The organism is Streptomyces sp. NPDC001816, assembly GCF_042892235.1.
Lineage (GTDB): Bacteria > Actinomycetota > Actinomycetes > Streptomycetales > Streptomycetaceae > Streptomyces.
This window is the reverse complement of the sequence record NZ_JBIATY010000012.1, coordinates 1-114184: the sequence shown is the minus strand read 5'-3', so window position 1 is coordinate 114184 and position 114184 is coordinate 1. Positions and strand designations below refer to the sequence as shown.

The window sequence follows — 114184 nt, the reverse complement described above, 5'->3', positions numbered from 1 at the left end:
GTGGAGACGTGTCCGTCCCGGACGTAGATGGGCTCGGGATCGACCTCGACGGCCGGGTGATCACGGGCGAGCTTCTCGCAGTACGCCCAGTGGGTCGTGACACGGCGACCGTCGAGCAGGCCCGCCTCGGCCAGCAGGATCGCACCCGTACAGACCGAGACGAGGCGCCGCGCGCGGGGGCCGTGCGTGCGCAGCCACTCGGTCAGCAGCGGATCGGGGCTGCGGGTGCCCGCGCCGCCCGGGACCAGCAGGGTGTGCGGGGCGGAGACCTCCGTGAGCGCCTCGTCCGGTACGAGGGTGAGGCCGCTGGAGGTGCGCACAGGGCCGCCGTCCAGGGAGGCCGTGCGCAGGCGGTACGTCCCCGGCGTGTGGTGCTCGGCACCGGCGAACACCTCGACGGGGCCGGTGACGTCGAGGCTCTGCACGCCGTCGAAGAGGACGAAGAGGAGGGTGCGCTGCGGCATGTCTCGATTCTTCGAGGGTGGGTGCGTGGCCGCAATGACGGATACCCCACCTTTCCTGCCATACGGCACGGGGCAGGCACGGCTTCTGGGCCCCGCGCCCCGCCGCGTGGCGCCCTGATCCCCGGTTGTCGGTGTCACCTGCCACAATTGCCGCGCAAGCTGACGTGGAGAAGGCGGTACGGGATCGTGACGACACCCCTCGTAGGGTCCATCGAAGGCAGGATCGCCGAGGAGCTCGGCGTACGGGAGCGGCAGGTGAAGGCCGCGGTGGAGCTGCTCGACGGCGGTTCGACGGTGCCCTTCATCGCCCGCTACCGCAAGGAAGCGACGGAGATGCTCGACGACGCGCAGCTGCGCACGCTCGAGGAGCGGCTGCGCTATCTGCGGGAGCTGGAGGAGCGGCGGACCGCGATCCTGGAGTCGGTACGCGAGCAGGGCAAGCTCACCGAGGAGCTGGAGGCGCAGATCCGCGGCGCCGAGACCAAGGCACGGCTCGAGGACATCTACCTGCCCTACAAGCCCAAGCGGCGCACCAAGGCGCAGATCGCGCGGGAGGCGGGCCTGGAGCCGCTCGCCGAGGGGCTGTTGGGCGACCCGACGGTCGAGCCGCTGGCCGCGGCGGCCGCGTTCGTGGACGCCGACAAGGGCGTCGCCGATCCGCAGGCCGCGCTGGAGGGCGCGCGGGCGATCCTGACCGAGCGGTTCTCGGAGGACGCCGACCTGATCGGCGAGGTGCGCGAGCGCATGTGGGTGCGCGGGCGGCTGGCCGCCAAGGTGCGGGACGGCAAGGAGGAGGCGGGCGCCAAGTTCGCCGACTACTTCGACTTCGCCGAGCCGTTCACCGAGCTGCCTTCGCACCGCATCCTGGCGATGCTGCGCGGCGAGAAGGAGGAGGTCCTCGATCTCGTCCTGGAGCCGGAGGAGGACACGGGGGGCCCGTCCTCGTACGAGGGGATCATCGCCCACCGCTTCGGGATCGCCGACCGGGGCCGCCCTGCCGACAAGTGGCTGACGGACACGGTCCGCTGGGCCTGGCGCACCCGCATTCTGGTGCACCTCGGCATCGACCTGCGCCTGAGGCTGCGTACGGCGGCCGAGGACGAGGCGGTGAACGTGTTCGCGGCGAACCTGCGCGACCTGCTGCTGGCCGCCCCGGCCGGCACGCGCGCGACGCTCGGCCTGGACCCCGGCTTCCGTACGGGCGTGAAGGTCGCCGTGGTCGACGCCACCGGCAAGGTCGTCGCCACGGACGTGATCTACCCGCACGTCCCGGCCAACAAGTGGGACGAGGCGATCGCCAAGCTGGCACGGCTGGCGAAGGAGCACGCGGTCGACCTGGTCGCCATCGGCAACGGCACGGCGTCCCGGGAGACCGACAAGCTCGCCGGTGAACTGATCTCCAAGCACCCGGAGTTGAAGCTCACCAAGGTCATGGTGTCCGAGGCCGGCGCGTCCGTGTACTCGGCGTCGCAGTACGCCTCGCAGGAACTGCCCGACATGGACGTCTCGTTGCGCGGCGCGGTCTCCATCGCCCGCCGGCTGCAGGACCCGCTGGCCGAGCTGGTGAAGATCGACCCGAAGTCCATCGGTGTCGGCCAGTACCAGCACGACCTGTCCGAGGTGAAGCTGTCCCGCTCGCTGGACGCGGTCGTCGAGGACTGTGTGAACGGCGTCGGTGTGGACGTCAACACCGCGTCCGTGCCGCTGCTGTCGCGGGTGTCCGGCATCTCCTCGGGCCTGGCAGAGAACATCGTCGCGCACCGGGACGCGAACGGGCCGTTCTCGTCGCGCTCCGAGCTGAAGAAGGTGGCGCGGCTCGGCCCGAAGGCGTACGAGCAGTGCGCGGGCTTCCTGCGCATCCGCGGCGGCAGCGACCCGCTGGACGCCTCCAGCGTGCACCCGGAGGCGTACCCGGTGGTGCGGCGCATGGTGAAGACCTCGGGCCAGGAGGTCGCCTCCCTCATCGGCAACACCGGTGTGCTGCGCTCGCTGCGCCCGGCGGACTTCGTGGACGACACCTTCGGTCTGCCGACCGTCTCCGACATCCTCAAGGAGCTGGAGAAGCCCGGGCGCGACCCGCGGCCCGCCTTCAAGACGGCCACCTTCAAGGAGGGCGTGGAGAAGATCTCCGACCTGTCCGCCGGGATGGTGCTGGAGGGCGTGGTCACCAATGTGGCGGCCTTCGGCGCGTTCGTGGACGTCGGTGTGCACCAGGACGGTCTGGTGCACGTCTCGGCGATGTCGAAGACGTTCGTGAAGGACCCGCGGGACGTGGTCAAGCCCGGTGACATCGTCAAGGTGAAGGTCCTCGACGTGGACATCCCGCGCAAGCGGATCGCGCTGACGCTGCGGCTGGACGACGAGGCCGCGCCGCAGGGACAGGGCGGCAAGCAGCAGCGGGGCGGCGGTTCCCGGCCGCCTCAGCAGCGGCAGGGCGGCCAGGGCCAGCGACAGGGCGGTCAGGGCCAGGGTCAGGGTCAGCGGCAGGGCCGCGGCGGTGACCGGGGCGGGCGTCAGGCGCCGGCACCGGCCAACAGCGCCATGGCGGACGCGCTGCGGCGAGCGGGGCTGCTGAACCCGAAGGACGGACGCCGCTGAGCGAGGCTTCGCCTCTGGAGCGGTTTCCCACCCGCCCACCCGTCTCGGTGGGCTGAGAAACACCCTCACGGGGCTTCGCCCCGGACCCCGGCGGGGACGCGTTCGTGCGTCTTCGCCGGGGTCCGCGTCGGGCCGGATCCGCCGCCCCCAGCCGCGAGTTGGTGTCCCCTCGCCGCAGGAACAATTCCGTGGACATGGATCACCCGATCACCAAACTGATCCCATGACTGGATCAGATCCCAAGGCCGACTTCCAGGTGTATCTGCAGGACGCCCGTGATGTGCTGCTGTGGAAACTGGAGGGTCTGTCGGAGTACGACGTCCGGCGCCCGCTGACCCCGACCGGGACCAATCTGCTGGGCCTGGTCAAGCACCTCACCGGCGCCGAGGCGCTGTACTTCGGAGCCTGTTTCGGGCGGCCCTTCGACGGGGCACCGCTGTGGATCACCGGGGACGCCGAACCGGACGCCGATCTGTGGGCGCGGCCGGACGAGAGCCGCGAGGAGATCGTCGGGCGGTACCGGGAGGCGTGGGCGCACTCCGACGAGACGATCGCCTCGCTGCCGCTGGACGCGGTCGGCCGCCTGCCGGGGGAAGCGGGCACCGAGCTGACGCTGCACCGGATCCTCACCCACATGATCGCCGAGTCCCAGCGGCACGCCGGGCACGCGGACATCGTGCGGGAGTTGATCGACGGGGCCGTGGGGCAGCGGCGGAACGGCCTGAACACGGCGCCGTTCGATCCTGAGCACGTCGAGCGGGTCGAGCGGGCGGCGAAGGAGGCCGGACGGCAGGGCCGGTGAACTGCGCGCGGCGGGATCATGTACGTTCGCCGCCGCATCTCCGCAGCCGCTGCACACGCGGATACCGTTCGCGCCGTGATGGTACGGGGGATACGACTTCTGACGGTCGGACTGCTGATGGCCGCGGCCACCGCCTGTGGCGGTGCCGTCGGTTCGGCGGAGTCCCCGCCCGGCGCCGTCGCGGCGCCCGCGCCCACCTCTCCGAGGAAGGGTCCCGCCGTACGCCCTGACACTTCACCCGTCCCCGCCGGGAAGCCGACGCCGAGCCGTACGGGGGCGGCGCCCGCGAGCGGGCCGTCTCGCACCACAGCGCCCGCTTCACCCGCTGTCCCCGGCTGTGCGGCGCGCGATCTCACGGTGGCGGAGGGACACACCGGCCTACCGGCGGACGGCGAATCGGGCTGGTTCGCCACCCCGATCCAGCTGCGCAACCACTCCGGCGCAGCGTGCCGCCTGCGCGGCTGGCCCGGTCTCACCTTCATCGGTGACGGCACCATACGCGCCTGCGCCGAAGGCGACGCGTCGACGGCGTGCGGCAAGCCACTGAGCACGTCAGGAACCCGCCCCTTCACGATCACCCGGTCTTCCACGCAGAGCCCTCCGGACATCTCGCTCACGCCCGGGCGCACGACCACGTTCACACTGGTCTGGGAGGGGTCCTACAGCTGCGGCTCGTTCGTTCCTTCGCCTTACGGCGTCGACATCCGGGTGCCGGGTGACTCCCGCGCGCTGACCCTGATTCCGGCCACGGCGATCTCCCCCTGTGAGGGACGCATCGAGGTCACCCCGTTCGGGGTGGTCGGCTGACCGGTGCGGACGGTCACGTCGGCGTGGGCTCAGTCAGCCTCCGTTCCAGGTCCCGCAGGTCCTTGCCGATGGACGAGCGGACCTTTCGGGCCATCACCGGGGCGGCCAGGCGGTAGAGGGAGCCCGCGTCGCCGCGGACCCGGATACGGGCCAGGGTGCCCCGCGGGTGCTCGTCGAAGGTGTAGGTGACGTGCATGGGCATGGGTCCCGCGACGGACACCATGTCCAGCAGCCCGGGCGGCTCGTGCGCGGCGACCCGCAGGACGTAGTCGATGCGCCGGCCGAGGAAGTGGGCGGTGCGGGTGACCTCGGCGCCGACGCCGAAGCCGCCCGCGGCCGCCTCCCTGGTCAGCTCCGCGGTGCGGATTCCCTGGGTCCACTCCGGGTCGTGGCGCCAGTCCATGGCGTACGCGGCCACCTGCTCGAGCGGCAGCGCGATGACACGTTCCGCCGTCTCGTCGATCGTCATCGCGCCCTCTCGCTGTTCACGCGGGACTCCGCCCTTCCGGTGGTCAGCCGTTCCACCCAGGATTGCGTCCGCTGGCGCCGAGCGCCCGCTGGAAGGCCGGGGCGTCGCCCGGTACGGGCACGGCCGGGCCGTATCCGCCGTTGCCCCGGACCTGCTCGGCGATCTGCTCGACGACGCCGAGCGCGACCCGCCCGGTCTCGTCGCTGACGCCGAACGGCTGGCCTGTGGCGCGTGCCAGGTCCCAGCCGTGCAGGGCGAGTTCCTGCAGCGTGATGGAGGCGGCGAGGGCGGCCGGCAGCTCCCCCAGACCGAACTCCGTCGTCCCTTCGTAGGCGGCGGGGTCGGACCAGGCCGCCGCCGCGAGCCCCGCGGAGTCGGCCAGCGCCCGCGGTGAGACGGCCGGGACGGCGCCGTCGCCGGGCTGTGCCTCCTTGCGGGCGGCCAGCGCCGCGGACCGCAGGGTCGAGCCGAGGTGGTCGACGAGTTCGGCGACGGTGAACTTCTCGCACGGAGTGCGGTCCTGAAGCTGTTCGCCCCGGATGCCGGAGGCGATCGCGGCGACGGCTTCCGCGCACTCCCGGATGGCGGGCTGGAGCGGGCTGTGCTGGGTGCTCATGGGTCTCTCCCTGGGAATCAGCAGGTTTTGGTGGGGTTGGTGGGATCGGTTGGGATCCGTGCGGCCCCGTGGCGGTCAGCCTGTGAAGCCTGAGCGTTGAGGGCTCCGCCCCCTGCGGCTCGTTTTAGTCCACACTAAAATGACTCGGGAGTTCTGGCAAATTCAAGTGGCGACTAAAATGACCTCCATGGATGCGGTACGAGCGGTCGCCGAGCCCCGGCGGCGCGAGATCCTGCGGCTGGTGTGGGACGCGGAGCTGTCCGCGGGCGAGATCGCGGAGCGGTTCGACGTCACGTTCGGGGCGGTCTCCCAGCACCTCAAGGTGCTCAGGGAGTCCGGCCTGGTCACGCTGCGCCAGGACGGCAAGAAGCGCTTCTACCAGGCCGACCGCGAGGCCCTCGGTCCGCTGGCCGCGTATCTGCAGTCCATGTGGGCCACCAAGCTGGACACCCTCGCCGAACTGGCGGAGGCGGCGGAACGGGTGGAGCGCTCCGAAGGGACGGACTCGTGAGGAACAACGCGGTCACCGTGGAACGGCGCATCGCGGCGCGCCCCGAGACGGTGTTCTCCTTCTTCACCGACCGGGACAGGTGGCTGTCCTGGATGGGCAAGGACGGCGAGTTCAGCTTCGAGCCCGGCGGCGCCTACCGAACCCTGGTCAACGACGAGAACGTCGCCGAAGGCCGCTTCGTCGAGATCGACCCGCCCAGGCGAGTCGTCTTCACCTGGGGCTGGGCCACCGGCGAGATGCCCGTGCCGCCCGGCTCCTCGACGGTCGAGATCACCCTGGAGCCGGTGCCCGGGGGCACTCTGCTGCGGCTGGTCCACCGGGACCTGCCCTCCCCCGAGGCGTGTGCCGCCCACGAGGAGGGCTGGACGCACTACACCGGCCGGCTCGCCGTCGTGGCGGCGGGCGGCGATCCCGGTCGCGACCCCTGGATGTGAGCCTGCCGGAGGTGAGCCGGCGTCACACGTACCCGCGCCGCTGGACGAAGCCGAGGGCCAGCGCGCCCAGCGGGACGTTGAGCCAGAACGTGAGCAGCCGGTAGACCAGGACCGCCGAGGTGGCGGGCCCGGCCGGCACACCGAGCGCGGTCAGACCGGCGATGAGTCCCGCCTCGAGCGCGCCCAGGCCGCCGGGGACGGGCGCCGCGTTGGCCAGCAGCCGGGCCGCCATGTAGGCGGCGCCGACCTGGATGAACGGGAGGTCGCCGCCGAGCGCGTGGACGCTCAGGGCCAGACCCACTACCTGGACGAGGGGCAGACCGAGCGCACCCACGGTGCCGAGGGCGATCTTCAGCGGGTCGGTGGCAATGCCCTTGACGGTCGATCCGGCCGAGCTCAGGAACGGCCACACCTTCTCGTGCAGAAAGCGCCGGCCGGGCGGGGTGAGACCGATCAGCCCTCCGGCGGCAAGCGTGAGCGCGATGGCGGGCAGCGCGTACCGGCCTACGGGCACGTCCAGGTGCACTCCGCCGTGGCGCCCTCCGGCCCAGGCGAAGAACACCGATGCGACCACGGCGTTGGCGACAGCTCCGGCCAGGCTCTGCAGCCCGACGGAGGCCGTGGCCGCACCGGTCTCGATGCCCGTCTTCTGCAGATAGCGCAGGTTCAGCGCCATGCCGCCCACGTTGTTCGGGGTGATCCGGTTCAGGAACGAACTGGCGAACTGCACCTCGTAGGTGGGTCCGAACGGCAGCCGGTCGGGGATCGTGCCCAGTTGCAGACAGGCCGAGAACGCCTGCGAGACGAAGGTGACGGGCACGACGGCGAGCAGCCACCACCAGTTCGCTTCGCCCAGCGCGCGGAGGGCGGCCGGGGCGTTGGCGAACTGCGGCAGCACCAGGTGCAGCACCAGGAACGCGCCGAGCAGGCCCAGCACGCTCTTCCAGGTGAACCGCGCCATGCGGGCCGGTGCGACGGACGGCGCCTCACACGCCGTACGGACCTCGGTGGCCAGGTCGTGCAGCAGGCTGGGCCGGCTGCCGGGGCGCCGCGCCCGGCGGCGGACGCCCTCTCCTGCGGCCCGGGCGCGCTCCTGGTCGTAGTGCGCGACCTCGCGCCGTGCCGGGCCGATCAGCGCCAGCGGCTGCAGATACGGCAGCGCGCTCGCCAGAACGTCGGGGCCGAGGCCCGCCAGCGCACAGGCGGTGGCGCGGCGCGGGCCGACGCGTACGGCCGTCGTGGCCAGCAGTTCGGCGATGTCGCTGCCGAGCACCTCGGGCGGCGCGTTGAGCCGGGCCCGGGCGAACGCGGTGAGCCGGGGCGTGCCGTCCGGTTCGACGAGGACGTGCTGGGTGCGCAGCGCGCGGTGCGCGAGGCGGTGCTCGTGCAGGTGGGCCACGGACTGCCACACCTCGCCGAGCAGCTGGTCGGTCAGGTCCCCGGCCGCCGACGCGGACAGCGGGCCGGCGTCCTGCCCGACGGTCACCAGGAGCGCGCCTCCTCCGTCCACCGGGTAGGCGATCACGGGTTCGTCGACCCTGGCGCCGGTGCGGGCGGCGAAGACCAGCATGAGGAGTTCGTGCTCCACGGCCGTGAGCGGCGTCTGCGTGCCGGGGTCGTCCGGGTGGCGCAGCAGGGTGCGCCGGGCGAGCCGGTGGAACAGATCGCGGCCCTGGTCCTCGGCGGCGACGGCCCGTACGGTCAGCCGCGCGCCGGCGGTGGTCTCGGCGCGGTAGCGGATCCCCTCGCCGGGAAACTGCTCGTCCGCGGGCAGCTCGCGCAGGGTGGCGAGCGGGATCCCGCAGTCGGCCAGTGCGTCGGCGACCGCCCGGGCCGACGGCCGGTCCGGTGGGCCGCCCGCCATGAGCAGGACCGCGGAGCCGGCCGCGCCGCCGGCGGCCAGGGCAGCGAGGGCCTCGAGAGGCACGAGGGCGGCCGCCACGGCGCCCACCACCGCGCACGCCACGGTCAGGAACCACAGCGCCCGCCGCCATGGCCGCGCGAGCCAGGGTCCCGCGGCGACCACGGCCGCCGCCCACGCCGCCAGGTACACCGAGGGCGGCCAGCCCGCCCGGACCACTCCGCTCCGGCCGAGCAGTACCTCGGGCCACAGATCCGGCCGGCCACGGGCCAGCGCCAGATGGGTGAGCGCCCAGGCAGTCGCCGCGCCCAGCGCCGCCGCGGGCAGGACCCTGAGCAGCGCGTCGACGCGCCGGCGTACGACGAGCACGACCAGGCCCGCGACCGGCACCGCCAGGGCGACGACCTGCACCGTGGCGAGCAGGCCGTCGCGCAGGCCCGGCGACAGCGCGGCCGCCGCGGACAGCAGTCCCTGCTGCGCCCTGCGGGCGAACTCCCGGGCGACGACGGCCACCAGCACCGACAGCCCGAGCACGGCCAGGGACACCAGCAGCCGCGACAGATCGGCCGCCCGGCGCACATCGCGCGGCGGGGGCGCGTCGATCGCCGGCGCAGACCGGTTGTCCGCCTTCCTCACGATGTCGGAGGACAGGATCATGTCGCGGTGCCCGGTCACCTCCGGCCTCCCGGCAGGGACGCGAGGACGGCCCATGCGCTCACTCCCCGGGACGGTGTCCGGCCGGCCCGGACACCCGTTTCATCGTCCCACCGCGAGGGGCCCTGAGGGCGTGCGGTGACGGTCCTGCCTCACTCCGGGGCCTGGGCGGATCCGCTCATCCGGGCGTGGTTCTCCGCGAGGACTTCCTGCACCCTGCGCTCGACCTCCTCGGGGTCGACACCCAGCGCGCGGCCCATGTGGATCGACCACACCTCCGAGCGCACGTTCGTCTCGAAGTCCAGGTCGGCGCGCACGTTCTCACGGGCGGCCTGGCGGTTCTGGCTCACCATCACGAAGGTGGACAGGAAGATCGCCTCCAGGCTGACGATCATGGTGAGCAGCCCGAAGGGGAAGGGATCCCAGACCGCCTTCTGGCCGAACGCGCCCTCGTTGAACACGATCCAGACCGTGAACCACACGGCGTGCAGATAGACGAACAGCATGGTCCCCGCGAAGGCGGTGATCACGTCCGCGATCTTGTCCTCGGTGCCCCGTATCCGCGCGAGCACGTCCTGCTCGCGCAACAGCCGCAGAGCCGGACCGCCCGGTCGACCCGGACCGCTCACCGCACCGCTCATGCCCACTCCCCGACCGACCGTCTCCGGAACAGCCGTGAGCCTACGCGGCGGGCGGGCCCGATCCCCGGTGCGGCACGAGGTCGGGTCAGCGTTCCGTGACCTTGCCCGCCGCGACCTCCAGCCGGCGGGTCACCCGGACCGCGTCCAGCATGCGCCGGTCGTGGGTGACCAGGAGCAGCGTGCCCTCGTAGGAGTCCAGGGCCGACTCCAGCTGCTCGATGGCGGGCAGGTCGAGGTGGTTGGTCGGCTCGTCGAGGACGAGCAGGTTGACGCCCCGGCCCTGGAGCAGCGCCAGGGCGGCGCGGGTGCGCTCGCCCGGGGAGAGGGTGGCCGCCGGGCGCAGCACATGGTCCGACTTCAGGCCGAACTTGGCGAGCAGGGTGCGTACCTCGACCGGCTCGGTGTCCGGGACGGCCGCGCAGAAGGCCTCCAGCAGCGCCTCCGGGCCGTGGAACAGCTTGCGGGCCTGGTCGACCTCGCCGACCAGGACGCCGGAGCCGAGGGCGGCGTGTCCAAAGTCGAGCGGGACCCGGCCCAGCAGCGCGCCGAGCAGGGTCGACTTGCCGGCGCCGTTGGCTCCGGTGACCGCGACCCGGTCCGCCCAGTCGATCTGCAGCGACACCGGGCCGAAGGTGAAGTCGCCGCGCCGGACCTCCGCGTCCCGCAGGGTCGCCACCACCGCGCCGGAACGCGGGGCGGCCGCGATCTCCATGCGCAGCTCCCACTCCTTGCGCGGCTCCTCGACGACCTCCAGGCGCTCGATCATCCGCTGGGTCTGCCGGGCCTTGGCGGCCTGCTTCTCGCTGGCCTCGCTGCGGAACTTGCGGCCGATCTTGTCATTGTCGTTACCCGCCTTGCGCCGGGCGTTCTTGACGCCCTTGTCCATCCAGGAGCGCTGCATCTGCGCGCGGTCCTGGAGGGCGGCCCTCTTGTCGGCGAACTCCTCGTAGTCCTCGCGGGCGTGCCGGCGCGCGACGTCCCGTTCCTCCAGGTAGGCCTCGTAGCCGCCGCCGTAGAGGTTGATCTGCCCCTGGGCGAGGTCGAGTTCGAGGACCTTGGTGACCGTGCGGGTGAGGAACTCACGGTCGTGACTGACGACCACCGTGCCCGCGCGCAGGCCGGTCACGAAGCGTTCGAGGCGCTCCAGGCCGTCCAGGTCGAGGTCGTTGGTCGGCTCGTCGAGCAGGAAGACGTCGTAGCGAGAGAGGAGGAGGGAGGCGAGACCGGCGCGGGCCGCCTGGCCGCCGGAGAGGGAGGCCATCGGCTGGTCCAGGTCCACGGCCAGACCGAGGGAGTCGGCAACCTCCTCGGCGCGCTCCTCCAGGTCCGCGCCGCCGAGGTCCAGCCAGCGCTCCAGACTGGTCGCGTACGCGTCGTCGGCGCCGGCCGCGCCGTCGACCAGTGCCTGCGTGGCCTCGTCCATCACGCGCTGCGCCTCGGCCACGCCGGTGCGGCGGGCCAGGAACTCCCGGACGGTCTCCCCCGGCCTGCGCTCCGGCTCCTGCGGCAGATGGCCGACGGTCGCGGCCGGCGGGGACAGCCGCAGCTCGCCCTGCTCGGGCGCGGTCAGCCCGGCGAGCAGCCGCAGCAGGGTGGACTTGCCCGCACCATTGGCACCGACCAGCCCGATCACGTCGCCGGGCGCGACGACGAGGTCGAGCCCGGAGAAGAGGGAGCGGTCGCCGTGCCCGGCGGCGAGGTTCTTGGCGACGAGGGTGGCAGTCATCAGGAGGCCGATCCTAGTGTCCCGGGCACCTGGCCATCGGCCGGGTTTCTCCGGGCTGCCCGGCCGTCACTTCCTCATCGGCTCCACCAGCACGCTCCCGGACGTTCTGGCCACCACGAACGCCTCCCCCTTCACCGCCTTCGGGTCCAGCGGAATGCGGTGGCGGCCGGGTTCCAGGACGCCGTCGAAGACCTCCTGGGTGTGGGTGCGGTAGAGGCGGTCCAGGCGGTAGGCCGTGACCCTGACCCGGCAGGGAGAGGTGACGTCGACGGCCGCCTCACCGTCGGCGGCGACCAGGCCGGTCAGCCGGCGCTGTGGCAGCGGGCTGCGGTCCAGGGCGTGTTCGATCTGTGCGACGAGCAGGGGGACGATCGGGGCCAGGCCGCTGACGTAGGCGACCTCGACCCCGGCACGCTCGAACGCCTCTCGTACGGCGGCCCGTTCCGCCTCGCCGACCGCACGGCCGAAGGCGACCGCGCCGTAGCCGCGCAGCTCCTCGGCGGGGACGGCACGGGCGTCCTGGGTGATGTCCGCACCTATGCCGATGGTGCGCAATGCGGCGGCGAGCTTGGCGAGGACCGCGACGCGGGCGCCGATCAGGAGCACCCGGCGGCGGGGCGAGGGCGGGCCGTCGGCGTCCTCGATCAGGGCGGCGAGGGCGGCCCGGTACTCGGGTCCTGCGAAGCGGAACGGCCCTATGCCGTGGTAGCCGTTGAGCTGCAGGTCGGCGTGCTCCTCCGTCTGCCAGGCGAAGTCCCGCCAGATGAAGTCCTCGCCGTCCCGCTCGATCACGGCGGTGACGGCACCACAGGCAAGGTCGGCGCACTCGGGGCAGCCGTAGATCACGAACCGGCCCTCCGGGAGCGGTGGTTCGGTCTCCAGCAGCAGGCTGCGCACCTGCGCGGTGAAGATGGCGGGCGGGATGTCGGAGGCGAGCGGCGAGACGGCGTCCAGGTCGGAGAGCTGGAACAGCAGCGGCCGCCCGTCCACGATGAAGTCGACGAAGTCCCGGTGGACCTGGTAGCCGCCGTCGGCGAGGACACCGCCGGCGCGCATCGCCGGTGCCAGGCCGAAGGTCGCGTATGCGGCAGACATGCTGTGAGTATCCCCACACCGGGACGGATGTGAGCGCGGCATGACATATTCCGTTAGCGTCCTGGCGTGAAGCGTGAGTCGAGTGACGAAGTGATCGTGGTCGGCAGCGGGGTCGCCGGGCTGACGACGGCCGTGGTGCTGGCCGAGTCCGGCCGCCGGGTACGGGTGTGGGCCCGGGAGCCCGCCGAGCGCACGACCTCGGCGGTCGCCGGCGCGCTGTGGTGGCCGTACCGGATCGAGCCCGAGCCGCTCGTCGGTGCGTGGGCGCTGGACTCCCTCGGCGTGTACGAGGAGCTGGCCGACCGGCCGGGGGAGACGGGCGTACGCCTGGTCGAGGGTGTACACCAGGGGACCCGGCTGGACGAGCTGGGTGCCTGGGCGGGCCGGGTGCCGGGGCTGCGGGCGGTGGCCGACGGGCTGGCGGCGCGGCTGCCGTTGATCGACATGCCGGTCCATCTGGCATGGCTGCGGGAGCGGTTCGCCAAGGCGGGCGGCCAGGTGGAGGAGCGGGAGGTCACCGATCTGGCCTCCGTGCCCGCCGGGGTGGTGGTCAACTGCACGGGGCTCGGGGCGCGATCGCTGGTGCCCGATCCGGCGGTGCGTCCGGTGCGCGGGCAGCTGGTCGTGGTGGAGAACCCGGGGATCACGACCTGGTTCACCTCCGTCGACCACACCTCCGACACCTCGACCTACTTCTTCCCGCAGCCCGGCGGGCTGCTCCTGGGCGGTACGGCGGAGGAAGGCGCCTGGTCGCTTGAGCCGGACCCGGCGACCGCCGCGGCGATCGTCGCGCGGTGCGCGGCCGTCCGGCCGGAGATCGCCGGGGCACGGGTGCTGGCGCACCGGGTGGGGCTCCGGCCCGCCCGGGACGCCGTACGGCTGGAACGGCAGGCGCTGGCGGACGGGCGGGTGCTGGTGCACAACTACGGGCACGGCGGGGCCGGGATCACGGTGGCCTGGGGGTGCGCCCGGGAGGCGGGCGGGCTGGCCGGAGCCGGATCCTGAGCCGGAGGGCCGGCCAGGTTCTCCGCAGGACGGGCCCTGCGCGGGGCAGGCTCTCCGCGGGCCGGGCCCACCGCGTGCCGGCTCCGCCCCGACCAGGCTCTCCACAGACCGGGCCGACCGCGTGCCAGCCCCGCCCCGACCAGGCTCTCCACAGATGGGGCCCACCGCGTGCCAGACTCCCCGCCGACCGGACCCACCGCGTGCCGGCCCCGCCCCGACCAGGCTCTCCACAGACCGGGCCGACCGCGTGCCAGACTCCCCGCCGACCGGACCCAGCGCGGGCCGGGGCCGAGCGGGCGACCGCGCGAACGGTCGGCCGCCCAGCACCGGCTGATTCCCCCGCTGGGGATGGAGTGCTACCTGGCTGATCAGCTCGCCGGGACGTGCCGGGTGGCGTGCGGGGCGCTGACACCGTCCAGGGTGCGCGCCGCGGGTGCGGCGATCACACTGCCGGAAGTGGCCCGTTCGAAGGCCGCCGTGCCACCGACCAGCGGGACCCGGGCCGTCGTACGGGACAGAACCAGGGTGAGGGTCGGCCTGGTGGACGGAGGGTCGATGAGGTCCTTGTCGGTGCCTGCGACGATCAGTGCCAGGCGGTGCCCCTTCGGGATGACGTGATCGGTCGCCGCCAGGGACAGGGTGATCGTGTACGCCTTGCCCGGGGTGAGCGGAACGCCCTGGTCGAGGGAGGCGTAGTGGCCGAGGTCGGCCCAGCCGCGGCTGAACACCGTGGAGCCGACCTGGGCCGTCTTCGCCTTGGTCGCCTTGAAGCAGGCGCTGTCCCCGGGCGTGCTCGCGCCCCAGCAGGTGCGGTTGGTGAGCGTGGTGATGCCCTCGGCGCCGTCGGCGTAGTCGCGGATGGTGTCCGGGCCGAGGTCCACCAGGACGGCGGAGAGGTGGGCCGAGGAGGTGGTCGGGGTGGCGGTCACGGTCACCTTGGAGGAGCCGGACAGGCGCAGGTCGCGGGTGAGCGGCGCCGTGACGAAACCGGCCTTCTCGGGTGTGGACGTGGTGAGGTGGGCGGCCCAGTCGGTCTCGCTCAGCTTCGGGTCGTCGGTGAACGTCTCGGTGCCGGTGGCCGGGCCGAGGCCGAGGGTGCCGACGCCGGGCTCGGTCCCGCGGGCCGGGTGGAGCGTGGTGGCCCGGGTGCCGTGTGGCGGCCAGACCTTGGAGGTGACCCACTGGTCGGGGTGGCGCTCGATGTCGGCCATCGGCTCGCGGTCGATGCCGTTGTCGTAGCCGAGGAGCTCGTGGTCGAACCAGCGGTGCAGGGTGTCGACCCAGGCGCCGCGCCGGTAGTCGAAGGGGTCCACGTGCCCGGTCTGGGAGAGCCAGATCTTGCGCTCGACACCATGCTTCGCCAGGGCGTTCCACCACTGCCCGAAGTGCTTGGTGCGCACGTTGAGGTCCTGCATGCCGTGCACGAGGAACACGCTGGCCCTGACCTTGGCCGCGTCCTTGACGTAGTTCCGCTCGGTCCACAGCGGGGTCCAGTCACCGGTGCGCGGGCTGCCGTCGGCGAGCTTCTTCTGCACGGCCGCGCAGTGGGCCGTCGCGCCGTCGCTCTCGACGTAGCCGGCCAGCTCGTCGGGGCCGCCGTCGTACAGCGGGGCGCCCTGGGCGAAGTAGTAGTCGTACCAGGAGGAGATCCCGCTGATCGGGACGATCGTCTTCAGGCCCTTGACGCCGGTGGCCGCGACGCCGTTGGCGATGGTGCCGTCCCAGCTCTTGCCGATCATGCCGGTCCGGCCGTTGGTCCAGCTCGCCGTGACGGTTCGGGTGCCGGTCCGGGTCGTGTACGCCTTGGCGCGTCCGTTCAGCCAGTCGATGACGGCCTTCGCGGACCGGATGTCGGAGCGTCCGCCGACGTCGACGCAGCCGTCGGAGCGGTTGGTGCCGGCGAGGTCCACACCGACGAAGGCGTAGCCGCGGGGCACGAAGAAGTTGTCGTAGAACAGCGGCATCTGGACGACACGGCCGTGCGCGTCGTACGTCTTCTTCTGGCTCTCGTTGCCGCGTCCGCAGCAGGAGTAGTAGGGGCTGGCGTCCATGATGACCGGCACCTTGCGGCCCTGGCGGGCGGGTTCGGCGGGTCGGACGATGTCGGCGGCGACGCGGTCCTTCTTCCCGTCGCCGTCCTCGTCGAGGCCGGTGTCCACCCAGACGGCCTCGCGGATGGCGTGTGCGTACGAGTAGACGGGGCGGCTCTCGCGGGGCGCCGCGTGCGCGGCGGCGGGGGCGAGGAGTGCGGCCAGCAGGGCTGTGACGGCCGCAGTCGCGAGCGGTCTCCAGATCGTGAAGCGCGTGCGCATGATCGAACGAATCGGCATGCGCGGACGGTACTCCGGACAACTCCCGTACAGAAGAGGGCTTTACGGCGCCTCGTGTGGCTGTGACGGCTGAATGGCGATCGTGTGACAGCGGGGCCTGTGGACAGGTCAGGGGCCACAGCGACTGAATAGGCTCCGAACAGACTTCCTGTCCCGACGACTTGGAGCTGACGTGCACCGCAGAATCATCGCGCCGGGCGCACTCGCGGCGGCCACCCTCCTGCTGGCGATCCCGGCATCGGCCGCGAGCCACTCCCCCGGCGCGCCGGGCATCGGCGACCCCTACTACCCCGACTACGGCAACGGCGGCTACGACGTCTCGCACTACGACCTGAGGCTGCAGTACCAGCCGAAGACGGACGAGCTGCAGGGCACGGCGACCATCCTGGCGAAGACCACGCAGGACCTGTCCAGCTTCGACCTGGACTTCCTGCTGGACGTGAGCGAGGTGCGGGTCAACGGCGCCAAGGCGTCCTTCGCGACGTCCGGCCAGCACGAACTGGTCGTCACCCCGAAGACACCGCTGGCCAAGGGCGCGGCGGTGACCGTCGTCGTCCGCTACAGCGGGGTGCCGTCGGCGAAGAGCGCCTACGGTTTCACGACCTGGCACCGCACACCGGACGGCGCTGTGGCGGCGGACGAGCCCGAGGCCGCCTGGTGGTGGTTCCCGAGCAACGACCACCCGAGCGACAAGGCGACCTACGACGTGTCGGTGGCCGTCCCGGACGGCACGCAGGCCATCTCCAACGGCACGCTCCAGTCCACCAGTTCGAAGCTGGGCTGGACCCGCTACAACTGGCGGCAGAACAAGCCGCAGGCGACCTACCTGGCCACGCTCGCCCTCGGCAGGTTCGACATCAGCACCAGCACCTCCGACGGCGGAGTGCCCGTCATCAACGCCTACAGCAAGGACCTCGGCGACAACGACGGTGCCGCGCGGGCCAGTGTGGAGCGCACCGGGGAGCTGGTGGACTGGCTGAGCGGCTATTTCGGGCCGTATCCGTTCAGCACGGCCGGCGGGTACGTGCCGAACACCACCACCGGCTACGCGCTCGAGACGCAGACCCGCGTCTACTACAGCCCCAAGCAGTTCGCGAACGGCTCCAACACCTCGGTGGTCGTGCACGAGCTGGCCCACCAGTGGTACGGCGACGACGTGTCGCTGAAGGACTGGCGGGACATCTGGATCAACGAGGGCTTCGCGCGCTACGCGCAGTGGCTGTGGTCCGAGCACGAGGGCGAGGGCACCACCCAGGAACTCGCCGACTACGTGTACGCCTCCCACCCGGCCGACGACGCGTTCTGGACGGTCAAGCCCGGCGACCCGGGCCCTGACGACCAGTTCGACATCGCCGTGTACGACCGGGGTGCGCTCGCCATCCAGGCACTGCGCGACGAGATCGGTGACGACGCCTTCTTCGCCGTCCTGAAGGGCTGGCCGAAGGAGCACGCGTACGGCAACGCGTCCGTGGCCGACTTCCAGAGGTACGCCGAGCAGGTGTCCGGCAAGCCGCTGACCGCGCTGTTCCACACCTGGCTGTTCCAGCCGTCGAAGCCGGCCGCGGCCGCGGCACGCACGGCGTCCCTCGTGAAGGCGGGTACGACGGTCGCGCAGCCGAAGTCGTGGAAGAAGATCGAGGCGACGAACGACGTGCACGGGCACTGACGCCCGGGCGCCTCAGGGTCTCGGCTCGGCCGCCTGCTTCAGCAGTTCGTCCCGGCCCATCGCCTCCGCGCGGGTGGCCGGGACCGTGCAGGCGTACGCCCCGGCGACCGCCCCGTACCAGGCGCACCGCCGGGGCGGCTCGCCGGTGAGGCGGCCGTAGAGGAAGGCGGCGGCGAAGGCGTCGCCCGCGCCGTTGGAGTCGACCACCGGTGCGGGCGGGTCCGCCACCGGTATCCGGGTCAGCTCACCGTCGGCCAGCAGATACGCGCCCTCGGCGCCCGCGGTGGCGACGACGGTCTCGGCCCGGCCGCGTTCGGCGATGCGCCGCATGGTCCGCTCGGGGTCGGTCAGTGCGGCCGCGGAGAGGAAGACGACGTCCGCCGCGAGCGCGAACGGCTCGTGGTACGGGTTCTCGCCGTCCCAGTCGTGCAGGTCGGTGGAGAGGGGTACGCCCGCCTCGGCCAGCACCGGCAGCGCGTGGGCGCAGGGCTGGGTGATGGTCACGTGGACGTGCCGGCTCGCCGCGGCCAGCTTGCGCAGGGTCTCCTCGGGGAAGCGGTCGGCGGGGTGGGCGCGGCTGGTGTCGTACAGGGACAGGCGGCGCCCGTCCGGGCCTACGAGGTTCACCGCGCGCTTGGTCCCGGCGGGTTGCGGGAGCGCGGTGAGCCCGATGCCCCGCTCCTGGTGCAGGGCACGGACGAGGTCGCCCTCGGGGTCGTCGCCGAGCAGGTCGAGGTGGTGCGTGCGCAGCCCCAGCGCGGCCAGGCCCACGGCGACGAAGTCCCCGGTCTGCCCGGCGCGGGTATGGATCCCGGAGTCGATCATGTAGCTGTCGGCGTACGGGAGCGGCAGCTCCGGGACGTACACGATCGTGTCGACGCCGGCTCCGCCCAGCACCAGAACGTCGTGAGCACCTGCCTGTGGGGTCATCCCCCGCCCTCCCCGTGGTCGTACACCGTGACCGCGATACCGCGGCTCACCAGCCGCTCGGTGATGAGCGGCTCTATGCGGGACCACTTGCCGCCCGCCAGGCCGCAGCCTATGCGGGGCATGTGCACGGACGCGCCGAGTTCGATCACTTCGTCGGCGAGGCGGCCGAGGGCGGTGCCGATCGCCTCGTAGCGGACGGGGACGCCGCTGCTGCGCCCCGTCCGGATGCCGCGCTGGCCGATCATGTTCGCCACCCACACGTCCGGGGCGACCTTGACGAGCCGGACCGCGCCCAGGCCGAAGTCGTTCTTCGCGCGGTCGCGGTGCCAGGCGCGGTACGCCGCCTCGGGCTCCGGCCAGCGCCGCGAAAGTGCCAGGACGAAGCCCTTCCCCCAGCCGCCGAGGTCGTTGCAGACGTGGGCGATCACCTTGGCGCCCTTCACAGACGGGACGGTGGCGTCACCCCGGACATACGTGATCTCCGACATGACGCCACCGTAGGCGGTGCCACTGACAGTGGCGCTGAGCTGCTACTTCGTCAGCTGCGACAGTTCCTCGTCGGTGCTGCGGTCGACCCGGCGGCGCACCGCGAACCAGCCCGCGACCAGCATGAGGGCGATCACCGGGATCAGCATGAGGGTCTTGCGGCCGACCTCGGGGTCGTTCCACATCATGCCGAGGCAGACCAGCAGGAAGGCGATCGTGGCGATCTCCGTGACCGGGCTGCCCTTCAGGCGGAAGTGCGGCCGGGTGGCCAGGCCCGCCTTGGCGCGCCGGACGAAGATCATGTGGCAGAGCATGATGATCACCCAGGTGCTGATGATGCCGAGAGAGGCGACCTCCAGCACGATCTCGAAGGCCTGGCTGGGCATCAGGTAGTTCAGGCCGACGCCGAGCACGCAGACCGCGCAGGTCAGCAGGATGCCGCCGTAGGGGACCTGGTTGCGGTTCATCCGGGCGGTGAACTTCGGCGCGGAGCCGGACATCGCCATGGAGCGCAGGATGCGGCCGGTGGAGTACAGGCCGGAGTTCAGCGAGGACATGGCGGCGGTGAGAACCACCAGGTTCATCACGTCACCGGCGCCGGAGACGCCGATCTTCGACAGGACCGTCACGAACGGGCTCTCGCCGGCCTGGTAGACCGAGCCGGGCAGCAGCAGGGCGAGCAGCACGACCGAGCCGACGTAGAACAGGCCCACACGCCACATGATCGAGTTCACCGCGCGCGGGACGACCTTCTCCGGCTCCGCGGTCTCGCCGGCGGCGACGCCGACCAGCTCCAGCGCGGCGTACGCGAAGATGACGCCCTGCATGACCAGGACGACCGGCATCACGCCGTGCGGGAAGAGGCCGCCGCTGTCGGTGATCACGTTCAGGCCGGGGGTGTGGCCGCCGACCTTGTGCTGGGTGGCGACCAGGAAGATGCCGATCAGCATGAAGCCGACGATGGTGGCGACCTTGATGATCGCGAACCAGAACTCCAGCTCACCGAAGATCTTCACGGAGATCAGGTTCACGGCCAGGACCACCGCGAGGGCGATCAGCGCGAGCGCCCACTGGGGAATGCTCGTGAACATGCTCCAGTAGCGCGTGTAGAGCGCGATCGCGGTGATGTCGGCGATGCCGGTGGTCGACCAGTTGAGGAAGTACATCCAGCCGGCGACGTAGGCGCCCTTCTCGCCGAGGAACTCGCGCGCGTACGACACGAAGGAGCCGGAGGACGGCCGGTACAGGACCAGCTCGCCCAGGGCCCGGACGACGAAGAAGGCGAAGACGCCGCAGACCAGGTAGGCCAGGGCGAGCGCCGGGCCCGCGTTGTGCAGGCGGCCGCCGGCGCCCAGGAGGAGTCCGGTGCCGATGGCGCCGCCGATGGCGATCATGTTGACGTGGCGGGCCTTGAGGTCCTTGCTGTAGCCGGCGTCGCCCGCGTCCGCGGGCGTCTGGGCCGCCTGGGGACGGGCTGCCGCCTGGGCCGTTTCCACGGCTTCGTTGCTCACGGGTGGTTCTACTTCCTGGTGCGCCCGGACCTCGTGGGCCCGGGTGTCCGTACAGTTCGGCCCGCACCGCCCTGGTGGGTCGCGGCACAGACCAAGGCAGCAGCTTCCCAGAGAGATCACGGGCATGCGGTGGCCCATGTCACAGAGCGTTACTTCTCACATGATCCATACGGAGTACACACAGTGTTCATTCGGGGTGTCACAGCGTTGGTGGGACAGCGATACTGCTGCACATGACAAGCGAGGCCGAGGAGCCGACCCTCACCATCGACGAGCTGGCCGCCCGGGCGGGCGTCACGGTCCGCACCGTGCGCTTCTACAGCAGCAAGGGGCTGCTCCCGCCACCGGTGATCGGCCCGCGCCGGGTGGGTCACTACGGGGCCGGGCACGTGGCACGGCTGGCCCTCATCGAGGAGTTGCAGCGGCAGGGCATGACCCTCGCGGCGATCGAGCGGTACCTGGGGCAGCTGCCGCCCGACCTCACCCCGCACGATCTGGCCATCCACCGCGCGGTGGTCGCCTCGTGGGCGCCCGACCTGGTGGAGACGGTGTCGCGGCGGGAACTGGAGCGGCGCGCGGGACGGCCGCTCGCCGCCGAGGACATCGAGCGGCTGGCGGCGATGAGCGTCGTCGCGCCCGGGGACGGGGACGACGGGGAGACGTTCCGGGTCGACTCCGGGCTGCTCCGGCTCGGCGTCCAGCTCATGGACGTACCGCTGTCGCAGGACGCGATCCTCGCGGCGCGCAAGGTGCTCATCGAGCACTCGCGCGCCGCGGCCCACGAGCTGGCTCAGCTCTTCCGTGGCGAGGTGGCGGAGCGTGACGCCCGGGACGTGAAGTCCCTGTCGGCGCACATGCACCCGCTGGTGGTGCAGGCGCTGCTGACGACGTTCCAGCGGTCGCTGCGGGAAGAGCTGAGCGAGTGGCTCAGCGGATCACGAGCCGGCTGAGTCGCTGAACCGCTCCCCCTTCTCCGCCTTCTCCACCAGCAGCGCGGGCGGGGTGAAGCGCTCGCCGTAGCGCTCGGCGAGTTCACGCGCGCGTGCCACGAATCCGGGCAGGCCACCTTCGTAGCCGTTGATGTACTGGAGCACACCGCCGGTCCAGCCCGGGAAGCCGATGCCGAAGATGGAGCCGATGTTCGCGTCGGCGACCGAGGTCAGGACGCCTTCTTCGAGGAGCCGTACGGTGTCGAGCGCCTCGGAGAAGAGCATCCGCTCCTGCATGTCGCGGAACGGGATCTCGTACCCGGGCTTGGTGAAGTGCTCGCGCAGGCCCGGCCACAGCCCGGCCCGCCCGCCGTCCTCCGCGTAGTCGTAGAAGCCGGCGCCGCCGCTGCGGCCGGGGCGGCCGAACTCGTCGACCATGCGGTCGATGACCGCCTCCGCCGGGTGCGCGGACCAGGTGCCGCCCGCCTCCTCGACGGCCTTCTTCGACTCGTTGCGGATCTTGCGCGGCAGGGTGAGGGTCAGCTCGTCCATGAGGGAGAGCACCTTGGCCGGGTAGCCGGCCTGGGCGGCGGCCTGCTCGACGGAGGCGGGCTCGACGCCCTCGCCGACCATGGCGACGCCCTCGTTGATGAAGTGGCCGATCACCCGGGAGGTGAAGAAGCCGCGCGAGTCGTTGACGACGATCGGCGTCTTGTTGATCTGCCGGACCAGGTCGAAGGCGCGCGCGAGGGCCTCGTCACCGGTGCGCTCGCCCTTGATGATCTCGACCAGAGGCATCTTGTCGACGGGCGAGAAGAAGTGAAGTCCGATGAAGTCGCCCTGCCGCTCCACGCCCTCGGCGAGGGCGGTGATGGGCAGGGTGGAGGTGTTGGAGCACAGCAGCGCGTCCGGTGCGACGACCGACTCGATCTCCTGGAACACCTTGTGCTTGAGAGACGTGTCCTCGAAGACGGCTTCGATGACGGCGTCGCAGCCCGCGAGGTCGGCGGCCTCGGCGGTGGGCGTGATGCGCGCGAGCAGCGCGTCGGCCTTCTCCTGGCTGGTACGGCCCCTGGCGACGGCCTTGGCGCACAGCTTCTCGGAGTACCCCTTGCCCTTGACGGCCGCTTCGAGGGAGACGTCCTTCAGCACGACCTCGATGCCCGCGCGGGCGCACGAGTACGCGATGCCGGCGCCCATCATGCCGGCGCCGAGGACGGCGACCTTGCGGACCGGGCGGGGCTCGATGCCCTTGGGGCGGTTGGCGCCGGAGTTGACGGCCTGGAGGTCGAAGAAGAACGCCTGGATCATGTTCTTCGAGGTCTGCCCGGCGGCCAGCTCCACGAAGTAGCGGGCCTCGATGACCTGGGCGGTCTCGAAGTCGACCTGGGAGCCCTCGACGGCCGCGGCGAGGATGCCCCGCGGGGCCGGGTAGGGGGCACCATTGGTCTGCTTGCGCAGGGTGGCCGGGAAAGCGGGCAGGTTGGCGGCGAACTTGGGGTTGGCCGGGGTGCCGCCGGGGATCTTGTAGCCCGGCTTGTCCCAGGGCTGCTGCGACTCGGGGTTGGCGTCGATGAAGGCACGGGCCTTGGCGAGCAGCTCCTCCGGCGTGGCGGCGACCTCATGGACGAGACCGTTCTCCTGGGCGCGCCCGGCGTTGTACTGCTGGCCCTGGAGGAGCACCTTCAGGAGGGCGTCCGCGATGCCCAGCAGCCGTACGGTGCGGACGACTCCGCCGCCTCCGGGGAGCAGGCCGAGGGTGACCTCGGGGCAGCCGATCTTGGTGCCGGGGGTGTCGAGGGCGATGCGGTGGTGGCAGGCGAGGGCCAGTTCGAAACCGCCGCCCAGGGCGGCGCCGTTGATCGCCGCGACGACCGGCTTGCCGAGGGTCTCGATGCGGCGCAGGTTGCGCTTGATGGCGAGGCCGCCGTCGAACAGGTCCTGCGCGGTCTCGGGCGTGACCCGGATCAGGTCGCGCAGGTCGCCGCCCGCGAAGAAGGTCTTCTTCGCCGAGGTGAAGATGATGCCGCGGATGGAGTCCTGCTCGGCCTCCAGGCGGTCGGCGATCGCGGCGAGGGAGTCGCGGAACGCCTGGTTCATGGTGTTCGCGGACTGGTTGGGGTCGTCGAGGACGAGGGTGACGACACCGGTGTCGTCCTGCTCCCAGCGGATGGTGGTGCTCTCGGTCATGACAGTCGTCTCCGTTGAAGTCTCGTGATTCCGCGGGGAGTTCAGATGCGCTCGACGATGGTGGCGATGCCCATGCCGCCGCCCACGCAGAGGGTGGCGAGGCCGTACCGCTTGTCCTGGCGCTCCAGTTCGTCGATGAGCGAGCCGAGGATCATCGCGCCGGTCGCGCCGAGCGGGTGGCCGAGGGCGATGGCGCCGCCGTTGACGTTGACCTTGTCCAGGGACAGGCCCATGTCCTTCACGAAGCGCAGCACGACCGCGGCGAACGCCTCGTTGATCTCGACCAGGTCGATGTCGTCGATGGTCAGGCCGGCCTTGGCGAGCGCCTTGCGGGTGGCGGGCGCGGGTCCGGTGAGCATGATGGTGGGCTCGGAGCCGGAGACGGCCGCGGCAACGATCCGCGCGCGGGGGGTGAGGCCGTAGCGCTCGCCGACCTCCTTGGAACCGATCGCGACGAGCGAGGCGCCGTCCACGATGCCGGAGGAGTTGCCCGCGTGGTGGACGTGGTCGATCTTCTCCACCCAGTGGTACTTCTGCAGCGCGACGGCGTCGAAGCCGCCCAGCTCGCCGATGTCCGCGAAGGACGCCTTGAGCTTCGCGAGGGAGTCGGCGGTGGTGCCCGGGCGCATGTGCTCGTCGTGGTCGAGGACGACCAGGCCGCTGCGGTCCTTGACGGGAACGACGGAGCGGTCGAAGCGGCCCTCCTTCCAGGCGGTCGCGGCGCGCTCCTGGGACAGGGCCGCGTACTCGTCGACGTCCCGCCGGGAGAAGCCCTCGATGGTGGCGATGAGGTCGGCGCCGATGCCCTGCGGCACGAAGTTGACGGCCAGGTTGGTCATCGGGTCGTTGAACCAGGCGCCGCCGTCCGAGGCCATGGGCACGCGCGACATGGACTCCACGCCGCCGGCCAGCACCAGGTCTTCCCAGCCCGAGCGGACCTTCATGGCGGCCAGGTTGACGGCCTCCAGACCTGAGGCACAGAAGCGGTTCTCCTGGAGGCCCGCGACCGTGTCCGGCAGTCCGGCGGCGATCGCGGCGATCCGGGCGATGTCGGAGCCCTGGTCGCCGACCGGGCCGACGACGCCGAGCACGATGTCGTCGATCGCGGCCGGGTCGAGGCCCGGGAAGCGGTCCTGGATCTCGTGGATCAGGCCGACGACCAGGTCGATGGGCTTCGTGCCGTGCAGGGCGCCGTTCGCCTTGCCGCGGCCGCGCGGGGTGCGGATCGCGTCGTACACGTACGCTTCGGTGCTCACTGATGTGCCTTTCGGGAGGGTGGGCCGAGCGGGAGTCGGTCGCCGAGGGCGGGTGGTCGTCAGCTGGGCGGGGTCAGTCGCCTTCGGTGACGAGGTCGTCGTTCACGAGGTCAGGTATGCCCCAGTCGCGCGCCACCGTCCCGGTGTCGGCGCCCGGCAGGGCCGGGCCGGTGCGGACCGTGGTGGGGGTCGCGGAGAACCGGGGGGCTGGGGCGGGCTGGGTGATGCCGCCGTGGTCGGTGAAGGTGCCGCGGGCGGCCAGGTGCGGATGGTGCGGTGCCTCGCCGAGGGAGAGAACGGGGGCCACGCAGGCGTCGGAGCCCTCGAAGAGGGCCGTCCACTCGTCCCGGGTGCGCGACTTGAAGCGGGCGGCGACTCGTTCGCGCAGCTCGCCCCAGCGGGTCCAGTCCTTGCGGGCCGGGACGAGGTCGTCGAGGCCGAGCAGGTGCAGGAACTCCTCGTAGAACTGCGTCTCCAGGGCGCCGACCGCCATGTGGCCGCCGTCGGCGGTCTCGTAGGTGCCGTAGTACGGGCAGCCGCCGTCCAGGAGGTTGGCGCCGCGCCGGTCCTGCCAGCCGCCGGCGGCGAGCATGCCGTGGATCATCGCGGACAGGTGCGCGGTGCCGTCCACGATGGCCGCGTCCACGACCTGCCCGGTACCCGTCGCGCGTGCGTGGTGCAGGGCGGCGAGGACGCCCACGACCAGGTAGAGGGAGCCGCCCGCGTAGTCGCCGAGCAGGTTGGCGGGGACGGCCGGGGGCTCGTCCGGGCGGCCGATCATGCCGAGGGTGCCGGTGAGGGCGATGTACGCCACGTCGTGGCCCGCGCGGTCGGCCAGCGGGCCGTCCTGTCCCCAGCCGGTCATGCGGCCGTAGACCAGACGGGGGTTGCGGGCGTGGCAGTCCCCGGGGCCGACGCCGAGCCGCTCGGCCACCCCGGGGCGGTAGCCCTCGATGAGGATGTCGGCCCGTGCGGCGAGGTCCAGGACGCGGGCGGGACCGTCCGGCGCCTTGAGGTCGACGACCACCGAGCGCTTGTTGCGGTTGGTCACGTCGTACGCGGGGTCGATCCCCAGGCCCGGACCGCCCGGGCGGTCGACCCGGACCACGTCGGCGCCCAGGTCGGCGAGGAGCATGGCGGCGAACGGACCCGGTCCGATGCCTGCCAGCTCCACCACGCGCACGCCGGAGAGCGGGCCGTGCCCCGATGTCGTCGGCGTCCCTGCCGTCGTCATGCCGTCCTGCCCCCAAGCCGTGTGACACAACTGATGTAACACCAGTGATGCTAAGAACACGTTCCACCGGACACAAGACCTGAACGAGCAAGCGCTTAGCCAAGTGCCCGGCCCGACCTGCCGAGGCCGTGTCGGGAGTCCGTACGCTTCACGCTAGCCTCAGCCACCGACAGCGGCGCGGCTGCACGACCAAGGGGTGTCATGAGCAGGCTGAAAAGGACGGACCGTCCCTACGACATCGTGCTCTTCGGGGCCACCGGCTTCGTCGGCACCCTCACCGCGGAGTACCTCGCCGCGCACGCCCCCGAAGACCTGCGCTGGGCGATCGCCGGCCGCGACGAGGGCAGGCTGGAGCGGCTGCGCGACCGGCTGCCCGGCGGCTCCGGCATCGGGGTGCTGCGGGCCGACGTGAGCGAACCGGCCACCCTGCGCGCACTCGCCGAGCACGCGCGCGTGGTGGCCACGACCGTCGGGCCGTACATCACCTTCGGCGAGGAACTCGTCGCCGCCTGCGCGGACACGGGGGCCGACTACCTCGACCTCACCGGCGAGCCCGAGTTCGTGGACCTGATGTACGTCCGGCACGACGCACGCGCGCGTGAGACCGGCGCCCGCCTCGTGCATGCCTGCGGTTTCGACTCCGTGCCGCACGACCTGGGCGTGTACTTCACGGTCCGGCAGCTGCCGGAGGGGGTGCCGCTGACCGTGGACGGGTTCGTGACCGCCGACGCGGCCTTCTCCGGGGGCACACTGGCCTCGGCGCTGAACCAGTTCGCGCGCGGGCGGCAGATGGTGGCCGCGGCCCGCGAACGCGGCCGGCACGAGCCGCGCCTGATGGGGCGCCGGGTGACGACACCGACGGGCGCTCCGCGGTTCGCCAAGGAGGTCGGCGCCTGGGCGGTGCCCCTGCCGACCATCGACCCGCAGATCGTGCGCCGCTCGGCGAAGGCCCTGGACCGGTACGGCCCGGACTTCCGATACCGGCACTATGCGGCGGTCCGGCACCTGCCGGTCGCCGCGGGCGGCGTCGCCGCCGTGGGCGCGGTCGCGGCCGCCGCCCAGCTGCCGCCCGCCCGGCGCTGGTTGTCGGACCGGCTGCGGCCCGGGGACGGGCCGAGTCCGCAGAAGCGGGCGAAGAGCTGGTTCCGGGTGCGCTTCGTCGGCGAGGGCGGCGGGCAGCGTGTCTTCACCGAGGTCGCGGGCGGCGACCCGGGCTACGACGAGACGGCGAAGATGTTCGCCGAGGCGGCCCTCGGCCTGGCCTTCGACGAGCTGCCGCCGACCGCCGGTCAGGTCACCACGGCCGCCGCGATGGGCGACGCGCTGACCGAGCGGCTGCGCGCTGCGGGCATCACCTTCCGGGTGGCCGCCAAGCAGTAGCCCGCCGGCGCTACATCTGCCATCCCAGCAGGGTCCAGAACATCCCGCCGATCCAGGCGAGCCCCGCCAGCACGGCGAGGACCAGAGCGGCCGTCACGGCGCGCTCGACGGGCTGGGCGGGACGGGTCACGGCGTTGGCGGAACGGTGCGTCGTCATGGGCGTCAGCCTGCCGTCGGGCCGGTAGGGGCACATCCGTACGCGTACTCAGGCGACGTACTCACCCGGCTCCGGGCTCCCGAAGTGACCGTGGACGAGGACGCGTCGGCGGCGGACCGGGCCGGCGAGCTGGGGCGGATCGTGCGCTACTGGGGCGGGAACCTCCACCACTGCGCCCTCGAACCCGGCGACGGCTCAGCCGTGTACGACTCGCGGTATCAGGAGGTGGGCGCCTGGCGCGTCGACGCCTCCTGAAGCGCCCGCCGGCACAGCGCGTCGGCCCTGCGCGTGGTCTCCGGCAGGCGGAACTCAGGGGTCAGGGCCAGGGTGTGCGCCAGGGCGTTGTCGAGGCTCACGCGGTGGCCGACGGAGACGAAGACCGGCTTGACGCCGTCCCGGGTGCGCAGGGCGCGGCCGACCTCCTCGGTGCCCGCGAGGAGCGGTGCGAAGCTGCCTCGCGCGGGCCCGGGTTCGTCGTACGTGAAGGTGAACGGGTTCTTGGCGACGCCGATGGTCGGCAGGCCGGTGAGCACGCCGAGGTGGCTGGCGAGGCCGAAGCGGCGCGGGTGGGCGAGGCCGTAGCCGTCGCACACCACCAGGCCCGGCGCGCAGGGCAGGGCGTCCAGGGCCGCGCGCACGGTCGGGATCTCGCGGAAGGCGAGCAGTCCGGGAACGTACGGGAAGGAGATCCTGCCGACGGCCGTCGTCTGCGCGACGACGTCCAGGGTGGCCGCGTCCAGGACGACGGCCGCCGCGGCGACGAGATCGCGCTCGTCGTCGTAGGCGACGTCCACGCCCGTGACGTGCCCCGTTCCGGGCGGCGGCCCCGGCTCGTCGAGCACCACCCGCCCGCGCAGCTCGTCCTGTACGGCGCGGGCCTCTTCCTCGGTCGCGGGCCAGCCCGCGGGTACGCCTACGGTCGTCATGATGGCCAAGACTGTACGGCCCGCCGACTCCCGTGCGGGGCCTGGGGGTAGGCTCGCGATCATGTTCGTACTGGAGCTGTCCTACACCGCCCCGCTCGACGCCGTGGACGCCCTGATTCCGGCGCATGTGGCCTGGCTCGACGAGCAGTACGAGAAGGGCTTCTTCCTCGCCTCCGGGCGCAAGAACCCCCGCGAGGGCGGTGTGATCCTGGCCGTCGCGGAGAACCGCGCCCGCATCGAGGAGGTCGCCGCGACCGACCCGTTCATCGCCGCCGGGGTGTGCGAGTACCACATCACGGAGTTCCTCGCCACGAAGACGGCCCCCGAGCTGGCGCAGCACCGGCAGACGCTGGACTGAGCCCGGGGGCTCAGCCCTTCCTGGCGTCCAGCGCGCGCTGCAGCTCCGCCTTGTTCATGTGCGAACGGCCCTCGACACCCCGCTGCCTGGCCTCGTTGTACAGCTGGTCGTAGGTGGGCCCTTGCGGGCCCTTGCCGGACCGCTGGCCGCCCCGCTTGCCGGAGGACATGTCCTGGGTGGAGGTACGGCTGGCCTTCTTGGACTCGCCGGACCGGGCGCGTTCCTTGTTCACCGTCCGCGCGGCGATCTCCTCGGCGCGCTTTGTGCTCTCGCCCCGGTCCAGCGCGCTCTCCTTGATGTGTTCGTACTGGCGTTCCCGCTTGGGGCTGGAACCGCGTGGCATGACCGCTCACTTCCTCTCGTGCGCGGTGACCGGGTACCCGCGATCAGGCCTCCCACATCAGCGTTCCAGCCGGGCCACCCGTCCCTTCTCCCCAGCCGCCCAGCAACTCAGGTCGCGGGTGCAGGACACGGTGTCGTACGAACCGGTGTCGACGGTCCGCCAGGTGCGGCCGCCGTCGGTGGTCAGGTCGGTGCCGGTGGGGCCGACGGCGAGGGCGGCGCCGCGGCTGTGCGGGAGCCAGGCGGCGCCGGAGCGGTAGGCGGGTGGCGGGGTCGCGGCGGGACGCCAGGTGCGGCCGCCGTCGTCGGTGACCGCGGCCGCCTGTGGCGAGGTCTGGTCGGGGCGGTAGTCGCCGCCGACCGCGAGTCCGTGGGTGCGGTCGCGGAAGGCGAGCGCGAAGACGCCTTTGGCCGGATCCCCCGCCGGAACGGGTGTGTCGGCTGCCGTCCAGGTCAGTCCGCGGTCGGCGGAGTGCAGCACGCGCGCGCGGGCGCCGCCGCCGGTCGCCAGCCAGACGTCCCGCGGCCCGAAGGTGACCAGGCACTGGCCGCTCGCGGCGAAGCCGGCCTCGCCGTCCAGGGCGGCCGGCGTGCCCTCGGCGGGCAGCACCCGCCAGGAACGGCCGCCGTCGCTGGTGGACAGGATGCGGAACCTGCCGTCCACCGGGTCGCTCATGGCGAGGCCGTGACGGCGGTCGAAGAAGGCGAGGCAGTCGTAGAAGGCCTTCGGGTCGGTGTTGCGGAAGGACTCCGTCCAGGTCGCGCCGCCGTCGTCGGTGCGGTAGACGCGGGAAGCCTCCCCCTCGCCGATGGCCAGCACCACCGCGCGCCGCGCGTCGAACGCCTCGACGTCCCGGAACTGCAGGTCGGCCGCGCCCGGCGGAGAGACGTTCCGCCAGCTCGCCCCGCCGTCGGTGGTGCGCAGCACGGTGCCTGCCGTACCGGCCAGCCAGGCGGTGTCACGGTCGACGGCGGCCAGACCGCGGAAGCGCACCTGCGGGGTGCCGCTGTTCTTCGCCTCCCAGTGCACGGTTCCCCGGCCTCCCTGACCGAGCTGCACCGCCTCGGCGGCCGGCACCGTCAGCGTGGCCAGCGCTGCTCCGCACGCCACCCCCGCCGCCACCAGCCGGCCCGTCCGTCCCCTGCGTCGCGTGCTCCCCAAGCGCCTCATGGCGGGCGAAGCTAGCCCACCGGCCCGCCGCCGTCCAGAGGACCTCCCGGCCGCACTCCCGTGCATGAAAGCGGTGACCGAGGTCACTCGTTCCCGACGTGCACGCAATGGCCGATTCCATCGTCTCTTCCAGTACCAGGCCCCACCCGCCCGGGAGTACGTCCAGCCGTCACGAGGGAGCAAGGCGTTGTCCACCGTCATCGAGCAGCCCGTAGAGGCCCGCCTCGTCGCCGCCGCACCGCGCATGCCGAGCATTCCCGCCACGCTGCGCTACGACCGGAGCGACCCGTTCGCCGTCCGCATGACCTTCCCGGCCCCAGCCACCCTGGAGGGTGTCGAGGTCTGCTGGACCTTCTCCCGCGAGCTGCTCGCGGCCGGGCTGCACGGCCCGGAGGGCTTCGGTGACGTGCGCGTACGGCCGTACGGCTTCGACCGCACCGTACTGGAGTTCCACGCCCCCGAGGGCACCGCGATCGTGCACGTGCGCTCCGGCGAGATACGACGGTTCCTGCAGGCGACCGGCGACCTGGTGCCCGTCGGCCTGGAGCACCTGCAGCTGGACCTCGACCACGACCTTGCCGAGCTGATGCGGGACGCCTGCTGACCTGCGCGAAAAGCGCTACGCGCGCGTGAGCAACGCGTTCAGCCCGCCGTAGTCGAGCCCGCCGGCCAGCGCCCCGTACGTCCCCTCCCGCAGCAGCTCCCGCGCGGCACGGCGGACCAGGGCGTGAGCGGCCTCGGCGAGACTCGAGCCGGCGCTGATCCGGGCGACGCCGAGCGCGGCCAGTTCGGCGACCGTCGGCGCGCCGGGGCCGACCAACACGTTGAGCGGCCCGTCGACGCCCGCGACGAGCGCCTTGACCGTCTCCGGGTCGACGGCCCCGGGGACGAAGATCCCGTCGGCGCCCGCGGCCAGGAAGGCGGCAGCACGTTCCAGGGTGAGGTCCACTCCCCCGGCGCCGCGCAGGAAGGTGTCGATCCGCGCGTTGACGAACAGCGGCATACCCGCCGTGTCGGCCGCCGCACGGGCCGCGGCAATGCTCCCCCAGACTTCGTCCGGGGGACCCTCATTTCGCTTCGCTCGCCTGCTCGGCGACCTCCCGCAGCGGCTCACCGCTCGCCTCATGGCGGGCGTCCTCGATGTTGACGCCGACCGCGCCGGCGGCGATCACGCACGGACGGTGTCGGCGACATCGGCGGCATCCTCGGCGTACCCGCCCTCGATGTCGGCGGTGACCGGGACCCGTACGGCGTCGACGATGCGGGCGACGGCCGCGAGCGCGCGGTCGCGGTCGAGCCGGTCGCCGTCGGCGGTGCCGAGTGCCCAGGCGAGCCCCGCGCTGGTGGTCGCGACGGCGGCGGCGCCCGCCTCCACGACGACGGCCGCGCTGACCGGGTCCCAGGCGTTCGGCAGGACCAGCGGGCGGCCGGGCACGTGCAGTGTGCGGAAGGCGAAGGCGGAGTCGACAAGCGGATGCTGAAGCGTCCTGCAGGGAAGTCAAACAGCCCCGGCGGGGCGGACGCCGGCAGAAAACCGACACCAGCGTGGGCCGTGCCAGGGGTGCGGAAATCGGCCACTCGGAAGCACGCGCATCAATCGCGTTGACAGCCTTTCCGGCCCCCTCCTACGGTGTACAGCGTTCCTGTTGCCGTTGATTGGAGAAGGACGTTGCTCGTCTGAGGTCCTGAGACACCGCGTTCACACCGGTGAGGTGTGCGTGGCGTTCGACCTCGGCGTCCGAGCCGTCCTCAGGCACAGGCAAACTCTGTGTGCCCCAGGTTCTTCGGTCTGCGCCTCGCGGTGTCTCGACATGCGTCCGCCCACACCGCATCGATCAACCGCGAGGCCTGTATGTCTACTTCCCTCACCTGCACGTCCCTGTCCTTCGCCTGGCCCGACGGCACCTCCGTCTTCGACGGCCTCGACGTCGCCTTCGGTCCCGGCAGGACCGGGCTGGTCGGCGTCAACGGATCAGGGAAGTCGACCCTGTTGAAGCTGCTCGCCGGTGAACTCGAACCGGCCGACGGCACCCTCAAGGTGACCGGCGAGGTCGGCTGTCTGCCGCAGAACGTCACGCTCGACACCACGCTCCGCGTCGACGAGGCCCTCGGCATCGCCCGCCGGCGAGCCGCCCTGCACGCCATCGAGGCGGGCGACGTGTCCGAGGAGCACTTCGAGGCCGTCGGCGACGACTGGGACGTCGAGGAGCGCGCCCTGGCCACGCTCGGCGAACTCGGCCTCGGCCACATCGGCCTGGACCGCACCGTCGGCGAGGTGTCCGGCGGCGAGTCGGTGCTGCTGCGCCTGGCCGCACTGCTGCTGCGCCGCCCGGACGTCCTGCTCCTCGACGAACCCACCAACAATCTCGACCTGTACGCGCGCCGGCGGCTGTACGCGGCCGTCGCCTCCTGGCCGGGCGTGCTGGTGGTCGTCAGCCACGACCGTGAGCTCCTGGAGCTGGTCGACCAGATCGCCGAGCTGCGCTCTGGGGAGGTCACCTGGTACGGCGGCAACTTCTCGGCCTACGAGGAGGCCCTCGCCATGGAACAGGAGGCGGCCGAGCGGATGGTGCGGGTGGCCGAGGCGGACGTGCGCAAGCAGAAGCGCGAACTCGCCGACGCCCAGGTCAAGCTGGCCCGCCGCAAACGGTACGGGCAGAAGATGTACGAGCAGAAGCGCGAGCCGAAGATCGTCATGGGCGCGCGCAAACGCGCCGCCCAGGAGGCCGCGGGCAAGCACCGCATCATGCACGAGGAGAAGCTCGCCGAGGCCAGGGAGCGGCTGGACGACGCGGTGGAGGCCGTACGGGACGACGACGAGATCCGCGTCGACCTGCCGTACACGGCCGTACCGCCCGGCCGGCAGGTGCTCACCCTGGAGAACCTGGAACTGGCCTACGGAGCACGTGTCAGGGGGATCCTCGATCTGCGCGGCCCGGAGCGGATTGCCCTCGTCGGCCGCAACGGTGCGGGCAAGACGACGCTGCTGCGGACCGTCGCCGGGGAGTTGGCGGCGGAGGCCGGCGAGGCGCGGGCGCACGTCCCGCTGCGGTTCCTGCCGCAGCGGCTGGACGTACTGGACGACACGCGGACGGTCGCCGAGAACGTGGCCCGGTTCGCGCCGGGCGCCACGAACAACCGGATCCGGGCGCGTCTGGCCCGCTTCCTGTTCCGGGGCGCACGGGCCGACCAGAAGGCCGGGACGCTGTCCGGCGGCGAGCGCTTCCGGGCGGCCCTGGCCGCGCTGATGCTCGCCGAGCCCGCACCGCAGTTGCTCCTGCTGGACGAGCCGACCAACAACCTCGACATGGCGAGTGTCCGGCAGCTGACCACGGCCCTGGAGTCGTACGAGGGTGCCCTGCTCGTCGCCAGCCACGACCTGCCGTTCCTGGAGTCGATCGGCATCACCCGGTGGCTGCTGATGGAGGACGGAGAACTGAAGGAGACCCTGCCCGAGACGCTCGGCGATCCGGCCTAGCCGGACCGGCGGGGGTCTCAGGTGGGGCACAGGCTGACAACGAGGGTTTTGTCCAGGCCACCGTGCCCTGCATGATGGCGGACCGGCGCCCTGTCGCGGGCGCCGGAGCCGCACCGCCGATAACGAAAGGTCCCTCGTGCCCAGCAAGAAGGCCCTCGTCCGCCGCCCCAGCCCGCGCCTTGCCGAAGGCCTGGTGACGCACATCGAGCGGGAGAAGGTCGACGTGGACCTCGCCGTCGAGCAGTGGGAGGCGTACGTCGAGGCGCTGGGCGAGCACGGCTGGAAGACGATCGAGGTCGATCCGGCCGAAGACTGCCCGGACTCGGTGTTCGTCGAGGACACCGTCGTCATGTACAAGAACGTGGCGTTGATCACCCGGCCCGGCGCCGAGTCCCGGCGCGCGGAGACCGCGGGCGTCGAGGAGGCCGTGGCCCGGCTCGGCTGCTCGGTGAACTGGATATGGGAGCCGGGCACCCTGGACGGCGGCGACGTCCTGAAGGTCGGCGACACGATCTACGTCGGCCGGGGCGGGCGCACCAACGCGGCCGGCGTGCAGCAGTTGCGGGCCGCGTTCGAACCGCTGGGCGCGCGCGTGGTCGCCGTACCGGTGAGCAAGGTGCTGCATCTGAAGTCGGCGGTCACCGCGCTGCCGGACGGGACGGTCGTCGGGCACATCCCGATGGTGGACCGGCCGTCGCTGTTCCCGGGCTTCCTGTCGGTGCCGGAGGAGTCCGGCGCGCACGTGGTGCTGCTCGGCGGCCACAAGCTGCTCATGGCGGCGAGCGCCCCGAAGACGGCGGAACTGCTCACCGATCTCGGCCACGAGGTGGTCACGGTGGACATCAGCGAGTTCGAGAAGCTCGAGGGCTGTGTGACGTGCCTCTCGGTGCGCATGCGGGAGCTGTACGCCTGATCGGGTGATCCGTCACTCCGGCAGCCCCGGGACCTGCGGGTCCCGGGGCTGTTTGGCATGCCCTCGAAAAGCCGGGCCATGGGTGCTGATCAGCGATCTTTACAACGAACTTAACCTACGGCTTCGTAACCTACGGATTCGTAGCCTACGATCTCGTAGGTTTCCGGCTCCGCTCGCCGGACCGTCCCCCGTCTCTCCCCCTTTGTACGGCGTCCCCCTGGAGTTCCTGTGACGATCACCTCCCCTCACCTCGGCAGCCCGTCCGTGTGGACCGACGCGCGGCTGCTGTACGCGCTGGAGGAAGTCGTCGAGAAGGAACTGAACCGGCATCTGCAGGTCGCCAAGGACTGGATGCCGCACGAGTACGTGCCCTGGACCGACGGCCGCAACTTCCCCGGCCTCTTCGAGGACGGCGAGGCCTGGGACAAGGAGCAGTCCAAGGTCACGGAGATCGGCCGCATCGCCCTCGTCGTCAACCTCCTGACCGAGGACAACCTCCCCAGCTACCACCACGAGATCGCCTCGCTCTTCGGCCGCGACGGCGCCTGGGGCACCTGGGTGCACCGCTGGACGGCCGAGGAGGGCCGGCACGGCATCGTGATGCGTGACTACCTGCTCACCTCGCGCGCGGTGGACCCGGACAAGCTGGAGCAGTTCCGGATGTCGCACATGAGCGAGGGCTTCGAGTCCGACAACCGGCACTCGATGCTGCACTCGATCGCCTACGTCGCCTTCCAGGAGCTGGCGACCCGCATCTCGCACCGCAACACCGGCCACCAGTCCGGCGACCCGGTCTGCGACCGCATGCTGGCGCGCATCGCGACCGACGAGAACCTGCACATGGTCTTCTACCGCAACCTGCTGAAGGCCGCCTTCGAACTCGCTCCCGACCTGACCATGCAGGCGGTCCGGGACGTCGTGGTCAACTTCCGCATGCCCGGCCACGGCATCCCCGGCTTCGAGCGGGCCGCCGCGCAGATGGCGATCGGCGAGGTCTACAACCTGCGCATCCACCACGACGACGTCCTCCAGCCCGTGCTGCGCTTCCTGAAGATCATGGAGATCGACGGCCTCGGCCCCGAGGGCGTCCAGGCGCAGGAGGAACTCGGCCTCTTCATGGGCGGCCTGGACACGGAGGCCGCCAAGTTCGACGAGAAGCTGGCGGCCCGCAAGGCGCGGATGGCGGCGCGGGCCGCGGGCTGAGCGGCGCTCGGGCCGTCGCCCGAGGTGGGTGTCGGTAGGACGTGCGGCGCAGTCGGTGCGACGTGCGGCCCGGTCAGTGCGACGTGCGGCGCAGGGCGAGGCGCTCCTTCTCGGAGAGGCCGCCCCAGACACCGAAGCGCTCGTCGTTGGTGAGCGCGTAGTCGAGACAGGCGGAGCGCATCTCGCACATGGCGCAGATGCGCTTCGCCTCGCGCACCGAGCTGCCGGGCTCGGGGAAGAAGAAGTCCGCCCCGGTCTGCGCGCACAGCGCCTGTGCCTGCCAGGCGGTGTCGGCCGGGGTGATGGTGTCGATGTGCATGTCCAGAATCGTGCCGGGCGGCGAAAAACGTTCGATCAACGCCGGATCAACGGCGCGGCCGCGACCCGGGCCGCCCGTTGATGCTCCACCGGAGCCCTGGGCCCCCCGATGATGCTCCGCGTGCAGACGCCCGCGCACGGCGGCGCGCGGAAGCAGTGTGAAACCCGGAGAACCAGGCGGCGGCCCCCAGGGTGAGCGGGGGCTTCGGTCCGGCGTGCGGCGGCGCTCCGGCAGCGGTTGTCAGTGGGCGGTGCCAGACTCGGCAGTGCAGAGGACGGGACCGATTCCGGACACCCCTTCAAGGGTTTCCGGACCCCCTTTCAAGGAGGGCGAAGATGCTCACCACCCGTTTCGTCGACGGCGCTCCGAACTGGATCGACGTCGGCACCCCCGACCTCGACGGCGCCCTCGCCTTCTACGGCGGGCTGTTCGGCTGGCAGTTCCAGTCGGCGGGGCCGGACGCCGGCGGCTACGGCTTCTTCCAGCTGGGCGGCAGGACCGTCGCCGGCGGCATGCAGACCGGACCCGAGCAGGGGCCTCCTGCCTGGACTGTGTACTTCCAGAGCGAGGACGCGCAGGCCACGGCCAAGGCGGCGGAACAGGCGCACGGCAGCGTGCTGTTCCAGCCCATGGACGTGATGGGCCAGGGGCACATGGCGGTCCTCGCCGACCAGGCCGGCGTGCCGTTCGGGATCTGGCAGCCCGGTCAGACCAAGGGCGTGGACGTGGCGAACGAACCGGGCGCGCTGTGCTGGGTCGAGCTGTACACACCGGACATCGCGGCGGCCGCCGCGTTCTACCAGAGGGTGCTGGGCCTGGAGACCTCGGCCATGCCGTTCCCGGGCGGCACGTACACCTGTGTGAACCCGGGCGGTGCCGGTGAGGACGCGATGTTCGGCGGGATGGTCCCGCTGGCCGACGACCCGACGGAGGCCGAGGCGGGCGCGTACTGGCTGCCGTACTTCGAGGTCGAGGACACCGACGCCGTGGTCGAGAAGGCGCAGCAGCTGGGCGGCACGGTGCGTATGCCGGCGACGACCATGGAGGGCGTCGGCCGGATGGCCAAGCTCGCCGACCCGTACGGCGTCCGCTTCGCGGTGATCAAGAGCGAGCCGCCGCAGGGCTGAGGCGCCGACGGGCATGTTGTGCCCGGGCGGGCGCGCTGTGCCTAGGCAGGGTCGGGGTGCCTAGGCGGATGCGCGTCGTATCAGGGTCGTCGGCAGGACGACGCTGGAGACGGCCGCGTCCGCCGGGGCCGCGTCGCGCGTCCGGCCGGCCAGGCCGCGCAGCAGGAGACGGGCCATCAACCGGCCCATTTCCTCTATGTCCTGACGGACCGTCGTGAGCGGCGGATCGGCCTCTTCGGCGATGGGCAGCACATCGTCGAAGCCGATGACGGCCACGTCGTCCGGCACGCGCCGGCCCCGCTCGCGCAGCACGCGCAGGGCGCCGAGCGCGGTGAGGTCGTTGGCGGCGAACACCGCGTCCACGTCCGGGCAGCGGTCCAGCAGTTCCCGCATGGCGCGCTCGCCGCCGCCGGGGGTGAAGTTGCTCTCCACCACGAGCCGCGGGTCGGCGTCGCCCACCACGTCCCGGTAGCCGTCGAGCCGGTCCACCGCCGAGGTCTGGTCCAGCGCGCCGGTGATGTGCGCTATCCGGCTGCGGCCGAGGTCCACGAGATGGCGTACGGCCTCACGGGCGCCGCCCCGGTTGTCGCTGTCGACGTACACCGGACCGGGGGTGCCGTCGCTCCAGTCGGGGCGGCCGCCGAACACGGTGGGGACGCCCGCGTTCCGGATCAGGCCGGGCAGCGGGTCGTCGAGGTGGAGGGAGAAGACGAGGGCGCCGTCGACATGGCCTCCGGCCAAATAGCGGGCCACACGGGCGTGGTCGGCGCGGCCCTCGGTCAGCAGCAGCACGAGCTGGTTGTCGTGGGCCGTCAGCTCCTTGCTGATGCCTCGCAGTTGGAGCGCGAAGAAGGGGTCGGCGAAGACCCGGGCCTCGGGTTCGGCGATGACGACGGCGACGGCGTCGTGCCGCTTGGTGACCAGGCTGCGTGCGGCCTGGTTGGGCACGTACCCGAGTTCCTCGACCGCCTGCCGGACCCGTTCGACCAGGGGCTCCCTGACCCCGTCACCGCCGTTGACGACCCGTGACACGGTGGCCCGGGACACCCCGGCCCGCGCGGCCACTGCCTCCAGCGTGGGACGCGACACTGCCTCGGTCACTTCGGGACTCCTCATCGGCGGCTGGCGATCAGGATAACCGCGCTGCCGTGGGGCCGTCGGGGCCGGAAAAGGGGTTGCTTCCCGGCATCTCGCCAGGTGAAGATCGCCGCATGAAGACGAGAAAGGCTCATGCCGGCTGAGCGCCCCGAGACGCGGCTCGTGCCCTACGCACGACTGCCGCGCACCTACCGCGACCGGCACATCGTCCACAGCTCGGTCGACGCGTTCGGCCGGGCACACTGGTTGCTCACCGAGCATCCGCCCAAGGACCTGGACACCGATCCGTACGACGCGCTGGTGGTGACCGTCGAGGACGGCGTGTGCCACGAGACGTACCTGCATGCGGTGTTGCCCTGGTGCCCCCGCATCGAGGCCCTGCCCGACGGCGGGTTCGTGCTGACGTCGCCCCGGGCGGACAAGGACGACCAGCAGCAGGTCCAGGTCTTCGACGCACTGGGCCGGGCGACCGGCACGTTCCGCGTGGGAGACGGCATCGAACACCTCCTGGCCGACCGGGCGGGAGACCTCTGGGTCGGCTACTTCGACGAGGGAATCTTCGGCGACGCGTTGAGCGCGCCCGGCCTGCGCCGCTGGAGCATCACGGGCGAACCCCTGTGGTCCTACAGCCCGGTGTCCGACGCGGGATGGATCGACGACTGCTACACCTTGAACGTGGCGGGGCGCACCGCCTGGGCGTGCCCGTACATGCGCTTCCCGCTCATCGAGGTGGACGAGGGCCAGGTCGTCCGGGTGCGACAGAATCCGGTGCGGGGTGCGAACGGGCTCGCCGTCCTGGGCGAACGGGCAGTGTTCTTCAGCGGATACGGCGAGGACCGCAACCGGCTCGTCGACTGCCGTCTGACGGAGACCTCCGTGGAGCCGGTGGCCGAGAGCCGCCTGGTCCGCCCCGACGGCGGCCGACTCGGCCGGCGCCGGATCGTCTCCCGTGGTTCCCGGATCCATGTGCAGGTCAAACCGTTCACCGAGTGGTTCGTGTTCGACCTCGCGTGAGGGTCAGGAGTCCTGCTCGCGGCGGGCCCGGCTCGGCTGGACGCGCTTGGGCTCGCCCGGCATCTTCGGGTACTCCGGCGGGTACGGCAGGTCGCCCAGGCCGTGGTCGTGTTCGTCGCGGCGGGCCAGTTCGAGGAGGGCGTCGAGGGAGTAGGCGTGGTCGTCCATGTCGGCGTGCACGTCGCCGAGTTCGGCGAAGCGGGCCGGCATGGTGGCGAGGTCGAAGTCGCGGGGATGGGCCACGCCGACCTCGTCCCAGCGCAGGGGCGCGGAGACGGGGGCGTTCGGGCGGGGCCGGACGGAGTAGGCGGAGGCGATGGTGCGGTCGCGGGCAGTCTGGTTGTAGTCGAGGAAGATGCGCTCGCCGCGCTCCTCCTTCCACCACTTGATCGTGACCTGGTCGGGCATCCGGCGTTCCATCTCCCGGCCGACCGCGATCGCGGCGCGCCGCACCTGGGTGAAGGTCCAGCGCGGTTCGATGGGCACGAAGACGTGCAGGCCGCGGCCTCCCGAGGTCTTGGGCCAGCCGCGCAGGCCGCCGAACTCGTCGAGGACGGCACGCAGTTCGTGGGCGGCACGGACGGCGTCGTCGTAGTCGGTGCCGGGCTGCGGGTCGAGGTCGATGCGGAGTTCGTCGGGATGGTCGACGTGGGTGCGGCGCACCGGCCAGGGGTGGAAGGTGAGCGTGCCGTACTGGGCGGCCCACACCACGGCGGCCTCCTCGGTGGGGCACATCTCGTCGGCGCTGCGGCCGCTGGGGAAGGTGATGTGGGCGGTGGGGATCCAGTCGGGCATGCCCTTGGGCGCGCGCTTCTGGTAGAACCACTCGCCGTCGACGCCGTCCGGGTAGCGCTGGAGGGTGGTGGGGCGGTCGCGCAGGGCGCGCAGGATGCCGGGGCCGACGGCGGCGTAGTACTGGGCGACGTCCAGCTTGGTGAATCCGCGTTCCGGGAAGAAGACTTTGTCCGGGCTGGACAGCCGCACGGTCCGGCCGGCCACGTCCAGTTCCACCGCTGCACCCATGCGGCCACGGTAGGCGCACCCGGCACACCACGCATACCGGGCGTCAGCTGACGTATGCGAGCAGAATCGGACACATGGATCTGCCGGTGATGCCGCCCGTGAAGCCGATGCTCGCCAAGTCGGTGGCGAAGATCCCGCCGGGCATGCACTACGAGGCGAAATGGGACGGGTTCCGCGCGATCGTGTTCCGGGACGGGGCCGAGGTCGAGTTGGGCAGCCGTACCGGGAAGCCGCTGACCAGGTACTTTCCGGAGCTGGTCGCGGCGTTGAAGGAGCGGGTGCCCGAGCGGTGCGTGCTGGACGGGGAGATCGTGATCGCGCGGGGCGGGCGGCTGGACTTCGACGCGCTGACCGAGCGGATCCATCCGGCGGACTCACGGGTGCGGATGCTGGCCGAGAAGACCCCGGCCTCCTTCGTGGCCTTCGACCTGCTGGCGCTGGACGACCACGCCCTGCTCGACGTGCCGCTGACCGACCGGCGTGCCCTGCTGGAGCGGGCGCTGTCCGGGGTGAGCGCGCCGGTGCATCTGGCGCCGGCGACGACCGACGTGGAGGTGGCGCACCGGTGGTTCGAGCAGTACGAGGGCGCCGGTCTGGACGGGGTCGTCGCCAAGCCGCTCGATCTGCGCTATCTGCAGGACGAGCGGGTCATGTTCAAGATCAAGCACGAGCGGACGGCGGACGTCGTCGTGGCGGGCTACCGGTTCCACAAGAGCGGGCCGGTGGTGGGCTCGCTGCTGCTGGGCCTGTACGACGACCGGGGAGCGCTGCAGCACGTGGGCGTGTCGGCGGCGTTCGCCATGAAGAAGCGCGCCGAGCTGGTCGAGGAGCTGGAGCCGCTGCGCATGGACGACGTGACCGGGCACCCGTGGGCGGCCTGGGGCGACGAGGCGGCGCATGAGACGGCCCGGCTGCCGGGGGCACCGAGCCGCTGGTCGGGCAAGAAGGACCTGTCCTGGGTGCCGATCCGGCCGGAGCGGGTCGCCGAGGTGGCCTACGGCCACATGGAGAACGGCGCCCGCTTCCGGCACACGGCCCGCTTCCGCCGCTGGCGCCCGGACCGGACACCGGAGAGCTGCACCTACGCGCAGTTGGAGGAGCCGGTGCGCTACGACCTCACGGAGATCCTCGGGGTCGAGGAGGACGGCTCCCAGGCCCCGCTGCACGTCGGACACCCGGATGCCACCTAGGGCTGCATCAGGATCTTGATCGCACCGTCCTGCTTGTGCTGGAACATCTCGTACGCGGTCGGTGCCTCGTCGAGCGGCAGCCGGTGGGTGGCGAAGTCGTCGACGCCGAGTGGGTCCTCGTCCGTGAGGTAGGGCATGATCGCGTCGGTCCACCGGCGGACATTGGCCTGCCCCATCCGCATCTGGATCTGCTTGTCGAACAGGGTGAGCATCGGGATCGGGTCGGCCGTGCCGCCGTAGACGCCGACGAGGGAGAGCGTGCCGCCCCGCCGGACCAGGTCGATGGCCAGGTGGAGGGCGCCGAGCCGGTCGACACTGAAGCGTTCCGCGAGCGGCGCGCCCAGCTTGCGGGGCAGCATCGCCGACGCCTGCTGGGCGAGCCGGGCAGCGGCGCTGCCGTGGGCCTCGGTGCCGACGGCGTCGATCACGGCGTCCGGGCCGCGGCCGTCAGTCGCATCGCGGATCACGGCGACCAGCTCCTTCTCGTCGTCGAAGGCCCTGAGGTCATACGTCCGCACACCGCGCCGGCTCGCCCGGGCCAGCCGCTCGGGCACCAGGTCGACGCCGAACACCCGCTCGGCTCCCCGGGCCAGCGCGACCCGGCAGGCCATGTCGCCGATCGGGCCGAGGCCGAGGACGGCGAGGCTGCCGCCGGGCGGGAGGGACGCGTACTCGACGGCCTGCCAGGCGGTGGGCAGCACGTCCGAGAGGTAGACGAAACGGTCGTCCGGCGGGCCCTCGGGCACCTTGATCGGGCCGTACTGCGCCTGCGGGACACGCAGGTACTCGGCCTGGCCGCCCGGCACGGAGCCGTACAGGCGGGTGTAGCCGAACAGGGCGGCGCCCATGCCCTCGCCGGTGACCTGGGTCGTCTCGCACTGGGTGGGCAGCCCGGTCAGGCACATCCAGCAGTCTCCGCAGGCGATCTGGAACGGGACCACGACCCGGTCGCCCACGGCGAGGTCCGGCACCCCGGCACCGACCTCCTGGACGATGCCCATCGGTTCGTGGCCGAGGATGTCACCCGGGGTCATGAACGGGGTGAGCACCTCGTACAGATGCAGATCCGAGCCGCACAGACCGCTGGACGTGACGCGGATGACGGCGTCGGTGGGCTGTTCGATCCGCGGGTCGGGCACGTGCTCCACCCGCACGTCCCGCCTGCCCTGCCAGGTGACTGCCTTCATGGGGTCGCGCTCCCTTGCTCGCGTGCGCGCCGGTTCGCCCTGGCGCGTCCGGTTTGCGGTGGCGCCCGGGTACCCGCGCATGCCGCGACGAACACCTGCGCGCCCCGGCGGCTCGGACCGCCCGGGCCACGCCGTGGACCCGATCGACCCACGGAAGGCGCAGGACCGGAACCGACCAGGGATGGCCCGCGATGACCCGATGAGCACACAATCGACAGATACGAACGGGGGCAACGGTGGTCATAGGACGCAGCGCGCGCAGACGACGCACGGCACTGACGGCGGCCCTGGTCGCCGTCACGATGACGGTCTCCCTGACGGCAGGCTGCACACGGCACGGCCCGGCCGACGACGCCCACGCCCCGCACGGGACCCCGTCGCCGACCGGCCCGGCCGTGCCCGCGGACGGCTCACTGCTCGCCGTGAAGATCGACAACGTCCCGGCGGCCCGCCCGCAGACGGGACTCGACGCGGCGGACGTCGTGTACGCGGAGCAGGTCGAGGGCGGCCTGAGCCGCCTGATGGCGGTGTACGCCACCACCCTTCCCAAGACGGTGGGTCCGGTGCGCAGCGCCCGCGAGTCCGATCTGGAGCTGCTGCGCCAGTTCGACGAGCCGACGCTGGCGTTCTCCGGGGCCCAGCGCAAGCTGCTGCCACTGATCCACCAGGCCCCCGTGCGGGCGGAGTCGCCCGACGAGGCCACGGACGCCTACTACCGGGGCACCGACAGGGCCGCGCCGCACAACCTGTATCTGCACCCCGCCCGGCTGCTGCCCTCGGCGCCGGGCAAGGCCGCGCTGACCACCGGGTTCCGCTACGGTCCTGCGCCCTCCGGCGGCACTCCCGAGTCCGCGCGGACGGTGCGCTATCCGTCGGCGCGCTTCACCTTCACCTGGTCCGCGGGGCGGGGCGGCTGGCTGGTCGCGATGGACGGCACGCCGACGGTGACGACCGACGGCGTGCGGCCGGCGCCGGCGACGGTCGTCGTGCAGTACGTGAAGATCCGCGCGTCGCACTACCACGACGCGCTCGGCAACAGCACGCCGTACACCGAGACGGTCGGCTCCGGAAAGGCCGAGGTGCTGCGGGACGGCCGGTCCTTCGACGCCACCTGGTCCCGGCCGTCCGCGACGGACGGCACGGCGTTCACGGCGGTTGACGGCAGCCCGATGAACTTCGCCACCGGTCAGGTGTGGGTGGTGTTCGCCGAGGCGCCCTCCTGACCGGGCCGCCGTTCAGCCCTGCCCGGCGGCCGGCGGCTCGGCCGGGTTGCGCAGGCCCTCGGCGGCGTCCGCGACCCGGCGGATCAGGTCGAAGAAGACGGTCTGCTCCTCGGGGGAGAGCGGGGCGAGGAAGACCTGGTTCATCCGCGCGGTGCGCACGGTCAGCTTGCGATGGACGCGCAGGCCCTCGTCGGTGAGACGGAGCAGGAAGCGGCGGCCGTCCTGCGGGTCGCGGACCTTGTGCAGCAGCTCGCGGCGGGTGAGCCTGCTGATGACCTCGGCGATGGTCGACCGGTCCAGGCTCACCCGCTCCCCCACGGTCCGCTGATCGAGACCCGGCTCGGCGACGAGCGCGTTCAGCACCGCGAACTGCGGTGAGGTGATCTCCTCGGAGACCATGGTGTTCCACAGCAGGTAGTGCGCCTGCTGGAGCCGCCGGGCCAGGTGCCCGGGATGGGTGGCGAGGTCCACCGCGGCCATGTGCACTCCCCTGATCGATTCGTTGGTGTACTGAACGATACTCGCGCTGGGGCGCACGGCCTGCATGGGGAATCCCGCGTATTACAAGGCCTTGACGGTTCTTGCGTCCGATGGCAGCGTGAGGAGCACCTCACCGAAATGCTCAGTACACTGACTAATTGCAGAGATGAGGCTTCACGGATGGACAAGGTGGTCGCCACTGCCCTGGAGGCGGTGGCCGATGTGCCGGACGGCGCGTCCCTCGCGGTCGGCGGCTTCGGGCTGAGCGGTGTCCCGAACGTACTGATCCAGGCGCTGTACGAGCGCGGGACGACCGGTCTGGGCGTGGTGTCGAACAACTGCGGTGCGATGGAGTCCGGCCTCGCGGTGCTGCTGTCCGCCGGCCGGATCGCCCGGGTGACCGGCTCCTACATCGGCGGCAACAAGGAGTTCGCCCGCCAGTACCTCTCCGGCGAACTGGAGGTCGAGCTGATCCCGCAGGGCACGCTCGCCGAGCGGCTGCGCGCGGGCGGCGCCGGGATCCCCGCCTTCTACACCCCGGCGGGCGTGGGCACGCAGGTCGCCGAGGGCGGGCTGCCGTGGCGGTACGACGGTGAGGGCGGGGTCGCGCTCGCCTCGCCACCGAAGGAGGTCCGGGAGTTCGACGGCGTGGAATACGTCCTGGAGCGGGGCATCCGCACCGACTTCGCGCTGGTCCGCGCCGCCAGGGGCGACCGGCACGGCAACCTCGTCTTCGGCAAGTCCTCCCGGAACTTCAACCCCCTTGCCGCGATGGCCGGCCGGGTGACCGTCGCCGAGGTGGAGGAACTGGTGGAACCCGGGGAGATCGGCCCGGACGCGGTGCACCTGCCCGGCGTCTTCGTGCAGCGCGTGGTGGCGCTGACCCCCGAGCAGGCGGCGGACAAGAAGATCGAGCAGCGGACGGTGAGGTCCTGATGGCCTGGACACGCGAGGAGATGGCCGCCCGCGCGGCCCGCGAACTGAAGGACGGCCAGTACGTCAACCTCGGCATCGGCCTGCCGACGCTGATCCCGAACCATCTGCCGCCGGGCGTCGAGGTGGTCCTGGAGTCGGAGAACGGCATCCTCGGCACCGGCCCGTACCCCGCCGAGGACGAGGTCGACCCGGACCTGATCAACGCCGGCAAGGAGACCGTGACGGTCCTGCCGGGCGCCTCCTACTTCGACTCGGCCCTGAGCTTCGCGATGATCCGGGGCGGGCACATCGACGTGGCCGTGCTGGGCGCGATGCAGGTGTCCGCGGGCGGCGACCTGGCCAACTGGGCGGTCCCGGGGAAGCTGGTCACCGGGATCGGCGGGGCGATGGACCTGGTGCACGGCGCCCGTACGGTCGTCGTCGTCATGACGCACACGGCCAAGGACGGCTCCCCGAAGATCCTGGAGCAGTGCACGCTGCCGCTCACGGGCAAGGCGTGTGTGAACCGAGTCATCACGGATCTGGCGGTGCTGGACGTCACGGATGCGGGGCTCGTCCTGGTGGAGACCGCGCCGGGCGTGACCGTTGAAGACGTCGTCACCCGGACCGACGCTGAACTGACCATCGGGGAGAACGTGCTGTGAACCCGGTTTACATCGTCGACGCCGTGCGCACACCGATCGGCCGCTACAACGGCGGGCTGTCCTCCGTGCGACCCGACGACCTCGCCGCCCACGCCCTGCGCGAACTGCTCGCCCGAACGCCCGACCTGGACCCCTCCCGCATCGACGACGTCTACTTCGGCAACGCCAACGGCGCCGGCGAGGAGAACCGCAACGTCGCCCGGATGGCCGCCCTGCTCGCGGGCCTGCCGACCTCGGTACCGGGCGTGACGGTCAACCGGCTGTGCGCCTCCGGCCTCGAAGCGGTGATCCAGGCCGCCCGCGCCGTCGCGGTCGGCGACGCCCGTTACGTCGTGGCGGGCGGTGTGGAGTCGATGACCCGCGCGCCGTACGTCCTGCCCAAGTCGGACAGGCCCTTCCCCACCGCACACACCGAGCTGTACTCGACCACGCTCGGCTGGCGCATGGTCAACCCGGGGATGGACCCGCAGTGGACCATCCCGCTCGGGGAGAGCGCCGAGCTGATCGCCGACAAGCACAGGATCAGCCGCGAGCAGCAGGACGAGTACGCGCTGCACAGCCACCAGAGGGCGGCCGCGGCCCAGCAACAGGGCCTGTTCGACACCGAGTCGACCCCCGTCCCGGTCCCGCAGCGCAAGGGCGACCCGGTCGACTTCGCCGCCGACGAGTGCGTACGGCCCGACGTCTCCCGAGCCGCCATGGCGAAGCTCAAGCCCTCGTTCCGCAGCCAGTCGGGCACCGTCACCGCGGGCAACGCCTCCCCGCTCAGCGACGGCGCCGCCGCCCTGCTCCTCACCGACGAGGAGGGCCTGAAGGCCATCGGCCGCGAACCCCTCGCCCGGGTCACCGCGACCGGAGTGTCCGGGATCGACCCGCAGTACTTCGGGCTCGCTCCCGTCGAGGCCGTCAACCGCGCACTCGCCAAGGCGGGCAAGGGTTTCGACGACCTGTCCGTGCTGGAACTCAACGAGGCGTTCGCCGCCCAGGTCCTCGGCTGTGTCGCCGAATGGCCCGAGTTCGACCCAGCGATCCTCAACCCCCAGGGCGGGGCGATCGCCCTCGGCCACCCCCTCGGCGCCTCCGGTGCCCGGCTCGCCGGCACCGTGGCCCACCAGCTCGCCCGCCGTGGCTCCGGCACCGGCGTGGCCGCCCTCTGCATCGGCGTGGGCCAGGGCCTGGCCCTCGTCCTCGACCGCTGAGGGCTCGTCCGCGCACGTCAAGGACTCCTCCTCGAACGCCAAGGAAGCGTCAGGTATCGACCAATGACTCTCACCCAGCAGGACATCGACCAGGAGATCGCGGCCGAGCACGCCGCGTACGAGAAGCGGGTCGCCGACGGAGCGCCCGTCGAGCACCACCCGCGCCGCGACTACGCGCCCTACCGCTCCTCCGTGCTCCGCCACCCCAAGCAGCCCCTGGTCGCCATCGACACCCGCCAGGACCCCGAACTGGTGGAACTGCACTCCCCCGCCTTCGGGGAGCGCGACCTCACCGACATCGACAACGACCTCACCCGGCAGCACACCGGCCAGCCGGTCGGCGAGCGGATCACCGTGTCCGGACGACTCCTCGACCATGCCGGACGCCCGGTCCGCGGCCAGCTCGTCGAGATCTGGCAGGCCAACTCGGCCGGCCGGTACGCCCACCGGCGCGAGCAGCACGACGCCCCGCTGGACCCCAACTTCACCGGCACCGGCCGCACCCTCACGGACGCCGAGGGCCGCTACCACTTCACCACCGTCCAGCCCGGCCCCTACCCCTGGCGCAACCACGTGGGCGCCTGGCGCCCGGCACACATCCACTTCTCGGTCTTCGGTACGGCGTTCACACAGCGCCTGGTGACACAGATGTACTTCCCGAACGACCCGCTGTTCCCGTACGACCCGATCCTGCAGTCCGTGACGGACGACGCGGCCCGGCAACGGCTGGTCGCCACCTACGACCACGGCCTGTCGGTGCCGGAGTTCTCCCTCGGCTACCACTGGGACATCGTGCTGGACGGCCCGGCCGCCACCTGGATCGAGGAAGGACGCTGACGGAAGCGATGACGAAGATCGACACGAGCAGCCCGCAGAGCGTGCTGCCCACCCCGTCCCACACGGTCGGCCCCTTCTACGGGTACGCGCTGCCGTTCCGCGGCGGCGAGGACATCGCGCCCCTGGGGCACCCCGACACGGTCACCGTGCACGGGTACGTCCTCGACGGCGAGGGCAATCCGCTTCCGGACGCCCTCGTCGAGCTGTGGGGGCCGCGCCCCGACGGCACCGTCCCGCAGGTGGACGGCTCCATCCGGCGGGACCCGGCGACCGGCGGCCAGCTGGGGCGCAACGGTGTGGAGTTCACCGGCTGGGGCCGCATCCAGACCGACACGAACGGCCACTGGTACGCGCGGACGCTGCGGCCCGGCGCACGCGGGCAGAGCGCCCCGTACCTGAGCGTGTGCGTCTTCGCGCGCGGACTGCTCGTGCACCTGTTCACCCGGATCTACCTGCCGGGCGACGAGGCCGCGCTCGCCGCGGACCCGCTGCTCGCCCGGGTGGGCGACCGGCGCGACACGCTGGTCGCCGGCGACGAGGGCGGCGGCACCTACCGTTTCGACATCCGCCTTCAGGGTGAAGGCGAGACGGTCTTCCTGGAGTTCCAGTGACATCCGCGTCCCCGCCGTACGCCGACACGGGCCTGCTCGCCCCCGGGTGGGGGCTGTCCGAGGCCGCCTCCGAGACCGGCGACCACGCCTATCTGCGGGCCCTGCTCGACGCCGAGGCCGCGCTGACCCGGGCGCAGTCCGCGCTCGGGCTCGCCCCGGCCGAGGCCGCGGCGGCGGTGACCGAGGCGGCCGTCCCGGCGAACTTCGGCATCCGTTCGCTGGCGGCCCGCACCCCGGCGGGCGGCAACCCGGTCATCCCGCTGGTCGCCGACCTGACGGCGGCGGTCGGCGAGGAGTACGGCCCCTACGTCCACCGGGGCGCGACCAGCCAGGACATCATGGACACGGCGACGATGCTGGTCGCCGTACGCACCCTGGAGCCGATCCTCGCCGGCCTCGGCCGCACCGAGCGCGCGCTGGCCGGGCTCGCCGCGGAGCACCGCGACACGCCGATGCCCGGTCGGACGCTCACCCAGCACGCCGTACCCACGACGTTCGGGTTGAAGGCGGCCGGCTGGCGCTCGCTGGTCCTGGACGCCCGCGACCGCGTCGCCCGGGTCCGGGACTCGCTCCCCGCCCAACTCGGCGGCGCGGCAGGGACCTTGGCGGCCTTCCAGGCGTACGGCGCCCAGGACGCGGACGCGCTGACCCAGGCGTACGCACGCGAAGTCGGCCTCGCGGCACCGGCGTTGCCCTGGCACACGCTGCGCACACCCGTCGCCGACCTGGCCGGCTGCCTGGCCTTCACCGCGGGGGCGCTGGGCAAGCTCGCCGTGGACGTGCTGACGCTGTCGCGCACCGAGGTCGGCGAGGTGAGCGAGGGCGGCGGTGGCGGCTCCTCCGCCATGCCGCACAAAGCGAACCCGGTGCGGTCCACGCTCCTCGCCGCCGCCGCGCGGCGCGCCCCGCAGCTCGCGGCCACCCTGTACGGCTCCCTGGCCGCCGAGGACGAGCGGCCGGCCGGTGCCTGGCATGCCGAGTGGGAACCGCTGCGCGACCTGCTCCGGCTGGTGGGCGGTGCGGTCGCCCATGCGGCCGAGCTGACCGAGGGGCTGCGTGTGCACCCCGCCGCGATGCGCCGGAACCTCGACACGACCCGGGGTCTGATCGTCTCCGAGCGGCTGTCCGCCGCGCTGGCACCCGTCCTCGGCCGGGCACGGGCCAAGGAGCTGCTGACCGAACTGGCGTGCCGCGCCCACGAGGAGGGCCGCCCGCTGCGTGAACTCCTCGCCAAGGAAGCAGAGTTGAAGGACGTCGAGCTGGACGACCTCACCGACTCCGCCCACTACACCGGTTTCGCCGGTGCCCTCACCGACCGTGCCCTGGAACGAGGTTGACCGTGAAACTCCTCGACCACCTGGAAGAAGGCCCGGCCTCCGCTCCCCCGCTGCTGCTCGGCCCGTCGCTCGGCACCTCGTACGCCCTGTGGGACGCGGTCGCGCCCGAGCTGTCGATCACCCACCGGGTGGTGCGCTGGGACCTGCCGGGGCACGGAGGTTCGGCGCCGGACCTGATCGGGCCGGGTGCCACCGTCGGCGACCTGGCCGCGCTGGTGCTGGCGCTCGCCGACGCGCTCGGCATCGAGCGGTTCGCCTACGCGGGCGTGTCGCTGGGCGGCGCGGTCGGCCTGCATCTGGCCGTGCACCACCCCGAACGGCTGACCTCGCTGGCCGTCATCTGCTCCTCCGCGCACTTCGGCGGCAGCGCGCCCTGGCGGGAGCGGGCCGAACGGGTGCGCCGGGAGGGCCTGGAGTGGCTGGTGGAGAGCGCCGACGCGCGGTGGTTCACGCCCGGCTTCACCGTGCCGCGGCTGGTGCGGGACCACCGGGAGGCCGACCCGGAGGCGTACGCCGCCTGCTGCGACGCGCTGGCCGCGTTCGACCTGCGCGACCGGCTCGCCGACATCGCCGTACCGACCCTGCTCGTGGCGGGCCGGCAGGATCCGGCGACACCGCCCGCGCAGCTGCGGGAGATCGCGGATGCGGTGCCCGCGGCCGCGCTCGTGGAGCTGCCCGGGGCCTCGCACCTGGCGCCCGCGCAGTGCCCGCAGGCCGTGCTGACCGCTCTGCGCACCCAGCTGACCGGGGCCCCGGCGAGCGGGATGGCGGTGCGCCGGGAGGTGCTGGGCGATGCGCACGTCGACCGGGCGCAGGCCCGGCAGACCCCGTTCACCGCGCGGTTCCAGGACTTCATCGCCCGCTACGCCTGGGGAGAGATCTGGGCCGACCCGACCCTCTCGCGCCGCGAGCGCAGCATGATCACGCTGACCGCGCTGGTCGCGTACGGCCACCACGACGAGCTGGCCTTGCACGTCCGGGCGGCGCGGCGGAACGGGCTGACGCCTCAGGAGATCGGCGCGGTGCTGCTGCAGACCGCGGTGTACTGCGGGGTGCCCGCGGCCAACTCGGCGTTCGCGACGGCCCAGCGGGTGCTCGCCGAGGAGGACGAGGCGGACGGGAAGGACGGGAGGGACGGGAAGGACGAGGACGGGACGCCCGGGCGAGGGTGACCCTGCTGGTCGTAGCCTCAGCAGCACCTCCTTCCCGGGGGCGGGCCGTGTCTAGGGTGGGGGCATGTCGACTGTTCTGATCACGGGCGCCACCTCCGGGCTCGGCCGGTACATCGCCTTCCAACTGGTCCGGGACGGCCATCTCGTCCTCGCCCACGGCCGCGACCGGGCGCGCACCGAGCAGCTGGTCGCGGAGCTGCGCACCGAGGGCCGGGCGGAGGGGTTCGTCGCCGATCTGGCCTCGCTCGCCGAGGTGCGCGAGCTGGGCGCCCGAGTGGTCGAGGCGCATCCCGAGCTGGACGTGCTGATCAACAACGCGGGCGTCGGCGGCGGTCCGCACGGCTCCGGGCGGGAGCTGAGCGCCGACGGGCACGAGCTGCGGCTCGCGGTGAACTACCTGGCGCCGGTGGCCCTGACCCGCGCCCTGCTGCCGGTCCTGCGCGCCAACCCGCCGGCCCGGATCGTGAACGTCGGCTCGGCCGGCCAGGAGCCGCTGGACTTCGCCGACCCGGAACTGACCCGTGGCTACAGCGGCGTGTCGGCGTACTGCCGCAGCAAGTTCGCGCTGGCGGCCCACACGTTCGCCCTCGCCGAGGAGCTGGCGGGCACCGGGGTGTCCGTCAACGTCCTGCACCCGGCGACCTACATGGACACGACGATGGTGCGCGACGCGGGCGTGGCGCCGTGGAACACGGTCGCCGACGGCGCGCCCGGTGTCCTGGCCCTGGCCACCCAGGACCTGGGCACGGGCCGCTACTTCGACGGCACGAGTCCGTCACGGGCGCACGCGGCGACGTACGACCCCGAGGTGCGGGGGCGGCTGGCCGCGATCACCGACCAGCTGCTGGCCATGTGATCTACCGCAGTCCCCGCCCTGTCTCCAGCACCTCCCGCGCCTGCGCCACCAGCCCGTCCGCCCCGATCGAACGGGCGAGCGCCAGGCCCCGGTTGAGTTCCGCGACCGAGCGGATCGCGATGCCGTACTCGACCCGGGCCGCCGCGTGCTCGTACTGGCAGGGCGAGGCTTCCAGATAGGCGACGGCCTGCGCGGCGAGGTGCGCCGCGCGCTGGCCGGTCTCCAGGGCGGCGGCACAGCGCAGGGCCTCGCCGATGGCGGTGTCCGTGCCGAACCGCTCGGCCTGTCGGCGGGCGTCCGCGGCGAGCTGGGCGGCCCGGGCGGGGTCCTGCGTGGCGAGGGCCTTGGCGAGGTCGATGGACCAGGGTGCGAGGACGGGGTTGTGGCCACCGCGGGAGGCGGCGGTCTTCTCTGCGGCCTCCAGTTCGTTGATGCCCTCCTCGGTGCGGCCCGTCGCGAGCAGCAGTCGGCCGCGTACGGAGCGGATGTCGGGCAGAATGATGGTGGACGGGTATGGCGGCGCGAAGGCGTACTGCTCGGCGATCGACCAGGCCTCCTCGACATGGCCGCGGGCCAGCAGGGTGTCGACGAGTCCGCAGGTCGACGCCCAGTACAGCGGCAGGCCGCGGCCGACGCGCTCGGCCAGGGTCAGCGCCTCGCGCAGCGTGGTCTCGGCGTCGCGGAGCCGGCCCTGCCTGCGGTAGGCGAGGCCGAGGAAGGCGTTGGCCAGGGAGAGGTGGCCGCCGCGCCAGCCGGCGCCGGTGTAGGCGCGCAGGGCCTCGGCGAACAGGCTCTCGGCGCGGTCGAGCCGGTCGGCGTAGGCGTACGCGCTGCCCAGCATCATCAGCAGTTCGATGCCCCACTCGCCGTCGGTCCAGCCGAGGCCGGGTGCGAGGCGGCCGTTGACGAGGGCGCGGTCGCACAGCTGGAGGACCTCCTCGGCGTTCTCGCCGTGGGTCATCGCGTCGAAGCCGCGCAGGATCAGCAGGGCGCGCTCGGAGTTGTCCCGCCCCTTGCAGGTGCCGGCCAGTTCGGCCAGGCTCCGGGAGCGTTCCTGGGAGACGCTCTCGCCGTGGATGCCCTCCCACATGAACTGCACGGCCTGCAGCCGCAGTTTGACCGGGCCCGCCTCGTGCCGGGCGGCCTCGGCCTCGACCGTGCGGACGGCCTCCTCCAGCTGGTCGTTGTGGAGCAGCGCCTGGGAGAGCCGGACCACGGCGTCGACCCGCTGTGTGCCGTTCAGGCCGGACATGGCGAGCGCGGACTGGAGGTGTTCGATGGTGACGGCGGGTGCGGTGAGCAGGGTGGCGTGGCCCAGTTCGAAGAGCACCTGTGCGTGCACGTCGGGGAGCGGCGGCTCTGCCAGGGCGCGCTCCAGGCAGCGGCGGGCCGCGTCGGGCGCGCCGACGGCCAGGTGCTCGCGGGCTGCCTCGCGCAGCTGCTCGACGAGTTCCTCGTCGTCGTCCGGGTGCACCTTGAGCAGGTGCCGGGAGGCCTCGGCGGCGCTGTGCCCGGTCTCGGTGAGGATCTGCGCCGCGACGCCGTGCATGGCGGTGCACACGCCCGGCGGGATGGAGTTGTAGACGGCGGAGGCGATCAGCGGGTGGACGAACTCCAGCTCGCCCTCCTCGGTCTCGGCGCCGGCCGCGGGGTCGGGTTCGGTGAGGATGCGGGCGGTGCGGAGCAGGTCGGCGCAGCGCTCGGCGACGTCGGGGTCCATGGAGGCGAGCCGGGCGACGAGGCCGACGGAGATGCCGGTGCCGAGGATGGCGGCGGCCCAGGCGAACTGGGTGGCGTCGATGCCGAGTCCCTTGAGCCGGTCGACCAGGCCGCCGCCGCGGGCGGAGCGGTTCAGGTCGCGCAGTTCGCCGGCCCGGGACTCGACCGGATGGACCTCGCTGTCCAGCACCTTGGCGAGGAGTTCGACGGTGTCGTACGGGTTGCCGCCGGTGACGGCCCAGACCTCGCGGCAGAACGGGTCGTCGGCGTGCCGGCCGACGCTGGCGCGGGTGAGCCCGGCGGTGGCCTCCGGGGTGAGGGCGCTGAGGTTGGTGATGGCGCGGCCCGCCGCGGCGGCGATCGCTTCGAGGTGGCGGGCGCTCTCGCCGCTCACCTCGCCGGGGCGGCGGGCGACCAGGACCAGCACCGACAGGTCGTCCAGGCGTTCGACGAACGCCGCGAGCCAGCGCAGGGTCTCCTGGTCGGCCCAGTGTGCGTCGTCGATGATCAGCACCAGCGGCCACTCACGGCGGGCGAGCCGGCGTACGGCCGCGACGAGTCCGTCGCAGACGTACTGCGGGTCGACGCTGCCCTCACCGGGGTCCACTATCCCGAGGGCGGGGCCCGCGATGTCGTACCAGTCGCCGAGGTACTCGCGGGCCTCTTCCGGGAGCATGGAGACCAGCGCCGGCTGCAGCAGCTGCCGCACCACGTTGAACGGCACGGACCTCAGGGTCTCTCCGCCGCGGGCGTACCACACCGTGCAGCCGCGGCGCTCGGCGATGCGCCGGGTCTCGGTGAGCAGCGCGGTCTTGCCGAGTCCGGCCTCGCCCCGGAGGACCAGCAGGCTGCCCGCGGATGACTGATCGGCACACAAGACGTCGAGCGTCCGCGTGACGGTGGCGATCTCCGCGTCCCGCTCCCACAGGGAAGCCGCGGCGGCCGCCGACGGCCGTCCCTCCGTCATCCCGTTACCTCCCCAGGTCGCCCGAATGACGTACAGACCACGAGCGTAGCCGTCCGATGGGATGTGTGGAGGCCGGTCGGGGCACGTGTTGCCCCGCCGGGTGAACCTTGAGGCGAGTGGGCGACGCACATGCTGTCCCACCAGCCGCTGTGGAGCCGACGAACCGTCAACAGGGCCTGGAATGAAGCTGATTTTCGAACCCCCCGGAGACAGCGGGGATCATGGCGACCGCGACGAGCGCGGATCCCGCGGCGACACGGCCGCCCGCCCGCCGACGGTGCGGGCCGTGGCGGCGGGGTCGGTGGGCAATCTCGTCGAGTGGTACGAGTTCGGTGTCTACGGCTATCTCGCGACCGTCCTCGCCGAGCGGTTCTTCACGCCGGCGGGCGGAACTGCGGCCGAGGGCCTGGTGCGCACGTACGCCTCCTTCGCGCTGGCGTTCTTCTTCCGGCCCCTCGGCGCGGCCCTGTTCGGCAGGCTGGGCGACCGGATCGGGCGGCGGCCGGTGCTGATCGCGGTGATCGCGCTGATGGCGGCCGCGACGACACTGATCGGCGTGCTGCCGACGTACGCCACCGCGGGCGCCCTGGCACCGTGGCTGCTGACGTTCCTGAGGGTGCTTCAGGGACTGTCGGCGGGCGGGGAGTTCGGTGGTGCGGTGGCGCTGATGACGGAGTTCGCCCCGCCGGGGCGGCGCGGTCTGTACGGTGCGTGGCAGTCGTTCACGGTGGCGCTGGGCCTGCTGGGCGGTGCGGGTGTCGCGGCGGCGACGGCCACGGTGCTCGGCGAGGACCAACTCGTCGGCTGGGGCTGGCGGTTGCCGTTCCTCCTGGCGCTGCCGTTGGGACTGGTGGCGCTGTGGCTGCGGGTCGGCCTGGAGGAGACGCCGGAGTTCCGGGAGCGGGACCGGGAGCGGGAGAGGACGGCTGCCGGCCCGAGTGGCGCCGGGGTGGTCGCGTCGGCGGTGCTGCTGGGCATCGGGCGGGTCATGGGCTGGTCGGCGGCCGGGTACACGTTCCTCGTCGTCCTGCCCTCGTATCTCCAGGCCTCGCTGCACACGGGTGTCCAGGAGGCGCTGCTCGCCACCGTGCCGGCCAACGTCGGGTTCGCCGCGGCGATCCTCCCGGCGGGACTGCTCAGCGACCGGTTCGGGCGGCGGCCGGTGATGCTCACCGGGGCGGTGCTGGTGGCCGGACTCGCGGTGCCGTTGTTCAACCTGTTGCAGAGCGACGGGACTTCGGCCGTGAGCAGGGGTGTGGCCACGTGTGCCGCGGGCGCCCTGGTGGGACTGATGGCCGGGCCCGGGCCCGCGCTGCTCGCCGAGATGTTCCCGGCGCGGGTGCGCTGGACGGGCCTCGGGCTGGCCTACTCCCTGTCGAACGCGGTGTTCTCCGGATCCGCGGGACTGATCATCACGGAGGCCGTACGCCGGACCGGGAACGTGGACGTGCCCGCCTACTACGCGGCGGCGACGTGTGCGGTGAGCGCGCTGGCCCTGATGAAACGGCAGACGAGAAAGGCGAGTTGACCCATGCGGGTGATCGGGCTCATGTCGGGGACGTCGTACGACGCGGTCGACGCGGCGGCCGCTCATCTACGGCTGGACGGGGACACGCTGGCACTGAAGCCACTGGGGACGCGCCCGTCCACTACGCCGCGGCATGCGCGGCGAGCGCTGTAACTCCTGAAATAGCGGACGAGAAAGGTGTGTTGACCCATGCGGGTGATCGGGCTCATGTCGGGGACGTCGTACGACGCGGTCGACGCGGCGGCCGCGGATCTGCGGCTGGACGGGGACACACTCGTGCTGAAGCCGCTGGGGATGGTGAGCGCGTCGTACGACGGCAAGCTGCGCGAAGCGCTCGCCGCGGCGCTGCCGCCGGCCGCCGTCCCGCTCGCCGAGGTGTGCCGCCTCGACACCCTGATCGGGCGGGCGTTCGCCGCGGCGGCGGTCCGGGCCGACCGTGAACTGTGCGGTGGGCGAGCCGAGTTGGTGGCCTCGCACGGGCAGACCGTCTACCACTGGGTGGATGGCGGCCGGGTGCACGGCACGCTCCAGCTGGGGCAGCCGGCGTGGATCGCCGAGGCGACCGGGCTGCCGGTGGTCGCCGACTTCCGCGCCCGGGACGTCACCGCCGGCGGCCAGGGCGCGCCCCTGGTGAGCCTGGTCGACCTGCTGTGGCTGCGGGGCAGGCCGGGCACGCCGGTGGCGCTGAACATCGGCGGCATCGCCAACCTGACCGCGCCGGACGGGACCGCCTTCGACACCGGTCCCGGCTGCGCGCTGCTCGACGCGGCGGCCAGGGAGTTCAGCGGCGGGCGCCTGGCCTACGACGCCGACGGGGCGCTGGCCGCGCGGGGCCGGCCGGACCTGCCGCTGCTGGACCGGCTGCTCGCCGAGCCGTACTACGCGCTGGTCCCGCCCAAGACGACCGGCAAGGAGCTGTTCCACGCCGGGTACCTGCGGGCGGCCGGGGTGGACGGCCTGCCCGCGCCGGACGTGCTGGCGACGCTCACCCTGCTGACGGCCCGGACGGTCGCCGACGCGGTACGGTCCGTCGGCGCCACGGAGGTGATCGCCTCCGGTGGAGGCACCCGCAACCCGGTGCTCATGTCCCGGGTCCGGGAGTTGCTCCCGCACACCGCCGTACGCACCTCGGACCAGCTCGGCCTGTCCGCCGCCGCGAAGGAGGCGTACGCGTTCGCGGTCCTCGGTTTCCTCACCGCCCACGGCCTGCCCGGCACCGACCCGCGCAGCACGGGCGCCCGGCACCCGAGCGTGCTGGGCTCGCTGACACCGGGGCGGGAGGGCCTGCGTCTGCCGCCGGCGCCGCGGGTCGGGCCGGTGCGGTTGGTGGTGGCGGTGTGAGGAAGCCCACCGTGCCATGCCGTGCGGCGGGTCGGGCCGACTGTGGCGGCCGTAGCGCGGGAGTCCGCGGCGAAAGCACGGAAATCCGAGGTGAAGGCAGAGAAATCCGAGGTGAAATGTGCCGGTCCGAGGAGTTGGCGACGGATCCTCTCATCCGGCTTTCACCGATGCCTCATACGGTGGGGGCATGACGCAGGTGACTCCTCCCGGGTGGTACCCCGACCCCGGGCAGACGAATGACGGTCCGCCCACCGAGCGCTGGTGGGACGGCAAGGCCTGGACGGACCAGACCCGCCCCACCGGGACGGCCGCCACGTGGGGTCCCCCGGCGCAGCAGTTTCCCGGCGGCCCGCAGCCGGCTCCCCCGGCGTACGGGGCCGCCTACCCGGGATATCCGGCGTACCCGGTCCAGTCGCCGGCCGCGCCCCGGCGCGGTCTGCGCACGGGCATAGCCGTCGCGGCGGCGGCCGCGGTCCTGGTGTGCATCGGGGTCGGCGTGTACGCGCTCAGCAACGACGGCGGGGGCGGCGGGGGCACCGACCGCGCCGGTTCCCAGCAGGGACCGGGCGGGCAGAACGGCGGGCAGGGCGGGCCCGGCGGCGGATCCGGAGGTCCGGGCGGATCCGGAGGTTCGGGCGAGTCGCCCTCCCCGGGGCGGTCCGCGGCGCCCAAGATCCAGGGCGGCGGCACGGTGCCGGATCCGGTGAACGGGATCAGCCTGCCTGTGCCCGAGGGCTGGACCGGGCAGACGATCAGCGTCGGCGCGCAGGTCACGTCCGACAACTCCTACAAGTGCCCCGGCAACAAGGAGCAGACGTGCACCGCGGGCGGCGCCTACTCGGCGCCGGCCGTCGCGCTCGGCACGGACGGTGACACGGCCGAGGCGGTCGCCAAGGCGGACATCGCGGCCAACGCCAAGGAGTCCTACGGCGGCACCACCTACGGCAGCATCACCTCGCACGAGGTGCTGGCCTCCAAGGCGGTCACGGTGGCCGGGCAGAAGGGCTACCTGGTGCGCTGGAAGGCGGTCACCGCCAACGGCGCCGACGGTTACGTCGAGTCGGTCGCCTTCCCCTCACCCAACGACACCAAGCAGATCGTCGTGGTGCGCTTCGGCGTGGACGTCGGTCAGAAGGTGTCCGTCATCGACGACATCCTGAAGGGGATCAAGGTCTCGTCGGGCGGCGGGAACGGCCAGAACGTCTGAGGACGCCGGCAGACAGAAGTCGGCCGGGTGGGGTTCCCCTCCGCTCAAGAGGAACCCCACCCGGCCGGGGGGTGCGCGCCGCCCCCGTCCCCACGGTGCGGCGCCGGCAGGTCACCGTTCAGTCATCCCGTGAACGGTGACCTGGGTCCTGGGTGAGTCCGAGTGCGGGCAGCACGGTGGACTCCACGAAACGGTCGAGATAGTCGGCGTCGGCGTACTCGCCGCTCAGCACCGGGCGCACCCGCAGGACGCCGAACATCATGGCCGGGATGTACTCCAGCGCGGGATGGTCCGCGGGCACCTCGCCCCTTTGCACGCCCCTCTTCAGCATCTCCTGCAGTGCGGCGATCTCCGGCGTGACGAGTGCGTCGCGCAGCGCCTGCGCCAGTTCGTGGTCGGCCGTGACCGCGTGACCGAGCGCCTGCAGGAGCTGGGCGTCCTTGTTGGACCAGTCGCCCGCGGCGCGTGCCGCCTGGCGCAGGTCCTCGGCGAGTGAGCCGGTGTCGATCCCGGCGAAGCGCACCTTGCGGCTGGCGCGCAGCGCGGCCGCGACGAACTGCGGCTTGGTCTTCCACTGCCGGTAGAGCGTGGACTTGCTGCACCGGGTGCTGGCGGCGACGCCCTCCATGGTCACGGAGTCGTAGCCGCACTGACGGATCTGCTCCAGCACGGCGTCGAAGAACTCCCGCTCACGCTCGGGCGTGATCTTGGAGCGGCGCGAGGCGGCGACCGTCTCCGGTCCGTCCGCGGCCTGCGACGTCATGCGTGGCTTCCCCTCACTCGTACCCGGTCCGCTCAAGCTCCGCGCAAGGGCGGCTGCGGATCCTGTCTCCAGTGTGTCGCACATCAATCGATACGCAAGTGTACCGGTACTCAAGCGTATCGGTACACTGCCGTATCGGTACACTCGCGTATCGGTACTCGGACGTATCGGTACCGAGGTGTATCGATGAGCTCCGGACCCCGGTCCGGGTCCCAGTCCGCACCACCACACGCACGACCGTCAGCGAAGGGGCCGGGGGATGAATGCCCGAACCGAGCCTGCAGAAGCGGAGCCGGACGCGATAACGCGCCCGCCGCTCCTCCGTGAGTTCCTGCTCGTCGCAGGGCTCTTCCTCGTCTACAAGCTCGGGCGGCAGCTGGCCACCGGCCACACCGCGGACGCCTTCCGCAACGCCCACCGGGTGTGGGACCTCGAGCGGGCCGTGCACCTTCCCCACGAGACCGCCGTGCAGTCCGCACTGCTGCACGGCGACGCCCTCGTGCACCTGGCGAACACCTACTACGCGACCGTCCACTTCCCGGCCACGCTGGCCTTCCTGGTGTGGCTGTACCTCAGTCGGCCCGCCCACTACGTGTGGGCCCGCCGGGTCCTGGCCGTGGTCACCTCCGCGGCCCTGGTGCTGCCGTTCGTGTTCCCGCTGGCCCCGCCGCGGATGCTGACCGGCACCGGCCTGGTGGACACCGCCCGGATCTACGGCCCCTCCGTCTACGGCCCGCCGGCCGGCGACCACCTCTCCAACCAGTTCGCGGCGATGCCGTCGCTGCACTTCGGCTGGGCCCTGATGGTGGCGATCGGCCTGATCGCGGCCACCCGGTCGCGCTGGCGCTGGCTGTGGCTGCTGCACCCGGTGATCACCCTGCTGGTGATCGTGAGCACGGCGAACCACTACTGGCTGGACGCGATCGTGGCGACCGCCATGCTCGGCGTCGCCCTCGCAATCGTCCACCCGCCGAAGCGGACGTCCAGCACGGCGGGACGCGGTGCCCGGCGGCTCGCCCCGGAGGAGCCCGTCCTGGTGGGAGCGGGCCGATGAGCCTCGCCGCACTCCTCGCCGTCGGCCTGTCCCTGATCTCGGCCGTCGCCTACGCCGCGGCCGCCGTCGCCCAGGAACGCCTCGCCTCCCGCAGCCCCGGGACCGGTCTCCTGCGACTGCTGGGCACCGGCGCCTGGTGGTCGGCGGTCGGGCTGAACGCGGCCGCCGCTCTGCTGCACGTCGTGGCCCTCAAGTACGGCCCGCTCACCGTCGTCCAGCCGCTGGGCGCGCTCACCCTCGTCGCGGCCGTGCCGCTCGGGGCGCGGGCGGCCGGGCGGCGGGTCAGCGCGGTGGAGTGGCGCGGTACGGCGCTCACGCTGCTGGGGCTGGCCGGGCTGCTGGTCACCGCGTCGGGTCCGGCGCCCGAGCGGGTGCTGAGCCTGACCCAGGCGCTGGCGGTCGCCGGTACGACCGCTGCCCTGATCGGCGTGCTCTCCCGGCCCGGCGCCCGGCCGGGCCTCAGGCACGCGACCGCCTCCGGGTTCGCCTCGGGTGTCGCCTCCGCCCTCACCCAGACGGTGACGGTGGCGGCGACGGACCGCACGGGCCCGGCGCTGAGTGCCGAGGTGATCGTGGTCGCCGTCCTGGTCGCGGCGTTCGCCACCGGCGGGCTGCTGCTGTCGCAGACGGCCTACCGCGGTGGTCTGGGCGGCCCGCTGGCCGTCGTCACCCTGGCCAACCCGGTGGCCGCCGCGATCATCGGGCTGACCCTGCTCGGGCAGGGCCTGCGGGGCGGAACCGGCGGCGTACTGCTGGGGCTGGCCGGGGCAGGACTGGCGGCCTGGGGCGTGGTCCTGCTGACCCGCTCGGCGCCCGAACCCGACCGGTCCGACGAGCACGACGACCACCCCGTCGCCGCGGTCCTGGCCCTGGAGCCGGGCACAGCGGCGGCGGAACCGGTACTGATGCCCCGACAGCCGGAGCAACCCGGGCATCTCACCGCACTCTGAGCAAACACCCGATCCGACCGGACACAAGGCCCGCCCGGGCACACGACGGCGGCCGGTGCGCGCGAAGTCCGCGTGCACCGGCCGCCTTTGCCGTACTCCCCGTGCGGATCCTGCTCAGTTCCAGCCCCGGTTGTCCTGCTTGAGCGCGGTGTCGACGGTCAGCGCCGTCGCCACGACCAGGCTCAGCAGCGGCTCGGGCAGCTGGTAGTGGATCTGCAGGACGTAGTTGTCCGCCGTCGTGAACAGCGTCTTGGCGAGGCCTTCCCAGGTCTTGGTGATCCGGGCCACCTCGTTGTCCGAGTGGTCGACGATCGCGAAGTTCCACGCCCGCCAGTTCTCCGCCTTGATCGCACCGACCTGCTGGCCGTTCACGTTCATCGCGAAGTTGATCTTCCCGATCATGTTCTGCTGGACGATCTCACCGACCGGCGAGCCGTCCGGACGGGTCACGACGACCCGGGACTTGATGAACTTCGCGGGCCGGGTCAGCACCAGCTGCGGCTGCCCGTAGGCGTCGCGGATCTCCAGCTTGTGCGTCATGAACTGGTCGAGGCTGGAGACGAAGCGCAGGATCTTCTTCAGCGCGCTCTGGCCGACCTGGACGACCGCACCGATCTCGCGGCCGTTCTGGTCCATGACCTTGTACTCGTTGGTCAGCTCGATCAGCTTGGCCTTCTGGTTCACCACCAGGACCGGCTCGGTGAAGAGGGTGCCGCCACCGGGACCGCCGGCCGCGACCCCGGCCTGCTGCTGCACCTGGCGCTGCACCTTGGCGTCGGGGCCCTGCTGGTGCGGGATGTGGGCGGCGGGCTGCTGGGGCGCGGCCTGCTGCTGCGGAACCTGTCCGGCGGCCTGCTGAGCCGGGTTCGTGTGCTCGGTCCACTGCGCGCCGTCCCAGTAACGGAGCGTCTGGGCAGCCCCGTGCGGATCGGGGTACCAGCCTGCAGGAGTGTTCGATTGCGTGGTCACCGGGGCACACTACCCTGATGTGACCGGTACCTGACCAGCCCGCACGGGGCGGTGTTCATCGCCCGTTCACTCCGTTCACGCCGTGATGATGGCCGGGTCGCTGACGCCGGCGTGCCCGTTCTCCACGTGACCGGCGAAGCCGCGCAGGAAGGCCGGGTCGCCGTCCGAGGTGACCGTGAGGTCGTACCACCGCTTGCTCGCCGTGAGGGCGACGGTGTGCTTCACGGTGGCGCCGGGCCGCACGGTGACGGCGACCGGGCTGCCGCCGTAGCGGTTCACGAGCTTCAGCTTCACCGTGCCGGAGCCCTTGTTGGTGAACGTCAGCTCGACGTCGTCGCCGGCGTACCGGGCCGTGACCTCGGGTCCGGCGACCTTGTTGCGGCCCTTGAACACGCGCAGGAAGCCGTTCGGGCCGTGCACGGCGAGGTCGTACGAGCCGCCGGAGTAGAGCGAGTTCCAGGTGTCGGAGAGGGTCTTGCCGGCCTCGGTGGTGTAGGGCCAGGGACCGTCGGTGCGGTTGTTCGAGGTGACCAGGAACGCGGCGCCCGCCTGTGCGCCGGAGGCGAAGGAGAGCGTGAAATTCCCGGCCGCCGTGTCCGCGGAACCGTCCACCACGGGGGCGTACTTGAGCGGCCGGGTGGGGCGGCAGCCGCGCTCCTGCTTGGGCAGGGCGGGGTTGGCGGGCGGGACGGGCACGTAGTCGGGGTGCCTGTCGTGGTCCGGCGGCTGGTAGCCGGCCGTGGACGGCAGCGTGACCGGCACGGCGTCCTTGCGGGAGAAGTCGAAGGCCGCGGTCAGGTCACCGCAGACCGCGCGGCGCCAGGGCGAGATGTTCGGCTCCTGGACACCGAAGCGACGCTCGATGAACCGGATGATCGACGTGTGGTCGAGGGTCTCGGAGCAGACGTAACCGCCCTTGCTCCAGGGCGAGACGACCAGCATCGGCACCCGCTGGCCGAGCCCGTAGGGGCCGGCGGGGTGGCCGACGTCGCCCTTGTACAGGTCCAGCGAGGGGTCCACGGTCGACAGGCCCTGGGCGGCGGAGGCCGGCGGGAAGGGCGGGATCACGTGGTCGAAGAAGCCGTCGTTCTCGTCGTAGGTGATGAACAGCGCGGTCTTGCCCCACACCTCGGGGTTGGCGGTGAGCGCGTCCAGGACCTGGGCGACGTACCAGGCGCCGTAGTTGGCGGGCCAGTTGGGGTGCTCGGTGAAGGCCTCGGGGGCGACGACCCAGGAGACCTGGGGCAGCTCGTCCGCCTTGACGTCCGCCTTGAGCTGGTCGAAGAAGCCCTCGCCCTTGCGCGCATCGGTGCCGGTGCGGGCCTTGTCGTACAACGGGTCGCCGGGCTTGGCGTTCCGGTACTGGTTGAAGTAGAGGAGGGAGTTGTCGCCGTAGTTGCCGCGGTAGGCGTCGTTGATCCACCCCCAGGAGCCGTTCGCGTCCAGGCCGTCGCCGACGTCCTGGTAGATCTTCCAGGAGACGCCGGCCTGCTCCAGGCGCTCCGGGTACGTCGTCCAGCCGTAGCCCTTCTCGTCGTTGCCGAGGACCGGGCCCCCGCCCTTGCCGTCGTTGCCCGTGTAGCCCGTCCACATGTAGTAGCGGTTGGGGTCGGTCGAGCCTATGAAGGAGCAGTGGTAGGCGTCGCAGATGGTGAAGGCGTCGGCGAGCGCGTAGTGGAAGGGGATGTCCGCACGCGTCAGGTACGCCATCGTCGTGGACGACTTGGCGGGCACCCACTTGTCGTACTTGCCCCCGTTGAAGGCCGCGTGTCCGTCGTTCCAGCCGTGCGGGAGGTCCTGGATGAACGCCATGCCCAGGTCGTCGGCGTCCGGGTGGAACGGGAGGATGTCCTTCGTGCCGTCGGACTGCTTCCAGACGGACTTGCCGTTCTGCGTCACCGGACGCGGGTCGCCGAAGCCCCGCACACCCCGGAGCGAGCCGAAGTAGTGGTCGAACGAACGGTTCTCCTGCATCAGGACGACGATGTGCTCGACGTCCTCGACCGAACCCGTGCGGTGGTGCGCGGGCAGTGCGGCCGCACGCTGGATGCTGCTGGACAGCGCGGTGAACGCCGATGTGGCGCCAGCGAGTTGGAGGAAGCGCCGTCGGTTGACTTCGGTCATGAGTGAGGGTCCTCTCGTCCTGACGTACGTGATGCCGCTGGATGACGGAATCTGCGCGCAGCGAGTGTTCCAAGAGCAGCAAACGTCAGGGAAGGGTCTGATGGCGGCGATGTGAAAGTCGTCGGTACGAAGGGGGTTGGGGCGACTGCGCCCTTTACCCCCGGTTCGGAGAAGTCCCCATATGGGGGTATCGAAAGGCTGAAGAGATGTAATATCCCGCGCACATGACGCCCGCCGAGCCGTCCTCGGCGGTGCGGGAGGGGGCGGAAATCCATGATCAGAAAGTGCGCGCCGGTACTCGCGGCGTTACTGCTCGCCAGCGGCTGCGGCGGCGGCTCGTCGCACGACCCGTCAAGTGCGGAGGAGTCCCCGTCGGCGGACGTCTCCGTGTCGGCCTCCGACCCGGCCTCGGGGACGCCGGACGTCGGCGGCTCCTCCTCGGACCCCACCCCCACCACACAGGAACCCGTCGAGGAGACTCCCACTGAGGAGAGCGCCACCTCCGACGCTCCGGACAGCTGGAGCGGGAGCGACGCGACGGACGACGACCAGCCGGCGGAAGACGGAAGCCAGGACTGCGGCAGCCTCGCGGGCAGCGGCACCTTCACCGACCCGCTGCAACTCGGCGTCGTGGACGGCCTCGTGACGGCCCGGGACTGCGCCCCGCTGACCTCGGGCTCACCGTTCAACGTCCGCTACTTCTCGTTCACCCTGTCCGGGACGCCGGGCACGAACGCCCACGCCGGGGCGTCCTTCACCCTCACCCAGGACGCGCTCGGCCCGGTGTACCCGGCGATCGTCCAGCCGAACGGATGGGTCCTCAAGCACAGCCTCGGCTCCGGGTACTGGACCGGAACGGAGCCCGACTTCACCGGCCGCTACCAGGAGATCTCGGACCTGGCTCCGGGCACGTACATCCTCCGCACGGAGAAACTCGACTCCCCGCTGCACTCCCTGTCCACGCCTTCGTACGACGTCGTCGTCGACGCGGACGGGTCCTGAGAGACCTCGAAGGGTGTTCTCGTGCGCCGTAGATCCTTGTGCACAAGCCTCTTGAGCTGTGCCGCGTTACTCCTGCCGCTGTATCTGTCCGCGGCGCCGGCGTACGCCGCGGACCCGACCGCGCCCTACGCCGAACTGACCCCGGATTCCGGGGAGATGGCGCCCGGTCGCGATCCGCTGACCATGGACGCCACGTTCCACAACACGCTGGACACCGACATCACGGACAGCTTCATCGTCGCCGTCGGCATCCGGCTCGCGCCGCCCGCCGACCGGCTGACACCCGAGCAGGTCACCGTGGAATGGTTCGACGCCGGCTCGTCCGTGTGGCGCCCGGTGGAGTTGACTCCCGGGGACACCGCGCTGAGCGGCTACCTCAGCACGGACGCCGGACTGCCCTCCGTGGGGTCGCTCCCGGCGGGCGACTCGGCCCGCATCCCGCTGCGCGTCTCCCTGGCCTCCGGAGTGCCGGCGCCGGCCACGCTCCAGTTCGTCACGCAGGGCCTGATCCAGCCGACGACCTCGGCCGACCCGGCGCCCCTGATGGACGGCAAGGCCTCATACTCCGTGGTCGAGCAGGCGACGCCCCCGGCATCAACGCCGGACACGCCCTCGGCGAGCCTCGCGCAAGGGAGTCCGGTGAGCGAGGCGACGACACCGACCGACACCCCGTCCCCCGCGCCCTCCTCGACTCCCCCGTCCGCCACCACCCCCGCCCCGTCGGCGCCGTCCGACGGCGCCGCAACAGGCGGGCACACGGACGGCGGCATCTCCGCGTCGATCGTGGCCGCCGGCGTGGCGGGCCTCGTGTTCGCCGCCGTTGTCGCCGTCGGGGTGGTTCTGCGGCGTCGCCGCAGCCGGTACTGAAGCCGCCGCGGTCGAGGCAGGCCGCCGCCGTCAGCACGCGCGCACCGCCCGGCCAACCGCCCATCCGTCCGTCCTCACAGGAGGAACTCATGCACGACCGCACGGGTCAGGACGTCCTGCGCGATGTGGTCCGCCGCGTCGCTCCGGCCGAACTGGAGAAGCTGGACGAGACCTGCCGGGCGTATCTGGCCCGCCCCCATCCCCCGCAGCGCCTGCACCGGCCGGCCGGGGATCCGCTGGGCATCGGCTTCGAGTCGGCGGTGGTGCTGCCGGTCCTGGTGGCGGTGGTCTCACAGGTCCTCGCCGACCTCGCCTCCGGGCGCATCCAGGCGGGCGGCACCCGGCTCAAGCGCTGGTGGCGGCGCCGGCACGAGGCCGACAACGAGGGCAGACGGGCCGCGCTGACCTCGGCGGTGCCGGAACTTTCCGGGGTGACCCGGCAGGAACTCGCGGACTGGGCCATGGCCGTGGGCCGTTCCGCCGGTCTGTCCGCGTCCGAGGGTGAGAGCTGCGCGGAGGTCATCGTGGTGGCTGTGGTGCGCGGGAACTCGGGGGCGCGGTCAGTGCCGGATACGGTGGTTGCGCCGGTTACACCGGTTGCGACGGTTGCGCCGGCGGGCCCCGGGCACCTGGCGGAACCGGAGCCCGAGCGCCAAGACGCCCCGGACCAGAGGGCTGAGGCCGCCGGGGCGGGCGACGACGTGGGAGCGGGACTCCCGCCCGACACCGATGGCGCGCCGGAAACCGGTGGCGCATCGGAGGCCGGTGGCGCATCGACAGCCGCGAACCCGTCGCAGTCGTGAGCGCCGTGCCGGGCCCCCAAGGCCCGCCCTCCCGCACCCACTCCCCCACGGCCACCACGGCCGAGCGGCCGGACGTAGCCCGCGCCCTCATGTCCAGCCCCCTGCCGCTGCCGACCACCACCCGGCTGGCCCTGCTGGTCCTCGTCGCCGGCGCCGGTGCCTCGTTCGCCACCTGGTGGTGGCTGGTTCTGGGCCGGGACAACTGGCCGGGGGCCCAACTCGCCTGCCTGCCCAGCGCCGACGCCGCGCCCGACGAGGTGCTCGCCCGCTTCACCGGCTGCGTGAACGACGTACGGCTGGCGCAGTCGGCGGTGGTACTGTGCGGGCCGCTCGCCCTGCTGGCCCTCGCCGTGCTCTGCCGAGCCGCCGGACGCCGGCTGAGCCTGTGGCGGTGGCAGGCCGCGCCGGACCACTCCTCGGCGCTCGCCCGGCGCCTGGCCGCCGTGGCGCCCGAAGGAGCAGGACCCCGGCCGGTGCTGTGGGTGCGTGGCCGGGGCGTCGGGATCCGGGCGCGTGCCTCGGGCACCGTCCGCCGGCCCCGGATCGTGGCCGACTCCTACGTCCTCAGCCTGGCCGACCGGAGCGTGGACGCGATCTTCCGGCATGAACTGGCCCATCTACGGCTGCGGGACGTGGGCCGGGTACGGCTGGCCATGGCGGCCGGGTGGCTCCTGCTCCTCGGCGTCACCCTGCCGATGGTGGTCGCGCTGGCCCACGACCCCGGGCTGCTGGGCGCGGGCCTGCTGGTCCGGATGGCGATCGTCCTGGTCGTCGTGCTGCTCACCCTGTGCGCCGTGCTGCGCGTGCGGGAGCACGACGCCGACCTCGCCGCGGCGGCGGATCCACGCGCACCGCAGGGCGCCACCGCCGCCCACATCGGCTCGGCCCTCGCGCCGCGCCGCGCCGAGCGCCTCGTACGGTCCCTGGGCCTGGCCACGCACCCCGCACCCGCGGTCCGCCTGGCCGTCCTCGCCGATCCGGCGCGTTCCTGGGGGCTGTCGTCCCTGGAGTGCCTCACCACCGGGCTCGCCGCCGGCCTGGTGTTCACCGACCTCACCCTGCTGGTGGCCGCCCTGATGCCCGATTGCACCCAACTCGCCTACATCGTGGGCGGGTTGTTGACGGGCTGGGTCGTGGCCGGGGTGGTGACCGTGGCGTGGTGGCGGGCCGTCGCCGTGGGACACCGGGACGCGTCCGGCCGGCGCGCGGCACCGGCCGGGGCCGCGCTCGGACTCGGTGTGCTCCTCGGCAGCCAGCTCGCCGGGCGGGCGGCCGGTGACTGGGTACGGGACACCGGTACGGTGGACGGACTGGCGACCGCGCTGTCCCTGACCCAGGTGCCGCGCGTGCAGGCGCTGGCCCTGGGGGCGGTGCTCGTGGTCGGCGGGGCGCTGTTCGCCCTCTGGAGCACCTCCCTCGCCAGAGCCCTGGGGGCCACGGTGAACGGTCCGCGTTCCGCACCCGCCTGTGCGGCGGCCGTAGGACTGTCCGGACTCCTGCTGGCCGTGCCGCTGGGCAGTTGGTTCCTGTTCGCCCGGCTGACGGCGGCCCGCGCCGCCCCCGACATCCGGTGGGCCGTGATCGACACGCCCTGGTGGGTGGCGGGGGTGCTGACGACCGTCGTCGGCGCGCTGATTCCGGCAGCCACAGCCCGCGGATCGAGGTTCGCGAGGACGCGTGGCGCCAGGCAGCCCCGGCCCCTGGTCCTGCTGGCCGCCGCCACGGTCCTGGTCACGGCCGGGGCCGGTTGGGCGGCTTTCGGTAGCGACCCGAACCAGGCACCGGCCACGCAGATCTCCGGCGACTCGCCGGTGTCCGCAGCCCAGACGGACGCGCCGAACTCGACGAACCCGACGAACTCGCCGGACCCGACTGACTCACCCGTCTCCGGCAGCGGTGACCGCACCGTCCCTCTGGACCAACTCCCCGTGCTGCCGCCCAAGGAGGAACGGACGGATGCCATGCGGGCGGACACCGCCCTAGTCTGCCGTGCACTGTCCCTGGGCGGCACCGCCATCTGGGCCGATCCCCAACGCCGAGCCGACATGGCCGAGTTGCTCGGCGGCCTCGACGACGCCGTGCTGCGGGCCGCCTCCGCCGTCCTCCAGCGCGACCCGTCGGGCCCCGTGGACACCCATGCGCTGGTGGCCTCCGTCCTGCGCTGCGACCTGTACTTCCGCTACGGCCGCTGACCGGCCACGCCAGACGATCCCCCGCCGTCCGAAGGAGGCTCCCGTGAGCCCGAGATCCGCTGCGACGTCCGCCACCGGGCGCCGACGGCTCGCCACCCTGCCGGTCGTGACGGCGCTGCTGGCGGGTACAGCCCTCACCGGCTGCGGCAGCCAAGGCCACCGGTCGGACACCGTGGCGCCGACACAGGCACCCTCACCCTCCGCCTCCACCGGCCCCGAGGATCTGTCCGCGGCCCTGCTCACCACGGCCCAGTTGCCGGCCGGCTATGTGAAGACCGTCCTCCGCGACGATCCCCCGACGCGCTCCGACCATCCCGAATGCCTCACTGCGCTCAACTCCTTGGAGTCCGCCCGAAGTTCCCGCCCCGACGCGGTCGAGGCCAGGGTCAACTTCGCCATGAGCCAGAGCGGACCGTTCCTCCAGCAGGTGCTGCGCAGGTTGCCGGGAAGCGGAGCACGGCAGGACCTGGAGCAGGCCGCGCGTACGCTGTCCGGCTGCCCCGCGTTCTCGATCGGCTGGAGCGACGGCTCCACGGGTGCGGAGCAAGTGGTGCCGCACGGCTCGGCCGGGATCGGTGACGCGTCGTGGCATGCCACGGTCACCGCTACCACCGGCACGTTCACCGTCCAGGAGACCCTGGTCCTGGTGGCCGTGGACAAGACCCTGCTCGTGCTCAGTGACGCGGGCAGCCCCACGGCACCCGAACGCTCCCGGACACTGGCTCTGGCGCGCACCGCCGTATCCAGGCTCCGTTGATACCCCGGACCAGCCGTTTTCCAAGCACCCTTCCGTGAGGCGGAAGCCGTGTTGCGCCCCTGTGCAGCCCGTCCCGACGATGTCGCCACGACCCACAGACGGGAGCCGCTTCCATGCCTCATGTGACCGCGTTCGCCAGGAACCAGTGGTACGTCGCCGCCTACAGCGAGGAGGTCGGGCGCGAGCTGCTCGGCCGGACGATCCTCGGTGAGCCGCTCGTGTTCTACCGCGCCGAGGAGGACGGCGCCCCGGTCGCCCTGTACGACCGCTGTGTGCACCGCCGCTACCCGCTGTCCGAGAGCGGCCTGGACGGCGACCGGATCGTGTGCGGGTACCACGGGTTCACCTACGACCGCACCGGCGCCTGCGTGTACGTGCCGGGGCAGAACCGGGTGCCGCGCACCGCTCGCGTCGCCGCCTACCCGGTCGTGGAGCGGGACTCGCTGGTCTGGGTGTGGATCGGCGATCCGGCCCTCGCCGACCCGCGGACGATCCCGCGGGCCCGGCACCTGGACGCGCCGGGCTGGGCGACGGTCCGGGGCATGGAGCCGATCGACGCCGACTACGGCCTGCTCGTGGACAACCTGCTGGACCTCTCCCACGAGACCTATCTGCACGGCGGGTACATCGGGACCCCGGAGGTCGCCGAGACGCCCATCACCACCGAGGTGGACGAGGGCGCGGGCGTCGTGCGGGTCAGCCGGCACATGGACGACGCCGAGTGCCCGCCGTTCTACGCCCGTTCGACCGGGATCGCGGGCCGGATCACCCGCTGGCAGGACATCGAGTACCACGCGCCCTGCCTGTACCTGCTGCACAGCCGCATCGCCCCGGTGGGTGTCGTACCCGAGCCGGACGGCAGCGACCCGCACGGCTTCCACACCGAGATCACGTACGCCATCACGCCGTCGTCGGAGGGGAAGGTGTACGACTTCTGGGCCGTCTCCCGGGACTGGGCCACCGAGGACGCCGAGGTCACCGGGTTCCTGCGGGGCAACAACCACACCGTGGTGATGCAGGACGTGGACGCGCTCAACCTGCTCCAGCGCACGCTCGGCACCGAGCGCACCGGCTACCAGGAGCTGAGCATCAACATCGACACCGGCGGCCTGGCCGCCCGCCGCATCCTGAGCCGGCTGGTCGAGGAGGGTGCCAAGCTCGTGGAGAAGGTCCGGTGAGCGCACCCACCGGGGAGATCTACCGCATCGACTGGCTGCCGGGCAGCGACCTGTTGCACGGCACCTGTCACTGCGGGGCCGAGCACACCGCACAGGACCCGGTCGAGATGTGGGAGTGGATGCTCGGGCATCCGGAGGGGCATCTGCTTCAGGAGGCCGCACGATGAACGAGGCCGAAGTCGTCGTCGCTGCACGGGAGTTCGTTGCCGACGGCGTTCTCACCCTGACCCTGCGCGACCCGCTCGGCCGGGACCTGCCCGACTGGGCGCCCGGCGCCCATGTGGACCTGCTGCTCGCGCCCGGACTGGAACGGCAGTACTCGCTGTGCGGGGACCCGGCGGACCGGTCCGCGTGGCGGATCGCGGTGCTGCGGGAGCCGGCCGGGCGAGGGGGGTCCCCCGGGCCGAAGGCTGGGGGAGGATCCGCCTACGTCCACGACGAGTTGGGCTTGGGTGACAAGGTACGGGTGCGCGGGCCGCGCAACCACTTCCGGTTGGAGCCCGCTCCCCGATACCGGTTCGTCGCGGGCGGCATCGGCATCACCCCGATCCTGCCGATGCTCGCGGCGGCCGAGGCCGCGGGCGCCGAGTGGTCCCTGTTGTACGGCGGCCGCAGCCGCGGTTCCATGGCCTTCGTCGAGGAGCTGGTGCGCTACGGCGACCGGGTCACCCTCGCCCCGCAGGACGAGACCGGGCTTCTCGACCTGGGCCCGGTGCTGGACGAGGTTCCCGACGGCACCCTGGTCTACTGCTGCGGTCCGGCGCCCCTGCTGGACGCGGTCGAGGAGCGCTGCCCGGGCGGGGCGCTGCGGGTGGAGCGGTTCCAGCCGAGGGTTCAACAGGTCGCCGTGGAGCGTGAGTTCGAGGTCGAGTTGGCGCGCAGCGGTCGTACCGTCGTCGTCCCGGCGGGCGTCTCCGTGCTGGACGCGGTGCGCGGCGCCGGGGTCGAGGTGCTGTACTCCTGCACCGAGGGGACCTGCGGTACCTGCGAGACGGACGTCCTGGACGGCGCCCCGGACCACCGGGACTCGGTCCTCACTGAGGAGGAGCGGGCAGCGGGCGACACGATGATGATCTGCGTGTCCCGGTGCCGGGGCGCTCGCCTGGTGCTGGATCTGTGACGCTCGGGCCGGGTCAGGAGGTGAGGTAGGCCTCCACCTCGCTGAACTGCCCGGCCGGCCAGCCGGTGTTGGCGCTGACGCTCAGGCGGAGGTGGCGCAGGTTGGTGCCGCCGGGGAGGGCGACGGTGGCCGTGTTGCCGGTGGCCGGGTCGAAGCGGTAGCCCTGGGAGCCGGCCACGGTCGAGTAGGCCGAGCCGTCGGTGCTGCCGAGCACCGTGATGGTCTGGGTGCGGGCGCCCCAGGCCGAGGACGGGGGCAGTTTCAGCACTAGCCGGCGGACGGCGTAGGAGGAGCCGAGGTCGACCGTCCAGGACTGCGGGAACGCGTTGTTGGTGGACTCCCAGTAGCTGCCCGCGTCGCCGTCGACCGCCTTGCCGGGGGTGTAGACGTCCTGGGAGCCGGTCGCCGTGGCCGGGCGGCCCTTGGCGAGGTTGCGGTTCGGGTCCGGGTCGGGGTTGCCCTGGCCGGGCTGGGGCCAGGTGGAGCAGTCCGACCAGGTGCCGGACCAGCCGGAGTTGCCGCCGCCGTCGGTGAGCGTGAAGGAGCCGGAGTTCGCCGGGTAGGGGCAGTTGTAGATGCCGGCGGCGCCGACCTGGGTGGCGGTGGCGTCGCGGAAGGTGGCCGCGCCCTGCGCCTCGGCCTGGACGACGACCGTACCCGTGTTCCGCACGGTCGCTCCGGTAACGATGACGTTCCTGACCGGATGGCCCTGGCCGCCGCCGGAGACGAACTCGAAGGCGCTGTAGGGGCTGTCGGTGATCGTCGTGTTGGTGATGTCGACCGTCGCGTTGATCGCGCTGTCGTAGGAGTCGACGCGCAGGGCACCCATCGGATGGTTCCAGTTGGGGTTCATCGCGCCGGCGCGGACGAGGGTGTTGCCGTCGACGGTGATGGTGCCGGACAGGGGGTGGAAGGGGTCGAGGAACTTCTGGTTGGAGATCGCGATGCCGCTGCCGAGGGCGTTGGTGTCGGAGATCAGGTTGTTCTTCACCGCGATGTCGGTGCCGCCGTAGATGGCGATGCCGTTGGCGAGGTTGGGCTGCGAGATCGTGTTGTTCTCGAAGCTGGAGTTCGTGTCCGGGGAGTACAGCGACCACATGGCGAGTGCGTCGTCGCCCTGGTTGCGCAGGAAGTTGTTGCTGACGCGGACGCCCTTGGCGGTGCCGTTGAGGTTGAGGCCGTCGGCGGTGGTGTCGAGGATGCGGTTGTTCTCCACCACCAGGTTGTCGTTGTTGCCCATCAGCCAGAGGCCGACCTTCATGTGCTGGATCCACATACCGGAGACCGAACTGCCCGGTCCCAGAGAGCCGTTGACGAAGTTGTCCGGGCTGGAGTCGACGCGCTCGGTGACCTCGCCGATCACCGCGAAGTCCTTGATGTGCACGCCTCCGGAGGAGCTGGACTGGTCGATGAACCGGGAGGTGTGCACGATCGAGTACCAGCTGCCCGCGCCCTGCAGGGTCACGTTCTGTACCCCGCTCAGGGAGGAGGTGATCCGGTAGTCGCCCGGCGGGATCCACACCACTCCCCCCTGCGCCGCCGCGATGGCTTCCCGGAAGGCCTGGGTGGAGTCGCCGTTGCCGCTGGGGTCGGCGCCCTTGGACACGACGGACACCGAACCGGCGGGCTGGGCGGTGGCGTCCGCGACCTGCTCGAAGTCGGCGACGTCCACGGTGACCTGGGTGCCGGTCGACTCGAAGGCGATCTTGTCGCCCGCCTGGACGTTCTGCCCCAGCAGCAGCCGGGCGTTGTCGAAGAAGTGGTGGGTCTTCGCGCCCGGGATCCAGCCGGTGTCGATGTAGGAGTACTTGGATGTCACCGGGAGCGTCTTGGCGAGCTTGGTGCCGTTGACGTACACGTCGAGGGAACCGGACTGCCCGTCCGGGACGCTGTAGGCGACGTTCACGGCATTGGACGCGCGCGGCACGGTGAACTCCACCCGCTGCCCGGAGGTCAGCCTTACGGCCTGCCGTCCGGAGGCCTCGGAGGCGAGGGTGCCCTGGGTGTAGTCGGGGCCGGTCTTCGTGCCGGTGGTGCTCGCCGACTCGGCCTCGACGGAGGTGAAGGGGAGCGTGGCGCCCGAAGCCGCGTGGGCGGTGGGGGCCACGGCGAATAGCATGCCGGCGGCCAGGGCGACGATCGCCCCGATGGCTGGCATGCGCCTGACATGTTCGGCGGTGCTGCTGTGCATGTGCTGATCCCTTCGTGGTGGGGGTGCGTGGGATAGCAGGGAGTGCGGGGGCGGCTCAGGCGCGCAGCCAGGCCGCCGTGTCCTGCGGGAGCCGGCTCAGGTCGTCCAGCGGACCGCTGTTGAGCAGGAGTTCGCGGTGCGCGGGCAGCTCGGCGGGTGCGGCGGCGAGGTTCACCACGCACGTCACGCCCTGCGCGCGGGAGAAGGCGAGCACACCTTCGGGGGCGGGCAGCCAGGTCAGGGGCCCGTCGCCGAAGACCGGGCGGGTGGCGATGGCCTCGCGATAGAGGGTCAGCATGGAGGACGCGTTCTGCTGCTGACGGTCGACCGCGTACGACGGCCAGTCGACCGGCTGCGGCAGCCACGGCTCCTCGCGTGAGCCGAATCCCGCGTACGGCGCGTCGGCCGTCCAGGGCAGCGGCACCCGGCAGCCGTCGCGGCCCGGGTCGACGCCGTGCGACCGGAAGTACATCGGATCCTGGATGCGGTCGACCGGGATCTCGGCCTCCGGCAGGCCCAGCTCCTCCCCCTGGTACAGGTAGACCGACCCGGGCAGCGCCAGGGACAGCAGTGCCGCCGCCCGGGCCCGGCGGGTGCCGAGCGCCGGGTCCGTCAGGGTGCCGAAGGCCTTGGTGGCGAAGTCGAAGGCGGTGTCCTCGCGGCCGTAGCGGGTGACCGTGCGCGTCACGTCGTGGTTGCACAGCACCCAGGTGGCCGGGGCGCCGACCGGGGCGTGTTCGGCGAGGGTGCTGTCAATGGTGGCGCGCAGCCGCCCGGCGTCCCAGGGGCAGGACAGGAAGGCGAAGTTGAAGGCGGTGTGGAGTTCGTCGGGGCGCAGGTAGCGGGCGAAGCGTTCGGGGTCGGGGAGCCAGACCTCGCCGACGAACACACCGCCGTAGGCGTCGGCCACGGACCGCCAGGAGCGGTAGATGTCGTGGAGTTCGTCGCGGTCGACGAAGGGGTGCGGTTCGGGGTGTGCGGCGAGGTCGGGCAGGTCCGGGTCCTTGGCGAGCAGGGCCGCCGAGTCGATGCGCACGCCGGCCACTCCGCGCTCGAACCAGAATCGCAGGATGTCCTCGTGCTCCTGGCGGACCGCCGGGTGGGCCCAGTTGAGGTCGGGCTGCTCGGGGGTGAACAGGTGCAGGTACCAGTCGCCGTCGGGCAGCCGGGTCCAGACCGGTTCGGTGGAGCCGGCGAACTGCGAGGGCCAGTCGCCGGGCGGGAGTTCGCCGTGCGGGCCGCGTCCGGGCCGGAAGTGGAACAGCTCGCGCTCGGGGCTGCCCGGCCCTGCGGCGAGGGCCGCCCGGAACCAGGGGTGCTGGTCGGAGACGTGGTTGGGCACGATGTCGACGATCGTGCGGAGGCCCAGCTCACGTGCCTCGGAGATGAGCTTCTCGGCCTCGGCGAGGGTGCCGAAGGCCGGGTCGATCGCACGGTAGTCGGCGACGTCGTAGCCGCCGTCCTTCATGGGTGACAGGTACCAGGGGTTGAACCACAGGGCGTCGACGCCGAGTTCGGCGAGGTACGGCAGCCGTGCGCGGACCCCCGCGAGGTCGCCGGTGCCGTCGCCGTCGCCGTCCGCGAAGCTGCGGACGTACACCTGGTAGATGACGGCCGAGCGCCACCAGCCGTGGTCCGTCGGGGCATGGGTGGGCTGTCCCACTGGGCTTGCCTTTCTGTAGACGGGGCCGCTGTCTCAGCCCTTGGTGCTGCCCGCGCTGATCCCGGCGATGATGTGCCGCTGGAAGACGAGGAACAGCGTCACCATCGGGACGCTGGCGATCACCATCGCGGCGATGAGCACGGTGAGCTGGATGTTCTGCGACAGCTGGACGAGGGCGACGCTGATCGGCTGCTTGTCGGTGTCGGAGAAGACCATCAGCGGCCACAGGAAGTCCTGCCACACCGCGACGAGCGCGAAGATCGACACCACGCCGAGGACCGGCCGGGACATGGGCAGCACGACCGACCACAGGATCCGCAGCCTGCCCGCGCCGTCGATCTCGGCGGCCTCCAGGACATCGCGCGGCAGCTGGTCGAAGAACCGCTTCAGCAGATAGAGGTTGAAGGCGTTGGCGACGGCCGGGAGCCAGATGGCGAGGGGGTCGTTCAGCAGGCTGGTGTGGATCAGCGGGAGGTCGGCGACGGTCAGGTACTTGGGTACGACCAGCGCCTGGGCCGGGACCATCAGGGTGGCGAGGATGCCGCCGAGGATCACCTTGCCGAAGGCGGGCCGCAGCTTGGACAGGGCGTATGCGGCGGCTGTGCAGAACACCAGCTGGAACGCCCAGGCGCCGGCCGCCTGCACCACCGTGTTCCACAGGTGCTGCGGCAGTTGCATCAGGTCCCAGGCGTCGGTGTAGCCGCCGGTGTGCCAGTGCTGCGGGACCAGCGTCGGCGGGGTCCGGGCCACCTCGTCCGGGGACTTCGCCGCGCCGGTCACCATCCAGTAGACCGGGAAAAGGAAGGCGAGCGCGAAGAGCAGGACGACGCCGGTGAACACGGTCCAGTAGGCGGCCCTGCCGCGGGGGCGGGCGAGCGTGGCCGGGGAGATCAGGGTCCGGGTGCTCATGCGTCCCCCTCGGCGCGGGTGAGCCGCAGATAGCCGGCGGAGAAGGCGCCGAGCAGCACGAGGAGCATGACGCTGAGCGCGCAGGCGCCGCCGAAGTCGTTGTAGAGGAAGGCGTACTTGTAGATGAGATAGAGGACGGTGACCGTGGCGTTCTCCGGTCCGCCGCCCGTGATGACGAACGGCTCGGTGAACACCTGCATGGTGGCGATGATCTGAAGGAGCATCAGCATCAGGATGACGAACCGGGTCTGCGGGACCGTCACGTGCCGGATGCGCTGGAGCAGGTTCGCGCCGTCCAGTTCGGCGGCCTCGTACAGCTCGCCGGGGATGGACTGCAGGGCGGCCAGGTAGATGAGGACGGTGCCGCCCATGTTGGCCCAGGTGGCCACGATCACCAGGGAGATCAGTGCGGTGTCGGTTCCGTTGGTCCAGTTGGAGGTGGGCAGGTGCAGGTAGCGCAGTGTCTCGTTGGCGAGGCCGGCTCCGGGGTCGTAGAACCACTTCCACAGCAGGGCGCTGACCACCGGCGGGATCATCACGGGCAGGTAGACCACGACCCGGAAGAAGGCCTTCGCGTGCCGCAGCTCGTTGAGGACGAGGGCGAGGACGAAGGGGACGGCGAAGCCGATCAGCAGGGCCAGCAGGGTGAAGGTGAGGGTGTTGCGCCAGGCCGCCGTGAACTCGGGGTCGTGCCAGACACGGGTGAAGTTGGCGGTGCCGGCCCACTCGGGCGAGGAGCCGGGCGTGTACTTCTGGAAGGCGATGACGACCGCGCGGATCGCCGGGTACCAGGAGAACAGCGCGAAGCAGATCAGGCCGCCGAGCAGGAAGGCGTAGGCGCGGGCCTGGTCGCCGAGGCGGCGCCGCCCCCGGCCCCCTACCGGGGACGGCGCCTGCACCGGGTGGACGGCGGGCTCGTCGACCGGGCGCCGCTCGGCCGTCTTCGGCATGGCGGTCAGCTCCGGGCCAGAATGCTGTCGATCTTGCCGGACGCGTCCCCCAGGAGCTGGTCGATGTCCGCGTCCTTCTTGGTGAGGACGGCGGAGACGACACCGTCGAGGACGGAGTAGATCTGCTGGGCGTCCGGCGGCTCGATCTTCATCCGCAGCTGCTGGTTGCCGTCGAGGAAGGCCTGGTAGTTCTCCACCGGGACGTTGGCGTTGGCCTTCTTGACCTGCTGGTCCTTGGCGTCGGCGGCGCCGGTGAACAGGCGTGGCTCGGGCAGGCCGACGGGTGCGTCGTTCTTCTTGGCGCGGGCGTAGTCGCCGAGGAAGCCGGCTCCCGGGGTGAGGAACATGTGGTCGAGCCACTTCAGGCCGGCGCGGATCTGGGCGGGCGTGTCCTTCTTGTTGAACATGTAGCCGTCGCCGCCAATGAGGGTGCCCTTGCCGCCGGGCATGGGGGCGAGGGCGAGGTCCTTGTAGTCGCCGCCCTTCTCCTTGACCAGGATCGGGATGTTGTCGGGGGCACTGAGGTACATGCCGAGCTTGCCCGAACCCATCATCTGCTGCACGTCGTTGATGACGAGGAGCTGCTTGCTGCCCATCGAGTCGTCCGTCCACCGCATGTCGTGCAGGTTCTGCAGGACGGCGTGGCCCTCGGGCGTGTCTACGGTGGCCCGCTTGCCGTCGGCGCCCACGACGTCGCCGCCCTGCGAGTACAGCTCGGCGGTGAAGTGCCAGCCGCCCTGGTTCTGCGCGCTGTAGTCGGCGTATCCGACGGTGCCGTCGCCGAGGGCGGCGATCCGCTTGGCGTCGGCGCGGACCTCGTCCCAGGTCGCCGGGGGCTTGTCGGGGTCGAGTCCGGCCTTCTCGAAGAGCTTGCGGTTGTAGATCAACCCCATGCTGTATCCGGTACGCGGTATGCCGTAGACCTTGCCGTCCACGGTGTAGATGTCCCGCAACTGCTTCTGGATGGTGTCGTAGCTCCCCAGTTCCTTGAGGTACGGCGTGAGGTCGGCGGCCTGGTTGATGTCGACGACGTGCCCGGCGTCGGTGAAGTACGTGTAGAAGACGTCCTCCATCTGGCCGCCGGCGAGCTTGGCGTCGAAGGTCTTCGGGTCCTGGCAGGGGAAGGCGTCGTGCGCGACGACGTCGATGTCCGGGTTCTGCTTCTCGAACGAGGCGATGTCCTGCTCGAAGAACCGCCGGTCGACCTTGGCGCTCTTGGGCGGCTCGCAGTTGACCGTGATGCGGGTCCTGCCGCCCGCCGAGCCGTCGTCGCCCGACCCGCAGGCGGACGCGGCGAGAGCGAGGCAGGAACAGACGCCGATCGCGGCGAGGGTACGGCGGAACCCGGTGCTTCTCATCGGTGGACCCCTCAAGGCAGGAGCGGTGGGCGCCGCACACTCAAGCACCGACGACATCGGGCCGCAAGATGTCGCGCAGAATCTGAAATTATTGGACAGTCGAGTGGATCTCAGGAACGAGATGCTTGCGCGGTCGACCCCCGGACCACCAGTTCCGGTTCGAACAGCAGCTCCTCCGCCGGTACGGCCGTCCCGCCGATCTGCACGTTCAGCAGCTCGACCGCCGCCCGGCCCATGGCCTCGATGGGCTGGCGGACGGTGGTCAACGGAGGTTCGGTGCAGTTCATGAACGCGGAGTCGTCGTAACCGACCACGGAGACCTGGGACGGGACGTCGAGCCCCTTGCGCCGGGCCGCCCTGACCGCGCCGAGCGCGAGCGGGTCACTGGCGCAGATGATGCCCGTGACGCCCTGGTCGATCAGCCGGGAGGCCGCAGCGTGGCCACCCTCGATGGAGAAGATGGCCCGGGCGACGAAGGCGTCCGGCAGCTCACCGGCGAGCGCCCGCGCCGCCGCCAGCTTCCGCGCCGACGGCACATGGTCCCCGGGCCCGAGCACGAGACCGATCCGCTCGTGCCCGAGGGAGGCCAGGTGCCGCCAGGCCTGCTCGACGGCGACGGCGTCGTCGCAGGACACGCCCGGAAAGCCGAGGTGCTCGATGGCCGCGTTGACCAGCACGACCGGGATGTTGCGGTCGGCGAGCAGCCGGTAGTGGTCGTGCGGGGCGTCGGCCTGCGCGTACAGGCCGCCGGCGAAGACGACGCCGGAGACCTGCTGCTGCAGGAGCAGCTTCACGTAGTCCGCCTCCGAGACCCCGCCCTTGGTCTGCGTGCACAGCACCGGGGTGAGTCCCAGCTGCGCGAGGGCGCCCCCGATGACCTCGGCGAACGCCGGGAAGATGGGGTTCTGCAGCTCCGGCAGGACCAGGCCGACGAGGCGGGCGCGTTCGCCGCGCAGCTGGGTGGGGCGCTCGTAGCCGAGGACGTCGAGGGCCGTCAGCACCGCCTGCCGGGTGGCATCGGAGACTCCGGGCTTGTTGTTGAGCACCCGGCTGACCGTGGCCTCGCTGACCCCGACCTTCTTCGCCACTTCCGCAAGTCGTCGCGTCATGCGCGCAAGGGTAGCGCAAGTTACGCAAGCCGTTTGCGTAAACCGGGCATGGGGTGTCGCAGGACGGACCTGAGGTGTCGTGGGGCGGAGGGGGTTTCCGGCCCGGCCCCGTCGGCGACCTGAACGCCGACGGAGCCGGGTCAGTCCTCGGTGTCCGGGACGACCGCCAGATGGGTGCCCGCTCCGCGCGCCCGGCGCGGCCTGCGTGAGGCCGCGGCCGGACGGCGGGCGTCACGCAGGACCATGGTCAGGCGGGCGCAGCCGATCTCCTGGAGCGTCCGGGGCGTCTCCTCGACGATCCGGCACTCGGTCGGGCCCCGCCGCGGATCGGGGTGGACCAGGAGGCGCACGGCACCGTCGAGCTGTGTCCCGGCCTCGCCGACGGCGCGGATCCAGTGCGGCAGACCCTGCCGGTAGGCGGCTTCCATGATCGGATCCTGGGCGATGTCCCGGCGGACGGCCTGGAGTTCGTGATCGTGGCCGTAGCGCTCGACGGCGGTCTTGAAGTGGGCCAGCATCGGCAGACACCAGCCCGCCTCGTGGTCGCCGAGGATCTCGGCGGCGTCCGGGTGGAACAGGACGAACCGCAGGAAGTTGTCCCCGGGCATGGCCGTCGGATGAGGGCGCACGCCCCGAAAAAGTGTCTCGAAGGCGCCGTTGGCCAGCACCACGTTCCAGCGGTGGTCGACGACCAGGGACGGGAGCGGAACAGCCTCCAGAAGCGTGGCGTAGTCCTGTAGGTACGCCTGGACCTCGCAGCCCTCGGGGACGGGCCGCGGCGCCGGCCACTGCCCTCCTGCCTGATGTGCCATCGGGAGGTCACCCCTCTTGCCTCTGCCGGCCTTCACGCGGCGAAGCGATCCTGCTGCCCCGACGAGATCCATGTCAACTATCGTGGCATTTCATGCCGGTTGACGGCTGAAATTCGCCACAGTTGTGGCGGGACCTGGCTGCGAGTTCGAAGCACCGGCTACTCTCCGGGAAGTTCACGACAACCGCTTGTGACAAGCGACGCACCTCAAGCCCTCGAGAGACGTAGGAGTTCTGTCGGTGACGGATGGCTACGAGGATCCGGGCGCCACGGAGACCGCTCAGCTGCCGGCCGTCGTCGCCCGCGTCACCGCACTCGCCGACCGGCTCGGCGTGCCGCACGCCGAGGTCTTCGACATCGGGCGGCTCTCCGTCGCCTGCGGTGTCCCGGAACCGGTGGTCAAGGCCCTGCTCAGCGGCCGCCCGGCGGGCGAGCCGGACGTCCAGGCCCGCTTTCTGCAGCGCCTGGACCTGCTGCGCCGCACCCGGCTGAAGCCCAACGGGCGCAAGTACACCCAGCAGGAGATCGCCGACGGCGCGGGTATGTCCCGGCAGCAGGCCGGCGCGCTCATCAACGGCGACCGGCGGCCCACCATGGAGCACTGCGACGCCTTGCAGCGGTTCTTCCGGGTGCACGCCGGCTTCCTCACCGCGGAGGACCCCGAGGCCCTCGCGGGTGCACTGCAGCGCGCCGAGCAGGAGCTGCTGCAGAAGCTCGCCGACCGGGAGCGGGCCACGGCCGAGGGGGCGGACGATCCGCTGGAGCGGCTGCTCCAGGACCACGGGGTGCGCGGGATCGCCTGGCGGGCCGCGCAACTGCCCACCGACCAGCACCGGGACAAGGTCGCGGAGTGGCTCGACATGCTGCTGGAGAGCGTCAAGCGGCCCGAGTCGTGAAGCAGGGGAGGACTGTGGGCATCGGCAGGGACATGCGCCGGTTGTGCGCCGAGTTGGTCGGGGACCTCACCCTTCCCGCGCCGGCCCCGCCGCAGGAGCTGTACCGGGCGCTGTGCGACACGATGAGCCGCCGCCGCGGCCGCCCCGTCCACTTCCGTACGGCCGCCTTCCCGCCCGGTACGGCCAGCGGCCTGTGGCTGGACATGGCCGACCGCGACCTGATCGTCGTGGAGCAACGCACCGCGCCCGCCCACCAGTTGGTCATCCTCGGTCACGAGCTGTGGCACATGCAGGCCGACCACAGCGGCCACCACCTCGACCATGCCGGAACCGGCGTCGCGACCCGGCTGCTGAGCGACGACACCGACCAGGCCGCCCTGCAGGCCACGATCCACCGCGTCGCCGCCCGCACCCGCTTCGACCAGACCGAGGAGCGCCAGGCCGAGACCTTCGGCCTGCTCCTTGCCAGCAAGTGCCGCACCTGGCTGTCCGGTTCGGCCCTGCGCGGCCCGGGCCGCCGGGACGACGTGGCCGGCCGCATCGAGGCGTCACTCGGGTATCCGGGACCGCAGGGCTGACCCGCCCGGCACCCCGCCGCGAACCTCACGTCGCCATGCGTTCGCCCGCCGGGCGCGCTCGCGGCATGTCGGCGGCCACCCCTGCATCCAGGGGATTCCGGTGGCGTCGCCTCGGCTAAGCGGGCGAACCGCAGCAGAGCCGAACGGCGTTGTCAGTGGTGGACGGCAAGCTGGAGGTGTGCGCCGTGCGACTGCGGTGCACGGCGCCGCAGGGCGCGCGACCGTGACGCCGAACCGGGGAGAGCCGACCGATGCCCACCGCCCTACTGACCGACCGTGAGCGCACCGCCGTACAGGCCTATCTGAGGCTGCTGCACACCGTGCGCGCCGCCTTCGACGGCCCCGTGGACGGCGGCCGGCCCGTCATGGTGCCGCCCGCCGTGCTCGCCGAGGCGGACGGGGCCCTGGCCCGGGCGGGACTCGCGGGCAACGAGGAGGAGTTCTTCAGACTGCTGCGCCACTGGTGCCCACAGGAGTGAGCCGGCGACCGGTGGCCGTCCCGTTCAGTGGTGCGGGACGGCCACCGTCGTCAGGACGAGACCGTCCGACACCAGCCAGCGGCCGTCGAACCCGGTCAGGCGTACGCAGTCGACCTCCGGCCCCGGGACGAGGAGCCGGGCATGGAAGCGGCCGCGCAGGCCGGGGCCCGGTTCGGTGACCAGCTCGATGTCGGCCTCGGAGAAGTCCAGCCAGGCGCGGGCGAGGGGAAACCACGCCTTGTAGACGGACTCCTTGGCGCTGAACAGCACCCGGCCCCAGTGGACCCCGGGCCGGGTGGCCCACAGATGACGGTCGCGGTCCTGCTCTGCGGGTAGTGCGATGCTCTCGAACACACCCTCCGGCAGTGGTCCGTGGACCTCGGCGTCGATCCCGAGGGAGGCCAGATCCGCGGCGCGGACCAGTGCGGCGGCGCCGTAGCCGTCGCAGTGGGTCATGCTGCCGACCAGCCCATCCGGCCAGCGGGGCGCACCGCGCTCACCGGACAGCACGGGCTGCGGCGGCACGCCGAGCTTCTCCATGGCGCGCCGGGCGCAGACCCGTACGCCCGCGAACTCCCGGCGGCGCTTGGCCACCGCCCGAGCCACGAGCTGCCGCTCCTCCGGGTACAGCGAGCTCTCCTGGTCCTCGTGGTCACCGAACGCTTCCACGGCCACCACCGACTCCGGGAGCAGCTCCTCGATCACCGGGTTCGACCTCCATCGGCAGGATGCGGCGCGGTTGTCCCGGGGGTACCGAGCGCTTGCGCCATTCACGGGGGTATCCCACGGACACCTCTTCGAAGCGGACACCCTCGTGCCAGGTGGTCCGCGGGATGTGCAGGTGTCCGTAGACCATGGTCTCGACCCGGAACCGGCGGTGCCAGTCGGCGGTGCGGGCGGTGCCGCACCACATGGCGAACTCCGGGTGCCAGAGCACGTCCATCGGGTGCCGGTCGAGCGGGTAGTGGCCGGCGAGGACGGTGGGCAGGTCCGCGGGCAGCTCGGCGAGTCTGCGCTCGGTCTCGGCGACGCGGGCCCGGCACCAGTCCTCGCGGGTCGGGTAGGGGTCGGGGTGGAGCAGGTACTCGTCGTTGCAGACGATGCCGGTGCTCTCCGCGTAGGCCAGCCCCTCCTCCTTGGTGGCGCAGCCGGCCGGCAGGAAGGAGTAGTCGTACAGCAGGAACAGCGGGGCGACGACGACCGGGCCGCCCGGGCCGTGCCAGACCGGGTACGGATCCTCGGGCGTGGTCACGCCCAGTTCCCGGCACAGGGCGACGAGGTGCTCGTACCGGGCGACGCCGCGCAGGGTGACGGTGTCCCTCGGATGGGTCCACAGGTCGTGGTTGCCGGGTGCCCACAGGACCTTGCGGAAGCGGCCCGCGAGGGTGGCGAGGGTCCAGCGGATGTCCTCGACGGTCTCCGCGATGTCCCCGGCCACGATCAGCCAGTCGTCATCCGTCCCGGGCCGCATCCGCTCGACGAGCGCGCGGTTCTCCGGATAGGAGATGTGCAGGTCGCTGATGGCCAGCAGCTGTCCGGCCCCGGCCGTCGACTCCACCCCGCACCCCTTCCGATCATCCTGTCCGCACCACGACAACACATTTCACCGGCCGGGGACAAGGGCATCCCGCGCCGGTCGGGTCCCAGGACGAGCGCTGGACAGGCCCTGGAATCCGTAACATCAGCGTTGCACGCGGGGGCTCTTGAAAGCCGTATGATCGCCCCAACGCCAACGCCCCTGATCCCCCTTCGCACAGGGCCGTTTGGTGACCCTTCCTCTCTCCTGCCCGGGCACGGGCCGCTGAGCCCTGCCCGAAAACCCCGAAAGGCGGCCTGCATGCTCTCTCGCGTACGCGTCTGGCTCAACCGCACGTACGCGGAGAACGTGTTCTTCATGGATCAGCTGCGGAGAAATCCCAGCGACCGGGCGGTCGAGATCCATGCCACGCACGGGGACGCCGACTCCCCCGTGCTGGCCGCCGCCGACACCGCCGACCTGGAGCCGGAGGGCCTGTCCCCGGCCGCGTACGTCGAGTACGCCCTCGACCAGTGCGGGCGGCGCGGGATCGACGTGTTCGTGCCGCGGCTGCACCAGGCGGCGATCGTGGCGCACCGCGCCGATTTCGCGGCCGTGGGCACGGCTCTGCTGGCGCCGACCCCCGAGGCGGTGGCCGTGTTCGAGGACAAGGCGACCGCGTACGAGGCGGTCCGCTCGGTCGGCGTGCCGGTGCCGCCGTGGTGGCGGGTGCGTACGGCGGACGAACTCGTCGCCGCGGTCGAGGAGTTGGAGGCTGCCGGGCACAAGGCGTGCTTCAAGCCGGCCGCCGGCGCGGGCGGGGTCGGCTTCCGCGTGATCACGCGCGCCCCCTTCTCGCTCATGCACCTCAACGGCTTCCCCGGCCCGTACGTCCAGCTGGACCTGGTCGTCGAGGCGCTGGAGCGGGCCGAGGAGACCGTGGACTGGCTGGTGATGCCGCGCCTGGAGCAGCCGGAGGTGTCCGTCGACTGCCTGACCGGTCCGGACAACCGGGTCCGGCTGGCCGTGGGCCGCACCAAGAACGGCCGCCGCCGGGGCTTCACGCTGCACGAGCAGTGGCTGGAGCCGGCCCGGCTGATCGCGGAGGGCTTCGGGCTGCACTACCTGTCCAACATCCAGTTCCGCATGTTCGGCGACCGTCCGGTGCTGCTGGACGTCAACACGAGGCCCGCGGGCGGGCTGCACCAGCTGTCCCTCTGCGGGGTGAACGCACCTTGGGCGGCTGTCCAGTTGGCGCTGGGCGAGGACCCTGGTGTGGTCGAGCCGCCGTTCCTCGGGCAGGACTACACGGTGGTGTCCGGGCCGCGCCCGCTGCGGCCGGTGTCGCTGCCGCAGCAGAGGGTGGAGGAGACCGAGGTGTTCCTGCCGGCCGTGCCCGCACCTGCCGAGCCGGCGGAGGCCGGAGCGGCGGCAGAGGCGCTGCCGCTCTAGCCTCGATCCAGCCTTGATCCTGCGTGTCGGCGAGGGGATCCCGCTATTTCTTGGCGGCCGGTGTGGCGGCGACCGGGGCGGTGGAGTTCCGGTTGAAGGAGGCCTTGGACCAGAAGTAGCCGACGAGGGCGATGCCGACGCACCAGGCCACGGCGACGATGCCGTCGTTGCCGATCCTCGAGCCCATCAGCAGTCCGCGCAGCGTGTTGATGATCGGGGTCAGGGGCTGGTTGCGGGCGAACCAGTCGACGCCGGCGGGCATCGTCGAGGCGGGCACGAACGCGCTGCTGAGGAAGGGCAGGAACTGCAGCGGCAAGGTGAGACTGTTGGCGCCCTCCAGACTCCTGGTGGCCAGGGCGAACGCCATCACCAGCCAGGTGAACGCGAGCGTGAGCAGCGCCATCAGGCCGATCGCGGCGAGCCACTCGACCGGGGTGGCGTCCGGCCGGAACTTCAGGGCCACCGCGAGGCCGAGGACCAGGGCGATGCTGAACAGGGTGCGCACGACGGCTTCGAGGACGTGCCCGATCAGGATCGAGGAACGCGCGATCGCCATGGTGCGGAACCGGTCCATGATGCCGGCGGTCATGTCGTTGCTGACGTTCAACGCCGTCGTGGTGAGCCCGTAGTTGATCGTGATGAGGATCATCGCGGGGGCCACGTAGTCGATGTACCGGTGTCCGTCGGTGGACTGGACGCCCAGACCGTGCCCCAGGGCGTGGCCGAAGATGCCGACCACCACCAGCAGGATGAACACGGGCTGGCCCACGTACGCGATGATCATGATGGGGTACCGCATCAGATGCCGCATGTTGCGGCGCAGCATCGTCACCGAATCGGTCAGGGCGTAGGAGACACCGCTCATGACGCACCCTCCATCTCGTTCTTGGCACGGCCGGTCAGGGCGAAGAAGACGTCGTCGAGGTCGGGGGTGTGGATGGTGAGGTTCTGTGCCTCGACCGAGGTGTTGTCCAGAACGTCCAGGACCGCCCGGATGGTGGCGATGCTGCCGTCGCTGGGAATCTCCAGCGTGAGGTCGTCGTCGTTGCGCCGCCCGGTGTCGAACAGCGTGGTGGCGGTGTCCAGTTCGGCGCGGTCGGCGAACTCCAGGCGGATGTAGCCGCCCGGCACCCGGCGCTTCAGCTCCTTCGGCGTGCCCTCGGCGATCAGCTTGCCTCCGTCCAGCACCGCGATGCGGTCGGCAAGCCGGTCCGCCTCCTCCAGGTACTGGGTGGTCAGGAAGATCGTGACCCGGTCGGTGGCGACGAGATCGCGGATCAGCTCCCACATGGTGTGGCGGCTGCGCGGGTCGAGCCCCGTGGTCGGCTCGTCCAGGAAGATCACCCGGGGGTCGCCCACCAGGGTCATCGCCAGGTCGAGCTTGCGCTGCATACCGCCGGAGTAGGTGGAGACGGGCTTCTTCGCCGACTCGGTGAGGTCGAAGCGCTCCAGCAGCTCGGCGGTCCGCCGCCTGCCCTCGGCGCGGTCGAGGTGGTGCAGGTCCGCCATCAGCAGGAGGTTCTCCTCGCCCGTCAGCAGGTTGTCGACGGCCGAGAACTGTCCGGTCACACCGATCGCCTTGCGGACGGAGTGGCCCGCGGCCACCACGTCATGGCCGGCCACCCGGGCCTCGCCGCCGTCGGCGGGAATGAGCGTGGACAGGATCTGCACGGCGGTGGTCTTGCCTGCACCGTTCGGGCCGAGCAGCGCGAAGACGGTGCCCTCGGGGATGGTCATGTCGATGCCGTCGAGTACGACCTTGTCCCCGTAGGACTTGCGCAGGCCGGCGACGGAGATCGCCGCCGACCGCGTGGGCACGATCGTTTCGGTCATGGTTTCCACGGCGCTCCAGCCTTTCTCCTCAGATCTGTCCGAGGCCGCGCACGGCTTGCCGCGCCCTCGACTTTCACGGTGTTCAAGTCCGGCACGGGCAGCAGAATAGGAGCCAGTTGCACGGTGTGCAAGTGGTTCCTAGAACACTGTGCAAGCGGTGGGTTAGGCTTTGGTCATGCCGCGGGAAACGTTGAATCGCGATCAGATCGTGGATGCAGCGATCGAGCTGCTCGACGCGGAGGGCGTCGAGGGGTTGAGCATGCGGCGACTCGGCAAGCGGCTGGGCTCGGCGGCGACGGCCGTCTACTGGCACGTCGGCAGCAAGGAGAACCTCGTCGTCCTCGCCGCCGACCGGGTGTGGGGCGAGATCGAACTGCTCGACCCGGTCGAGAGCGGCTGGCGGGTCGCGGCCCGGGCGCTGGTCCAGGACACGTACGCGATGGTCAAGCGCCATCCGTGGCTGGTGCCCGCCATCAGTACGCACTTCGTCTACGGTCCCGGAATGGCGCGGTTCCAGGACCACTCCTACGCCATCTACGAGGTGGCTGGATTCAAAGGGCGGGACCTCGACTGGGCCGTGAACGCCGCGTTCACGTTCGTGGCCGGAACCGCCCTGCTCGATGCGACCCAGGCGGCCGTGGCGCGGGCCGGCGACAGCGCGGTCGACGTGCTGGCGGAGGCCAACGAGATCGCCTCCCGGTACCCGCGGCTGCGCGCCCGCCTGGAGGAGCGGCTCGGGGCCGATCCGGTCGAACTCCTCAGTGAGAAGTTCGCCTTCGGCGTGGAGGTCATCCTCGACGGCCTGACCGACCGACTCCGCGGCGAGGGCGCGCGCCCGCCGGTGACCCGGGAACGTCCGGCCCGCCCCACGGACGACGGCGCCGCGGCTGCCGGCGACGGCGAGGACACCTCGTCCGGGCAGGACGCCCCGGCCGGGGAGGGTGCCGAGCCCCAGGAGACAGCGGCGTCGCGGGAGGCGGCCGGGAGCCCGAAGAAGCCCGCCCCGGGCAAGGCGGTACGCGGGCTGTTTCGCTGAGCACCGTGAGGGCGCCACTTCGGCGCCACATCGCAGCCGACCTGAAGACACGTCTGCGTCAGCCGGCGCTGCACGGGATGGGTGCGTCAGCCGTCGGGGTCCTCCACCATCGATCGCATCAGCAAGCGCGTCACCGACGGGAGCTGCACAGCCATGCCCACTTTCGACACTCCGAAGCCCATCCTCGCCTCCGTGGAAATGGACGGGGCGGTGGTCCGGTTCCTCGCCGAGGACCGCCCGGACACCGTCGTCGGCGTCCAGCCGGTCGACAGGTCCCGGGATCTCGACGTACGCATCGCCAGGCAGACAAAGGTCTCCTTCGCCGACGGACAGCTGAGGGTCAAGGCGCCCAAGCAGTACCCGGTGTTCAGCCGCGGCGGCAACGTCGAGATCACCATCGCACTGCCGGCCGACTCCCAGATCGAGGCCTCGGTCAACTGGGGAGACCTCGTCGCCGAGGGGCGGCTCGGCGAGTGCCGGGTCAAAGCCGCATCCGGCTCGATCCACATGGACGAGGCGGGCCCGGTGTGGCTGACCGCCAACTCCGGGGACATCACCGTCGGTCGTGCGGTCGGGCACACCGAAGCGGCCACCAGCTCCGGCAATCTGCGCTTCCACTCGATCGACGGCCCCGCGGTGCTGAAGAACACCCACGGTGCCACCACGGTCACCGACGTCACCGGCAGCCTCACCGTCGTAGGCGCCACCGGCGACATCACCGTCGAGCGGGCCCACGCCTCGGTCAGCGCCAAGGCGACCCACGGCCGTCTGCGCATCGGCGAGGTGGCACGCGGCACGGTCGTGCTGGAGTCCAGCACCGGCAGCATCGAGATCGGTGTTCGCGAGGGCACCGGCGCCTACCTCAACGTCAGTTCCACCGACGGCCGCGTCCACAACACGCTTGCCGCGACCGAGGTGCCCGGCGACCCCGAGGACACCGTCGAGGTACGCGCCCGCACCAAGTACGGCCAGATCGACATCCGCCGCGCCCGGTCCACGTACCCGAACTGACGGGACCGAGGGGCCATCGGGGTCGGCCTGAAGAAATTCCGCTTCGGTGCGGTGAGTTCGCCATTTCGTCGCGGTGTCCCGCCGGCGGGACACCGCGGAGCCGGCTCACTTGTGGCCGGCGGGCCGCCCTGCCCATGCTGTTCTCCGGCCCCCGACACGGCAATCCGCATATGCACGCCTTTACCGGTTCCTCCGAATTCCCCTGTGCCGCTGGGAACATCCGCAGTCGAGACGAAGGGATCCGCAGTGCCGAGGCAACCACAGAATCGAGTCCCCACGGACATCCGTACGGCCCGACCACGGCATTATCTGATGTGCCGGCCGACCTACTTCGACGTGACCTACTCGATCAATCCGTGGATGAACCCCGACAAGCCCACGTCGGCCGACCTGGCCCTGTCCCAGTGGAAGCGGCTGCACGACCTGCTGGTGGGCCTCGGCCACACCGTGGACCTGGTCGAACCCGAGCCCGGGCTGCCCGACATGGTGTTCGCGGCCAACGGCGCGACCGTCGTGGACGGCAGGGTGCTGGTCGCCCGGTTCCGGCACGGGCAGCGGGCCGACGAGGCCAGGACGTACCTGGACTGGTTTGCGCGGCACGGCTACCGGGACGTGCGGCAGGCCGACTTCCACGGTGAGGGCGAGGGCGACTTCCTGACCGTGGGCGACACCGTCCTCGCGGGCACCGGCTTCCGCACCGAACCGCGGGCACACGAGGAGGCGGCCGAGTACTTCGGCCGGACCGTTCTCGGCCTGAAGCTGGTCAACCCGCGCTTCTACCATCTGGACACGGCGCTCGCCGTGCTCGACGACGAAGAGATCATGTACTACCCGGGCGCCTTCGCCCCTCAGAGCCGTTCGCTGCTCGAGGAGCGCTTCCCGGACGCGATCCTCGCCACGGAGGCGGACGCGGCCGTCTTCGGCCTCAACGCGGTCTCCGACGGCCGGAACGTGGTTCTCGCGCAGGAGGCTGTACGTCTGGCGGAGCTGCTTCAGGAGCGCGGCTACCGGACCTTCGGTGCCGACATCTCCGAACTGCTCAAGGCCGGCGGCGGAGTGAAGTGCTGCGTCCTGGAGCTGCGTTCCGGACCGTCCACCACGGCATCCGCCTGAACCCCACACCATCCGCGCAGAAGGAGACGACGGTATATGGCTGAGCCCATCGTCAGCCTGATGGACCCTGAATTCACCCATGACCCGATCGGCGCCTACGGCCGTCTCCGGGAGAATTCCCCGCTGGTGCGCATAGGGAATCCCGGTGCTCCGCCGGTCTGGCTGGTCACGCGCTGCGACGACGTGAAAGCGGCGCTGAGCGACCCGCGTTTCGTGACGGACTACAGCAATGTGCCCGGACACCACGGCCTGGGAGTCGTCGACCAGATGCTGGCCGTGTACGACCTGCCCGAGGAATTCCGGGAAGAATTCCGTGGATACGCCAACAACATGATGTTCGTGGACGGCAAGGATCACGCGCGGCTGCGCCGCCTGGTCACCCCTGCGTTCGCCGTGCGCCGCATCAAGGCACTGCGTCCGGGCATGGAGGAGATCTCGGCGCAGCTGCTCGACACCCTGGCCGCGAAGGAAGGAGGCGATCTGCTCGAGGAGTACTCCTCACCCCTGACGGGCACCGTCATCTGCGAACTCATCGGCATCGACAAGGCCGACCAGCCGCACATGCGGAAGCTGATGAACGACTACGCGAACGGCGACGTCGTGTCGAGCGCACAGGGCATGGTCGAGTGCGCCAAGGAGCTGATCGCCCGGCGCCGCATCGAGCCGGCCGAGGACATGATCTCCACGCTGGTCCGCACCCGGGACGAGTCCGGTGACCAGCTCAGCGAGGCCGAGATGATCGCGATGGTGCTGCTGCTGGTGTGGGCGGGACACCACTCCACCTCGCACTTCATCCCCAACGCCGTCCTGACCCTCTTCGACCACCCCGAGCAGCTCGAGCGGCTGCGCGCCGCCCCCGAGTTCCTGCCGCACGCCATCGACGAGCTGATGCGGCTGGCGAACCCCGTGCCGCTCGCCAGCCCCCGCTACGCCACCGAGGACGTGGAGTTCGCCGGCGTGCAGGTCCGCCGGGGCGAGGCCCTGACGGGTTCGTACCTGTCGGCCAACTACGATCCGCGGGTCTTTCCGGATCCGGAACGCTGCGACCTCGGGCGCGAGATGAAGCGCGGCCAGGGCCATGTGAGTTTCGGCGCCGGGCCGCACTACTGCGTCGGGGCGGCGCTGGCCAAGCTGGAGAGCGAGGTCGCCCTGGGCGATCTGCTGCTGAACCGGGACGGCCTCGAACTCGCCGTGAAGCGCGAGGAGCTGGAGTACACCGACTCCACGCTCGGAGTGCATCTGCTCGCCAGGCTTCCGGTGCGCCTGAAGTAGGAGGGCCCGGCAGGGACACGAAGAGGCCCGCCACCGCAACACGGTGGCGGGCCTCTTCGTGTCCCTGCTTCGTGTCCGTGCCGAGACGCGGTCAGGACCGCAGGGCGTCGGCGAGCCCGCGCACCGTGGGGTTCAGGTAGAGCGTGCGTGGATGCAGTGCGGGAAGGCCCCGCTCCCGCATCACCGCAGCCATGCGGACCGCGAGCAGGGAGTTCCCGCCGAGCCGGAAGAAGTCGTCGGAGGGTTGCACCGAGACTCCGAAGAGCTGCCCCCAGACGTCGAGCAGGTCGTCACACAGTTCGTCGCCGGTCCACCGCCGCGCGTCTTCCGGGGCGCTCGCCGCGCCCGCCGTATCCGGTGCCGGCAGGGCCGCCAGGTCCACCTTGCCGTTGGCGGTCGTCGGCAGGGAGGGCAGCGCGGTGATGGTGGCCGGCAGCATGTACTCGGGGAGCATGCGGGCCGCCCGGTCACGCAGCCCCGTCGTGCTGCCCTCGGTCAGGACCACGTAGGCGTCCAGCCGGCCGGTGGCGGCGTCGGCCGGATCCTCCTGGCGCAGTACGACGACGGCCGCGGCCACGCCGGGGCTCTCGGCGAGCACCGAACGGATCTCGTCCAGCTCGATGCGGAATCCACGCAGTTTGATCTGGTTGTCGATCCGGCCGAGGTGCTCCAGCCTGCCGTCGGGCCGCAGCCTGCCGCGGTCACCGGTGCGGTAGAGGCGCCCGCCGGTGAACGGGTCGGGCAGGAACCGCTCGGCGGTCAGCTCCGGCCGCCGGAGATAGCCCAGCGCGACACCGGCCCCGCCGACGTAGATCTCGCCGGCGACGCCCGGGGGCACCGGTGCCCGGTGCTTGTCGAGAACGCAGAGATACCAGCCGGGCAGCGGCCGGCCCACCGACCTGGAGGCCGTGAGGGCCAGTTCCCGTGTGATGGTCTCGGCGGTGACATGCACCGTGGTCTCGGTGATGCCGAACATGTTCACGAGCCGGCAGCGGGACTCCGGGTAGCGGTCGAGCCATGGCAGCAGCGACCGGGTGTCGAGCGGCTCGCCGCCGAAGATCACCAGCCGGACCGCCAGCCCCGCGGCGTGCGCCCGTTCGGCCTCCATCAACTGGGCGAAACCCGACGGGGTCTGGTTGAGCACGGTGACCTGCCGGGCCAGCAGCAGGTCGCGGAACTGCTCCGGCGACCGGGAGACCCAGTACGGCACGACCACGAGATGCCCGCCGGTCAGGAGGCACCCCCAGATCTCCCAGACGGAGAAGTCGAAGGCGACGGAGTGGAAGAACGTCCACACGTCGGCAGGGCTCAGCTCGAAATCCTCGCGGGTGGCATCGAGCAGACCTACGACATTGGTGTGCGGGACGAGCACGCCCTTGGGCCGGCCGGTGGAGCCCGAGGTGTAGATGACATAGGCCGGACCGGCTGCGCCGGTGGTGCTGGGGGGTGGCCCGTCACCGCCGCGCGCGCCGCGTTCCGCGAGGTGGACGGGGGTGACCTGGCGGACCTTCTCGTCGGGAACCGGGAAGTCGGGGAGCGTGGTGACCACCACGCCGAGCCCGGAGTTCGTCACCGTGTAGGCGAGCCGTTCGGCCGGGTAGGCGGGATCCAGTGGCACGTACACCGCGCCCGCCTTGAGCACGGCGAGCAGCACCGCCACCAGTTCCGCCGAGCGCTCCAGGCAGACCCCCACCAGGTCGCCGTCGCGCACGCCCGCCTCGCGCAGACCGTGGGCGAGACGGTCGGCCCACTGGTCGAGACCGCGGTAGGTGACCTGGATGGCCTCGTCCGACAGCGCGACCGCGTCGGGCTGTGCCGCGGCCCGCTCGGCAAAGACCTCGTCGATGCGCCGCGCCGTGCTCTCCAGCTCCCGCGCGGGGCGCCCGAGGGCGAGCACCTGCTCCCGCTCCGGCCCGCGGAGCAGCTTGGCGGCGGCGGCCGGCAGCCACGGTTTCTCGCTGACCTGCCGGTGCACCTCGACGAGATGCCGTACGAACTGGTTGGCGATTACCGGCCGTACGATCCGCGGACGGGAGTGGCAGCGCAGGTCGAGCGCTCCGGCCGGGGTCCGTGTCAGGGTGATCGTGAGGGGGAACGGGGGCGCCAGGAAGGGTATGTACTCGGTCCCTTCCTCGGCCCGGTCCAGGTCGAAGACGATCCCGGCGGTCACGGGGTGCGCCGTCGCGGGCGGGTCGGCGGTGAGGCGGTCCCGGAACCAGGCGGTGACCTCGCCGAGCGTGGTGATGCCGTCCGACTCGGCCCGCACCAGCACGGGTTCCTCGTCCTTGCGGGCGCCGAGGGCGGCCACGACCGGCCGCTCGCGCGGCTCGTAGCGGGCGAGCAGGACGGTGAGCGCGGCCAGCCAGGCGGCCGGTTCATCGGCCCCGCCCCCGGGTGGTCCGATCCGCTCCTCGACCCATTCCTCTCCGAAGTCCGGATCGCCGAGGCCCCACGCGGGCTCCGCCTCCTCGATCCCGGTCCCGCGGACGTCGGCATCGCCCCGCTCCGGCACCGCGGTGCCGTCGCCGAGCACCGCGCGGGCCAGGGCGTTGAGGGAGCGCCGGCCGAACACCGCGCGATGGGCCACGAGGAGCAGGTCGGCCTCGCCACCGGTGTACCCGAGCAGAACCACGCGCAGGCCGAACCGGGCGGCTGCCGGCCGGGCCAGTTCACGCGCGCGGCGGCGGACGGCCTCCGGCTCGTCGCGGGCCGACGGAACGTCCTCGACCCAGAGGCGGGCTCTGCCCTCGAACGCGGCCAGGCGCCGGGCGAGCGGTTCCGGGTCGGCCGGGCGTGCCAGCCGTACCCGCAGCGCGTGGCAGTCACGCGCCTCGTCCCCGCGCACCCGGTCCCGGCGGTGATGTGTCCTGAGCACCATCTCTCCCTGCGATTGGCAAATCCGCGCTCAGCGTGCGGTGAATCCGCCGTCTACGGTGACAACGGACCCCGTGACCTGCCGGGATTCGTCGGAGGCCAGCCAGAGGGCGGCCGCTGCGACGTCCTCCGGTTCCACGAGGGCGTTCATGGGCTGCGACTGGAGGAAGGTCTCCTCGTGCTCGGCGACCGGGACGTCCAAAGACCTCGCGATCTCCGAGAGCATCCGCCCCTCCGCCCCGAAGTCGTCCCGGACCGAGCCGGGGCACAGCGCGTTGACCCGGACCTTCATCGGGGCGTAGTCGAGGGCCGCGGCCTTGCTGAGGCCGACCACACCGTGCTTGGCGGCGACGTACCCGGCGAAGTGCCGGTAGCCGACCAGGCCCGCGGTGGAGGCGACGTTGACGATGCTTCCGGCGCGCTGTTCGGTCATGATCCGACCGACCGCCCGGGTCATCCGCCAGGCGCCGGACAGATCGACGTCGATCATGAGCTGCCACTCGGCCTCGGTGATCTCGTGGGTCGTCCGGCCCGAGGGGGCGGCGATGCCCGCGTTGTTCACCAGCACGTCGATGCGGCCGAGACGTTCGTGCGCCTCGTCGACGACGTGCTCCACGGCGTCGAGGTCGCGGACGTCCGCCTGCCGGGTGAGCACGGTGACGCCGTGCTTGCGGCACAGCTCGGCGGTGTGCGCCAGCTGTCCGGCGGAGCCCAGCGGGTAGGGCACACCGGGGATGTCGTCGGCGATGTCGAGGAGGACGAGGTCGGCGCCCTCCTCGGCGAAGACGGTGGCGCAGGTCCGTCCGACGCCGCGTGCGGCACCGGTGATGACGGCGGTCCTTCCGGCCAGACGCATGGCTCCCCTCCTCGGTAGACGGCGTTCTTTCGGGCCCGGCCGCTCATGTCCGGGTGACCTCGTCCTCGATCAGCCGCAGCAGCCCGGCCGTGTCCTCGGTCAGGTACATGTGACCGCCGTCCACCTCGACGAGCGTGAACGCGCTGCTGGTGGCCTTGCTCCACTCCCCCGTCTGCTCGCCGGTGACAAGTTCGTCGCCACGGGCCCGCAGGGCGGTAATCGGCGCCGGCAGCGGCCGGTCCGTGCTGGGGGTGTAGTTCTCGTGCATCTCCACGTCGGCCCGCAGCACCGGCAGGATCAGCTCGCGCATCTCCTCGTTCTCCAGGGCGTCGTGGCGGTATCCGGCGAACTCCCGGACCCGGGCCAGGAACTGCTCGTCGTCCAGCCCGGTGGCCTGGACGGGGCGCCTGGTCCACGGGCCGGGTGAACCGCTGACGAAGAGGCGGACCAGCTCGATGCCGGGGCGGGCGGCCAGCAGATGGGCGAGTTCGTAGGCCAGGACGGCCCCCAGGCTGTGGCCGAAGAGCGCTACGCGGCCCGCATCGCCGATCTCCTCGACGATCTCGGGCAGCAGCCCGGCGGCGGCCTGTGCGGCGTCGCGGTACGGCTCCTCGACGAGCTTCCATTCGCGGCCCGGCGGCTGCACCGCCACGATCCGCAGCTTCTCGCCGGTCAGGGCTTCCCACGGGTGGAAGAAGGAGGCCCCCGCTCCGGCGAACGGCACGCACACCAGAGGTATGGCTCGCATCGGCTGCTCAGGCTCCCTGGGCGCCGGCGGTCGCGGCATCGGCGGCCATGGCCTCGCGCAGGCTCCTGGGCCGGATGTCGGGCCAGTTCTTCTCGACGTACTCCAGGGCCGACGCGCGGTCGGACTCTCCGAAGACGATGCGCCAGCCGGCCGGCACCTCGGCGAAGGTGGGCCACAGGGAGTGCTGCTCCTCGTCGTTCGCCAGGACGTAGAAGCGGCCGTCGGTGTCGTCGAACGGGTTGGTGCTCATGGTGGCAATCCCTTTCGGGTCGAAGTTGGTCGGGGCTTTGCTACTTGCGGCGATCCAGCAGCGACGCCACGATCTCGCCACTGCGCACGGCGAGGTTCGACAGCAGCGAGGACGTCAGACCGTGCGTGTGTTCCGTGCCGCCCTGCAGATAGATGCCGCAGCGCAGTTCGGGTGCCGTGGCGATCCGGTAGTCACGTTCGACGCGGTAGCGTCCCCGGGCGTCGCGCAGGCACAGCGAGTCGAGTTCGCCGAGGATCGGGGCGGGGTTCATCGGGTCGTAGCCGGTGGCGCAGACCAGGACGTCCACGTCGAGTTCGCGGGTCTCCTCGGTCGCGACCGACATGACGGTGACGCGGGTTTCGTCCGCGGCGCGCTTGACGCCGCAGACCCGGGACAGGTTGAGGAACTCGATCCGGTTGCGGCCCGCCACCTCGTCGCCGTAGACCCGTTCGTGCAGGCCCTTGATGACCTCGTCGTCGACGACCGAGTAGTTGGTGTTCCTGTGGTGCTGCCAGATGACGTCCCTGGAGCGTTCGGAGCCGTAGTAGTAGTCGTCCACGGCGGACGGGTCGAAGACCCGGTTGGCGAACGGGGTGTTGTCCGCGAGCGCGTAGCCGTACGGCGGGAGGATCGCCGTGATGGACGCGTCGGGCAGGGCGTCGTGCAGGTACCTGACGACTTCGGCGGCGCTCTGCCCCGCCCCGACAACCGCCACCCGGTTCAGCTCGCCGGGGTTCCAGGCCGTGAACCGGTCCAGGAACTCCGAGCTGTGCCAGACCCGTTCGTCGCGCTGCACTCCCGCGGGCATGCGGGGCACGAGCCCGGTCGATATCACGATGTTGTGCGCGGTGAGCACCCTGGTGCCGCCCGGGAGCGAGTCCCCGCGCACCTCGACCTCCAGGTGCTCGATCGCTTCGCCGCGCCGGCCCGACGCGGGCAGCCGGATCTGCGTGATCTCCGCGCCGTAGGTGACCTGGTGGGCCAGTTTCGCCTCCGCCCATTCCAGATAGTCGTGGAACTCCTGGCGAGTGGCGAAGAAGTCCTGGTTGTTCACGAACTGGGGCAGCCGGCCCATCGCGTGCAGATACGACACGAAGCTGAACGGCGATGCCGGATTGCGGAAGGTGACGAGGTCTTTCAGGAACGAGATCTGCATCTTCGCACCCGGCAGCAGCATTCCCCGGTGCCACCCGAGTTCCGGTTTCCGCTCGAAGAAGGCGGCGGTCGGCCGGGGCGTGCCGCCTTCCCGGCGTTCCTGAAGGGCGACGGCGAGCGACAGGTTGGCCGGCCCGAAACCTGCTCCGACGACGTCGTACGTCGTGGTGTCACTGCTTTCCATGGAGGTCTCCCCGGAAGTGGTGGGCATCGCGGCTATTTCCCTTCACCGAGTTCGCTGTTGATGACGGCGCAGACCTCGGCCACGGGTTCGGGCATGTTCATCTCGAGGTGGGTGCTCTGCACGTCGTGTTCCGTCACACCGCCCAGAACGTGCTTCTCCCACAGGGGCGCGAAGGACTCCTTCCGTTCGTCGAGGGCGGCCTGGAAGTACAGGGCCCGGCCGGTGAAGACGGGCGACGCGAATCCCTTCATGACCGCCATGTTGTTGGCGAGCACCTTGGTGGCCGCCGTCAGCAGCCGCTCGTGCTCGGCAGGATCCGCGAAACGGCTGATGTACTCCTCCAGGGCGGCACGGGCGTCCATGTGGGCCACGTTGTCCTGCGCCGCGAAGACGCTGCCCGTCGGGGAGTCGAGGAGGGCGAGCAGCGCCACCTCGTGGCCGCGCCGCTCGAGTTCGGCGGCGAGGCTGTGGGCGATGGTGCCGCCGTAGGACCAGCCGAGCAGGTGGAAGGGGCCGTCGGGCTGGAGCGCCAGCATCTGCTCGATGTAGTCGGCGACCATCTCGTCGACGGACGAGGGGAGTTCGCAGGTGCCGTCGTAGCCGCGTGCCTGGATGCCGTAGACGGGCCGGTCCTTGAAGTGGGGCGTGAAGCCGAGGTAGGACCAGCTGAGGCCGCCGCCCGGATGGATGCACCACAGCGGGGGCCGGGTGCCCTCGGTCTGGAACTTCAGCACCACCGCGAAGGGGTCGTCCAGCTCGTCGGGGATGCTGTTGGGGATCAGACGCGCCGCGAGCTGGGCGACCGTGGGGGCGCGGAACACCGACCGGATGGCGAGGTCGATGCCGAACTCCTGCCGGATGCGCCCGATGAGGCCGGCGGCCAGCAGCGAGTGGCCGCCCAGGGCGAAGAAGTCGTCGTCGATGCCGACGCCGGGCAGGCCCAGCACCTCCGCGAACATCTCGCAGAGGATCTCCTCGCGCCGGTTGCGCGGCTGGTTGCCGGTGGCCGTCTCGGTGTACCGGGGCAGCGGCAGGGACCGGCGGTCCAGCTTTCCGCTGGAGGTCAGGGGGATCTCCGCGAGGGGGATCACCGCGGACGGCACCATGTACTCCGGCAGCCGCGCGGCGACGTGCTCACGGAGCCGGGTGGCCAGGGAGTCGGTGTCCGCCCCGTCCTGCTCGTCACCGCTGTCCTGGGTGTCCCGGCGGTCCGTCACCACGTACGCCACCAGGCGCTGGTCTCCGGGCCGGTCCTCGCGGGCCACCACGACCGCCTGCCCGACCGCCGGGTGCGAGGCCAGCACCGACTCGATCTCGCCCAGCTCGATCCGGAAGCCGCGCACCTTGACCTGGAAGTCGGCACGGCCCACGTAGTCGAGCACACCGTCACGCCGCCAGCGCACCAGGTCGCCCGTACGGTACATCCGCGTACCCCCGCCGAACGGATCAGCCACGAACCGCTCCGCCGACAGCCCCGGCCGGTTCAGATACCCACGCGCCAGCCCCGTGCCCGCCAGGTACAGTTCGCCCACCACACCGGGGGCGACCGGACGCAGCGCACCGTCCAGCACATACACCTGGGTGTTCCAGATCGGCGCACCGATCGGCACGCTGGTGGCGCCCTCCTCGGGGCGGTGCTGCCACGCGGTCACCTCGACGGCCGCCTCGGTGGGCCCGTAGAGGTTGTGCAGTTCGGTGTACGGCAGCACGGAGGCGAAACGGTTGGCAAGATCCACGGGCAGCGCCTCCCCGGCGGCTTCCACCCGGCGCAGCCCGGTGCAGCCGCTCGCGGCGGGCTCGGCGACGAACGCGGCCAGCAGGGACGGGACCATGTTGATCTCGGAGACGTCCTGCTCCTGGATCAGCCGCGCGAGGTAGGCGGGATCGCGGTGCCCGTCGGGGCGGGGGATCACGATGGCCGAGCCGACCTGCAGCGGCCAGAACAGCTCCGGGACCGAGACGTCGAATCCCACGGACGTGTTCAGCATCATCCGGTCGCTGTCGAGGAGTCCGTACCGGTCGTGGCCCCAGGCGATGCGGTTCATGATCGAGCGGTGCGAGACGACGACGCCCTTGGGGCCGCCCGTCGATCCGGAGGTGTAGATGACGTAGGCGGCGTGGTCCGGCGTCACCGCCACGTCCGGGTTCGTGGCCGGGCTGCCGGAGGTGTCGGGCAGTTCGGTGAGCGTCACCAGCGGTGCGGCGTCCGCGAGGAGGTGGGCGACCCGGTCCTCGGGCACGTCGGTCTCGATCGGCAGGTATGCGGCCCCGGACTTGACGACGCCATAGATTGCGGTGACCAGGTCGAAGGAGCGAGGCAGTCGGACGGCGACAATCTGCTCGGGGCCGGCGCCCCGCTCGATCAGCCAGTGCGCGAGCCGGTTGGCGCGCTCGTTCAGCTCCCGGTAGCCGAGTGTCTCCCCCTCGAAGACGAGGGCGGGATGGTCGGGGGTGCGCTCGGCCTGTTCCTCGAAGGCCGCGCCGAGGGTCCGCGCCGGCACCTCGTGGGCGGTGGCGTTCCACTCGGTGACCACCCGCTCCCGCTCCCCCGGCTCCAGGACGTCCACCGCGCCCACGCGGATCCGCGGGTCCTGGACGACCTGCCGCAGCAGCCGCTGGAAGCGGCCCACGAGCCGCTCCACCGTCTCCCGGTCGAACAGGTCGGTGGCGTACTCAAGGCTGCCCCAGGCTCCCCGCAGGCCCGGGTTGCCCGCCATGTTGAAGAACAGGTCGAACTTGGCGGACTTGGTCAGGGCCGGCTCGACGGCCACCTCGAGACCGGGCATGCCGAAGTCGGCCTCGGTGACGTTGTGCCAGGCGAACATCACCTGGAACAGCGGCTGGTACGCGGTGGAGCGGTCGGGGTTGAGCAGCTCCACCAGCCGCTCGAACGGCACGTCCTGGTTGTCGTACGCGCTCAGCGCCTTCCCGCGCACCTGCTCGACGAGTTCGGTGAAGGCCGGATCGCCCGACAGGTCCGTGCGCAGCACCCAGGTGTTGACGAAGAACCCGACGAGATCGGCCAGGGCTTCCTCGGTGCGGCCCGCGATCGGCGACCCGATGGTCAGGTCGTCGCCGCCGCCGACCTGGTGGAACAGCACGGCGATCGCGGCCTGCAGCACCATCGACACCGTCGCCCCGTGGGCGGTGGCGATCTTCTCCAGGCCGGCCGTCAGGTCGGCGTCCAGGTCGAACTCCACGACGTCGCCACGGTGGCTGGCCATGGGGGGCCGCTGCCGGTCGAGGGGAAGACGCAAGGGCTGCGGGACGCCCGCGAGTTCCTTCTGCCAGTACCTGACCTGACCGGACAGCAGGCTCTCCGGATCGGACTCGTCGCCGAGGAGTTCGCGCTGCCACAGCGTGTAGTCGCTGTACTGGATCTCCAGCGGGGTCCACTCGGGTGCTCTGCCCTCCCGGCGCGCGGTGTAGGCGGCCACCAGGTCCCGCGCCATCGGCGCGGTGGACTCGCCGTCGCAGGCGAAGTGATGGGCGACCAGCACGAACACGTGCTCCTCAGGGGCGATCCGCAGGATCCGCGCCTGCACGGGTATCTCGTCGGCCAGCCGGAACCGGTAGGTGACCGCCTCGGTGATCGCGGCGCCCTGCTCCTCGGCGGTCACCTCGATGAGCGGGACGTCGAGCGTGACCTGCTCCATCGGGATGATCCGCTGGTAGGGCACGCCGTCCTCGTCCTCGGCGACCATCGTGTGCAGCGGCTGATGCCGGCCCACCAGGTCCCTGACCGCTGCCCTCAGGGCCACCACGTCCAGGACGCCCTTCATGCGCAGGACGGCCAGCATGTTGTACGTGGCGGACGGGCCTTCGAGCTGGTGGATGAACCACAGCCGGCGCTGGGCGAACGACAACGGGATCATTTGGCCTCTCACTCCTCGGTCATCTTGCGCAGAAGGGGCCGACGGGACGCGGCCATCGTCTGCGCGAGGCCGGAGAGGTCGGCAACGGTCGGGGACTCGAACAGCACACGGATGGGGATGTCGACGCCGAGTTCGGTGCGGATGCGGCTGATCAGCCGGGTGGCGAGCAGCGAGTGACCGCCCAGGGCGAAGAAGTCGTCGTCGATGCCGATCTCGGGCAGCCCGAGGACCTCGGCGAACAGGGCGCACAGCAGCTCTTCGCGCCGGTCGCGCGGCCCGCGTCCGGAGGTCGCGGCCTCGGTGCGGTCGGGCGCCGGCAGCGCCCGCCGGTCGAGCTTTCCGTTGGGCGTCCTGGGCAGTTCGGCGACGGCCAGTACGGCGGACGGCACCATGTAGTCCGGAAGCCGCTCTCGCACGTAGCCGCGCAGCCGCGTCGCCAGCGCTCCCACGTCCCGGGTTCCGGACGGATCGTTCGCCAGGGGACGGCCGGTACGGCCGGAGGGGGTGAACCCTCCGCGGACCGTCCGCCCGGCCACCGGGCCGTCGGGCAGCACGATCGCGTCGAAGCACTCCACGGCGTCGGCGGAGCAGGTCGCGATCAGGCCCCAGCCCTGCCGGTCCGCCCACTCCTGGAGGTCCTGCGGGTCCAGGGAGGGACCCGCGGTTCCGGAGCCGGCGACGAGCGACAGGTCGACCGCCGTCGCGAAGTCGCCGCGCAGCCGCGCGTTGGGGATGCCTGCCACCCGCAGCGGTCCGCCGTCGCCGGCCCGGCACTCCTCGGCCAGCCCCTCCAGGTCGTCGACGTCCTGGCCCCAGGAGAGGGTGGGGGCCGCGTGCAGGTCGAGCGTGTCGGCCGGCGCCTTGTGCAGCACCACCTCGTAGCGGTACCGGGTGAGTTCGTTGTGGTCCCGGCCGTTCTTGAGCCGGACATCGACCGCCGCCACCGCGTTGGCCTCGGCCCAGACGGTGAACCACTCGGGGTCGACGACGAGTTCCTTCTCCCGCAGCACCGCCTGCTCGACGGCGCCGCGCACTTCGGCCGGGGTCGCCTCCGGGCGGGCCGCCGACTGCACCGCGGCCTGGAGAACCTTCAGCGACCCGGCGTGGCGCACGTCGCCGACGACGATCCGGCCGCCCGGGGCGAGCAGGTCCAGTGCGGTCCGCAGCACCTGGTCGAGGTACTCGGTGCCGGGGAAGTACTGCACCACGGAGTTGAGGACGACCGTGTCGAAGTAGCCGAGGGGCAGGCCTGTGGCATCGTGGGCGGGCTGGCAGCGCAGCCGCAACCGCCGTCCGTACCCGGCCACCTCCGCCTGGTGACGCAGCCGCTCGACGGCGGAGGCGGACAGGTCGGTGCCCCAGTACTCGTCGACCTCACCGACCGCCTTCGCCGCCAGCAGGCCTGCTCCGACGCCCAGTTCGAGGACCCGGCGCGGGGCACCGCGCAGGATCTGCGCGACGGCGGCGTCCCGCCACGCGTGCATCTCCGGCAGCGGGATCGGCTCGCCGGTGTAGACCGACGTCCACAGGGCGAAGTCCTCGCCCCAGGCCGCGTCCCGGGATTCCTCGTACGCCAGCTCGTAGACCTCGCGCCACTCCTCGACCTGCGCCTGCGCGCCGGCGTCGGAACTCTCGGTGTCCGGCACGACGTACGCCACCAGGCGCTGGTCTCCGGGCCGGTCCTCACGGGCCACCACGACCGCCTGCCCGACCGCCGGGTGCGAGGCCAGCACCGACTCGATCTCGCCCAGCTCGATCCGGAAGCCGCGCACCTTCACCTGGAAGTCGGCACGGCCGACATAGTCGAGCTGTCCGTCGGCCCGCAGGCGTACCAGGTCGCCCGTACGGTACATCCGCGTACCCGCGCCGAACGGATCGGCCACGAACCGCTCCGCCGACAGCCCCGGCCGGTTCAGATACCCGCGTGCCAGACCGTCACCGGCGAGGTACAACTCGCCCACCACACCCGGGGCGACCGGGCGCAACGCGCCGTCCAGTACGTACGCCCGGGTGTTGGCCAGGGGCCGGCCGATCGGCGGTGTGCCGGAGCCGGGCAGCACCCGGGAGGTGGTGGACCAGATGGTGGTCTCGGTCGGCCCGTAGACGTTGACGACCTCCCGTGCCTCCTCGCACAGCGTCTCGGCGAGAGCGGCGGGCAGCGCCTCCCCGCCCACCAGGACGCGCAGTCCGCGCGGTCCCTCCGGCCGGTGCGTCACGAGCATCTGCCACAGCGTCGGGGTCGCCTGGACGGCCGTGATGCCACGGCTCTCGATCAGCTCCAGGACGACGGCGGGATCGGTGCCGATCTCCTTCGGGGCGATCACCACGCGGGCGCCGGACAGCAGGGGCAGGAACACCTCCAACGCCGCGATGTCGAAGGCGATCGTGGTCACGGCAAGCAGGCGGTCCTCGGACCGCAGCGGGAACTGCTCGCCCATCGAGGCCAGCAGGTTGCCGAGCGCTCCGTGGGAGATCACCACGCCCTTCGGCCGCCCGGTGGAACCGGAGGTGTAGATCGCGTAGGCGGCGTTGGCCATCGTCACGCGCGCGGTGTCCGGTCTGGTGTCCGGGTAGCCGCTCAGGTCGGCGGTCAGGATGTCCGGGGCGAGGGTGACCACAGGCCGCGCATCACCGAGTACGTACGCGACGCGGGTCGCCGGGTGGTCCGGGTCGATCGGCACATATGTGCCTCCGGCCTTCAGCACGGCCAACAGGGCGACGACGAGGTCCGCCGACCGCGGCAACGTCACGGCCACCACGGACTCGATCCCCACCCCCTGACGGATCAGGTGGTGCGCGAGCCGGTTCGCCCGGGCGTCCACCTCGGCGTAGGAGAGGGAGTTGTCACCAGCGACGACCGCGACCGCGTCCGGAGTGGCGAGGGCCTGCCGTTCGAACAGCTCGACGACCGTCCGGTCCGGGGTGGGCGCGGCCGTGGCGTTGAGCTCGACCAGGAGCCGCTCGCGCTCGTCGGGGGTCAGTACGTCGACGGCGCTCAGCCGACGTCCGGGGTCGGCGACGACCTGGCGCAGGACGCGGGTGAACCGCGCGGCGACGTCGGCCGCCGTCCCGGGCTCGACCACACCCTGCTGGTACTGCAGCGACAGCCGCAGATGGGGCTCGGCGGAGGCGGTCAGCGTGATGGGGTAGTGGGAACCTGCGAACGGCCGCAGGCCGGTGACCTCGATGTCGGCCGCCGTCGTGGCCCGGCTGATGCCGGACCGGTCCACCGGATACGACTCGAACAGCACCAGGGTGTCGAACAGGGTGCTCATCCCGCTGTCCCGCTGGATGTCCGCGAGGGCGTAGTGGTGGTGGTCGAGGAGGGCGGCCTGCCGGCTCTGGAGGGTGGTGAGGAGGTCGGCGAGGGTCTGTGCGGGAGTGCAGTCGACACGGACGGGGAGGGTGTTGATGAACATGCCCACCATCTCGTCGACCCCGGGGAGGTCGGCGGGCCGCCCGGAGACGGTGGCACCGAAGACGACGTCGTTCCGGCCGGTGAGGGCGGACAGCAGGATGGCCCAGGCGCCCTGGACGAGGGTGTTGAGGGTGACGCCGAGTGCCGCGGCACACCGCGACAGGGCACGGGCGTCCTCGATGGGCACCTCCACGTTGCCGAGACCGGACGCGACCACCGGCTCGGTGCGCGACACGAGGAGCGTCGGCTCCTCGACGCCCGTCAGCTCCTCGGCCCAGGCAAGGGCGGCCGCTTCCCGGTCGCGCTGGGCGAGCCAGGCGAGGTAGTCGCGGTAGCTGCGGACCCTCGGCAGCCCGTCGGTGTCACCGTCGGAGCCGTAGAGGTGCATCAGGTCGTGCACGATGTGCGGCAGTGACCAGCCGTCGAACAGCACATGGTGTCCCGTGAGGACTAGTTCGCTGCGGTCGTCTGTCAGACAGATCAGCGCCAGGCGGAGCAGGGGCGGCCTCTCCGGGTCGAAGTGGACGCTCCGGTCGTCGGCAACGAACTGCTCGAAGACCGCGTCGCGCTCCTCGTCGTGCAGGTGCCGTAGGTCGAGGAACTGCCACGGCAACTCGACTCTCGCGGGGATGAGTTGGACGAGGTATCCGGTGGTGTTGGGGGCGAAGGCGGCGCGCAGGTTGGGGTGGCGGTCCAGGAGGGCCTGTCCTGCGATGCGGAGTCGCTGTGGGTCCACCTGTCCGGCCAGGTGGAAGACCATCTGCATGTGGTACACGTCGAACTCGGTGTCGGCGAGCTTCGCGTGGAAGAGGAGGCCGGACTGGACGGTGGTGAGCGGCCAGACGTCGGTCAGGTCGGGGTAGGTGTGTTCCCAGGTGTCGATGTCGGCCTGGGTGGTGGTCAGGAGGGGGAGGTCGGTGGGGGTGAGGCCGCCGGCGCCGGGGGTGGTGGCGTGGCGGGTGAGGGCCTGGAGGGCGGCTTGCCAGTGTGCGGCGAGTTCGTTGACGTCGGCCTGGGTCAGGACGCTGGTGGGGTAGGAGAGCAGGGCGGTCAGCTGGGGACCCTGGTCGGTGTCGGTGACCAGAGCGTTGATCTCCAGCGCGGACATCGCGGGCATGCCGGGATCCGGTGTGGGGATGAGTTCGCCCGCGCCGAGGACGGGGGTGAAACCTTCGCCGCGCAGGTGGTGGGGCATGTCCGCGGTGGAGAGATGGCCGAGGTAGTTGAACCCGATCTGCGGATCCGGATACCGAGCCAGTTCCCCGGCGGTGTCGGGGTTGAGGTGGCGGAGCAGGCCGTAGCCGATGCCCTTGCCAGGAATGGCACGGAGTTGTTCCTTGACCTGCTTGAGGGCTAGGCCTGCGGCCGTGCCGGCGGTGAAGGCTTCGTCGAGGTCGCAGCCTGCGAGGTCGAGGCGGACGGGGAACATGCTGGTGAACCAGCCCATCGTGCGGGACAGGTCCGCGCCGGGCACCAGGTCCTGTTCCCTGCCGTGTCCTTCCAGCCGCACCAGCAGCGACGACTGGGCGGTGCCGCGTTCGCCGCGCCATCGGGCCACGGCCAGGGCGAGTGCGCTCAGCAGGCCGTCGTCGACTCCGGCGTGGAAGGCGGCCGGCAGCACGGTCAGCAGGGCCCGGGTCACCTCCACCGGGACCGTGATGCGTACCGATTCCACGGTAGCCATCACATCCGCCGCCGGATCCGGGCGGCGCAGTCCCAGGACCGGGTCGGGGCCGTCGAGGATCTCCCGCCACACCGGTAGCTGTTCCGCCTGGTTGGTGGCGGTGGCGTGGTCGGTGAGGGCGTGGGTCCAGCGGCGCATGGAGGTGCCCACCGGGTCCAGGACGACCGGCCGGCCGGCGCGTGTCTGTTGCCAGGCCGCGGCCAGGTCCGGGACCAGGATCCGCCAGGACACCCCGTCGACCACGAGATGGTGCAGCACCACCAGCAGCCGCCCGGCAAGGGTGTCGTCGGTGGGGGCGAACCACACGAACTGCGTCATCACCCCGCCACGCGGGTCCAGCCGGCCCGCCGCCGCATCCAGCTCCACACCCGCCCGCTCCTGCCAGGCCGCATCCCACAAGCCATCACACTCGACCCGGTGAACCAGACCGGTGAGCGGGACCGAACCGGGCCCGGCGACCTCCAGCCCCTCGCCATCCCCGGTGACCAGCCTCGAGCGCAGGATGTCGTGATGGTCGATCACCGCGGCCAGCGTCGCGGTCAGGCCCGCCTCGTCGATACCGTCCGGCAGTTCCAGCAGCGCGGCCATCGCGAACCGGTCGTAAGCATCGCCCTGTTCCAGCAGGAACCGGCCCGCCGGAGGCAACGGCATCCGGCCGACGCCGCCGCCCTCCAATTCCTCCAGCCGGACCACGTCCCCGGCCGTCGAGGCGACCCGGGCCAGTTCGGCCACGGTCCGGGCTTCGAAGATCTGCCGCGGGGTGACCTCGATCCCCTGCCGGCGCGCCCGGGCCACCACCTGGATCGACCGGATCGAGTCCCCGCCCACGGCGAAGAAGTCGTCATCGACACCGACCCGGTCCAGGCCCAGCACCTCCGCCACGACCTCGGCCAGAACCCGCTCGGCCGGGTTCGACGGAGCGCGATAGACCGTCTCGGTGAACTCCGGCTCCGGCAGCGCGGCCCGGTCGAGCTTGCCGTTGGCCATCAACGGCAGACGCTCCAGCATCACGAACGCGGACGGCACCATGAACTCCGGCAACCGCCCGGACACGAACGCCCGCAGCTCCGCCACCGACACACCGGCGTGCGCCTCGAATTCCAGCTCGCCGCTGTCGTTGACTCCGCCAACGGAGTCCGTCGTCACGACGTAGGCGACGAGTCGCCTACCGCCGCCGCGGCCCGCCCGGGCGACGACCACCGCCTGCGCGACGGCCGGATGCGCCGCCAGCACCGCCTCCACCTCGGCCGGCTCGACCCGCTGACCACGCACCTTGACCTGGGCGTCTGCGCGGCCCGCGTACTCCAGCACGCCGTCGGCCGTCCACCGGGCCAGGTCCCCGGTGCGGTACATGCGCTGCCCGGCAGGACCGAATGGATCGGCGACGAATCGCTCCGCTGTCAGCCCGGGCCGGCCGTGATAGCCACGCCCCACCGCACCCGCCACATACAACTCACCCACCACACCCGGCGGTACCGGCGTCAGACCCGGCCCCAGCACATAAGTGCGCATGTTGTCGACCGGCACACCGATCGGGACGCCGCCGGTGCCCCGCCGCTCTTCCGGGACGGGGAAGGCGGTGGCGTAGAAACTCTCCGTCTGCCCATACGCATTGACCACCCGCGTCCCGGGCAACACCGACCGCACCCGCTCCACCAACGCCGCCGACAACCCCTCACCAGCGAAGACAAGCGTCCCGATCCCGGTCCCGTCGGCGAGATCATCAAGCAGTTCGGCGAAGACGGACGGCACCGTATGAACGACGTCGGCTTCCACGCCCTCCCGCTCACCGAGGACGAGGACGTCCCGGGCCACCTCTACGGTGGCCCCCTGGCTGAGAGCGGTGAAGATCTCGAAGACCGAGACGTCGAAGTTGACCGAGCTGGTCGCCAGCACATGCGAACCCGCCGTCACACCCATGATCCGGGCCAGCGCCGACACACCATTGACCACGTTCGCATGCGTGATCGCGACACCCTTCGGCACACCCGACGACCCGGACGTATACATCACATACGCCGCATTCTCCGGCCGCACCCCCACCCCGCAGACCGAACCATCGCCCTGCGTGAGGTCGAGGTCGTCCAGGAACAGGCGCGGGACACCCGACTCGGGCAGACCCAACTCCCCAGCCGTGACCCGGTCGGTCAGCATCACATCCGCACCCGCGTCCGCAAGCACGAACTCCAGCCGGCTGCTGGGATAACGGGGATCCACCGGCACATACGCCGCCCCGGCCTTCAACACACCCAGCAGACCAATCACCAGTTCCGCCGACCGCGGCAAAGCCACCGCCACGACCGACTCCACACCCACACCCCGAGCCACCAACTCCCTCGCCAGCCGGTTCGCCCGCGCATCCACCTCCCGATACGACAGCGAGACATCCCCACACACCACCGCCACCGCATCCGGCGACACGGCAACCCGCCGCTCCACCAACTCCCCCACCGACACCGGCAACACCGCAACCCCGGTCTCGTTCACCCCCCGCACCACCAGCTGCTCACGCTCGTCCGGGTCGAGGAGGGCGACCGTACTCACCGGCACCCGCGGGTCGGCAGTGAGGAGTCGAAGGACGCGGGTGTACCAGTCCGCGATGCGTTCGGCGGTGTCGCGGTCGAAGAGGTCGGTCGCGTATTCGAGATCGCCCCGCACCTGCGGCCCCTGCCCGCCGGGGAAGACGGCCAGGTTGAGGGAGAGGTCGAACTTCGCCGTCCCGGTCACGACGGGCTCCGACGCCACCCGGAGCCCGGGCATGCTCAGGTCCGGCCGGACGTCGTTCTGCCAGGCGCACATGACCTGGAAGAGGGGCTGGTAGGCAGTGGAACGCTCGGGGTTGAGCAGCTCCACCAACCGCTCGAACGGGAGGTCCTGGTTGTCGTACGCACTCAGTGCCTTGCCCCGCACCCGCTCCAGAAGCTCCTCGAAACTCGGGTTCCCGGACAGATCGGCCCGCAACACCCACGTGTTGACGAAGAACCCCACGAGATCGGACAAGGCCTCGTCCGTGCGACCGGCGATCGGCGCGCCGATCGGGATGTCCTCACCGGCCCCCAACTGATGCAGCAGCACAGCGAGAGCCGACTGCAGGACCATCGACACCGTCGAGCCGTGCTCGGTCGCCAGCCGTTCCACCGCGTCGACCAGTTCGGTGTCGAGGGTGAAGGCGACCGAGTCGCCGTCGTGGCGGGCCACGGGCGGTCGGGGACGGTCGGTCGGCAGGTCCAACGGCGCGGGGCAGTCCGCCAGTTCGTCGCGCCAGTACGCCGCCTGCGCGGCCGCCACACTCTCCGGGTCCGACTCGTCACCGAGCAGCTCGGACTGCCACAGGGCGTAGTCGGCGTACTGCACCGGCAGCGGCTCCCAGTCCGGCGCCGCCCCGCCGTCCCGCCGTGCCGAGTAAGCCGTGACAAGGTCCCTGGCCAGCGGTCCGGCCGATCCGCCGTCGCCCGCGATGTGGTGGAGGACCAGGACGAGCCGGTGCTCTTCGGGACCGAGGCGGAACAGGCGGGCTCGCAGCGGGATCTCCGAGGCCAGGTCGAAGGCGTACGTCACGGCCTGCCGTACCGCTTGGTCCAGCTCGTGCGGGGACACGTCGACGAGGGTGAGTTCCGGCGACACCTCGTGTGCGGGGAGCACACGCTGGAACGGCACCCCGTCCTCGTCCTCGACGAACACGGTCCGCAGACTCTCGTGCCGGACCACCACATCCCGTACCGCCGCAGCCAGCGCCTGTACGTCCAGCGAACCCGACAAGCGGAGTACCGCTGGGATGTTGTAGGTGGCGGAAGGGCCCTCGAACCGGTCGATGAACCAGAGTCTGCGCTGCGCGTACGACAGCGGCAGCCGCTCCGGACGGTTCTCCGTACGCCGCAGCACGGGGCGTACGCGCGCTCCGGCCGGCAGATGCGCCATCAGCTCCGCAGGGGTGGAAGCGTCGAACACCGCGCGAATGGGCACCTCGACGCCCAGCACACCGCGGATGCGGCCTACCAACCGCACCGCGAGCAGTGAGTCCCCACCTAGCTCGAAGAACCGGTCGTCCATACCGACCCGGTCTCGACCGAGGACCTCGGCGAACAGGTCGGCGAGTGCCTGTTCCGTCGCGTCGGACGGGGCGCGGTAGACGGTCTCGGTGAACTCCGGCTCGGGCAGGGCGGCCCGGTCCAGCTTGCCGTTGGCCATCAACGGCAGGCGCTCCAGCATGACGAACGCGGACGGCACCATGAACTCCGGCAACCGCCCGGACACGAACGCCCGCAGCTCGGCTTCCAGGGCACGGACGTGCGTGTCCCCCTCGCTCACGCCGTGACCGGTGTCGGCCGGTACGACGTAGGCGAGGAGCCGGGTGCCGTCCCCGCGGCCCTCGCGAGCGATGACAGCGGCCTGCGCGACGGCCGGGTGAGAGGTCACCACCGTCTCGACCTCGGCCGGCTCGATCCGGAAACCGCGCACCTTGACCTGGGCGTCGGCGCGGCCCGCGTACTCCAGCACGCCGTCGGCCGTCCACCGGGCCAGGTCGCCAGTGCGGTACATGCGCTGCCCGGCAGGACCGAATGGATCGGCGACGAACCGCTCCGCTGTCAGCCCGGACCGGCCGTGATAGCCACGCCCCACCCCACCGGCCACGTACAACTCGCCCACCACACCCGGCGGTACGGGTGTCAGACCCGGCCCCAGCACGTAGGTGCGCATGTTGTCGATCGGCACACCGATCGGGACACCGCCGGCGCCCCGCCACTCCTCCGGGACGGGGAAGGCAGTGGCATAGAAACTCTCCGTCTGGCCGTAGGCGTTGACCACCCGCGTCCCGGGCAGCACCGACCGCACCCGCTCCACCAGCGTCGCCGACAGGCCCTCACCAGCGAAGACGAGCGTGTCGATCTCGACCTTCCCAGTGAAGGTGTCGAGCAACTCCGCGAAGGCGGACGGCACGGTGTGCACCACATCGGCCCGGACCTCCTGCCGCTCGCCGAGCGCCAGCACGTCCCGGACCACCTCCACGGTGGCCCCCTGGCTGAGAGCGGTGAAGATCTCGAACACCGAGACGTCGAAGTTGACCGAGCTGGTCGCCAGCACATGCGAACCCGCCGTCACACCCATGATCCGGGCCAGCGCCGACACACCATTGACCACGTTCGCATGCGTGATCGCGACACCCTTCGGCACACCCGACGACCCGGACGTATACATCACATACGCCGCATTCTCCGGCCGCACCCCCACCCCGCAGACCGAACCATCGCCCTGCGTGAGGTCGAGGTCGTCAACGTACAGGCGCGGGACACCCGACTCGGGCAGACCCAACTCCCCAGCCGTGACCCGGTCGGTCAGCATCACATCCGCACCCGCGTCCGCAAGCACGAACTCCAGCCGGCTGCTCGGATACCGCGGATCCACCGGCACATACGCCGCCCCCGCCTTCAACACACCCAGCAGACCAACCACCAACTCAACCGACCGCGGCAAAGCCACCGCCACGACCGACTCCACACCCACACCCCGAGCCACCAGCTCCCCCGCCAGCCGGTTCGCCCGCGCATCCACCTCCCGATACGACAGGGAGACATCCCCGCACACCACCGCAACCGCATCCGGTGACACGGCAACCCGCCGCTCCACCAACTCCCCCACCGACACCGGCAACACCGCAACCCCGGTCTCGTTCACCCCCCGCACCACCAGCGCCTCGTGCTCCTCCGGGTCGAGGACTGGCACGGTGTTGATGAGGGCGTGAGGGTGGGTGGAGAGGTGGTCGAGGATGCGGCTGTAGCGGGCGGCGATGCGGTCGGCTGTGGCGGGGTCGATGAGGTCCGATCGGTACTGGAGGGTGAGACGCAGGTGCGGGTCACCGGTGGCGGTGAGCATGAGGGGGTAGTGGGAGCCGGCGTACGGACGGACGCCGGTGATGGTGATGCCTTCGCCCGTGGTTGTGGTGTCGGTGAGGCTGGTGCGGTCGATGGGGTAGGACTCGAAGGCGATGAGGGTGTCGAAGAGGGGGGTGTTGTGGCCGGTGTTCTGTT

Annotated in this window: 94 protein-coding genes and 1 pseudogene (1 of these 95 cut by a window edge); 49 read left to right on the top strand and 46 right to left on the bottom strand. The window is 71.6% G+C overall.

The features are described from left to right. Window positions 1-464, bottom strand: the beginning of a protein-coding gene (locus ACFYZZ_RS34350; protein WP_389184537.1) for a GlxA family transcriptional regulator. The gene continues 496 nt to the left of window position 1, outside the view; 464 of the gene's 960 nt are visible here — the first part of the coding sequence; the start codon lies at window positions 462-464; the stop codon falls past the left edge of the window. Between the two features lie 186 nt (window positions 465-650). On the opposite strand from ACFYZZ_RS34350, the gene ACFYZZ_RS34345 reads away from it, so the two are divergent. The 3 genes from ACFYZZ_RS34345 to ACFYZZ_RS34335 all read left to right on the top strand — a co-directional run bounded on the left by ACFYZZ_RS34345 (window position 651) and on the right by ACFYZZ_RS34335 (window position 4671). Continuing rightward, window positions 651-3062, top strand: coding sequence for a Tex family protein (locus ACFYZZ_RS34345; RefSeq protein ID WP_389184534.1), 2412 nt, complete (start codon window positions 651-653; stop codon window positions 3060-3062). A 223-nt stretch (window positions 3063-3285) separates the two neighbouring features. Then, window positions 3286-3864 carry a DinB family protein gene (locus tag ACFYZZ_RS34340; protein WP_389184531.1) on the top strand — a complete coding sequence of 193 codons (579 nt, stop codon included), beginning with the start codon at window positions 3286-3288 and terminating at the stop codon, window positions 3862-3864. 18 nt (window positions 3865-3882) lie between these two features. After that, window positions 3883-4671 (top strand): DUF4232 domain-containing protein, encoded by a 789-nt coding sequence (locus ACFYZZ_RS34335; protein ID WP_389184528.1) that lies wholly within the window; start codon window positions 3883-3885, stop codon window positions 4669-4671. A 13-nt stretch (window positions 4672-4684) separates the two neighbouring features. Here ACFYZZ_RS34335 and ACFYZZ_RS34330 read toward each other — a convergent pair whose 3' ends face one another. Next, a complete protein-coding gene (locus ACFYZZ_RS34330; protein WP_389184525.1) occupies window positions 4685-5140 on the bottom strand; it encodes an SRPBCC family protein in 456 nt (151 codons plus the stop codon). Between the two features lie 43 nt (window positions 5141-5183). Further along, complete coding sequence (locus tag ACFYZZ_RS34325) at window positions 5184-5756, bottom strand: TIGR03086 family metal-binding protein (protein ID WP_389184522.1); 573 nt, start codon at window positions 5754-5756, stop codon at window positions 5184-5186. A 187-nt stretch (window positions 5757-5943) separates the two neighbouring features. Here ACFYZZ_RS34325 and ACFYZZ_RS34320 point away from each other — a divergent pair, with 187 nt between their 5' ends. Together ACFYZZ_RS34320 and ACFYZZ_RS34315 are read left to right on the top strand one after the other, a co-directional pair. Then, window positions 5944-6267 carry an ArsR/SmtB family transcription factor gene (locus ACFYZZ_RS34320; protein ID WP_389184519.1) on the top strand — a complete coding sequence of 108 codons (324 nt, stop codon included), beginning with the start codon at window positions 5944-5946 and terminating at the stop codon, window positions 6265-6267. Further along, entirely contained in the window at window positions 6264-6701 is a 438-nt protein-coding gene (locus tag ACFYZZ_RS34315; RefSeq protein WP_389184516.1) for an SRPBCC domain-containing protein, read from the top strand. Before ACFYZZ_RS34320 ends, ACFYZZ_RS34315 begins: the two co-directional genes overlap by 4 nt. Window positions 6702-6723: 22 nt before the next feature. On the opposite strand, the gene ACFYZZ_RS34310 is transcribed toward ACFYZZ_RS34315, so the two are convergent. The 4 genes from ACFYZZ_RS34310 to ACFYZZ_RS34295 form a co-directional block, all read right to left on the bottom strand. Continuing rightward, window positions 6724-9237: a flippase-like domain-containing protein gene (locus ACFYZZ_RS34310; RefSeq protein WP_389184513.1), complete on the bottom strand. Its 2514-nt coding sequence runs from the start codon at window positions 9235-9237 to the stop codon at window positions 6724-6726. 131 nt (window positions 9238-9368) lie between these two features. Further along, window positions 9369-9857 carry a DUF1003 domain-containing protein gene (locus tag ACFYZZ_RS34305; protein ID WP_389184510.1) on the bottom strand — a complete coding sequence of 163 codons (489 nt, stop codon included), beginning with the start codon at window positions 9855-9857 and terminating at the stop codon, window positions 9369-9371. An 85-nt stretch (window positions 9858-9942) separates the two neighbouring features. After that, window positions 9943-11583, bottom strand: coding sequence for an ABC-F family ATP-binding cassette domain-containing protein (locus ACFYZZ_RS34300; RefSeq protein WP_389184507.1), 1641 nt, complete (start codon window positions 11581-11583; stop codon window positions 9943-9945). Window positions 11584-11649: 66 nt separating this feature from the next. Continuing rightward, a complete protein-coding gene (locus tag ACFYZZ_RS34295) occupies window positions 11650-12678 on the bottom strand; it encodes an oxidoreductase (RefSeq protein ID WP_389184504.1) in 1029 nt (342 codons plus the stop codon). Window positions 12679-12768: 90 nt separating this feature from the next. Between ACFYZZ_RS34295 and ACFYZZ_RS34290 the strand changes: the two genes are divergently transcribed. Beyond that, window positions 12769-13683: an FAD-dependent oxidoreductase gene (locus tag ACFYZZ_RS34290; RefSeq protein WP_389185030.1), complete on the top strand. Its 915-nt coding sequence runs from the start codon at window positions 12769-12771 to the stop codon at window positions 13681-13683. A 368-nt stretch (window positions 13684-14051) separates the two neighbouring features. On the opposite strand, the gene ACFYZZ_RS34285 is transcribed toward ACFYZZ_RS34290, so the two are convergent. Then, window positions 14052-16013 (bottom strand): Xaa-Pro dipeptidyl-peptidase, encoded by a 1962-nt coding sequence (locus ACFYZZ_RS34285; RefSeq protein WP_389184501.1) that lies wholly within the window; start codon window positions 16011-16013, stop codon window positions 14052-14054. 172 nt (window positions 16014-16185) lie between these two features. Between ACFYZZ_RS34285 and ACFYZZ_RS34280 the strand changes: the two genes are divergently transcribed. After that, window positions 16186-17679 (top strand): M1 family metallopeptidase, encoded by a 1494-nt coding sequence (locus ACFYZZ_RS34280; RefSeq protein WP_389184498.1) that lies wholly within the window; start codon window positions 16186-16188, stop codon window positions 17677-17679. Window positions 17680-17691: 12 nt separating this feature from the next. Here ACFYZZ_RS34280 and ACFYZZ_RS34275 read toward each other — a convergent pair whose 3' ends face one another. From ACFYZZ_RS34275 to ACFYZZ_RS34265, 3 genes are read right to left on the bottom strand one after another with little or no spacing between them, the layout of a single operon-like run. Further along, on the bottom strand, window positions 17692-18609 hold the full coding sequence (locus ACFYZZ_RS34275) for an adenosine kinase (protein WP_389184495.1): 918 nt from the start codon (window positions 18607-18609) through the stop codon (window positions 17692-17694). Next, window positions 18606-19097: a macro domain-containing protein gene (locus ACFYZZ_RS34270; RefSeq protein ID WP_389184492.1), complete on the bottom strand. Its 492-nt coding sequence runs from the start codon at window positions 19095-19097 to the stop codon at window positions 18606-18608. Before ACFYZZ_RS34270 ends, ACFYZZ_RS34275 begins: the two co-directional genes overlap by 4 nt. 42 nt (window positions 19098-19139) lie before the next feature. Further along, the gene (locus tag ACFYZZ_RS34265) at window positions 19140-20606 is read right to left on the bottom strand and encodes an amino acid permease (RefSeq protein WP_389184489.1); all 1467 of its coding nucleotides are present in this window, start codon (window positions 20604-20606) and stop codon (window positions 19140-19142) included. A 233-nt stretch (window positions 20607-20839) separates the two neighbouring features. On the opposite strand from ACFYZZ_RS34265, the gene ACFYZZ_RS34260 reads away from it, so the two are divergent. Next, the gene (locus ACFYZZ_RS34260) at window positions 20840-21556 is read left to right on the top strand and encodes a MerR family transcriptional regulator (RefSeq protein ID WP_389184486.1); all 717 of its coding nucleotides are present in this window, start codon (window positions 20840-20842) and stop codon (window positions 21554-21556) included. On the opposite strand, the gene ACFYZZ_RS34255 is transcribed toward ACFYZZ_RS34260, so the two are convergent. The 3 genes from ACFYZZ_RS34255 to ACFYZZ_RS34245 all read right to left on the bottom strand — a co-directional run bounded on the left by ACFYZZ_RS34255 (window position 21542) and on the right by ACFYZZ_RS34245 (window position 26215). Continuing rightward, window positions 21542-23725, bottom strand: coding sequence for a 3-hydroxyacyl-CoA dehydrogenase NAD-binding domain-containing protein (locus ACFYZZ_RS34255; RefSeq protein ID WP_389184483.1), 2184 nt, complete (start codon window positions 23723-23725; stop codon window positions 21542-21544). The genes ACFYZZ_RS34260 and ACFYZZ_RS34255 overlap by 15 nt on opposite strands. Window positions 23726-23766: 41 nt before the next feature. After that, a complete protein-coding gene (locus tag ACFYZZ_RS34250) occupies window positions 23767-24981 on the bottom strand; it encodes an acetyl-CoA C-acetyltransferase (RefSeq protein ID WP_389184480.1) in 1215 nt (404 codons plus the stop codon). Window positions 24982-25054: 73 nt separating this feature from the next. Next, window positions 25055-26215, bottom strand: a complete 1161-nt coding sequence (locus tag ACFYZZ_RS34245) for a CaiB/BaiF CoA transferase family protein (RefSeq protein ID WP_389184477.1) — start codon at window positions 26213-26215, stop codon at window positions 25055-25057. Window positions 26216-26416: 201 nt separating this feature from the next. On the opposite strand from ACFYZZ_RS34245, the gene ACFYZZ_RS34240 reads away from it, so the two are divergent. Continuing rightward, complete coding sequence (locus ACFYZZ_RS34240) at window positions 26417-27595, top strand: saccharopine dehydrogenase family protein (protein ID WP_389184475.1); 1179 nt, start codon at window positions 26417-26419, stop codon at window positions 27593-27595. Between the two features lie 10 nt (window positions 27596-27605). Here the strand turns inward: ACFYZZ_RS34240 and mmpA are convergent, their stop codons facing one another. Next, on the bottom strand, window positions 27606-27752 hold the full coding sequence (gene mmpA / locus ACFYZZ_RS34235; RefSeq protein ID WP_389184472.1) for a morphogenic membrane protein MmpA: 147 nt from the start codon (window positions 27750-27752) through the stop codon (window positions 27606-27608). A gap of 84 nt (window positions 27753-27836) precedes the next feature. On the opposite strand from mmpA, the gene ACFYZZ_RS34230 reads away from it, so the two are divergent. Next, a complete protein-coding gene (locus tag ACFYZZ_RS34230; RefSeq protein WP_389184469.1) occupies window positions 27837-28007 on the top strand; it encodes a hypothetical protein in 171 nt (56 codons plus the stop codon). On the opposite strand, the gene ACFYZZ_RS34225 is transcribed toward ACFYZZ_RS34230, so the two are convergent. Continuing rightward, entirely contained in the window at window positions 27971-28678 is a 708-nt protein-coding gene (locus tag ACFYZZ_RS34225) for an endonuclease V (RefSeq protein ID WP_389184466.1), read from the bottom strand. The genes ACFYZZ_RS34230 and ACFYZZ_RS34225 overlap by 37 nt on opposite strands. A gap of 61 nt (window positions 28679-28739) precedes the next feature. On the opposite strand from ACFYZZ_RS34225, the gene ACFYZZ_RS34220 reads away from it, so the two are divergent. After that, window positions 28740-29036, top strand: a complete 297-nt coding sequence (locus ACFYZZ_RS34220; RefSeq protein WP_389184464.1) for a YciI family protein — start codon at window positions 28740-28742, stop codon at window positions 29034-29036. A 10-nt stretch (window positions 29037-29046) separates the two neighbouring features. On the opposite strand, the gene ACFYZZ_RS34215 is transcribed toward ACFYZZ_RS34220, so the two are convergent. Beyond that, window positions 29047-29379, bottom strand: a complete 333-nt coding sequence (locus tag ACFYZZ_RS34215) for a plasmid stabilization protein (RefSeq protein ID WP_389184462.1) — start codon at window positions 29377-29379, stop codon at window positions 29047-29049. A 57-nt stretch (window positions 29380-29436) separates the two neighbouring features. Continuing rightward, entirely contained in the window at window positions 29437-30549 is a 1113-nt protein-coding gene (locus tag ACFYZZ_RS34210; protein ID WP_389184460.1) for a WD40/YVTN/BNR-like repeat-containing protein, read from the bottom strand. 187 nt (window positions 30550-30736) lie between these two features. Between ACFYZZ_RS34210 and ACFYZZ_RS34205 the strand changes: the two genes are divergently transcribed. Then, window positions 30737-31153: an SsgA family sporulation/cell division regulator gene (locus tag ACFYZZ_RS34205; protein ID WP_389184457.1), complete on the top strand. Its 417-nt coding sequence runs from the start codon at window positions 30737-30739 to the stop codon at window positions 31151-31153. A 15-nt stretch (window positions 31154-31168) separates the two neighbouring features. On the opposite strand, the pseudogene ACFYZZ_RS34200 reads toward ACFYZZ_RS34205, so the two are convergent. Continuing rightward, a pseudogene (locus tag ACFYZZ_RS34200) lies at window positions 31169-31984 on the bottom strand (isocitrate lyase/phosphoenolpyruvate mutase family protein). 417 nt (window positions 31985-32401) lie between these two features. Between ACFYZZ_RS34200 and ACFYZZ_RS34195 the strand changes: the two are divergent. The 3 genes from ACFYZZ_RS34195 (at window position 32402) to ACFYZZ_RS34185 (ending at window position 36143) form a co-directional block, all read left to right on the top strand. Next, window positions 32402-34027 carry an ABC-F family ATP-binding cassette domain-containing protein gene (locus tag ACFYZZ_RS34195; RefSeq protein ID WP_389184454.1) on the top strand — a complete coding sequence of 542 codons (1626 nt, stop codon included), beginning with the start codon at window positions 32402-32404 and terminating at the stop codon, window positions 34025-34027. Between the two features lie 136 nt (window positions 34028-34163). Beyond that, window positions 34164-34940: a dimethylargininase gene (gene ddaH / locus ACFYZZ_RS34190; protein WP_389184451.1), complete on the top strand. Its 777-nt coding sequence runs from the start codon at window positions 34164-34166 to the stop codon at window positions 34938-34940. A 228-nt stretch (window positions 34941-35168) separates the two neighbouring features. Beyond that, on the top strand, window positions 35169-36143 hold the full coding sequence (locus ACFYZZ_RS34185; protein WP_389184448.1) for an acyl-ACP desaturase: 975 nt from the start codon (window positions 35169-35171) through the stop codon (window positions 36141-36143). A 73-nt stretch (window positions 36144-36216) separates the two neighbouring features. On the opposite strand, the gene ACFYZZ_RS34180 is transcribed toward ACFYZZ_RS34185, so the two are convergent. Next, window positions 36217-36462: a WhiB family transcriptional regulator gene (locus ACFYZZ_RS34180; protein WP_386577765.1), complete on the bottom strand. Its 246-nt coding sequence runs from the start codon at window positions 36460-36462 to the stop codon at window positions 36217-36219. 335 nt (window positions 36463-36797) lie between these two features. Between ACFYZZ_RS34180 and ACFYZZ_RS34175 the strand changes: the two genes are divergently transcribed. After that, window positions 36798-37589 (top strand): VOC family protein, encoded by a 792-nt coding sequence (locus tag ACFYZZ_RS34175; protein ID WP_389184445.1) that lies wholly within the window; start codon window positions 36798-36800, stop codon window positions 37587-37589. Between the two features lie 60 nt (window positions 37590-37649). On the opposite strand, the gene ACFYZZ_RS34170 is transcribed toward ACFYZZ_RS34175, so the two are convergent. Continuing rightward, complete coding sequence (locus tag ACFYZZ_RS34170) at window positions 37650-38690, bottom strand: LacI family DNA-binding transcriptional regulator (protein ID WP_389184442.1); 1041 nt, start codon at window positions 38688-38690, stop codon at window positions 37650-37652. Between the two features lie 129 nt (window positions 38691-38819). On the opposite strand from ACFYZZ_RS34170, the gene ACFYZZ_RS34165 reads away from it, so the two are divergent. Beyond that, window positions 38820-39701, top strand: a complete 882-nt coding sequence (locus ACFYZZ_RS34165; protein WP_389184440.1) for a hypothetical protein — start codon at window positions 38820-38822, stop codon at window positions 39699-39701. A gap of 3 nt (window positions 39702-39704) precedes the next feature. Here the strand turns inward: ACFYZZ_RS34165 and ligD are convergent, their stop codons facing one another. Beyond that, a complete protein-coding gene (ligD, locus tag ACFYZZ_RS34160; protein WP_386577760.1) occupies window positions 39705-40724 on the bottom strand; it encodes a non-homologous end-joining DNA ligase in 1020 nt (339 codons plus the stop codon). A gap of 74 nt (window positions 40725-40798) precedes the next feature. Between ligD and ACFYZZ_RS34155 the strand changes: the two genes are divergently transcribed. Then, a complete protein-coding gene (locus tag ACFYZZ_RS34155) occupies window positions 40799-41914 on the top strand; it encodes an ATP-dependent DNA ligase (RefSeq protein ID WP_389184437.1) in 1116 nt (371 codons plus the stop codon). On the opposite strand, the gene ACFYZZ_RS34150 is transcribed toward ACFYZZ_RS34155, so the two are convergent. Beyond that, window positions 41911-43101 (bottom strand): zinc-dependent alcohol dehydrogenase, encoded by a 1191-nt coding sequence (locus tag ACFYZZ_RS34150; RefSeq protein WP_389184434.1) that lies wholly within the window; start codon window positions 43099-43101, stop codon window positions 41911-41913. The two genes, ACFYZZ_RS34155 and ACFYZZ_RS34150, sit on opposite strands and share 4 nt — an antisense overlap. A gap of 242 nt (window positions 43102-43343) precedes the next feature. On the opposite strand from ACFYZZ_RS34150, the gene ACFYZZ_RS34145 reads away from it, so the two are divergent. Beyond that, window positions 43344-44324 (top strand): DUF3048 domain-containing protein, encoded by a 981-nt coding sequence (locus tag ACFYZZ_RS34145; RefSeq protein ID WP_389185027.1) that lies wholly within the window; start codon window positions 43344-43346, stop codon window positions 44322-44324. A 12-nt stretch (window positions 44325-44336) separates the two neighbouring features. On the opposite strand, the gene ACFYZZ_RS34140 is transcribed toward ACFYZZ_RS34145, so the two are convergent. Continuing rightward, entirely contained in the window at window positions 44337-44804 is a 468-nt protein-coding gene (locus ACFYZZ_RS34140; protein ID WP_389184432.1) for a MarR family winged helix-turn-helix transcriptional regulator, read from the bottom strand. Between the two features lie 180 nt (window positions 44805-44984). On the opposite strand from ACFYZZ_RS34140, the gene ACFYZZ_RS34135 reads away from it, so the two are divergent. The 8 genes from ACFYZZ_RS34135 (at window position 44985) to ACFYZZ_RS34100 (ending at window position 52396) form a co-directional block, all read left to right on the top strand. Continuing rightward, window positions 44985-45740 (top strand): CoA transferase subunit A, encoded by a 756-nt coding sequence (locus ACFYZZ_RS34135; protein ID WP_389184429.1) that lies wholly within the window; start codon window positions 44985-44987, stop codon window positions 45738-45740. After that, entirely contained in the window at window positions 45740-46384 is a 645-nt protein-coding gene (locus tag ACFYZZ_RS34130) for a CoA transferase subunit B (protein WP_386577755.1), read from the top strand. The genes ACFYZZ_RS34135 and ACFYZZ_RS34130 overlap by 1 nt, the downstream gene beginning before the upstream one ends. Further along, window positions 46381-47583, top strand: coding sequence for a thiolase family protein (locus ACFYZZ_RS34125; protein ID WP_389184426.1), 1203 nt, complete (start codon window positions 46381-46383; stop codon window positions 47581-47583). The genes ACFYZZ_RS34130 and ACFYZZ_RS34125 overlap by 4 nt, the downstream gene beginning before the upstream one ends. Window positions 47584-47646: 63 nt before the next feature. Beyond that, window positions 47647-48420 (top strand): protocatechuate 3,4-dioxygenase subunit beta, encoded by a 774-nt coding sequence (gene pcaH / locus ACFYZZ_RS34120; protein ID WP_386577753.1) that lies wholly within the window; start codon window positions 47647-47649, stop codon window positions 48418-48420. An 8-nt stretch (window positions 48421-48428) separates the two neighbouring features. Next, window positions 48429-49031: a protocatechuate 3,4-dioxygenase subunit alpha gene (gene pcaG / locus ACFYZZ_RS34115; RefSeq protein ID WP_389184424.1), complete on the top strand. Its 603-nt coding sequence runs from the start codon at window positions 48429-48431 to the stop codon at window positions 49029-49031. Continuing rightward, complete coding sequence (pcaB, locus tag ACFYZZ_RS34110) at window positions 49028-50368, top strand: 3-carboxy-cis,cis-muconate cycloisomerase (RefSeq protein ID WP_389184421.1); 1341 nt, start codon at window positions 49028-49030, stop codon at window positions 50366-50368. The genes pcaG and pcaB overlap by 4 nt, the downstream gene beginning before the upstream one ends. Then, the gene (gene pcaD / locus ACFYZZ_RS34105) at window positions 50365-51540 is read left to right on the top strand and encodes a 3-oxoadipate enol-lactonase (protein ID WP_389184418.1); all 1176 of its coding nucleotides are present in this window, start codon (window positions 50365-50367) and stop codon (window positions 51538-51540) included. The genes pcaB and pcaD overlap by 4 nt, the downstream gene beginning before the upstream one ends. Window positions 51541-51604: 64 nt before the next feature. Continuing rightward, complete coding sequence (locus ACFYZZ_RS34100; protein WP_389184416.1) at window positions 51605-52396, top strand: SDR family NAD(P)-dependent oxidoreductase; 792 nt, start codon at window positions 51605-51607, stop codon at window positions 52394-52396. 1 nt (window position 52397) lies between these two features. Here ACFYZZ_RS34100 and ACFYZZ_RS34095 read toward each other — a convergent pair whose 3' ends face one another. Beyond that, entirely contained in the window at window positions 52398-55082 is a 2685-nt protein-coding gene (locus ACFYZZ_RS34095; RefSeq protein ID WP_389184413.1) for an ATP-binding protein, read from the bottom strand. Window positions 55083-55263: 181 nt separating this feature from the next. Between ACFYZZ_RS34095 and ACFYZZ_RS34090 the strand changes: the two genes are divergently transcribed. The 4 genes from ACFYZZ_RS34090 to ACFYZZ_RS34075 all read left to right on the top strand — a co-directional run bounded on the left by ACFYZZ_RS34090 (window position 55264) and on the right by ACFYZZ_RS34075 (window position 59158). Beyond that, complete coding sequence (locus tag ACFYZZ_RS34090) at window positions 55264-56610, top strand: MFS transporter (protein WP_389184410.1); 1347 nt, start codon at window positions 55264-55266, stop codon at window positions 56608-56610. Window positions 56611-56613: 3 nt separating this feature from the next. After that, a complete protein-coding gene (locus ACFYZZ_RS34085) occupies window positions 56614-56763 on the top strand; it encodes an anhydro-N-acetylmuramic acid kinase (RefSeq protein WP_389184407.1) in 150 nt (49 codons plus the stop codon). 36 nt (window positions 56764-56799) lie between these two features. After that, the gene (locus ACFYZZ_RS34080; protein ID WP_389184404.1) at window positions 56800-57951 is read left to right on the top strand and encodes an anhydro-N-acetylmuramic acid kinase; all 1152 of its coding nucleotides are present in this window, start codon (window positions 56800-56802) and stop codon (window positions 57949-57951) included. Window positions 57952-58138: 187 nt separating this feature from the next. Beyond that, on the top strand, window positions 58139-59158 hold the full coding sequence (locus ACFYZZ_RS34075) for a DUF2510 domain-containing protein (RefSeq protein ID WP_389184401.1): 1020 nt from the start codon (window positions 58139-58141) through the stop codon (window positions 59156-59158). 118 nt (window positions 59159-59276) lie between these two features. Here the strand turns inward: ACFYZZ_RS34075 and ACFYZZ_RS34070 are convergent, their stop codons facing one another. Further along, on the bottom strand, window positions 59277-59921 hold the full coding sequence (locus ACFYZZ_RS34070) for a TetR/AcrR family transcriptional regulator (RefSeq protein ID WP_389184398.1): 645 nt from the start codon (window positions 59919-59921) through the stop codon (window positions 59277-59279). 259 nt (window positions 59922-60180) lie between these two features. Between ACFYZZ_RS34070 and ACFYZZ_RS34065 the strand changes: the two genes are divergently transcribed. Continuing rightward, window positions 60181-60975, top strand: a complete 795-nt coding sequence (locus ACFYZZ_RS34065) for a phosphatase PAP2 family protein (RefSeq protein ID WP_389184395.1) — start codon at window positions 60181-60183, stop codon at window positions 60973-60975. Next, on the top strand, window positions 60972-61925 hold the full coding sequence (locus tag ACFYZZ_RS34060) for a hypothetical protein (RefSeq protein WP_389184392.1): 954 nt from the start codon (window positions 60972-60974) through the stop codon (window positions 61923-61925). The genes ACFYZZ_RS34065 and ACFYZZ_RS34060 overlap by 4 nt, the downstream gene beginning before the upstream one ends. A gap of 114 nt (window positions 61926-62039) precedes the next feature. On the opposite strand, the gene ACFYZZ_RS34055 is transcribed toward ACFYZZ_RS34060, so the two are convergent. Both ACFYZZ_RS34055 and ACFYZZ_RS34050 read right to left on the bottom strand, forming a co-directional pair. Next, window positions 62040-62894 carry a phospholipid scramblase-related protein gene (locus tag ACFYZZ_RS34055; RefSeq protein WP_389184390.1) on the bottom strand — a complete coding sequence of 285 codons (855 nt, stop codon included), beginning with the start codon at window positions 62892-62894 and terminating at the stop codon, window positions 62040-62042. A 75-nt stretch (window positions 62895-62969) separates the two neighbouring features. Next, the gene (locus ACFYZZ_RS34050) at window positions 62970-65018 is read right to left on the bottom strand and encodes a phosphocholine-specific phospholipase C (protein WP_389184387.1); all 2049 of its coding nucleotides are present in this window, start codon (window positions 65016-65018) and stop codon (window positions 62970-62972) included. A gap of 273 nt (window positions 65019-65291) precedes the next feature. Between ACFYZZ_RS34050 and ACFYZZ_RS34045 the strand changes: the two genes are divergently transcribed. From ACFYZZ_RS34045 to ACFYZZ_RS34010, 8 genes are all read left to right on the top strand, one after another. Further along, window positions 65292-66020, top strand: a complete 729-nt coding sequence (locus ACFYZZ_RS34045) for a hypothetical protein (RefSeq protein ID WP_389184384.1) — start codon at window positions 65292-65294, stop codon at window positions 66018-66020. A 51-nt stretch (window positions 66021-66071) separates the two neighbouring features. Next, window positions 66072-66887, top strand: a complete 816-nt coding sequence (locus ACFYZZ_RS34040) for a hypothetical protein (protein ID WP_389184381.1) — start codon at window positions 66072-66074, stop codon at window positions 66885-66887. A gap of 89 nt (window positions 66888-66976) precedes the next feature. After that, a complete protein-coding gene (locus ACFYZZ_RS34035; protein WP_389184378.1) occupies window positions 66977-67690 on the top strand; it encodes a hypothetical protein in 714 nt (237 codons plus the stop codon). Then, window positions 67687-69882: a M48 family metalloprotease gene (locus ACFYZZ_RS34030; protein ID WP_389184375.1), complete on the top strand. Its 2196-nt coding sequence runs from the start codon at window positions 67687-67689 to the stop codon at window positions 69880-69882. The genes ACFYZZ_RS34035 and ACFYZZ_RS34030 overlap by 4 nt, the downstream gene beginning before the upstream one ends. Before the next feature lie 43 nt (window positions 69883-69925). Then, window positions 69926-70639 (top strand): hypothetical protein, encoded by a 714-nt coding sequence (locus tag ACFYZZ_RS34025; protein WP_389184373.1) that lies wholly within the window; start codon window positions 69926-69928, stop codon window positions 70637-70639. A gap of 113 nt (window positions 70640-70752) precedes the next feature. After that, on the top strand, window positions 70753-71817 hold the full coding sequence (locus ACFYZZ_RS34020) for a Rieske 2Fe-2S domain-containing protein (RefSeq protein ID WP_389184370.1): 1065 nt from the start codon (window positions 70753-70755) through the stop codon (window positions 71815-71817). Beyond that, window positions 71814-71984: a hypothetical protein gene (locus ACFYZZ_RS34015; RefSeq protein ID WP_389184367.1), complete on the top strand. Its 171-nt coding sequence runs from the start codon at window positions 71814-71816 to the stop codon at window positions 71982-71984. Before ACFYZZ_RS34020 ends, ACFYZZ_RS34015 begins: the two co-directional genes overlap by 4 nt. Further along, complete coding sequence (locus ACFYZZ_RS34010) at window positions 71981-72937, top strand: PDR/VanB family oxidoreductase (protein ID WP_389184364.1); 957 nt, start codon at window positions 71981-71983, stop codon at window positions 72935-72937. The genes ACFYZZ_RS34015 and ACFYZZ_RS34010 overlap by 4 nt, the downstream gene beginning before the upstream one ends. Window positions 72938-72950: 13 nt before the next feature. On the opposite strand, the gene ACFYZZ_RS34005 is transcribed toward ACFYZZ_RS34010, so the two are convergent. From ACFYZZ_RS34005 to ACFYZZ_RS33975, 7 genes are all read right to left on the bottom strand, one after another. After that, window positions 72951-75128 carry a discoidin domain-containing protein gene (locus ACFYZZ_RS34005; RefSeq protein ID WP_389184361.1) on the bottom strand — a complete coding sequence of 726 codons (2178 nt, stop codon included), beginning with the start codon at window positions 75126-75128 and terminating at the stop codon, window positions 72951-72953. Between the two features lie 55 nt (window positions 75129-75183). Then, complete coding sequence (locus ACFYZZ_RS34000) at window positions 75184-76791, bottom strand: glycoside hydrolase family 13 protein (protein WP_389184359.1); 1608 nt, start codon at window positions 76789-76791, stop codon at window positions 75184-75186. 33 nt (window positions 76792-76824) lie between these two features. Further along, a complete protein-coding gene (locus tag ACFYZZ_RS33995) occupies window positions 76825-77700 on the bottom strand; it encodes a carbohydrate ABC transporter permease (protein ID WP_389184356.1) in 876 nt (291 codons plus the stop codon). Then, a complete protein-coding gene (locus ACFYZZ_RS33990) occupies window positions 77697-78650 on the bottom strand; it encodes a carbohydrate ABC transporter permease (protein ID WP_389184353.1) in 954 nt (317 codons plus the stop codon). Before ACFYZZ_RS33990 ends, ACFYZZ_RS33995 begins: the two co-directional genes overlap by 4 nt. A 5-nt stretch (window positions 78651-78655) precedes the next feature. Continuing rightward, complete coding sequence (locus ACFYZZ_RS33985; RefSeq protein WP_389184350.1) at window positions 78656-80008, bottom strand: ABC transporter substrate-binding protein; 1353 nt, start codon at window positions 80006-80008, stop codon at window positions 78656-78658. Window positions 80009-80118: 110 nt separating this feature from the next. Next, window positions 80119-81117, bottom strand: coding sequence for a LacI family DNA-binding transcriptional regulator (locus ACFYZZ_RS33980; protein ID WP_389184347.1), 999 nt, complete (start codon window positions 81115-81117; stop codon window positions 80119-80121). A gap of 140 nt (window positions 81118-81257) precedes the next feature. Then, window positions 81258-81929 (bottom strand): hypothetical protein, encoded by a 672-nt coding sequence (locus tag ACFYZZ_RS33975; RefSeq protein WP_389184344.1) that lies wholly within the window; start codon window positions 81927-81929, stop codon window positions 81258-81260. Between the two features lie 238 nt (window positions 81930-82167). Between ACFYZZ_RS33975 and ACFYZZ_RS33970 the strand changes: the two genes are divergently transcribed. From ACFYZZ_RS33970 to ACFYZZ_RS33960, 3 genes are all read left to right on the top strand, one after another. Continuing rightward, the gene (locus ACFYZZ_RS33970) at window positions 82168-82824 is read left to right on the top strand and encodes a helix-turn-helix domain-containing protein (protein WP_389184341.1); all 657 of its coding nucleotides are present in this window, start codon (window positions 82168-82170) and stop codon (window positions 82822-82824) included. Window positions 82825-82856: 32 nt separating this feature from the next. Next, window positions 82857-83402 carry a toxin-antitoxin system, toxin component gene (locus tag ACFYZZ_RS33965; RefSeq protein WP_389185024.1) on the top strand — a complete coding sequence of 182 codons (546 nt, stop codon included), beginning with the start codon at window positions 82857-82859 and terminating at the stop codon, window positions 83400-83402. Window positions 83403-83653: 251 nt separating this feature from the next. Then, window positions 83654-83881, top strand: a complete 228-nt coding sequence (locus ACFYZZ_RS33960) for a hypothetical protein (RefSeq protein WP_389184338.1) — start codon at window positions 83654-83656, stop codon at window positions 83879-83881. Between the two features lie 24 nt (window positions 83882-83905). Here ACFYZZ_RS33960 and ACFYZZ_RS33955 read toward each other — a convergent pair whose 3' ends face one another. Together ACFYZZ_RS33955 and ACFYZZ_RS33950 are read right to left on the bottom strand one after the other, a co-directional pair. Further along, complete coding sequence (locus ACFYZZ_RS33955) at window positions 83906-84586, bottom strand: 4'-phosphopantetheinyl transferase (RefSeq protein ID WP_389184336.1); 681 nt, start codon at window positions 84584-84586, stop codon at window positions 83906-83908. Then, on the bottom strand, window positions 84534-85439 hold the full coding sequence (locus ACFYZZ_RS33950) for a metallophosphoesterase family protein (protein WP_386577721.1): 906 nt from the start codon (window positions 85437-85439) through the stop codon (window positions 84534-84536). The genes ACFYZZ_RS33955 and ACFYZZ_RS33950 overlap by 53 nt, the downstream gene beginning before the upstream one ends. A 279-nt stretch (window positions 85440-85718) precedes the next feature. Here ACFYZZ_RS33950 and ACFYZZ_RS33945 point away from each other — a divergent pair, with 279 nt between their 5' ends. Further along, window positions 85719-86849, top strand: a complete 1131-nt coding sequence (locus ACFYZZ_RS33945) for an ATP-grasp domain-containing protein (protein WP_389184332.1) — start codon at window positions 85719-85721, stop codon at window positions 86847-86849. A 43-nt stretch (window positions 86850-86892) separates the two neighbouring features. Here the strand turns inward: ACFYZZ_RS33945 and ACFYZZ_RS33940 are convergent, their stop codons facing one another. Further along, window positions 86893-87714, bottom strand: a complete 822-nt coding sequence (locus tag ACFYZZ_RS33940; protein ID WP_389184329.1) for an ABC transporter permease — start codon at window positions 87712-87714, stop codon at window positions 86893-86895. Beyond that, window positions 87711-88682: an ATP-binding cassette domain-containing protein gene (locus ACFYZZ_RS33935; protein ID WP_389184326.1), complete on the bottom strand. Its 972-nt coding sequence runs from the start codon at window positions 88680-88682 to the stop codon at window positions 87711-87713. The genes ACFYZZ_RS33940 and ACFYZZ_RS33935 overlap by 4 nt, the downstream gene beginning before the upstream one ends. A gap of 208 nt (window positions 88683-88890) precedes the next feature. Between ACFYZZ_RS33935 and ACFYZZ_RS33930 the strand changes: the two genes are divergently transcribed. From ACFYZZ_RS33930 to ACFYZZ_RS33915, 4 genes are all read left to right on the top strand, one after another. Further along, window positions 88891-89718, top strand: coding sequence for a TetR/AcrR family transcriptional regulator (locus ACFYZZ_RS33930; RefSeq protein WP_389184323.1), 828 nt, complete (start codon window positions 88891-88893; stop codon window positions 89716-89718). Between the two features lie 153 nt (window positions 89719-89871). Next, the gene (locus ACFYZZ_RS33925) at window positions 89872-90729 is read left to right on the top strand and encodes a DUF4097 domain-containing protein (protein WP_389184320.1); all 858 of its coding nucleotides are present in this window, start codon (window positions 89872-89874) and stop codon (window positions 90727-90729) included. 282 nt (window positions 90730-91011) lie between these two features. Further along, window positions 91012-91842 (top strand): dimethylargininase, encoded by an 831-nt coding sequence (gene ddaH, locus ACFYZZ_RS33920; protein ID WP_389185021.1) that lies wholly within the window; start codon window positions 91012-91014, stop codon window positions 91840-91842. A gap of 36 nt (window positions 91843-91878) precedes the next feature. Continuing rightward, window positions 91879-93114 carry a cytochrome P450 gene (locus ACFYZZ_RS33915; RefSeq protein ID WP_389184317.1) on the top strand — a complete coding sequence of 412 codons (1236 nt, stop codon included), beginning with the start codon at window positions 91879-91881 and terminating at the stop codon, window positions 93112-93114. Between the two features lie 91 nt (window positions 93115-93205). Here ACFYZZ_RS33915 and ACFYZZ_RS33910 read toward each other — a convergent pair whose 3' ends face one another. The 7 genes from ACFYZZ_RS33910 to ACFYZZ_RS33880 form a co-directional block, all read right to left on the bottom strand. Continuing rightward, entirely contained in the window at window positions 93206-95992 is a 2787-nt protein-coding gene (locus ACFYZZ_RS33910) for an amino acid adenylation domain-containing protein (protein WP_389184314.1), read from the bottom strand. A 27-nt stretch (window positions 95993-96019) separates the two neighbouring features. Beyond that, on the bottom strand, window positions 96020-96844 hold the full coding sequence (locus tag ACFYZZ_RS33905) for an SDR family oxidoreductase (protein WP_389184312.1): 825 nt from the start codon (window positions 96842-96844) through the stop codon (window positions 96020-96022). Between the two features lie 43 nt (window positions 96845-96887). Further along, window positions 96888-97592: a thioesterase II family protein gene (locus ACFYZZ_RS33900; RefSeq protein ID WP_389184309.1), complete on the bottom strand. Its 705-nt coding sequence runs from the start codon at window positions 97590-97592 to the stop codon at window positions 96888-96890. Between the two features lie 7 nt (window positions 97593-97599). After that, a complete protein-coding gene (locus ACFYZZ_RS33895) occupies window positions 97600-97842 on the bottom strand; it encodes an MbtH family protein (protein ID WP_389184306.1) in 243 nt (80 codons plus the stop codon). Window positions 97843-97882: 40 nt separating this feature from the next. Beyond that, window positions 97883-99181 (bottom strand): lysine N(6)-hydroxylase/L-ornithine N(5)-oxygenase family protein, encoded by a 1299-nt coding sequence (locus tag ACFYZZ_RS33890; protein WP_389184303.1) that lies wholly within the window; start codon window positions 99179-99181, stop codon window positions 97883-97885. A 32-nt stretch (window positions 99182-99213) separates the two neighbouring features. Continuing rightward, window positions 99214-103056: an amino acid adenylation domain-containing protein gene (locus ACFYZZ_RS33885; protein ID WP_389184300.1), complete on the bottom strand. Its 3843-nt coding sequence runs from the start codon at window positions 103054-103056 to the stop codon at window positions 99214-99216. An 8-nt stretch (window positions 103057-103064) separates the two neighbouring features. After that, window positions 103065-114184 (bottom strand): amino acid adenylation domain-containing protein (locus ACFYZZ_RS33880; protein ID WP_389184297.1); only part of this gene is annotated, 11120 nt, incomplete at its 5' end.

What these genes read in the sequence shown, in the direction of transcription:
- ACFYZZ_RS34285 (WP_389184501.1), bottom strand. Translation starts at nt 16,013, where the DNA reads ATGCCGATTCGTTCGATCATGCGCACGCGCTTCACGATCTGGAGACCG.
- ACFYZZ_RS34320 (WP_389184519.1), top strand. Translation starts at nt 5,944, where the DNA reads ATGGATGCGGTACGAGCGGTCGCCGAGCCCCGGCGGCGCGAGATCCTG.
- ACFYZZ_RS34335 (WP_389184528.1), top strand. Translation starts at nt 3,883, where the DNA reads ATGTACGTTCGCCGCCGCATCTCCGCAGCCGCTGCACACGCGGATACC.
- ACFYZZ_RS34035 (WP_389184378.1), top strand. Translation starts at nt 66,977, where the DNA reads ATGCACGACCGCACGGGTCAGGACGTCCTGCGCGATGTGGTCCGCCGC.
- ACFYZZ_RS34255 (WP_389184483.1), bottom strand. Translation starts at nt 23,725, where the DNA reads ATGACCGAGAGCACCACCATCCGCTGGGAGCAGGACGACACCGGTGTC.
- ACFYZZ_RS33915 (WP_389184317.1), top strand. Translation starts at nt 91,879, where the DNA reads ATGGCTGAGCCCATCGTCAGCCTGATGGACCCTGAATTCACCCATGAC.
- ACFYZZ_RS34085 (WP_389184407.1), top strand. Translation starts at nt 56,614, where the DNA reads ATGCGGGTGATCGGGCTCATGTCGGGGACGTCGTACGACGCGGTCGAC.
- ACFYZZ_RS34100 (WP_389184416.1), top strand. Translation starts at nt 51,605, where the DNA reads ATGTCGACTGTTCTGATCACGGGCGCCACCTCCGGGCTCGGCCGGTAC.
- ACFYZZ_RS33910 (WP_389184314.1), bottom strand. Translation starts at nt 95,992, where the DNA reads ATGGTGCTCAGGACACATCACCGCCGGGACCGGGTGCGCGGGGACGAG.
- mmpA (WP_389184472.1), bottom strand. Translation starts at nt 27,752, where the DNA reads ATGACGACGCACCGTTCCGCCAACGCCGTGACCCGTCCCGCCCAGCCC.
- ACFYZZ_RS33965 (WP_389185024.1), top strand. Translation starts at nt 82,857, where the DNA reads ATGCGCCGGTTGTGCGCCGAGTTGGTCGGGGACCTCACCCTTCCCGCG.
- pcaG (WP_389184424.1), top strand. Translation starts at nt 48,429, where the DNA reads ATGACGAAGATCGACACGAGCAGCCCGCAGAGCGTGCTGCCCACCCCG.
- ACFYZZ_RS33945 (WP_389184332.1), top strand. Translation starts at nt 85,719, where the DNA reads ATGCTCTCTCGCGTACGCGTCTGGCTCAACCGCACGTACGCGGAGAAC.
- ACFYZZ_RS34050 (WP_389184387.1), bottom strand. Translation starts at nt 65,018, where the DNA reads ATGACCGAAGTCAACCGACGGCGCTTCCTCCAACTCGCTGGCGCCACA.
- pcaH (WP_386577753.1), top strand. Translation starts at nt 47,647, where the DNA reads ATGACTCTCACCCAGCAGGACATCGACCAGGAGATCGCGGCCGAGCAC.
- ACFYZZ_RS33885 (WP_389184300.1), bottom strand. Translation starts at nt 103,056, where the DNA reads ATGATCCCGTTGTCGTTCGCCCAGCGCCGGCTGTGGTTCATCCACCAG.
- ACFYZZ_RS34325 (WP_389184522.1), bottom strand. Translation starts at nt 5,756, where the DNA reads ATGAGCACCCAGCACAGCCCGCTCCAGCCCGCCATCCGGGAGTGCGCG.
- ACFYZZ_RS34140 (WP_389184432.1), bottom strand. Translation starts at nt 44,804, where the DNA reads ATGGCCGCGGTGGACCTCGCCACCCATCCCGGGCACCTGGCCCGGCGG.
- ACFYZZ_RS34010 (WP_389184364.1), top strand. Translation starts at nt 71,981, where the DNA reads ATGAACGAGGCCGAAGTCGTCGTCGCTGCACGGGAGTTCGTTGCCGAC.
- ACFYZZ_RS33985 (WP_389184350.1), bottom strand. Translation starts at nt 80,008, where the DNA reads ATGAGAAGCACCGGGTTCCGCCGTACCCTCGCCGCGATCGGCGTCTGT.
- ACFYZZ_RS34270 (WP_389184492.1), bottom strand. Translation starts at nt 19,097, where the DNA reads ATGTCGGAGATCACGTATGTCCGGGGTGACGCCACCGTCCCGTCTGTG.
- ACFYZZ_RS33895 (WP_389184306.1), bottom strand. Translation starts at nt 97,842, where the DNA reads ATGAGCACCAACCCGTTCGACGACACCGACGGCCGCTTCTACGTCCTG.
- ACFYZZ_RS33975 (WP_389184344.1), bottom strand. Translation starts at nt 81,929, where the DNA reads ATGGCACATCAGGCAGGAGGGCAGTGGCCGGCGCCGCGGCCCGTCCCC.
- ACFYZZ_RS33890 (WP_389184303.1), bottom strand. Translation starts at nt 99,181, where the DNA reads ATGGAAAGCAGTGACACCACGACGTACGACGTCGTCGGAGCAGGTTTC.
- ACFYZZ_RS34220 (WP_389184464.1), top strand. Translation starts at nt 28,740, where the DNA reads ATGTTCGTACTGGAGCTGTCCTACACCGCCCCGCTCGACGCCGTGGAC.
- ACFYZZ_RS34135 (WP_389184429.1), top strand. Translation starts at nt 44,985, where the DNA reads ATGGACAAGGTGGTCGCCACTGCCCTGGAGGCGGTGGCCGATGTGCCG.
- ACFYZZ_RS33925 (WP_389184320.1), top strand. Translation starts at nt 89,872, where the DNA reads ATGCCCACTTTCGACACTCCGAAGCCCATCCTCGCCTCCGTGGAAATG.
- ACFYZZ_RS34240 (WP_389184475.1), top strand. Translation starts at nt 26,417, where the DNA reads ATGAGCAGGCTGAAAAGGACGGACCGTCCCTACGACATCGTGCTCTTC.
- ACFYZZ_RS34045 (WP_389184384.1), top strand. Translation starts at nt 65,292, where the DNA reads ATGATCAGAAAGTGCGCGCCGGTACTCGCGGCGTTACTGCTCGCCAGC.
- ACFYZZ_RS34215 (WP_389184462.1), bottom strand. Translation starts at nt 29,379, where the DNA reads ATGCCACGCGGTTCCAGCCCCAAGCGGGAACGCCAGTACGAACACATC.
- ACFYZZ_RS34080 (WP_389184404.1), top strand. Translation starts at nt 56,800, where the DNA reads ATGCGGGTGATCGGGCTCATGTCGGGGACGTCGTACGACGCGGTCGAC.
- ACFYZZ_RS34330 (WP_389184525.1), bottom strand. Translation starts at nt 5,140, where the DNA reads ATGACGATCGACGAGACGGCGGAACGTGTCATCGCGCTGCCGCTCGAG.
- ACFYZZ_RS34075 (WP_389184401.1), top strand. Translation starts at nt 58,139, where the DNA reads ATGACGCAGGTGACTCCTCCCGGGTGGTACCCCGACCCCGGGCAGACG.
- ACFYZZ_RS34130 (WP_386577755.1), top strand. Translation starts at nt 45,740, where the DNA reads ATGGCCTGGACACGCGAGGAGATGGCCGCCCGCGCGGCCCGCGAACTG.
- ACFYZZ_RS34180 (WP_386577765.1), bottom strand. Translation starts at nt 36,462, where the DNA reads ATGCACATCGACACCATCACCCCGGCCGACACCGCCTGGCAGGCACAG.
- ACFYZZ_RS34340 (WP_389184531.1), top strand. Translation starts at nt 3,286, where the DNA reads ATGACTGGATCAGATCCCAAGGCCGACTTCCAGGTGTATCTGCAGGAC.
- ACFYZZ_RS34005 (WP_389184361.1), bottom strand. Translation starts at nt 75,128, where the DNA reads ATGCACAGCAGCACCGCCGAACATGTCAGGCGCATGCCAGCCATCGGG.
- ACFYZZ_RS33940 (WP_389184329.1), bottom strand. Translation starts at nt 87,714, where the DNA reads ATGAGCGGTGTCTCCTACGCCCTGACCGATTCGGTGACGATGCTGCGC.
- ligD (WP_386577760.1), bottom strand. Translation starts at nt 40,724, where the DNA reads ATGGGTGCAGCGGTGGAACTGGACGTGGCCGGCCGGACCGTGCGGCTG.
- ACFYZZ_RS34275 (WP_389184495.1), bottom strand. Translation starts at nt 18,609, where the DNA reads ATGACCCCACAGGCAGGTGCTCACGACGTTCTGGTGCTGGGCGGAGCC.
- ACFYZZ_RS34175 (WP_389184445.1), top strand. Translation starts at nt 36,798, where the DNA reads ATGCTCACCACCCGTTTCGTCGACGGCGCTCCGAACTGGATCGACGTC.
- ACFYZZ_RS33990 (WP_389184353.1), bottom strand. Translation starts at nt 78,650, where the DNA reads ATGCCGAAGACGGCCGAGCGGCGCCCGGTCGACGAGCCCGCCGTCCAC.
- ACFYZZ_RS34070 (WP_389184398.1), bottom strand. Translation starts at nt 59,921, where the DNA reads ATGACGTCGCAGGCCGCGGACGGACCGGAGACGGTCGCCGCCTCGCGC.
- ACFYZZ_RS34095 (WP_389184413.1), bottom strand. Translation starts at nt 55,082, where the DNA reads ATGACGGAGGGACGGCCGTCGGCGGCCGCCGCGGCTTCCCTGTGGGAG.
- ACFYZZ_RS34300 (WP_389184507.1), bottom strand. Translation starts at nt 11,583, where the DNA reads ATGACTGCCACCCTCGTCGCCAAGAACCTCGCCGCCGGGCACGGCGAC.
- ACFYZZ_RS33905 (WP_389184312.1), bottom strand. Translation starts at nt 96,844, where the DNA reads ATGCGTCTGGCCGGAAGGACCGCCGTCATCACCGGTGCCGCACGCGGC.
- ACFYZZ_RS33995 (WP_389184356.1), bottom strand. Translation starts at nt 77,700, where the DNA reads ATGAGCACCCGGACCCTGATCTCCCCGGCCACGCTCGCCCGCCCCCGC.
- ACFYZZ_RS34065 (WP_389184395.1), top strand. Translation starts at nt 60,181, where the DNA reads ATGAATGCCCGAACCGAGCCTGCAGAAGCGGAGCCGGACGCGATAACG.
- ACFYZZ_RS34155 (WP_389184437.1), top strand. Translation starts at nt 40,799, where the DNA reads ATGGATCTGCCGGTGATGCCGCCCGTGAAGCCGATGCTCGCCAAGTCG.
- ACFYZZ_RS33980 (WP_389184347.1), bottom strand. Translation starts at nt 81,117, where the DNA reads ATGACGCGACGACTTGCGGAAGTGGCGAAGAAGGTCGGGGTCAGCGAG.
- ACFYZZ_RS34020 (WP_389184370.1), top strand. Translation starts at nt 70,753, where the DNA reads ATGCCTCATGTGACCGCGTTCGCCAGGAACCAGTGGTACGTCGCCGCC.
- ACFYZZ_RS34305 (WP_389184510.1), bottom strand. Translation starts at nt 9,857, where the DNA reads ATGAGCGGTGCGGTGAGCGGTCCGGGTCGACCGGGCGGTCCGGCTCTG.
- ACFYZZ_RS34165 (WP_389184440.1), top strand. Translation starts at nt 38,820, where the DNA reads ATGCCGGCTGAGCGCCCCGAGACGCGGCTCGTGCCCTACGCACGACTG.
- ACFYZZ_RS34150 (WP_389184434.1), bottom strand. Translation starts at nt 43,101, where the DNA reads ATGAAGGCAGTCACCTGGCAGGGCAGGCGGGACGTGCGGGTGGAGCAC.
- ACFYZZ_RS34295 (WP_389184504.1), bottom strand. Translation starts at nt 12,678, where the DNA reads ATGTCTGCCGCATACGCGACCTTCGGCCTGGCACCGGCGATGCGCGCC.
- ACFYZZ_RS33960 (WP_389184338.1), top strand. Translation starts at nt 83,654, where the DNA reads ATGCCCACCGCCCTACTGACCGACCGTGAGCGCACCGCCGTACAGGCC.
- ACFYZZ_RS34195 (WP_389184454.1), top strand. Translation starts at nt 32,402, where the DNA reads ATGTCTACTTCCCTCACCTGCACGTCCCTGTCCTTCGCCTGGCCCGAC.
- ACFYZZ_RS34245 (WP_389184477.1), bottom strand. Translation starts at nt 26,215, where the DNA reads ATGACGACGGCAGGGACGCCGACGACATCGGGGCACGGCCCGCTCTCC.
- ACFYZZ_RS34090 (WP_389184410.1), top strand. Translation starts at nt 55,264, where the DNA reads ATGAAGCTGATTTTCGAACCCCCCGGAGACAGCGGGGATCATGGCGAC.
- ACFYZZ_RS34225 (WP_389184466.1), bottom strand. Translation starts at nt 28,678, where the DNA reads ATGACGACCGTAGGCGTACCCGCGGGCTGGCCCGCGACCGAGGAAGAG.
- ACFYZZ_RS33935 (WP_389184326.1), bottom strand. Translation starts at nt 88,682, where the DNA reads ATGACCGAAACGATCGTGCCCACGCGGTCGGCGGCGATCTCCGTCGCC.
- ACFYZZ_RS33900 (WP_389184309.1), bottom strand. Translation starts at nt 97,592, where the DNA reads ATGCGAGCCATACCTCTGGTGTGCGTGCCGTTCGCCGGAGCGGGGGCC.
- ACFYZZ_RS34060 (WP_389184392.1), top strand. Translation starts at nt 60,972, where the DNA reads ATGAGCCTCGCCGCACTCCTCGCCGTCGGCCTGTCCCTGATCTCGGCC.
- ACFYZZ_RS34210 (WP_389184460.1), bottom strand. Translation starts at nt 30,549, where the DNA reads ATGAGGCGCTTGGGGAGCACGCGACGCAGGGGACGGACGGGCCGGCTG.
- ACFYZZ_RS34260 (WP_389184486.1), top strand. Translation starts at nt 20,840, where the DNA reads ATGACAAGCGAGGCCGAGGAGCCGACCCTCACCATCGACGAGCTGGCC.